Annotated in this window: 108 protein-coding genes and 5 pseudogenes (1 of these 113 only partly in view); 56 read left to right on the top strand and 57 right to left on the bottom strand. The window is 73.0% G+C overall.

The annotated features are described in order from the left end of the window. Positions 1 to 9: 9 nt before the first annotated feature. Entirely contained in the window at positions 10 to 1080 is a 1071-nt protein-coding gene (locus ICW24_RS09810) for a helix-turn-helix domain-containing protein (RefSeq protein ID WP_226345538.1), read from the bottom strand. Between the two features lie 193 nt (positions 1081 to 1273). Here ICW24_RS09810 and ICW24_RS09805 point away from each other — a divergent pair, with 193 nt between their 5' ends. The 4 genes from ICW24_RS09805 (at position 1274) to istB (ending at position 5600) form a co-directional block, all read left to right on the top strand. Then, entirely contained in the window at positions 1274 to 2257 is a 984-nt protein-coding gene (locus ICW24_RS09805) for an alpha/beta hydrolase (RefSeq protein WP_226345537.1), read from the top strand. A gap of 147 nt (positions 2258 to 2404) precedes the next feature. Beyond that, positions 2405 to 2887, top strand: a complete 483-nt coding sequence (locus tag ICW24_RS09800) for a hypothetical protein (protein ID WP_226345536.1) — start codon at positions 2405 to 2407, stop codon at positions 2885 to 2887. 62 nt (positions 2888 to 2949) lie between these two features. Continuing rightward, positions 2950 to 4737 carry an IS21 family transposase gene (gene istA, locus ICW24_RS09795; protein WP_226345535.1) on the top strand — a complete coding sequence of 596 codons (1788 nt, stop codon included), beginning with the start codon at positions 2950 to 2952 and terminating at the stop codon, positions 4735 to 4737. 38 nt (positions 4738 to 4775) lie between these two features. Further along, entirely contained in the window at positions 4776 to 5600 is an 825-nt protein-coding gene (gene istB / locus ICW24_RS09790) for an IS21-like element helper ATPase IstB (RefSeq protein WP_226345534.1), read from the top strand. Between the two features lie 238 nt (positions 5601 to 5838). On the opposite strand, the gene ICW24_RS09785 is transcribed toward istB, so the two are convergent. Next, on the bottom strand, positions 5839 to 6243 hold the full coding sequence (locus tag ICW24_RS09785; RefSeq protein ID WP_226345533.1) for a thioredoxin family protein: 405 nt from the start codon (positions 6241 to 6243) through the stop codon (positions 5839 to 5841). Positions 6244 to 6506: 263 nt separating this feature from the next. On the opposite strand from ICW24_RS09785, the gene ICW24_RS09780 reads away from it, so the two are divergent. Together ICW24_RS09780 and ICW24_RS09775 are read left to right on the top strand one after the other, a co-directional pair. After that, complete coding sequence (locus ICW24_RS09780; RefSeq protein ID WP_226345532.1) at positions 6507 to 7052, top strand: hypothetical protein; 546 nt, start codon at positions 6507 to 6509, stop codon at positions 7050 to 7052. An 80-nt stretch (positions 7053 to 7132) separates the two neighbouring features. Further along, on the top strand, positions 7133 to 7690 hold the full coding sequence (locus ICW24_RS09775; protein WP_226345531.1) for a DinB family protein: 558 nt from the start codon (positions 7133 to 7135) through the stop codon (positions 7688 to 7690). Here the strand turns inward: ICW24_RS09775 and ICW24_RS09770 are convergent. Beyond that, positions 7650 to 8120 (bottom strand): DUF1810 domain-containing protein, encoded by a 471-nt coding sequence (locus ICW24_RS09770; RefSeq protein WP_226345530.1) that lies wholly within the window; start codon positions 8118 to 8120, stop codon positions 7650 to 7652. The two genes, ICW24_RS09775 and ICW24_RS09770, sit on opposite strands and share 41 nt — an antisense overlap. A 147-nt stretch (positions 8121 to 8267) precedes the next feature. Here ICW24_RS09770 and ICW24_RS09765 point away from each other — a divergent pair, with 147 nt between their 5' ends. Then, positions 8268 to 9011 carry a type 1 glutamine amidotransferase domain-containing protein gene (locus ICW24_RS09765; RefSeq protein WP_226345529.1) on the top strand — a complete coding sequence of 248 codons (744 nt, stop codon included), beginning with the start codon at positions 8268 to 8270 and terminating at the stop codon, positions 9009 to 9011. 98 nt (positions 9012 to 9109) lie between these two features. Beyond that, entirely contained in the window at positions 9110 to 10615 is a 1506-nt protein-coding gene (locus tag ICW24_RS09760) for a Mur ligase family protein (protein ID WP_226345528.1), read from the top strand. 16 nt (positions 10616 to 10631) lie between these two features. Here ICW24_RS09760 and ICW24_RS09755 read toward each other — a convergent pair whose 3' ends face one another. Further along, positions 10632 to 11552 (bottom strand): patatin-like phospholipase family protein, encoded by a 921-nt coding sequence (locus ICW24_RS09755; protein ID WP_226345527.1) that lies wholly within the window; start codon positions 11550 to 11552, stop codon positions 10632 to 10634. 127 nt (positions 11553 to 11679) lie between these two features. Here ICW24_RS09755 and ICW24_RS09750 point away from each other — a divergent pair, with 127 nt between their 5' ends. Further along, positions 11680 to 12126 (top strand): hypothetical protein, encoded by a 447-nt coding sequence (locus tag ICW24_RS09750; RefSeq protein WP_226345526.1) that lies wholly within the window; start codon positions 11680 to 11682, stop codon positions 12124 to 12126. Positions 12127 to 12201: 75 nt separating this feature from the next. Here the strand turns inward: ICW24_RS09750 and ICW24_RS09745 are convergent, their stop codons facing one another. Genes ICW24_RS09745 through ICW24_RS09735 form a run of 3 tightly spaced genes read right to left on the bottom strand, consistent with a single transcriptional unit; the run spans position 12202 to position 14209 of the window. Then, complete coding sequence (locus ICW24_RS09745; RefSeq protein WP_226345525.1) at positions 12202 to 12936, bottom strand: DUF3618 domain-containing protein; 735 nt, start codon at positions 12934 to 12936, stop codon at positions 12202 to 12204. After that, positions 12933 to 13445 (bottom strand): phage holin family protein, encoded by a 513-nt coding sequence (locus tag ICW24_RS09740; RefSeq protein WP_264176426.1) that lies wholly within the window; start codon positions 13443 to 13445, stop codon positions 12933 to 12935. The genes ICW24_RS09745 and ICW24_RS09740 overlap by 4 nt, the downstream gene beginning before the upstream one ends. Then, a complete protein-coding gene (locus ICW24_RS09735; RefSeq protein ID WP_226345524.1) occupies positions 13442 to 14209 on the bottom strand; it encodes a F0F1 ATP synthase subunit B family protein in 768 nt (255 codons plus the stop codon). Before ICW24_RS09735 ends, ICW24_RS09740 begins: the two co-directional genes overlap by 4 nt. A gap of 329 nt (positions 14210 to 14538) precedes the next feature. On the opposite strand from ICW24_RS09735, the gene ICW24_RS09730 reads away from it, so the two are divergent. Both ICW24_RS09730 and ICW24_RS09725 read left to right on the top strand, forming a co-directional pair. Further along, a complete protein-coding gene (locus tag ICW24_RS09730) occupies positions 14539 to 14946 on the top strand; it encodes a YciI family protein (protein ID WP_226345523.1) in 408 nt (135 codons plus the stop codon). Positions 14947 to 14953: 7 nt separating this feature from the next. Next, a complete protein-coding gene (locus ICW24_RS09725) occupies positions 14954 to 16126 on the top strand; it encodes an RNA polymerase sigma factor (protein WP_226345522.1) in 1173 nt (390 codons plus the stop codon). Positions 16127 to 16143: 17 nt separating this feature from the next. Here ICW24_RS09725 and ICW24_RS09720 read toward each other — a convergent pair whose 3' ends face one another. From ICW24_RS09720 to ICW24_RS09710, 3 genes are all read right to left on the bottom strand, one after another. Further along, positions 16144 to 16434 (bottom strand): YrhK family protein, encoded by a 291-nt coding sequence (locus ICW24_RS09720; protein WP_226345521.1) that lies wholly within the window; start codon positions 16432 to 16434, stop codon positions 16144 to 16146. A 92-nt stretch (positions 16435 to 16526) separates the two neighbouring features. Then, positions 16527 to 17000 carry a hypothetical protein gene (locus ICW24_RS09715; protein WP_226345520.1) on the bottom strand — a complete coding sequence of 158 codons (474 nt, stop codon included), beginning with the start codon at positions 16998 to 17000 and terminating at the stop codon, positions 16527 to 16529. Between the two features lie 29 nt (positions 17001 to 17029). Further along, positions 17030 to 17566, bottom strand: a complete 537-nt coding sequence (locus tag ICW24_RS09710; protein WP_226345519.1) for an alpha/beta hydrolase — start codon at positions 17564 to 17566, stop codon at positions 17030 to 17032. A gap of 181 nt (positions 17567 to 17747) precedes the next feature. Here ICW24_RS09710 and ICW24_RS09705 point away from each other — a divergent pair, with 181 nt between their 5' ends. Beyond that, positions 17748 to 18311: a substrate-binding domain-containing protein gene (locus ICW24_RS09705; RefSeq protein WP_226345518.1), complete on the top strand. Its 564-nt coding sequence runs from the start codon at positions 17748 to 17750 to the stop codon at positions 18309 to 18311. Positions 18312 to 18340: 29 nt separating this feature from the next. Here the strand turns inward: ICW24_RS09705 and ICW24_RS09700 are convergent, their stop codons facing one another. Then, the gene (locus tag ICW24_RS09700; protein ID WP_226345517.1) at positions 18341 to 18934 is read right to left on the bottom strand and encodes a DUF2231 domain-containing protein; all 594 of its coding nucleotides are present in this window, start codon (positions 18932 to 18934) and stop codon (positions 18341 to 18343) included. Positions 18935 to 19237: 303 nt separating this feature from the next. Between ICW24_RS09700 and ICW24_RS09695 the strand changes: the two genes are divergently transcribed. From ICW24_RS09695 to ICW24_RS09665, 7 genes and pseudogenes are all read left to right on the top strand, one after another. Next, positions 19238 to 19762 carry a MarR family transcriptional regulator gene (locus tag ICW24_RS09695; protein ID WP_226345516.1) on the top strand — a complete coding sequence of 175 codons (525 nt, stop codon included), beginning with the start codon at positions 19238 to 19240 and terminating at the stop codon, positions 19760 to 19762. Positions 19763 to 19771: 9 nt separating this feature from the next. After that, entirely contained in the window at positions 19772 to 20740 is a 969-nt protein-coding gene (locus tag ICW24_RS09690; RefSeq protein WP_226345579.1) for an FAD-dependent oxidoreductase, read from the top strand. Then, positions 20697 to 20789: pseudogene (locus ICW24_RS19325) on the top strand (FAD-dependent monooxygenase); the annotation flags it as partial. The gene ICW24_RS09690 and the pseudogene ICW24_RS19325, both read left to right, overlap by 44 nt. A gap of 553 nt (positions 20790 to 21342) precedes the next feature. Beyond that, complete coding sequence (dnaK, locus tag ICW24_RS09680) at positions 21343 to 23259, top strand: molecular chaperone DnaK (RefSeq protein WP_226345515.1); 1917 nt, start codon at positions 21343 to 21345, stop codon at positions 23257 to 23259. Next, positions 23256 to 24245: a nucleotide exchange factor GrpE gene (gene grpE / locus ICW24_RS19705; RefSeq protein WP_307781324.1), complete on the top strand. Its 990-nt coding sequence runs from the start codon at positions 23256 to 23258 to the stop codon at positions 24243 to 24245. The genes dnaK and grpE overlap by 4 nt, the downstream gene beginning before the upstream one ends. Before the next feature lie 96 nt (positions 24246 to 24341). After that, positions 24342 to 25391, top strand: coding sequence for a DnaJ C-terminal domain-containing protein (locus tag ICW24_RS09670; protein ID WP_226345514.1), 1050 nt, complete (start codon positions 24342 to 24344; stop codon positions 25389 to 25391). A 94-nt stretch (positions 25392 to 25485) separates the two neighbouring features. Further along, positions 25486 to 25866, top strand: coding sequence for a heat shock protein transcriptional repressor HspR (locus ICW24_RS09665; RefSeq protein ID WP_372360568.1), 381 nt, complete (start codon positions 25486 to 25488; stop codon positions 25864 to 25866). 101 nt (positions 25867 to 25967) lie between these two features. Here the strand turns inward: ICW24_RS09665 and ICW24_RS09660 are convergent, their stop codons facing one another. Beyond that, positions 25968 to 27506 (bottom strand): AMP-binding protein, encoded by a 1539-nt coding sequence (locus tag ICW24_RS09660; RefSeq protein ID WP_226345512.1) that lies wholly within the window; start codon positions 27504 to 27506, stop codon positions 25968 to 25970. Positions 27507 to 27672: 166 nt separating this feature from the next. On the opposite strand from ICW24_RS09660, the gene ICW24_RS09655 reads away from it, so the two are divergent. Next, positions 27673 to 28686 carry a 3-hydroxyacyl-CoA dehydrogenase family protein gene (locus ICW24_RS09655; RefSeq protein WP_226345577.1) on the top strand — a complete coding sequence of 338 codons (1014 nt, stop codon included), beginning with the start codon at positions 27673 to 27675 and terminating at the stop codon, positions 28684 to 28686. Here ICW24_RS09655 and ICW24_RS09650 read toward each other — a convergent pair. After that, positions 28569 to 29084, bottom strand: a complete 516-nt coding sequence (locus ICW24_RS09650; RefSeq protein ID WP_226345511.1) for a hypothetical protein — start codon at positions 29082 to 29084, stop codon at positions 28569 to 28571. The two genes, ICW24_RS09655 and ICW24_RS09650, sit on opposite strands and share 118 nt — an antisense overlap. Before the next feature lie 51 nt (positions 29085 to 29135). Between ICW24_RS09650 and ICW24_RS09645 the strand changes: the two genes are divergently transcribed. Continuing rightward, entirely contained in the window at positions 29136 to 29351 is a 216-nt protein-coding gene (locus ICW24_RS09645) for a hypothetical protein (protein WP_226345510.1), read from the top strand. Between the two features lie 61 nt (positions 29352 to 29412). Here ICW24_RS09645 and ICW24_RS09640 read toward each other — a convergent pair whose 3' ends face one another. Further along, positions 29413 to 29916, bottom strand: coding sequence for a DUF6326 family protein (locus ICW24_RS09640; RefSeq protein ID WP_226345509.1), 504 nt, complete (start codon positions 29914 to 29916; stop codon positions 29413 to 29415). Positions 29917 to 30010: 94 nt separating this feature from the next. Then, positions 30011 to 30940, bottom strand: a complete 930-nt coding sequence (locus ICW24_RS09635; protein ID WP_226345508.1) for an NAD(P)-dependent alcohol dehydrogenase — start codon at positions 30938 to 30940, stop codon at positions 30011 to 30013. Positions 30941 to 31173: 233 nt separating this feature from the next. Here ICW24_RS09635 and ICW24_RS09630 point away from each other — a divergent pair, with 233 nt between their 5' ends. Beyond that, positions 31174 to 31848, top strand: a complete 675-nt coding sequence (locus tag ICW24_RS09630) for a TetR/AcrR family transcriptional regulator C-terminal domain-containing protein (RefSeq protein ID WP_226345507.1) — start codon at positions 31174 to 31176, stop codon at positions 31846 to 31848. A gap of 41 nt (positions 31849 to 31889) precedes the next feature. On the opposite strand, the gene ICW24_RS09625 is transcribed toward ICW24_RS09630, so the two are convergent. From ICW24_RS09625 to ICW24_RS09610, 4 genes are all read right to left on the bottom strand, one after another. Further along, complete coding sequence (locus tag ICW24_RS09625; protein ID WP_226345506.1) at positions 31890 to 33317, bottom strand: sugar porter family MFS transporter; 1428 nt, start codon at positions 33315 to 33317, stop codon at positions 31890 to 31892. Between the two features lie 134 nt (positions 33318 to 33451). Further along, positions 33452 to 34588 carry a serine hydrolase domain-containing protein gene (locus tag ICW24_RS09620; RefSeq protein ID WP_226345505.1) on the bottom strand — a complete coding sequence of 379 codons (1137 nt, stop codon included), beginning with the start codon at positions 34586 to 34588 and terminating at the stop codon, positions 33452 to 33454. Between the two features lie 69 nt (positions 34589 to 34657). After that, on the bottom strand, positions 34658 to 35329 hold the full coding sequence (locus ICW24_RS09615) for a DMT family transporter (RefSeq protein ID WP_226345504.1): 672 nt from the start codon (positions 35327 to 35329) through the stop codon (positions 34658 to 34660). Between the two features lie 323 nt (positions 35330 to 35652). Then, entirely contained in the window at positions 35653 to 35880 is a 228-nt protein-coding gene (locus ICW24_RS09610; RefSeq protein WP_226345503.1) for a hypothetical protein, read from the bottom strand. Between the two features lie 81 nt (positions 35881 to 35961). Between ICW24_RS09610 and ICW24_RS09605 the strand changes: the two genes are divergently transcribed. Next, on the top strand, positions 35962 to 36903 hold the full coding sequence (locus ICW24_RS09605) for a LysR family transcriptional regulator (protein WP_226345502.1): 942 nt from the start codon (positions 35962 to 35964) through the stop codon (positions 36901 to 36903). A 141-nt stretch (positions 36904 to 37044) separates the two neighbouring features. On the opposite strand, the gene hepT is transcribed toward ICW24_RS09605, so the two are convergent. Further along, complete coding sequence (gene hepT, locus ICW24_RS09600; RefSeq protein WP_226345501.1) at positions 37045 to 37482, bottom strand: type VII toxin-antitoxin system HepT family RNase toxin; 438 nt, start codon at positions 37480 to 37482, stop codon at positions 37045 to 37047. Next, a complete protein-coding gene (locus tag ICW24_RS09595; RefSeq protein ID WP_226345500.1) occupies positions 37479 to 37889 on the bottom strand; it encodes a nucleotidyltransferase domain-containing protein in 411 nt (136 codons plus the stop codon). Before ICW24_RS09595 ends, hepT begins: the two co-directional genes overlap by 4 nt. A 90-nt stretch (positions 37890 to 37979) precedes the next feature. On the opposite strand from ICW24_RS09595, the gene ICW24_RS09590 reads away from it, so the two are divergent. Both ICW24_RS09590 and ICW24_RS09585 read left to right on the top strand, forming a co-directional pair. After that, positions 37980 to 39527, top strand: coding sequence for an FGGY-family carbohydrate kinase (locus ICW24_RS09590; protein ID WP_226345499.1), 1548 nt, complete (start codon positions 37980 to 37982; stop codon positions 39525 to 39527). Positions 39528 to 39655: 128 nt separating this feature from the next. Continuing rightward, a complete protein-coding gene (locus tag ICW24_RS09585; RefSeq protein WP_226345498.1) occupies positions 39656 to 40486 on the top strand; it encodes a hypothetical protein in 831 nt (276 codons plus the stop codon). 138 nt (positions 40487 to 40624) lie between these two features. Here the strand turns inward: ICW24_RS09585 and ICW24_RS09580 are convergent, their stop codons facing one another. Next, complete coding sequence (locus ICW24_RS09580) at positions 40625 to 41593, bottom strand: response regulator transcription factor (RefSeq protein WP_226345497.1); 969 nt, start codon at positions 41591 to 41593, stop codon at positions 40625 to 40627. A 236-nt stretch (positions 41594 to 41829) separates the two neighbouring features. After that, positions 41830 to 42315 carry a hypothetical protein gene (locus ICW24_RS09575; RefSeq protein ID WP_226345496.1) on the bottom strand — a complete coding sequence of 162 codons (486 nt, stop codon included), beginning with the start codon at positions 42313 to 42315 and terminating at the stop codon, positions 41830 to 41832. A 171-nt stretch (positions 42316 to 42486) separates the two neighbouring features. On the opposite strand from ICW24_RS09575, the gene ICW24_RS09570 reads away from it, so the two are divergent. Then, on the top strand, positions 42487 to 42900 hold the full coding sequence (locus tag ICW24_RS09570) for an ArsR/SmtB family transcription factor (protein ID WP_372360567.1): 414 nt from the start codon (positions 42487 to 42489) through the stop codon (positions 42898 to 42900). Next, positions 42897 to 43817 carry a cation diffusion facilitator family transporter gene (locus ICW24_RS09565; protein ID WP_226345494.1) on the top strand — a complete coding sequence of 307 codons (921 nt, stop codon included), beginning with the start codon at positions 42897 to 42899 and terminating at the stop codon, positions 43815 to 43817. Before ICW24_RS09570 ends, ICW24_RS09565 begins: the two co-directional genes overlap by 4 nt. A gap of 153 nt (positions 43818 to 43970) precedes the next feature. Here ICW24_RS09565 and ICW24_RS09560 read toward each other — a convergent pair whose 3' ends face one another. The 3 genes from ICW24_RS09560 to ICW24_RS09550 all read right to left on the bottom strand — a co-directional run bounded on the left by ICW24_RS09560 (position 43971) and on the right by ICW24_RS09550 (position 46741). After that, complete coding sequence (locus ICW24_RS09560) at positions 43971 to 44171, bottom strand: Rdx family protein (protein ID WP_226345493.1); 201 nt, start codon at positions 44169 to 44171, stop codon at positions 43971 to 43973. 86 nt (positions 44172 to 44257) lie between these two features. Next, entirely contained in the window at positions 44258 to 45250 is a 993-nt protein-coding gene (locus tag ICW24_RS09555; protein ID WP_226345492.1) for an ABC transporter permease, read from the bottom strand. Positions 45251 to 45439: 189 nt separating this feature from the next. Continuing rightward, positions 45440 to 46741: an FAD-dependent oxidoreductase gene (locus ICW24_RS09550; protein ID WP_226345491.1), complete on the bottom strand. Its 1302-nt coding sequence runs from the start codon at positions 46739 to 46741 to the stop codon at positions 45440 to 45442. Positions 46742 to 46965: 224 nt separating this feature from the next. Here ICW24_RS09550 and ICW24_RS09545 point away from each other — a divergent pair, with 224 nt between their 5' ends. From ICW24_RS09545 to ICW24_RS09525, 5 genes and pseudogenes are all read left to right on the top strand, one after another. Beyond that, positions 46966 to 47610, top strand: coding sequence for a TetR/AcrR family transcriptional regulator (locus ICW24_RS09545; RefSeq protein ID WP_226345490.1), 645 nt, complete (start codon positions 46966 to 46968; stop codon positions 47608 to 47610). 215 nt (positions 47611 to 47825) lie between these two features. Further along, complete coding sequence (locus tag ICW24_RS09540) at positions 47826 to 49088, top strand: MFS transporter (RefSeq protein WP_226345489.1); 1263 nt, start codon at positions 47826 to 47828, stop codon at positions 49086 to 49088. A 156-nt stretch (positions 49089 to 49244) separates the two neighbouring features. After that, a pseudogene (locus ICW24_RS09535) lies at positions 49245 to 49775 on the top strand (glycoside hydrolase family 3 N-terminal domain-containing protein); the annotation flags it as partial. A gap of 106 nt (positions 49776 to 49881) precedes the next feature. Next, entirely contained in the window at positions 49882 to 51372 is a 1491-nt protein-coding gene (locus tag ICW24_RS09530; RefSeq protein WP_226345488.1) for a glycoside hydrolase family 3 C-terminal domain-containing protein, read from the top strand. A gap of 113 nt (positions 51373 to 51485) precedes the next feature. Further along, positions 51486 to 52187 carry a TetR/AcrR family transcriptional regulator gene (locus tag ICW24_RS09525; RefSeq protein WP_226345487.1) on the top strand — a complete coding sequence of 234 codons (702 nt, stop codon included), beginning with the start codon at positions 51486 to 51488 and terminating at the stop codon, positions 52185 to 52187. A 63-nt stretch (positions 52188 to 52250) separates the two neighbouring features. Here ICW24_RS09525 and ICW24_RS09520 read toward each other — a convergent pair whose 3' ends face one another. The 6 genes from ICW24_RS09520 to ICW24_RS09495 form a co-directional block, all read right to left on the bottom strand. After that, positions 52251 to 53282 (bottom strand): aldo/keto reductase, encoded by a 1032-nt coding sequence (locus tag ICW24_RS09520; RefSeq protein ID WP_226345486.1) that lies wholly within the window; start codon positions 53280 to 53282, stop codon positions 52251 to 52253. 79 nt (positions 53283 to 53361) lie between these two features. Continuing rightward, the gene (locus ICW24_RS09515) at positions 53362 to 54135 is read right to left on the bottom strand and encodes an SDR family NAD(P)-dependent oxidoreductase (protein ID WP_226345485.1); all 774 of its coding nucleotides are present in this window, start codon (positions 54133 to 54135) and stop codon (positions 53362 to 53364) included. Between the two features lie 36 nt (positions 54136 to 54171). Further along, the gene (locus ICW24_RS09510; RefSeq protein ID WP_226345484.1) at positions 54172 to 55038 is read right to left on the bottom strand and encodes an ABC transporter permease; all 867 of its coding nucleotides are present in this window, start codon (positions 55036 to 55038) and stop codon (positions 54172 to 54174) included. After that, positions 55035 to 57887: an alpha/beta fold hydrolase gene (locus ICW24_RS09505; protein ID WP_226345483.1), complete on the bottom strand. Its 2853-nt coding sequence runs from the start codon at positions 57885 to 57887 to the stop codon at positions 55035 to 55037. The genes ICW24_RS09510 and ICW24_RS09505 overlap by 4 nt, the downstream gene beginning before the upstream one ends. A gap of 91 nt (positions 57888 to 57978) precedes the next feature. After that, entirely contained in the window at positions 57979 to 59175 is a 1197-nt protein-coding gene (locus tag ICW24_RS09500; protein WP_226345482.1) for a multidrug effflux MFS transporter, read from the bottom strand. Between the two features lie 80 nt (positions 59176 to 59255). Next, a complete protein-coding gene (locus ICW24_RS09495; protein WP_226345481.1) occupies positions 59256 to 59441 on the bottom strand; it encodes a hypothetical protein in 186 nt (61 codons plus the stop codon). A gap of 57 nt (positions 59442 to 59498) precedes the next feature. On the opposite strand from ICW24_RS09495, the gene ICW24_RS09490 reads away from it, so the two are divergent. After that, complete coding sequence (locus ICW24_RS09490; RefSeq protein WP_226345480.1) at positions 59499 to 60647, top strand: YihY/virulence factor BrkB family protein; 1149 nt, start codon at positions 59499 to 59501, stop codon at positions 60645 to 60647. A gap of 219 nt (positions 60648 to 60866) precedes the next feature. Here the strand turns inward: ICW24_RS09490 and ICW24_RS09485 are convergent, their stop codons facing one another. The 4 genes and pseudogenes from ICW24_RS09485 to ICW24_RS09470 form a co-directional block, all read right to left on the bottom strand. Further along, the gene (locus ICW24_RS09485) at positions 60867 to 61436 is read right to left on the bottom strand and encodes a pyridoxine/pyridoxamine 5'-phosphate oxidase (RefSeq protein ID WP_226345479.1); all 570 of its coding nucleotides are present in this window, start codon (positions 61434 to 61436) and stop codon (positions 60867 to 60869) included. 32 nt (positions 61437 to 61468) lie between these two features. Next, positions 61469 to 62673: pseudogene (locus ICW24_RS09480) on the bottom strand (type II toxin-antitoxin system HipA family toxin). Then, positions 62670 to 62873 carry a type II toxin-antitoxin system Y4mF family antitoxin gene (locus ICW24_RS09475; protein ID WP_226345478.1) on the bottom strand — a complete coding sequence of 68 codons (204 nt, stop codon included), beginning with the start codon at positions 62871 to 62873 and terminating at the stop codon, positions 62670 to 62672. The pseudogene ICW24_RS09480 and the gene ICW24_RS09475 overlap by 4 nt, the downstream one beginning before the upstream one ends. Positions 62874 to 63080: 207 nt before the next feature. Next, entirely contained in the window at positions 63081 to 64073 is a 993-nt protein-coding gene (locus ICW24_RS09470; RefSeq protein WP_226345477.1) for a sugar-binding transcriptional regulator, read from the bottom strand. Between the two features lie 211 nt (positions 64074 to 64284). Here ICW24_RS09470 and ICW24_RS09465 point away from each other — a divergent pair, with 211 nt between their 5' ends. The 12 genes from ICW24_RS09465 to ICW24_RS09410 all read left to right on the top strand — a co-directional run bounded on the left by ICW24_RS09465 (position 64285) and on the right by ICW24_RS09410 (position 76790). After that, a complete protein-coding gene (locus ICW24_RS09465; protein ID WP_226345476.1) occupies positions 64285 to 65385 on the top strand; it encodes a zinc-binding dehydrogenase in 1101 nt (366 codons plus the stop codon). A gap of 16 nt (positions 65386 to 65401) precedes the next feature. Next, positions 65402 to 66811, top strand: coding sequence for an extracellular solute-binding protein (locus tag ICW24_RS09460; RefSeq protein WP_226345475.1), 1410 nt, complete (start codon positions 65402 to 65404; stop codon positions 66809 to 66811). Between the two features lie 43 nt (positions 66812 to 66854). After that, positions 66855 to 67826 carry a carbohydrate ABC transporter permease gene (locus ICW24_RS09455; protein WP_226345474.1) on the top strand — a complete coding sequence of 324 codons (972 nt, stop codon included), beginning with the start codon at positions 66855 to 66857 and terminating at the stop codon, positions 67824 to 67826. A gap of 4 nt (positions 67827 to 67830) precedes the next feature. Further along, positions 67831 to 68697, top strand: coding sequence for a carbohydrate ABC transporter permease (locus ICW24_RS09450; protein WP_226345473.1), 867 nt, complete (start codon positions 67831 to 67833; stop codon positions 68695 to 68697). Beyond that, positions 68697 to 69878, top strand: a complete 1182-nt coding sequence (locus ICW24_RS09445; protein ID WP_226345472.1) for an ABC transporter ATP-binding protein — start codon at positions 68697 to 68699, stop codon at positions 69876 to 69878. Before ICW24_RS09450 ends, ICW24_RS09445 begins: the two co-directional genes overlap by 1 nt. Then, complete coding sequence (locus ICW24_RS09440; protein WP_226345471.1) at positions 69875 to 71029, top strand: ABC transporter ATP-binding protein; 1155 nt, start codon at positions 69875 to 69877, stop codon at positions 71027 to 71029. Before ICW24_RS09445 ends, ICW24_RS09440 begins: the two co-directional genes overlap by 4 nt. A 72-nt stretch (positions 71030 to 71101) precedes the next feature. Continuing rightward, a complete protein-coding gene (locus ICW24_RS09435; protein WP_226345470.1) occupies positions 71102 to 72448 on the top strand; it encodes an RbtT/DalT/CsbX family MFS transporter in 1347 nt (448 codons plus the stop codon). A gap of 31 nt (positions 72449 to 72479) precedes the next feature. Then, positions 72480 to 73250, top strand: coding sequence for a GolD/DthD family dehydrogenase (locus tag ICW24_RS09430; protein WP_226345469.1), 771 nt, complete (start codon positions 72480 to 72482; stop codon positions 73248 to 73250). A gap of 52 nt (positions 73251 to 73302) precedes the next feature. After that, positions 73303 to 75027, top strand: coding sequence for a dihydroxyacetone kinase family protein (locus ICW24_RS09425; protein WP_226345468.1), 1725 nt, complete (start codon positions 73303 to 73305; stop codon positions 75025 to 75027). A 129-nt stretch (positions 75028 to 75156) separates the two neighbouring features. Beyond that, positions 75157 to 75615, top strand: a complete 459-nt coding sequence (locus ICW24_RS09420) for a ribose-5-phosphate isomerase (protein WP_226345467.1) — start codon at positions 75157 to 75159, stop codon at positions 75613 to 75615. 423 nt (positions 75616 to 76038) lie between these two features. Then, complete coding sequence (locus ICW24_RS09415; protein WP_226345466.1) at positions 76039 to 76317, top strand: hypothetical protein; 279 nt, start codon at positions 76039 to 76041, stop codon at positions 76315 to 76317. A gap of 32 nt (positions 76318 to 76349) precedes the next feature. Continuing rightward, the gene (locus tag ICW24_RS09410; RefSeq protein WP_226345465.1) at positions 76350 to 76790 is read left to right on the top strand and encodes a hypothetical protein; all 441 of its coding nucleotides are present in this window, start codon (positions 76350 to 76352) and stop codon (positions 76788 to 76790) included. A 140-nt stretch (positions 76791 to 76930) separates the two neighbouring features. Here the strand turns inward: ICW24_RS09410 and ICW24_RS09405 are convergent, their stop codons facing one another. Beyond that, the gene (locus tag ICW24_RS09405; RefSeq protein WP_226345464.1) at positions 76931 to 78526 is read right to left on the bottom strand and encodes an MFS transporter; all 1596 of its coding nucleotides are present in this window, start codon (positions 78524 to 78526) and stop codon (positions 76931 to 76933) included. 153 nt (positions 78527 to 78679) lie between these two features. Between ICW24_RS09405 and ICW24_RS19320 the strand changes: the two genes are divergently transcribed. Then, positions 78680 to 79219 (top strand): TetR/AcrR family transcriptional regulator, encoded by a 540-nt coding sequence (locus tag ICW24_RS19320; RefSeq protein WP_264176424.1) that lies wholly within the window; start codon positions 78680 to 78682, stop codon positions 79217 to 79219. A gap of 35 nt (positions 79220 to 79254) precedes the next feature. On the opposite strand, the gene ICW24_RS09390 is transcribed toward ICW24_RS19320, so the two are convergent. Further along, complete coding sequence (locus ICW24_RS09390) at positions 79255 to 80232, bottom strand: 2-hydroxyacid dehydrogenase (protein WP_226345463.1); 978 nt, start codon at positions 80230 to 80232, stop codon at positions 79255 to 79257. Beyond that, positions 80232 to 81431: a pyridoxal phosphate-dependent aminotransferase gene (locus tag ICW24_RS09385; protein WP_226345462.1), complete on the bottom strand. Its 1200-nt coding sequence runs from the start codon at positions 81429 to 81431 to the stop codon at positions 80232 to 80234. The genes ICW24_RS09390 and ICW24_RS09385 overlap by 1 nt, the downstream gene beginning before the upstream one ends. Positions 81432 to 81666: 235 nt before the next feature. On the opposite strand from ICW24_RS09385, the gene ICW24_RS09380 reads away from it, so the two are divergent. Next, positions 81667 to 82803, top strand: a complete 1137-nt coding sequence (locus tag ICW24_RS09380) for a glycerate kinase (RefSeq protein WP_226345461.1) — start codon at positions 81667 to 81669, stop codon at positions 82801 to 82803. A gap of 28 nt (positions 82804 to 82831) precedes the next feature. On the opposite strand, the gene ICW24_RS09375 is transcribed toward ICW24_RS09380, so the two are convergent. From ICW24_RS09375 to ICW24_RS09350, 6 genes and pseudogenes are all read right to left on the bottom strand, one after another. Further along, positions 82832 to 84457, bottom strand: a complete 1626-nt coding sequence (locus tag ICW24_RS09375; protein ID WP_226345460.1) for an ATP-binding protein — start codon at positions 84455 to 84457, stop codon at positions 82832 to 82834. A 106-nt stretch (positions 84458 to 84563) separates the two neighbouring features. Continuing rightward, positions 84564 to 85619: pseudogene (locus tag ICW24_RS09370) on the bottom strand (MFS transporter); the annotation flags it as partial. Between the two features lie 12 nt (positions 85620 to 85631). Then, on the bottom strand, positions 85632 to 85907 hold the full coding sequence (locus tag ICW24_RS09365; protein ID WP_226345458.1) for a hypothetical protein: 276 nt from the start codon (positions 85905 to 85907) through the stop codon (positions 85632 to 85634). A gap of 103 nt (positions 85908 to 86010) precedes the next feature. Further along, a complete protein-coding gene (locus tag ICW24_RS09360; protein WP_226345457.1) occupies positions 86011 to 86907 on the bottom strand; it encodes a sugar phosphate isomerase/epimerase family protein in 897 nt (298 codons plus the stop codon). An 88-nt stretch (positions 86908 to 86995) separates the two neighbouring features. Beyond that, positions 86996 to 87394 carry a pilus assembly protein CpaE gene (locus tag ICW24_RS09355; protein WP_226345456.1) on the bottom strand — a complete coding sequence of 133 codons (399 nt, stop codon included), beginning with the start codon at positions 87392 to 87394 and terminating at the stop codon, positions 86996 to 86998. Positions 87395 to 87555: 161 nt separating this feature from the next. Beyond that, on the bottom strand, positions 87556 to 88023 hold the full coding sequence (locus ICW24_RS09350; RefSeq protein ID WP_226345455.1) for an SRPBCC family protein: 468 nt from the start codon (positions 88021 to 88023) through the stop codon (positions 87556 to 87558). A 372-nt stretch (positions 88024 to 88395) separates the two neighbouring features. Between ICW24_RS09350 and ICW24_RS09345 the strand changes: the two genes are divergently transcribed. Then, on the top strand, positions 88396 to 90750 hold the full coding sequence (locus ICW24_RS09345; protein WP_226345454.1) for a S8 family serine peptidase: 2355 nt from the start codon (positions 88396 to 88398) through the stop codon (positions 90748 to 90750). 254 nt (positions 90751 to 91004) lie between these two features. Here the strand turns inward: ICW24_RS09345 and ICW24_RS09340 are convergent, their stop codons facing one another. From ICW24_RS09340 to ICW24_RS09330, 3 genes are all read right to left on the bottom strand, one after another. Further along, entirely contained in the window at positions 91005 to 91778 is a 774-nt protein-coding gene (locus ICW24_RS09340) for a nitrilase-related carbon-nitrogen hydrolase (RefSeq protein WP_226345453.1), read from the bottom strand. 240 nt (positions 91779 to 92018) lie between these two features. Continuing rightward, a complete protein-coding gene (locus ICW24_RS09335; protein WP_226345452.1) occupies positions 92019 to 93245 on the bottom strand; it encodes an MFS transporter in 1227 nt (408 codons plus the stop codon). Positions 93246 to 93412: 167 nt separating this feature from the next. Then, positions 93413 to 95614 carry an alpha-amylase family glycosyl hydrolase gene (locus tag ICW24_RS09330; RefSeq protein WP_226345451.1) on the bottom strand — a complete coding sequence of 734 codons (2202 nt, stop codon included), beginning with the start codon at positions 95612 to 95614 and terminating at the stop codon, positions 93413 to 93415. A 339-nt stretch (positions 95615 to 95953) separates the two neighbouring features. Between ICW24_RS09330 and larC the strand changes: the two genes are divergently transcribed. Next, a complete protein-coding gene (gene larC / locus ICW24_RS09325) occupies positions 95954 to 97414 on the top strand; it encodes a nickel pincer cofactor biosynthesis protein LarC (protein ID WP_226345450.1) in 1461 nt (486 codons plus the stop codon). Between the two features lie 60 nt (positions 97415 to 97474). Continuing rightward, the gene (locus tag ICW24_RS09320; protein WP_226345449.1) at positions 97475 to 98971 is read left to right on the top strand and encodes a short-chain fatty acid transporter; all 1497 of its coding nucleotides are present in this window, start codon (positions 97475 to 97477) and stop codon (positions 98969 to 98971) included. Positions 98972 to 98993: 22 nt separating this feature from the next. Here the strand turns inward: ICW24_RS09320 and ICW24_RS09315 are convergent, their stop codons facing one another. Continuing rightward, a complete protein-coding gene (locus ICW24_RS09315) occupies positions 98994 to 99626 on the bottom strand; it encodes a hypothetical protein (RefSeq protein ID WP_226345448.1) in 633 nt (210 codons plus the stop codon). Between the two features lie 324 nt (positions 99627 to 99950). Here ICW24_RS09315 and ICW24_RS09310 point away from each other — a divergent pair, with 324 nt between their 5' ends. From ICW24_RS09310 to ICW24_RS09300, 3 genes are all read left to right on the top strand, one after another. Continuing rightward, a complete protein-coding gene (locus tag ICW24_RS09310) occupies positions 99951 to 100259 on the top strand; it encodes a hypothetical protein (protein WP_226345447.1) in 309 nt (102 codons plus the stop codon). A gap of 170 nt (positions 100260 to 100429) precedes the next feature. Beyond that, complete coding sequence (yidC, locus tag ICW24_RS09305) at positions 100430 to 101281, top strand: membrane protein insertase YidC (RefSeq protein ID WP_226345446.1); 852 nt, start codon at positions 100430 to 100432, stop codon at positions 101279 to 101281. A gap of 176 nt (positions 101282 to 101457) precedes the next feature. Beyond that, positions 101458 to 101967 (top strand): DUF1648 domain-containing protein, encoded by a 510-nt coding sequence (locus ICW24_RS09300; protein WP_226345445.1) that lies wholly within the window; start codon positions 101458 to 101460, stop codon positions 101965 to 101967. A 43-nt stretch (positions 101968 to 102010) separates the two neighbouring features. Here the strand turns inward: ICW24_RS09300 and ICW24_RS09295 are convergent, their stop codons facing one another. Further along, complete coding sequence (locus tag ICW24_RS09295; RefSeq protein ID WP_226345444.1) at positions 102011 to 102568, bottom strand: TetR/AcrR family transcriptional regulator; 558 nt, start codon at positions 102566 to 102568, stop codon at positions 102011 to 102013. Positions 102569 to 102707: 139 nt separating this feature from the next. Between ICW24_RS09295 and ICW24_RS09290 the strand changes: the two genes are divergently transcribed. Next, positions 102708 to 103382, top strand: coding sequence for a hypothetical protein (locus tag ICW24_RS09290; RefSeq protein WP_226345443.1), 675 nt, complete (start codon positions 102708 to 102710; stop codon positions 103380 to 103382). Between the two features lie 32 nt (positions 103383 to 103414). Here ICW24_RS09290 and larB read toward each other — a convergent pair whose 3' ends face one another. The 7 genes and pseudogenes from larB to uidA form a co-directional block, all read right to left on the bottom strand. Beyond that, entirely contained in the window at positions 103415 to 104098 is a 684-nt protein-coding gene (larB, locus tag ICW24_RS09285; RefSeq protein ID WP_226345442.1) for a nickel pincer cofactor biosynthesis protein LarB, read from the bottom strand. Then, positions 104091 to 104945 (bottom strand): ATP-dependent sacrificial sulfur transferase LarE, encoded by an 855-nt coding sequence (larE, locus tag ICW24_RS09280; RefSeq protein ID WP_226345441.1) that lies wholly within the window; start codon positions 104943 to 104945, stop codon positions 104091 to 104093. The genes larB and larE overlap by 8 nt, the downstream gene beginning before the upstream one ends. Beyond that, positions 104912 to 106513, bottom strand: coding sequence for an NADP-dependent phosphogluconate dehydrogenase (gene gnd / locus ICW24_RS09275; protein ID WP_226345440.1), 1602 nt, complete (start codon positions 106511 to 106513; stop codon positions 104912 to 104914). Before gnd ends, larE begins: the two co-directional genes overlap by 34 nt. Before the next feature lie 4 nt (positions 106514 to 106517). Next, positions 106518 to 106955: a DUF4276 family protein gene (locus tag ICW24_RS09270; RefSeq protein WP_226345583.1), complete on the bottom strand. Its 438-nt coding sequence runs from the start codon at positions 106953 to 106955 to the stop codon at positions 106518 to 106520. Beyond that, positions 106952 to 107215 carry an ATP-binding protein gene (locus tag ICW24_RS09265; RefSeq protein WP_226345582.1) on the bottom strand — a complete coding sequence of 88 codons (264 nt, stop codon included), beginning with the start codon at positions 107213 to 107215 and terminating at the stop codon, positions 106952 to 106954. Before ICW24_RS09265 ends, ICW24_RS09270 begins: the two co-directional genes overlap by 4 nt. 707 nt (positions 107216 to 107922) lie before the next feature. Next, a pseudogene (locus tag ICW24_RS19915) lies at positions 107923 to 108129 on the bottom strand (AAA family ATPase); the annotation flags it as partial. A gap of 10 nt (positions 108130 to 108139) precedes the next feature. Further along, entirely contained in the window at positions 108140 to 109945 is a 1806-nt protein-coding gene (gene uidA / locus ICW24_RS09255) for a beta-glucuronidase (protein WP_226345439.1), read from the bottom strand. Between the two features lie 242 nt (positions 109946 to 110187). Here uidA and ICW24_RS09250 point away from each other — a divergent pair, with 242 nt between their 5' ends. Beyond that, entirely contained in the window at positions 110188 to 111714 is a 1527-nt protein-coding gene (locus ICW24_RS09250; RefSeq protein ID WP_226345438.1) for a glycoside-pentoside-hexuronide (GPH):cation symporter, read from the top strand. 109 nt (positions 111715 to 111823) lie between these two features. After that, positions 111824 to 111829, top strand: the 5' portion of a protein-coding gene (locus tag ICW24_RS09245; protein WP_226345437.1) for a LacI family DNA-binding transcriptional regulator. The gene runs 1020 nt beyond the window's last position; the window shows 6 of its 1026 coding nt (coding positions 1-6); it begins with the start codon at positions 111824 to 111826; its stop codon lies beyond the right edge, outside the window.

Genomic DNA, 111829 nt, shown 5'->3' with positions numbered 1-111829 from the left:
CTCGACCCGTCAGTCGCCCCCGCGTCCTGTGCCGTCATGGGGCCGTCCACTCTCGTGCAGCAGCCCGGAGACCCGCCACACGGCCCAGGCGGCTGCGGCCCGTTGCCGTCCCTCCGCCTCGGCCGGGGCGTAGCCGAGTGCGCCGGCGAGCCACTCGAGGCGGGCCTGCAGGGTCGAGTGGTGGACGTGCAGGCGCGCGGCGGCCCGGCGCAGGCTCGACTCGGTCGTGACTGCGCAGATCGTCGCGGGCACCCAGGGGCGGCGCGCCCGCAGGGCCTCGAGCTCGACGACCGCGGGCGCCGAGCGGGCGGCCTCGGGCGTGAGTGACTCGGCGATCGTCGACAGCGCGCCGAGGTCCTCGAAGGCCACGTGCGTCGGGGCGCCGAGCGTGGGATCGACCGAGAGCGCCAGGGCGCGGCGGGCGCGCGCCACCGCGCCGGGGACGTCGCCGTCGAGCACGGCGCTGCTGCCCAGGCGCGCCGTGCCCGGCGCGAGCGCCGCGGCGTCGACGGGTGCGCCCGTGGCGGCGAGCGCCACCCAGCCGCCGTCGAGCAGGCACCGCTGTCGGGCCCGGGGGACGACCGGTGCGGGCGTCGCCACGACCGTGAGCGGTCCGGTGAGCCCAAGGGCCCGCAGCGCCTCGGCGCGCTCGCGGTCGGTCACCTCGGATTCGCAGGCCAGTCGGGTCAGGTCCTCCGGCGAGGCGGGCATACCGGCGCGCGGCAGCTTGGTCCGGAGCGCCTGCGCGCAGCGCTCGACGATGAGCCGGTCCAGGGGGCCCGGCTCGCCGGCGCGCTCGATCCACACCGCGCTCGTCTGGGCGTGGTCGAGGCCGAGGCGAGGCCAGCGCGGATCGGGGGAGGGGGCGGGGTCGGACAGCGTGCGGCCGGTCGCGTCGACCCGCGTCGCCCGATCCCGGTCGTGCCAGCCGGCCACCGTTCCGGCCAGGGCCGCCGCCGCCCGGACCATCGCGGCGGTCGACGCGCCGTGCTCCACGAGCGCGTCGAAGTGGGAGATGACGCGCAGCGCGCTCGCGGCGTCGTCGTCGCTGACGGCCACCCTCACGATGAGGTCTCGCACGACCCACCTCCTCGGCGCGGCTTTCGCACCGCGCCTGTGCGTCATCGTAGGTCGGACCGCCAGATGGCGGGTGGGGCGCAGGAACGGCCGCCAGGCTGCGGCTGCCCGGCGCCGCCGAACCCGCCCAGACTCGTGACACGACCACGCCCGACCGCGGACGACCTGGTCATCGCAACGACGCGAGGAGCACGACATGTCCACCGACACCACCCCGGTCCCCCCGTTCGACCCCGAGCTCGCCCCCGCCCTCGGGCCGATCCGCGAGGTCATCCCCGCACTTAGTGCGGAGACGCTGCCGCAGATGCGCGCCCAGTCGTGGGACGACATGCCGGGGATGGAGCCCCTCGACATGACCGCGGGGGGCGCGGTGGAGGTCGAAGAGCTCACGGTGCCCGGCCTGCAGGGTGAACCGGACGTTACCCTTCTCGTGCTGCGCCCCAGGCGAGGTGAGGGCCCCTGGCCCTGCATCTACAACACTCACGGCGGCGGGATGGTCGTCGGCGACCGGACTGTAGAGGTCAAGACCTACCTGCCCTACGTAGCCGAGGGCCTCGCCGTCCTCGTCTCCGTCGAGTACCGCCTCGCGCCCGAGCACCCCGACCCGGCGCCCGTCGAGGATTGCTACGCCGGGCTCGTGTGGACCGCCGAGAATGCTGAGCGCCTGTCGATCGATCCCGATCGCCTCCTCATCGCCGGCATCAGCGCCGGAGGCGGGCTCGCCGCCGGCACGGCACTACTGGCCCGGGACCGGGGATTCCCCACCCGGACCCATCAGGTCCTGAGCTGTCCGATGCTCGACGACCGCTTCGAGACCCCGAGCAGCCGCATGCTCGATCGGCAGGGGACGTGGGACCGCAACGACAACATGTTCGGCTGGACGTCGCTGCTCGGTGAGCGTCGGGGCGGACCGGACGTCTCGATCTATGCGGCGCCGGCCCGGGCCACCGACCTCGCCGGCCTGCCGAAGACCTACATCGACACCGGCAACGCCGAGACGTTCCGCGACGAGGCGACCGACTACGCCCGAAAGCTGTCGCAGGCCGGCGTCAGCGTCGACTTCCACATGTGGGGCGGCGGCTTCCACGGCTTCGACGGCATGGTGCCGCACGCCGCGGTGTCGCAGGCGTCGCTCTGGGTGCGGGACAACTTCATCCGTCGGGCCCTGAGTGGCGGGTGAACAAACCACCTGGCTCAGGCGCCAGACCTTGTTCACCACCCACTCGGGTGGCCCGGTGACACGGCCAGAACGGTCGGTCGGGTGTCACCGTCGCTCGGACAGGAGTAACTCCGACTCCCCAGGAACGCGGCGGGAGAGGATGACCGCATGACCCCGACCGCCCCGGACACCCATCGGCCCGAGCTCGTCTGGCACTACACGGACGGGCCGGGGCTGTTGGCGATCCTGTCGGGGCACGTGCTGTGGGCGACCTCATCGGGCTTCCTCAACGACTCGGCCGAGGTGCGGATGGGGATGGAGCTGCTGGCGACGGAGGTCCGTGCGCGGGCGCGGGCCAAGGGCGGTCTGCTCGCGGAGCTGCTGGGGCGGCTCGACGAGGTCGACCCGCGGCGCCCCGAGACCCCGCCGTTCTTCATCCTCAGCGCGTCCGCTTCGCCGGACTCCCTCGCGATGTGGCGCACGTACGGGCGGGCCGTCGAGTCCTACGCGATCGGACTCGATCCCGCGGTCCCGCTCAGCGTCGTGGGCGAGCGCCCGGAGGCGCCTGACCGTGACAGGTTGGGCTGGCCCCGTGGTGACGGCCGGTGTTGGCCCCACCTGCGACTCGCCGGGGTGGTTGTGACGGTTTGATCTGGCCCCACTCCAGCGTGGTTCCCATCGGTTCGGATGCGAGCTCATGGGTGGAGGCCTGGATGGGATCACGGGTGGAGCTGTTCGCTGCTATTCGCCGGGACGAGCGGGTCGAGGGTCTCTCGATCCGTGAGCTCGCGAGGCGGCATGGGGTGCATCGGCGCACGGTCCGGGCCGCGTTGGCCTCGGCGCAGCCGCCACCGCGGAAGGTGACGGTGCGGGCGTGCCCGAAGCTGGGCCCGTACAAGGCCGCGATCGATGAGATGTTGACGGCGGACCTGTCGGCGCCGCGCAAGCAGCGGCACACTGCCCGCCGGGTCTACGCCCGCCTGCTCGAAGAGCACGACGCGGCCGGGTTGTCGTACTCGACCGTGCGGGACTGGGTCAGGGTTCGCCGAGCCCAGGTCGATCTGGAGGCCGGCCGTCGGGTGGAGGCGTTCGTGCAGCAGGAGCACACCCCGGGAGCAGAGGCCGAGGTCGACTTCGGTGAGGTGTGGGTGATCTTGGCGGGGGTGAAGACGAAGTGCCACATGTTCGTGTTCCGGATGTCGCACTCCGGCAAAGCGATCCACCGGATCTACCCGACTCAGGGGCAGGAGGCGTTCCTTGAGGGACACCTCGCCGCGTTCGAGGCGATCGGCGGGATCCCGACCGGGCACATCCGCTACGACAACCTGACCTCGGCGGTGTCCCAGGTCCTGCACCACGGGCAGGGAACTGTTGGGCACGGCAACGCCGGGGTGAGGGGCCGGAAGGAGAACGAGCGGTGGGTGTTGTTCCGGTCGCACTACGGCTTCGACGCGTTCTACTGCCAGCCCGGGATCGCCGGCGCGCACGAGAAGGACGGCGTCGAGGGCGAGGTCGGCCGGTTCCGCCGGAACCGGCTCACCCCAATGCCCGTCGTGGACTCGCTGGAGGAGCTGAACGCGCGGATCATCGGCTGGGAGGTCCAGGACGACGCCCGACGGATCACGGGTCGGCTGGCCACCATCGGTCAGGACTTCGCGGCTGAGCAGCCGTTGCTGGCTCCGCTCCCGGTGGAGCGGTTCGACCCCGGGCTGGTGCTGCATCCGCGGGTGGACCGGTCCGCGATGATCACCGTGCGGATGGCCCGGTACTCCGTTCCCGCGCACCTGATCGGGCGACGGGTCCGGGTCTCGTTGCGCGCCTCGGAGCTGCTCGTGTTCGACGGCCGTGTCCAGGTCGCCCGACATGAGCGGGTCACGGCCCGCGGCGGGGCCTCGGTCCAGCTGGACCACTACCTCGAGGTGTTCAGCACCAAGCCCGGGGCGCTGCCCGGCTCGACCGCTCTCGCGGCCGCACGCCGAGCCGGGACGTTCACCACGGCGCACGACGCGTTCTGGGCCGCTTCCCGCAGAGTCAACGGCGACACCCTCGGGACCCAGCAGCTCGTTGACGTGCTGCTGCTGCACCGCAGCATGAGCCCCGAGCACGTCACCGCCGGGATCGAGGCCGCCCTGAGGGTGGGCGCCGTCACCGCCGACGTTGTCGCGGTCGAAGCCCGCCGCCACGCGAGTGGGGACAGCGAGAGGGACAGGGATGAGGCGGTGGGTGGGGCCACCGCCGGCCGTCACGACACGGCTGATCGCCGTGCACAACCGCAACGCCTCGAGCACCACGATGTCCATCCGGACCGCTATGACCACTCGAGGGTGGTCAGCCTGACCCAGCGCCGGCTCACCGACCCGGCCGCGGTCATCGCCGGTCTTCCCCCGGACCTACGTCCGATCCCGTCCGTGACGGCGTACGACGAGCTGCTCCCACGTCGACGACCGCCTAGCTGTGCCGACACCGCTGCACCTGAGCCGGCCCCCGCCGCCGTCACCTGATCCACCCAGCCGCACCCACGCCTCGATTAGGAGATCCGATGAGTCCGACCAGCGCGACGAGTACGGCCACGATCGTGACCCCGACCCTGCGGCGCCGGCGCGGGCTGACTCCCGAAGCTGCATCGGCGGCGGTCGACCAGGCGTGTCGCCGGCTGCGGCTTCCGACGATCCGGGCCGTCCTGCAGGAGGCCCTGACGGTGGCGGGGAAGGAGCAGCTGACCTACGAAGGGTTCCTGGCCGAGCTGCTCCTGGCCGAGTGCGACGACCGGGACCGCCGCTCCTCGGTCCGACGGGTCAAAGCTGCCGGGTTCCCGCGGGACAAGTGGCTCGGGGACTTCGACTTCGAGGCCAACCCGAACATCAACCCGGCCACCATCAACACCCTTGCCACCGGTGACTGGATCCGCCGTGGGCACCCGCTGTGCCTGATCGGGGACTCTGGCACCGGTAAGTCCCACCTGCTCATCGGTCTCGGCACCGCCGCCGCCGAGGCCGGGTACCGGGTGAAGTACACCCTGGCCACCCGGTTGGTGAACGAGCTCGTCGAGGCCGCCGACGAACGAGTGCTGGCCAAGACCATCACCCGCTACGGGCGGGTCGACCTGCTGATGATCGACGAGCTCGGCTACATGGAGCTGGACCGGCGCGGCGCGGAGATGCTTTTCCAGGTGTTGACCGAACGCGAGGAGAAGAACAGCATCGCGATCGCCTCCAACGAGTCGTTCTCCGGGTGGACGAAGACCTTCACCGACCCGCGCCTGTGCGCCGCGATCGTGGACCGGCTCACCTTCAACGGCACGATCATCGAAACCGGCACCCACTCCTACCGCTTGGCCCACGCCCGTCACCACGCCGCCAGCTGACCCGACCAGCTGACCCGACCAGCTGACCCGACCAGCTGACCCGACCAGCTGACCTGGCCAGCCCAGGGTCCGTGAGGGGCGGTGCCGCGGCCTGGGTCTCACCCAGCTCCGAGGTCAGCTCTTCACGAGCAACGAGCTGCTAGGGCGTTGAGGGCATCGCTGACGACGGCTGAGTAGGCCCACTTGCCGCGCTGCTGACGGGTGACCAGCCGACCAGCCCGTGCAGGTGGCGGCTAGCTCAGCCAGTACAGGCGTGCCGCTCGAGCGCGAGTGTCAGAGTTTGGAGGTCCGGCGTGCCCGCACGTCCGGCTGCGGTCTGGTACACGCGGCAGGCGACAGCCGACGGCAGCCCGCCCGCGTCGACCACGTCGACACCGTTGATGCGTACGGTGGGTGACCCGACAAACTGGAGAGCGGCCGCCTCCTCCGCGCTGCGAACCACCGTGGTGTGAACTGGCGTCCCTCTCAAACCGACCGCGTTCAGAGCGCACCGCAGCAGCCTCGACGCGGCTTCCTCGTTAGGGCAGTCGTCGACCACCAACAACTGCACGTGCACTTGACTCACCGCGCCGGCCTCCAACCGCCGTCGGCATTTTCCAAGCTCGGTGCGGACGCGCAGCGATGCCCGTACGGAAACACCCACCGGAACAGGCTGATCCCCGGACGTCGGCACCAGCAATGATCGGGGCAATCGCACTGCACGGCGCCGATCCGCTCTACGAAGCGCCCGATTAGCGCAAACAAGAAGTAGATCCCGGCCAGCCGGGCGAGCAGACGACCCATGGGCCAAACCTACCCCTGCATACGATCGCCAGCCGCCCCAGCCAGCTCAAAGCTTGCCACAGAGGTGGAGCCAAATTCCGCCGTCCCGATGGGGCCAGTCCGCATTGACATACTCAGGCGCCGGTGGTCGTGCGCCGGCGGCGATGGGAGCCGGTCGCCTACGACCGGGGCGAGCAGGAGCGGCTCGTGCGGACCACCCTCGACGCCATCCCCGACCGCGTCGCCACGCTCCGCCGCGAGCACGGGGACCTCGGACGCGAGTCCGCCGCGGATCTCGAGGCGCTCGCCGCGTCCGGCCCGGTGACCGGCCTGCTCGACGACCTCGAACGCACCCTCCTGCTCATCAAGCACCACGGGTTCCGCGAGGAGCAGGAGGTGCGCTACGCCATGTCGCTCTACGCGGGCCGGGAGCACCGGCCTGCGGTCGCCGCCTCCGGCATCGTGCAGTACCGCACGTCGGGGTACGGCATCGCGCCCTACGTCCGGGTCACCGGACCGGACCCGGCCGGCGGCGTCGTGACCCCCGCGCCGGCGCCGCTGCCCATCCGGGCGGTGACGATCTCGCCGTCGCCCCACGGGGCGGCCGGGGTCGAGTCGGTGCAGGAGCTCGTGCGGGCCCACGGCTACGACGTGCCGGTGGGTAAGTCGCAGATCCCGTTCCGCGCCTGATCGTGCTCCTGCGGACAGGATCTGTCCGCATCCCCTCGTAGCGTCGTTCTCGACCGCACGACACGACCGGAGGAGACGTCATGAGCGAGCGCGACGACCTGATCCAGACCCTGGCCCGACACCGGGGGTTCCTGCTGCAGACCGCCGAGGGGCTGACGCAGGAGCAGGCCCGGACGGCGAGCACCGTCAGCGCCCTGACCGTCGCGAGCCTGCTCAAACACGTGGCCGACACCGAAGAGCAGTGGATGGCCTTCGCCGTGCACGGGGCGGAGGCGTTCGGCGACTCGACGGTCTACGACGCCGACGTGGACTGGTCGGCCGTGGACGCCGAGGCCGCCGGCAACGACGGGAACTGGTCCGACAGCGAGTGGGAGGACACCCGATTCGTCCTGTCTGACGAGGAGACCCTCGACGTGCTGCGCGGCCGCGTCGCCGAGGTCGCGGCGACGACCGAACGCATCCTGCGCGAGACCGACCTCGACCTCACCCACGCGCTGCCCGAGGCGCCGTGGTTCGAGGCCGGCGCGGCCTGGTCGGCCCGCCGCGTGGCCTTGCACGTGCTCGCCGAGATCAGCCAGCACGCCGGGCACGCCGACATCATTCGGGAGGCCATCGACGGTCAGCGCACGATGGGGTGAGGGGAGCCTCCCACAGTCGCTGCAGGGTCTCGGGGTCGCGCTCACCGCCGTAGAAGGTGTCGAGCACCTGCGCGTAGACCCCCTCGCCGCCGTCGGCGGCCGCCTCGAACAGGGTCATCGAGCTGCGCAGCTTCATCGCGTCGATGCCGCCGAGGAGCTGCGCGGCGTCGCTCTGCCCGGACTCGAGAACGGCCCGGCTCGCCTCGACGAGCCGAGGGCCGAGCACGTCGTGGGCCAGGTACGCGCGGGCCTCGTCGAGCCCGTCGATCGCGTAGCGCTGGGCCATCCCGCTGCGCCCGAGCCCGGCGATCTGCGGGAAGACGAACCACATCCAGTGGCTCGTCTTGCGGCCGCGGCGCAGCTCGGCCAGGGCGGTGTCGTAGGTGCCGTCGTCCTGCGCGGCGACGAAGCGGTCAAGGTCATGGCTCATGCCCCCATCGTGCCCGCCCCATCGCGCGGCGGCCCGTCGACGCCGGGCGCGCGCCCCCGGGGCGTCCGTGGCACGATCGCCGGGCGGACGGCCACTCGGGGGAGCCTGGCCGTCGCTCACGATCCCAGATCCAGGAGAGTACGAACCATGGCCAAGAAGTCCACGAAGCCCGCCCGCATCCTCGCCGTGGTGACGAGCGCGTCGTCGTACGAGAAGGTCGGATACCGCACCGGCCTGTGGCTCGGCGAGCTGACGCATTTCTACGACGTCGCCCTCGAGGCCGGCCACGAGGTCGTCATCGCGAGCATCGACGGTGGTCGGGTGCCGCTGGATCCGGAGAGCCTGGGCTCCCTGATCCTCAAACAGGGTGGCACCGACAAGCGGTACAAGGATCGCGCCTTCATGGACCTCCTGGAGAACACGCTGTCAGTCGCGTCCCTGGCGGGGGAGTCCTTCGACGCCGTCTACCTCACCGGCGGCCACGGGGTCATGTTCGACTTCCCGACGTCGACGGCGCTGGCCGAGCGGGTCGCCCGCACCGACGCCGAAGGCGGCATCGTCTCCGCCGTGTGCCACGGCCCGGCCGGCCTGCTGGGCGCGGTGCGCCCCGACGGGTCCCCGTTCGTCGCGGGCCGCACGGTCACCGGCTTCAGCTGGCCCGAAGAAAAGCTCGCGAGCCGCGCGAAGGCCGTGCCGTTCCGTCTCGACGAGCGGCTCGAGGAGCAGGGCGCGACGTACCGCAAGGCGCTGCGTCCGATGGCCTCTAAGGTCGTCGTCGACGGGCGCCTCGTCACGGGACAGAACCCGACCAGCGCCACCGACGTCGGCAAGGCCGTGGTCAAGCTCCTCTCCAAGCGCAAGAGCGCGCGCGCCGCCGCTGACGCCCGATGACGACCGTCCGGTTTGCGCCGCCGCCGGCTCCGGGTGATCCGGCGCCGCTCCGGCTGAGTGTCCTCGCCGACCTGTGCCGGGCTTCCCGGGTCGGTCCGGTGACCGATCCGGTGGTGGCCGGTGTCACCCACGACAGCCGCCGCGTCCGGCCCGGTGATCTGTTCGCCGCGCTGCCCGGGGCTCACCTGCACGGCGTCACCCGCGCCGCCGAGGCCGTGGCCGCCGGGGCCGTCGCCGTCCTCACCGACGTCGCCGGCGCGGGGCGGGATGCGGGTGCCCTCGGCGTCCCCGTCCTCGTCGTGCCGGATCCGCGCCGGGAGCTGGGCCCGGTCGCCGCGGCCGTGCACGGTCATCCCGGACGTGACCTGGTGCTGCTGGGGGTCACGGGCACGAACGGGAAGACGACGACGACCTACCTGATCGACGCGGCCCTGCGTCGGCTCGGACGCACCACCGGACTCGTCGGCACGGTCGTGACCCGCGTGGGGGATCGGTCGTGGCGCAGCGCCATGACGACGCCCGACGCCCCCGACCTGCAGGCCCTCCTCGCCACGATGCGGCGCGAGGCCGCGGAGGTCGTGACCATGGAATGCTCCAGCCACGCCCTGGGCCAGCACCGGCTCGGCGGTCTGCGCTTCGACGTCGTCGCCTTCACCAACCTCACCAGGGAGCATCTCGACCACCACGGCACGATGGAGGAGTACTTCGCGGCGAAGGCCCGGTTGTTCACCCCCGAGCTGGCCCGTGCGGGGATCGTCGTCGTCGACGATCCCTGGGGGCGGCGGCTCGCCGCGCAGGCACGCATCCCGATCGTCACGCTGGCCGGGGGAGCGACGGGGGCGGCGGAGGACGCGGACGCGGACTGGCGGGTGCTCGGTGAGCCGGGTGACGACGCGTTCGTCCTCAGCGGGCCCGCCGGTGACCTGCCGCTCCGGACCCCGCTGCCGGGGGAGCACAACCGCATCGACACCGCCGTCGCGGCGCTCGCGCTCCTCCGCCTCGGATTCCCTCCCCGCCGCGTCGTCGACGCTCTCGAGGGGCCCGTCGCCGTTCCCGGCCGCATGCAATCCCTCGATCTGGGCCCGGGGGCCCCGACCGCCGTCGTCGACTTCGCCCACACCCCCGACGCCGTCGCGGCCACGGCCGGTGCCCTGCGCCGCCGCACGACCGGGCGGCTCGTCGTCACCGTCAGCGCCGGCGGCGATCGCGACCGCGGCAAACGGGGGCCGATCGGTGAGGCGGCCGTCCGCAGCGGCGCGGAGGTCCTCGTCCTCACCGACGACCACCCGCGCACGGAGGACCCGGCCGCGATCCGGGCCGACGTCATGCGGGGCATCCGAGCGGCCTGCGCCGCCGTCCGCGCCGCGGGTGGCACGCCGCCCCTGGTCGTCGAGGTCGCGGAGGGGCGCCGGCGCGCCCTCGACGTCGCGCTCGCGGCCGCGGGCCCGACGGGAACGGTCGCGTTCCTCGGCCTCGGCCCCGATCGGCACCAGCACATCGGGCCCCGCGGCCACCTCGTGCCCTTCGTCGAGACCGACGAGATCCGCGCCGCTTGGGCCCGGATCTCGGCGGGCGCCGCCGAGGCCCCGGCGCAGGCGTCGTGACGGCACGACCCAGGGCTCAGGCGCCCCAGAACTCCCGCAACGACGGCGCCACGTCCCGGGCCTGGGCGAGGCCGGCGGCGTAGGCGGGTGCGCTCGTCGCCGGGTCGAGGACGTTGGCGCCGAACGCGGCCCGACTCGCCGCGTCCGCCTCGACGAGCAGGGCGGCGCCGCGTTCGCGGAGCGTGACGAGCGCCTCGTCGAGGACGGGCCCCAGCGGGCTCCTCGGCCCTTCGGGGGCGCACGCGATGACGAGCACCTTGTCGTGGCCCGCGGCCACGTCGGCGTTGGTGGCCGAGCGCATCCCGCCGTCCATGTAGGGGCGTCCGTCGATGGTGACGAGGGGGTACACGGTCGGCACCGTGCAACTGGCGGCGACCGCGCGGCGCAGCTCGACGCCGGCGGCCTCGTCGAAGACGTGGAACGACCCGTCGAGGGCATCGACGGCGGTGATGCCGAGCCGACCGGCCGGCCAGGCCGCGGGAAGACGGGCCCCGATCCGGTCGATCCACGCCTCCTGGGCCAGGGAGAGCTCGACGCCGCGGGCGTGCTCGCCGAGCCGGGCGCGGACGGCCTGGTGGTCGCCGCCGGCCCGGCCCACCCGCCCGATGAGTTCGACGAAGGCGGCACCGTCGAACGACTGCTGTTCGCGCGGCTGCGCCTCCTCACGCCGCCGGGCCACGCCGACCCCCTCAATGGTGCCGGCCTCGGCATCGGACCGCCGGGTCAGATGGCCGGCCCGCAACGAGACGGCGACGGCCGCCCCGGCGGAGGTGCCGACCACGAGGTCGGCCTCGTCGAGCGCGATCCCGGCCTCCAGCATGCCTGTCAGCAGCCCGCTCTCCCAGGCGATCCCGGCGATCCCGCCGCCGCCGAGCACGACGGCCCGGGTCTCGTGGTCCGTTGGGGTCGGGGGCGTCCCGGTCGTCTCGTCGGTCATGGCGTGACGGTAACCGACCGAGGCCCGGCTCTACCCCCGGGGGCGATGGGGCCGCGCTCAGAACGCGGCAGCGCATACGTCGGCGCTTCTCGGGCATGTCGGCGCCTCGAGCGAGGAGGATCACGGCATGAAGGACATCGCTGCCGTGATCATCCGGGTACTCGGTCTCGTCGCCGTGGCGTGGGTGGGCTTCTGGGCGGGCAACATCGGCTACGACGAGTCCGGGGGCGCGAACATCGGCGCCGGGCTGCTCGCCTTCCTCGTCGTGATGATCGCGACCCTCGTCTGGGCCGTCGTCGACGGGCGCCGGTCGAGGCGCATGGCGGGCGCGCTCGTGGCGCGCTGGGTCGTCGTCGCTGTCGTCCTCGGGGTCCTCTCGGCGTTCCAGGCCCAGGGCTTCGGGACCCGGTCGGGTCTCGACACCGCGGTCCTGCGATCGGACCTGACCTCGTTGGCGCCGTTCACGTTCGGCCTCGTCGCGGTACCGGCCGCGGTCGGCCTCGCGGTGGGGTTCGCTCTCGCCCGCCGGAAGCGGCGGGTGGGCGAGGACCCCCGGCCGGCCGGCGACCGGTAGGCCACGACGGAGCCCGGACACGACGGAGCCGCGGTCGGATCGACCGCGGCTCCGTCGTGCTGCTGAAGAAGCGCGTCAGTTCTGACGGTGCTCCTGGACGTTCTCCTTGGAGTCCTGCGCGCTGGCCTTGACGTCGGAGGCGACGTCCTGGCCCTCACCCTTGACCTTCTCGACGCTCTCCTGAGCGCTGGTCTTCAGGGACTCGGTGGCCTCCTGCACGGGCTCCTTGAGGTTGTCGGCGGCCTCCTGCGCCACGGACTTCGCACCCTCGACGAGGGGCTGCCCCTTCTCCTGAGCCGTCTCCTTGGCCTTGACCGCCAGCTCCCGCTCGCGCTCGGAGACGGGCAGGAGCGAACCGATGAGCCACCCGGCGCCGAGGGCGATGAGCCCGGCCGCGAGGGGGTTGCCCTGCGTCTGGCGGCGGGCCATGCCCGGGGCCTGCTCGACGCGGCTGCGGGCGGTGCCGGCGGCGTCGCGGACCCGGTCTCCGGCGTCGGAGGCGGCGTGGGACACGCGGTCCCCGGCGTGGCCGACGCGGTCGCCGACGGTGGGGCCGTCCGTCTCGTACGAGCCGTAGCCGTAACGCACGTCGTCGCGGTCGTCAGATCCCATGATGCGCTCCTTGAGGCCGCGCCCGGCGCCGACGACGCGGTCCTGGACCTTCTCCGCCTGGCGACGCGCGACGTTGCTCGGCTGGACGGCTTCGCCCAGGGCGTTGACGTTCTGGCTGAGGTTGCCGCGCGTGCGCTCGATCTCGCGGCGCAGGGCCTCGGGATCGTTGCTGTCGGCGGGGTTCGTGTAGTTGCTCATACCCGGTTCTCGTTTCCCTTGAGCGCATCGGGGACAGCCTTCGCGGTCTCCACGGTGCGCGTAACTCCATTGACGTTCTTGAGGTCCTTGCGGCCCATCGAGGCCAGGATGGCCGCGACGACGGCCCAGATCACCGCGACGATGATCGCCGAGATCGTGTGGTTGTCCATGAGATCCCCGAGGCCCCACCAGAGGGCGATCGAGAGGAACAGCAGCACGAAGTGGCCCGCGACCCCGGCCCCGGTGAGCAGGCCGACGCCCTTGCCCGCCTGCTTGGCGGACTGGGACACCTCCGCCTTGGCGAGGGCGGCCTCCTGACGGATCAGCGTCGAGAGGTCGTTGGCGATGTCACCGACGATGGCGCCGACCGCGGAGATCTCGCCCTTCTCGTAGGTGTCGTGGGCGCCGACGATGGGCTCGGCCGGTCGCACGTCGTGGTTGGTCCTCGGCTCACGCTCGGGACCGGGTGTGGCGGCCGTGGCGCCGCCGCTCTGGTCGTACGTGCTCATCGGGGGACGTCACCGTACCCGCGGCGGTCGTCTCCGAGGTCCTGAGCCGGGTAGTCCTGCGCGGGAGCGACCGGGCGGACCGCCGGGTCCTGGTAGCCGGGCTCGCGGTAGGCCGGGTCGGCCGGGTAGGTCTCCGTCGTGGTGTAGGCCGGGCCGCCGGCGACGTAGTTCTCCTCGACGTCCCCGGTGCGCGTGGGGACGGCGCGGCCGGTGCCGTAGCTGACCTGGTGGCTCTGGTACCCCTCGCGGCGCTGGGCCTCGCGCTGGGCGTCGGACTGTAGGCCGCGGGTGAGGCGTCCACCGACGAGACCGACGGTCGCCGCGATGGCGAGGAAGGTGCCGGGGTTGCGACGCGCGTACCGCTTGACGTCGTCAAGCAGGTCGGCGGGCTCGCGGTCGCCGAGCCAGCGCGCGACCTGGTCGACCTGGCCGGCGGCCTGCGAGACGAGGTTCGAGGCGAGGCCGGAGTCGGCGCCGGAGGCCATCTTGTCGAGCTCACCGGAGACCGTGCGCAGGCCCTCCGCGGCGCGCTGCTGCTGGGTGGAGGCCTGCGAGCCGGCCTCGGAGCGCACCTGGTGGAAGAGCTCCTGGGCGTGGCCCTTGGCCTCGCCGACCACCTGCTGGGCCTCGTTGCGGGCCGTCGCGGCGACGTGCTTACCGCCCTGCTGCGCGTCCTGGGCGACGCTCTTGGCCTCGCCGGCGGCGACGTCGCGGGTGGACGGGTCGCTGCCGCGGGTCGTGGGGTCGTAGTACGGGTCGGACATGAGAGTCCCTTTCGTCGATGGGGCTACGGCGGGACGCTCGTGCCTGGCACGGAGCGCATCCGAAGCCGCGCCCAGGCATCTGGGCGCGTACTGCTGACAGAGCGCTACCCCGTTGGGTACCGGACAAACCGAAAACGCCGCGAATGACTGGAACGACGGTTCGAGCACCTCAGCGCGGCGACGCGGGTCCGTGGCACACCCCGGCACGGGTATCGAACTCCAGCGGAATTCGCCCAGAATTCATCCCGGAGATGTCGAGAACGCAGGGACGGCCCCGTCCCCGCAGTGATCGCAGCCACCCGGGCCGCGACCGGACGAAGGAGAGAACCATGGCGAAGTACCTGCTCCTCAAGCATTATCGCGGCGCGCCCGCTGCCGTCAACGACGCCCCCATGGAGGAGTGGACTCCGGCAGAGATCGACGCGCACGTGCAGTACATGAACGACTTCGCCGCCCGTCTGGAACGGAGCGGGGAGTTCGTGGACGGTCAGGCGCTCGCCCCCGACGGGATGTGGGTGCGCTCCGACGGCGAAGGGCGCCCGCCGGTCACCGACGGGCCGTTCGCCGAGACGAAGGACCTCGTCGCGGGCTGGATGACCATCGACGTCGACTCGCGCGAGCGGGCGATCGAGCTGGCCGGAGAGCTGTCCGCCGCCCCCGGGCTGGGCGGGAAGCCGATCCACGAGTGGCTCGAGGTGCGCCCCTTCCTCACCGAGCCGCCGACGGTCACGGAGTGAGCGGATCGTGGACGGTCAGCGGCTGCGGGCGCTGACGCCCGCGGTGATCGGTGTCCTCGTCCGTCGCGGAGCAGATCCCGCGGCGGCCGAGGACGCCGTCGCGGAGGCAGTCCTTGCGGCCCTGCGGCGATGGCCGGCCGGCACGGGTCCCGACTCCGGCCCCGACGACCCGAAGGGGTGGCTCGTCACCGTCGCGTGGCGCCGGTTCCTCGACGCGCAGCGGTCGGACGTGGCCCGGCGCGAGCGGGAGCTACGCGTCGGTGCGGAGCCGCCGCCGGGGCCGGCGCAGGACCGGGACGACACCCTCCGGTTGTACTTCCTGTGCGCCCACCCCGACCTCACCCGCGCCTCCGCCGTGGCGCTCACCCTGCGCGCGGTCAGCGGATTGACCACCCGGCAGATCGCGGCCGCCTACCTCGTGCCCGAGGCGACGATGGCGCAGCGGATCAGCCGGGCCAAGCGCACGGTCGCCGGCGTGCGTCTCGACCGGCCCGGGTCGATCGACACCGTGCTGTCCGTGCTCTATCTCGTCTTCAACGAGGGGTACACGGGGGAGGTCGATCTCGCCGCCGAGGCCATCCGGCTGACCCGCGGTCTCGCGGCCGCCGCCGGCGATCCCGAGGTCGAGGGGTTGCTGGCGCTCATGCTGCTGCATCACGCCCGTCGGCCCGCGCGGATGCGCGGGGGCCGGCTCGTGCCGCTCGCCGAACAGGACCGGTCCCGGTGGGACACGTCGCTGATCGTGGAGGGGATCGCCCGGTTGCAGGCGGCGCTGGCGCAAGATCGGCTGGGGCCCTTCCAGGCCCAGGCCGCGATCGCGGCGCTGCACGCCGACGCCCGGTCGGCCGCGCAGACCGACTGGGTGCAGATCCTCGGCTGGTACGACGAGCTGCTGCGCCTGGCCGACACCCCGATCGTGCGGCTCAACCGGGCCGTGGCCGTCGGGGAGGCCGACGGAGCCCGCGCCGGACTGGTGGAACTCGAGGCGGTCGGCGCCGACGTGCCGCGCAGGGCGGCGGTCGAGGCCTACCTCCGCGAGAAAGGCGGCGACCTCGCGGCGGCAGCCCACCTCTACGCGGAGGCGGCCCGCGCCGCGCCCGACCTGCCCGAGCGCGAGCACCTCACGCGGCAGGCGGCCCGCCTCAACCAGGCGAACCGGCAGCGCCGAGACGGGAGGTGACGTCGGCGGCTCGGGCCTCAGAAGTCCATCGACGACTCGTGCGCCGGGGCGAGGTCGCCCCCGTGGCGCCGCCGGAGGTGGACGCGTCGGGTGAGGCGGATGACGGGGCGGAACAGCATGAGCAGCGAGCCGATGACGAACATCCACGTCGCGCCGTACATCGTCGCGGGGCTGAAGAACAGCACGCTCCCGACGAGGAACAGCAGGCCCGAGCAGATGTCGTTGACGATCGACAGGGTCTCGTAGCGCTGCCGGATCATGAGCTCGTCGCGGCCGATGCGGATGGTGAGGTCGGGGGCGGCGTTCATGGGGCTTCCTGGTGGAGGTTGCGGACGGGCGCCACCAGGGTAGGACCCCCAGCGAGAGGATGGATCTGGCGGACCTGCCCAGGGCGGGCCGCCTATCGCCGGCCGATGAACGCCACCACGTGGCCGAAGGCGGCGCGCGCAGCCCCGTTGTCCCGGTCGAGGGCGGACATATGCCCGTGCCGGGTCTTGCCGTACGTGGCTTCGTCGGTGTGGAAGTAGTACCCCTCCACGCCGTGCTGCTGCAGCTGCTGCGCGGCCAGACGCATATCTGCGGGGAAGCCGTCGTCGGTGCCGGCGGTGAGAATGGTGCGCGGATAGGCGGCCGTCATGAAGGGGATCTGGTTGTACTGCCGACTCAGCTTCTCATCGGGGAAGAGGACCGAGTCGTCGAGGTAGTTGGCCATGAGCAGCCGGATGCGCAGGCCGTCGAAGTTCTCGGGGACCAGCGGCGCGTCGTCCACCACCATGGCACGGACGGCCCGAAGCGGCAGGCGTGGTTCCTCGGTCAGGGGGTAGAGGCGGCGGTACTCGGGGTTGGACAGGATCGCGCCGTACTGGCTGACCATGACCGCTCCGGCCGAAGCCCCGAAGAGGATCACGTCGTCCTGTCGAGGTGGAGTTCCTCGGCGTGTGCGACGAGGTAGTTGACGGCCTCGTTCATCTGGAGGACCGGGTCCGGGAAGTGATGGTCCGGCACCAGGACGTAGTTGATGTTGACGAGGTTGTACCCCTCGAGGATCAACTCGTCGAACAGCTTGTTGCTGTCGTCGGAGGCGGCCATCGGGTCGCCCATGGCCTTGTCGCCGCCGAAGAAGCCGCCGCCGTGCCAATAAATGATCGTCGGGCGTGGGACGGTTTTATCCGCGGTCGCGTAGGAGATGTCGAGGAAGCTGTTGGGGAAGGTGTCGCCGAACCGGATGTCGTTGCGGTAGAGGATTCCGTTGTCCCGGACACGCTCCTGCGGAGGGTGCAGCGGGTGCTTCGGGTTGATCTCGGCCCCGTCCCGGTACAGGGCGGTCTGGAGTGCGCCGACTGCGACCTGGGGTTTGACGACGACGACACCGAGGCCGGTCGCGGTCAGCACGGCCAGCGACAGGCCGAGGATGAGGGCGATTTTGAGCGGCTTCCTCACGAGGTGCTCTTGGGGTCGGTCGTGGGGGCGGTAGGCGAAACGCCGTGCTGGGCGAACCACCTGGCGGTGGCCTGGCGGTAGATCGGAGCACCGGGGCCGAGGTCGAAAGCGTGCCCGGCGTACGGCACCTCGATGCGGCCGAGGTCAGCACCGGCGGCCCGCGCCTCGCGACGACCCCGAGGTGCCCTGCTTCGTCCCCGACGAGTTCGCCGCGGCCGCCGCCGCCGTGCGTCTGCTCATCGACCGCGGCCACCGACGCATCGCGCACGTCAGCGAACCGGCCGGGGACGGCGCCGCCAGGGCGCTACGGCTCGACGGGTACCGCAGCGCCCTGGCCGACGCCGGACTGGGTGACGGGCGGGTCGTCGTGCCCCGATGGAAGCCCCTCGGTTCCAGGGCGGCCGAACTCGCGGCGATGGACCTGCTCGGCGGGGACGACCGCCCCACCGCCGTCTTCGCCTTCAACGACATCGCAGCGATGGGCGACTACCACGCCGCCCGCCGCCTGGGGCTGTCCATCCCCGGCGATCTGTCCGTCGTCGGCTTCGACGACTACGAGAACGTCGCCGACGGCCTCTACCCGGCGCTGACGACGATGGCGCTCCCGCACCGGAGGATGGGTCGGCTGGCCGCGACGGCGCTCCTCGCGCGGTTGGGCATCGTCGACGAGCCGGTGCCGAGCGGGGTCACCCGGGTCGAGTGCCCGCCGGTGGTCCGCGACTCGGTCGGGCCCCCGCGGGGCTGATCCGCGGCGGGCCCCCTCGGCTGTCCGCCTCAGGTCACGTCGGGGTCGCCGGCGTAGGCCGCGTCGCGCGAGCCCACCTTGCGGGCGACGGACAGGTGACCGCCGAGGTAGCCGCCGGCGCCCGCGAGCGACACCCCGGCGAGATTGAGGGCCTGGCCGAGCCCGTGGCGTCCGGAGCGGCGGGCCAGCCAGGAGCCGACCTGCAGACCGGCGGCCACGCCGTTCGCGGCGGCGTGCACGACACCCACCCGCCGGTCGCGGGCCGGTGAGCCCGCGTACTCCGCCCAGCCCGTGAGGGCCGACGGGACGGCCGCGAGGACCCCCAGCCCGACGAGGCGGCGGGCGGCGTCGCGATCGCCCGACCCCCCGAGCACGTCGAGCAGGGTCGCGCTGATCCACGTACCCAGCGGCACCTGGACGAGGAGAGGGTGCACGGCGTGGCCCACCTGCCGGCCCTGCAGGAGGCCGCGCACCCTGGGGTCCGCCACGAGCGCACCGGAGAGTTCGTTGCCGACCGCGACCACCGGATCGAGGGCTGTCGCCTTCTCGAGCGCCAGGACGGCTGGGGTCAGCGGGCTCTCGGCTCGCGGGGATACGTGCGACGTGTGCTCGGAGACGTTCATCGTCGTCTTCTTCCTGTCCGCGGATGAACCTCCAGGCTGGCACTGCCGGGCCGTCACCGCAGCCGCACAGCCGTTCGATGCCGTCCGGGCGGCACCGGATCCGCGGTCAGCCCACCTCGTCGAGGCGGTGCTCGCGGCCCGTCGATCGTGAAACCCCGCCCGGACCCGATCGCTGGGCGAGGACGTCGAGCGCCTCGACGTCCTCGATCTCCCGCTGGGCGCGAGCGGCGGCGCGACGGGATTCGGGGCCCCCATTTGTCAATCTGATTTTAACATCAATCCAGTTTGAGTAGTCTGGAGCGGATGGAGAACGGACCGCGGACACCCCAGGACGAGACGCGGGCGGTCGCTTACGGCGTGCAGCGGATCCTCTTCCTCGCCAACGAGACGGAACGGGAGGTCGGGCGGCTGCTCGGTCTGCGCCCGACCGACTACCGGGCCTTGTCGACGATCATGCAGGCAGGGCCGATGACCGTGGGCGGGTTGGCGAGCGCCGTCGGCGCCACCTACGCGACGACGACGGCCCTGGCCACCCGGCTCGAGGCGGCGGGTCACCTCCGACGTGCGCGGGACGACGCGGATCGACGCAAGGTGCGGTTGCACGTGGAGCAGGCCACGGCCGCCCGGGTGCTCGACCTCATGCGCGGCCCGATGGAGGCCACGACCGCCTACGTCACCGATCTGACCGAGCCCGACCGTGCCGCCGTGGCCGCATTCACCACGGCCGTCGCCGGCGCCCTCGCCGATCACCTGCACACCCTCACCGACGCCGAGCGACCCGGGGCCCGCCCCCGTCGTACTCGCCCGACACGAAAGGACCGTTCGTAAAGATGCCGGATGACACGTCCCCGGCCCGACCCTCCCCCGCCGGTCCCACCGAGGTCATTCGTCGTGGGCGCCGGGCCGGTCGGTCTGGCCGCAGCACTGCTGCTGGCGCACCAGGGGCGGACCGTCACCGTCTACGAAGGCCGGGACGAGCTGCTCCTCACCGACGAGAACAGCTACCCGATCGGTGTCAACGTGCGCGGCCAGGAGGCGCTGCGCCGCATCGACCCCGCCCTGCTGGAGGCCTTGCGCGACACCGGCGAACTCGTCGAGGGGTTCGTCATCCGCAACGGCACCCGGACCGTCGCGAAGCTGCCCTCGGGCACGCTCACCGGGACGACGAGGGCCCGGCTCACCCGCATCCTCTTCGACGCCGCCCGTACGGAGTCGCGGATCCGGATCGTCACCGGCCACCGGCTCCGCACCCTGGACCGCGACGCCCGGCGCCTGGACTTCACGACGACCGCCGACGAGCCGGTCACCGTCGACGCGAGCCGCGCGATCGTGCTGGCTTGCGACGGGGTGTGGTCCCCGGCCCGCGGGTCCCTCGCCGAGGCCGTGCCCGGGTTCCACCCGGTCGTCGGGGACTGGGGCGTGCAGTTTCGCGTCCTGTTCCCAGGCCGGGGCGACCGCGCCCGGTCTGGACCCCGCGCAGCACCACATCTTCACGAGCAAGGGCATCTACACCGCCACCCTGGCGAACGGCGTCTGGTGCATCGCGGTCACGGCGATCACGGGCGACCCCGCCGAGGACCTCCCCCTCTCCACGGACGCCACGGACGCGAACGTCGCCGCACTGCGTGCCCACCTGGCCGAGCACGCCCCGCTCGTCCCGCCGCTGCTGCGCGAGGAGGACTACCGGGCCTACTTCTCCCGCAAGCCCTTCGGCGGCGCGGTCGTCCGGTGCCCACGCATCGCGTTCGACGAATGGCTCGTCCTGCTCGGCGACGCCGCGCACAGCGTCATCCCGCCGACCGGTGAGGGCGTCAACTCGGGCCTGGAGGACGCGTTCCTCCTCGCCGAGACCCTCGCAACCGACTCCGCGACACCCCTGGCCGACTACGAACGGGACCGCTTGCCCGACGTGGAGGCGCTCGGCGAATACGCGTGGCACCGCAAGGAGAACCTGCGCACCACCGACCCGGCGCAGACCGCGAGCAACGTCATCGTGCGGATCCTCCCACGATGAGCGAATGCCTCCACCGTCTCGTTGTCCCGACCTGATGGCGGCCCTGGCCGCGCTGGGCGGCATCGCCACGACCGCCGACCTCGTCGGGTGCGGGTCGGGGGGCGAGAGGGGCGCCCGACGACTGCCGGCCTCGGGGAATGTTTGCCCGGGACCATGAGTTGAGTCAGGTGTACGCAACTTTGCGGAGTCTCGGCTTGACACTCGAGAGCGGGCGACGCAGGGTTTAGTCGAGCATCATCAACTCCGGTCCGCCGACCGGGCGAGATGCCTCCTGATCGGGTCCACGGATCTCCACGCGACACGTCGTCGCAGGTGAGAGACCCGAACAGGCCCCGAACGGGTGGCGTTTCGCTCAACGGCGACCGACCGATCCAGACATGAAGGAGCACCACACATGGCTCGTGCAGTAGGCATCGACCTCGGCACCACCAACTCGGCCGTCTCTGTCCTCGAGGGCAACGAGCCGACGATCATCGCGAACGCCGAGGGTGGCCGCACCACGCCGTCCGTCGTCGCGTTCAGCAAGAACGGCGAGATCCTCGTCGGCGAGATCGCCAAGCGTCAGGCGGTCACCAACGTCGACCGCACCATCCGCTCCGTCAAGCGCCACATGGGCACCGACTGGACGCAGGAGATCGACGGCAAGAAGTACACGGCCCAGGAGATCTCGGCCCGCACGCTCATGAAGCTCAAGCGCGACGCCGAGGCGTACCTCGGTGAGGACGTGACGGACGCCGTCATCACCGTCCCGGCGTACTTCGACGACGCCGAGCGCCAGGCCACCAAGGAAGCCGGCGAGATCGCGGGTCTCAACGTCCTGCGCATCGTCAACGAGCCCACCGCCGCGGCCCTCGCGTACGGCCTCGACAAGGGCAAGGAGGACGAGCTCATCCTCGTCTTCGACCTCGGTGGTGGCACGTTCGACGTGTCCCTCCTCGAGGTGGGCAAGGACCCGGAGGACGGCTTCTCCACCATCCAGGTGCGCGCCACGCACGGTGATAACAAGCTCGGTGGTGACGACTGGGACGACCGCATCGTCAAGCACCTGCTCACCACGGTGAAGAACAACACGGGCGTCGACCTGGCGAACGACAAGATCGCCATGCAGCGTTTGCGCGACGCCGCCGAGCAGGCCAAGAAGGAACTGTCCACCGCCACGAGCACCAACGTGTCGCTGCAGTACCTGTCGATGAGCGAGAACGGCCCGATCCACCTGGACGAGACGATCTCCCGCACCCAGTTCGAGCAGATGACGTCCGACCTCCTCGAGCGCACCAAGGCGCCGTTCCACCAGGTCATCAAGGACGCCGGCATCTCCGTCGGCGACATCGACCACGTCGTCCTCGTCGGCGGCTCCACCCGTATGCCGGCCGTCTCCCAGGTCGTCAAGGAGCTCACCGGCAAGGACCCCAACAAGGGCGTCAACCCGGACGAGGTCGTGGCGGTCGGCGCCTCCCTGCAGGCCGGTGTCCTCAAGGGTGAGCGCAAGGACGTCCTCCTCATCGACGTCACCCCGCTCTCCCTCGGCATCGAGACCAAGGGCGGCCTGATGACCAAGCTCATCGAGCGCAACACGGCCATCCCGACCAAGCGCTCCGAGGTGTTCACCACCGCGGAGGACAACCAGCCGTCGGTGCTCATCCAGGTGTTCCAGGGTGAGCGTGAGCTCGCCAACGCGAACAAGCCGCTCGGCACGTTCGAGCTGACCGGTATCGCGCCCGCGCCCCGGGGCGTGCCGCAGGTCGAGGTCACCTTCGACATCGACGCCAACGGCATCGTGCACGTGTCCGCCAAGGACCGCGGCACCGGCAAGGAACAGTCGATGACGATCTCCGGTGGCTCCGCGCTGCCGAAGGACGAGATCGAGCGCATGGTCCGCGAGGCCGAACAGCACGCCGAGGAGGACAAGAAGCGGCGTGAGGAGGCCGAGGCCCGCAACACCGCGGAGCAGCTCGTCTACTCCACCGACAAGTTCCTCTCGGAGAACGGCGACAAGGTCCCCGAGGACACCAAGAAGCCCGTCACCGAGGCCCTCGACGACCTCAAGGCCGCGCTGGCCAAGACCGGTGACGACGCGGTGTCCGCCGACGAGCTGACCGCCAAGGTCAACACGCTCAACGAGGCGTCCCAGGCGATGGGGTCCGCGATGTACGCCCAGGCGCAGGCCGAGGGCGAGGGCGCGACCCCGGGCGCGGGCGGCGAGGACTTCGCCGGCACGTCCACCGGTGGCGCCGGGTCGACGGGCGGGGCGAGCGACGACGACGTCGTCGACGCCGAGGTCGTCGACGACGACACGCAGGACAAGAAGTGACCGACGCCGGACGTCGGGCGGGGTCGTCGGCTGCGGCCGGCGGCCCCGCCCCGGCGGACGGCGAGGGCTTCGTGTTCCGCGACAAGCGACGCATCGACCCGCAGACCGGACACGTCCGCGGCACAGCCGGCGCGGCCCAGGCCGCGCCGGTGCCGCACCGGGCGCCGGGGCAGAAGGAGGCGAACATGACCGACCAGAGCGGCCGCGAGGCCGACGACAGGCACGAGACCATGGCCGAGGGGGACGACTCCTTCGGCGGGGCCGTCGGCGACCAGCTCCCCGGCGACGACCGCTACCGCGGGCGCCACACGCGCCCCGGCGAGGGCGACGGGGTCGCCACCGAGGGCGGCGAGACGACCGTTCCCGGCGTCCCGGCCGGGTGGCCGACGCCCGAGGGCGACCTCCCGCCGGCGCGTCCGACGTCGCCGGCCGCGAGCGCGGCCTCCGAGGCCGCCGCCCGTGCGGCGTACGAGAACGCCCCGAAGGGGACCCAGCCGGGTGCCGGCGACGCCTCCGTGGACCCCGGCTCCCAGCAGGGCGGCGCCGAGGCCGACGCGAACGCGGTGCTCGCGGCCGAGCGTCTGGCCGACCTGCAGCGCCTGCAGGCCGAGTACGTCAACTACAAGCGTCGCGTCGACCGCGACCGCGAGATCGAGAAGTCGCGCACCGTCGGCTCGGTCATCGAGTCGCTGCTGCCGGTCCTCGACGAGATCCACCTCGCGCGCCAGCACGGGGAGCTCGAGTCGGGCCCGTTCGCGAAGATCGCGGCCAAGCTCGAGGGCGTGCTCGCCAAGCAGGGCGTCGAGCGGTACGGCGAGCCGGGCGAGACCTTCGACCCGACGGTCCACGAGGCGATCATGCACACGCAGGCCGAACTGGCCCCCGGCACGACGGACACCACCGTCGTCCAGGTCATGCAGCCCGGGTACCGGGTGGGTGGCCGGGTCGTGCGGGCCGCGCTCGTCGCCGTCGCCGACCCCCAGTAACGGCCCGATCCTCACGGCGCCCTGCCCTCGGCCGATGCCGTAGCGGGGCGCCGTGTCACACATTCAGCACATCCAGCGTTCAGCGAAGGAGGGACCATGGCCAGTCAGGACTGGTTCGAGAAGGACTTCTACGCCGTCCTCGGGGTGTCGGCCGACGCTGACGCCAAGGAGATCAAGAAGGCCTACCGCTCCCTGGCCCGCAAACACCACCCGGACTCCAAGCCGGGCGACGCGGCGGCCGAGCAGCGTTTCAAGGAGGTCGGGGAGGCGTACGCCGTCCTCTCCGACGCCGAGCAGCGGCGCCAGTATGACGCCATCCGCGCCATGCGCACGGGCGGACCCCGGTTCACCTCCGGTGGACGCGGCGGCGCCGGCGGGGCCGGGTTCGAGGACGTCTTCAGCAACCTCTTCGGTCAGGCGGGCTCGCAGGGCGACCCGCGCTACGCCCGGTCGGGTGGCTTCGGCGGGCCCGGCGGGGCCGACGGTCCCGACCTCGAGGACCTGCTGAGCATGTTCGGGCAGTCCGGCGGCTTCGGCGGTCAGGGCGGCCCCCAGGCGCGGGGCTACGACGCGCCCCGCCCCCCGCGCAAGGGCCGCGACCTGCACGCGACGGCGACGATGTCGTTCCGCCAGGCGGTCATGGGCGACACCGTCCGCGTCAACGGCGTCGGCGGCAAGCCGATCACCGCGCGTATCCCCGCGGGCGTCAAGGACGGGGCGACGATCCGGCTGCGCGGCAAGGGCGAGCCCTCGCCGAACGGCGGCTCGCCCGGCGACGTCCTCCTCAAGGTCGCGGTCACCCCGCATCCCGTGTTCACCCGCGACGGCGACAACCTCACGATCGAGGCCCCGGTGACCATCTCGGAGGCCGCCCTCGGCTCGACGATCTCGGTGCCGACCCTCGACGGCGGGACCGTCAAGCTGCGGCTGACCCCCGGCACGCCCTCGGGGCGGACGCTGCGGGTCAAGGGCCGCGGCGTCCAGCGCAAGGACGGCGCCGGTGACCTGCTCGTCAAGGTGTCGGTGGTCGTGCCGCAGAAGTTGAGCGACGAGGCCCGCCAGGCCGTCGAGGTGCTCCAGCGCCAGGACGCCGATGCCGGGTTCCACCCCCGCGCCGACCTCTTCGCGAAGGCGAAGGGCGACTGACGTGGTCGCCGCCCGTACCGGGGCGAGCACCGGGTTCACCCCCGACGACGACGCCCCCGTCTTCGTCATCTCGGTCGCGGCGCAGCTCGCGGGCATGCACGCCCAGACGCTGCGGCAGTACGACCGGCTCGGCATCGTCGTCCCGCGGCGCACGCGCGGCGGTGGCCGTCGGTACTCGGCGCGCGACGTCACCCGGCTGCGTGAGGTGCAACGCCTCTCGCAGGAGGAGGGCGTCAGCCTGGCCGGCATCAGCCGCATCCTCGACCTCGAGAACCAGGTCACGGCGTTGCAGTCGCGGGTCGCTGAGCTGAGCGACGAGCTCGCGCGCACCCAGGCCGCGCAGCGGGAGCGTCAGCGCGTGTTCGCCGCGGGGGCGGCCGGCGACGTCGTCGCCGTGCGTGCCGGGCAGCGCCCGGCCCGCGCCCCCGCCGCCTCGCGTGCCCTCGTCGTGTGGCGGCCCGGCACGCGCTCCTGACCGACCGGTCCGAGCGGTCCGCGCATCGAACGGCCGGCTCCCCACGCGGGGAGCCGGGCCGTTCGTCGTGTCGTCGGACCGAGGGACCGAGAGACCTCGAGTCAGTTCACCTGCCGCTCCCGGCCCTCCCAGTACGGGGCGCGCAGCTTGAACTTCTGCAGCTTGCCGGTCGCGGTGCGCGCGAGCTCGTCGCGGAACTCCACGGACGTCGGCGCCTTGTAGCCGGCGATCCGCTCCTTGCAGAAGGCGATGAGGTCGGCTTCGCTCAGCTCCGCGCCGGGGGAGCGGACCACGAGCGCCTTGATCGACTCGCCCCACTTGCCGTCGGGCACCCCGATGACGGCGACCTCGGAGACGGCGGGGTGGGAGAAGAGCACGTCCTCCACCTCGATCGACGACACGTTCTCGCCGCCCGTGATGATGACGTCCTTCTTGCGGTCGGCGATCGTCAGGTACCCGTCGTCGCCGATGTGGCCGCCGTCACCGGTGTGCATCCAGCCGTCGCCCTGCGTGCGCTCCGTTTCGTCGGGCAGCTCCCAGTAGCCGTCGCAGACGACGTTGCTGCGGGCGAGCACCTCCCCGTCGGGGGAGGTGCTCAGGGTGACCCCGATCGCGGGCGCACCCGCGCGCATGAGACGCGTCGCGCGCTCCTGGGCGTCGAGACCGTCCCACTCGGGGCGCGTCCGGTTGACGGTGAGCAGGGGCGAGGTCTCGGTCATGCCGTAGATCTGCATGAACTCCCAGCCCAGCTCGGTCTCCATCCGCGCGATCGTCTTCGAGGGCGGCGGCGCGCCCGCCATGACGACGCGGACCCGGCCGCGGCCGGGGGTGTCGCCGTGCTCGTCCTTCCACCGCGGCGCCGCGTCGAGCACGGCGTTGATGACGGCCGGGGCCGCGCACATGACGGTCACCCCGTGGTCGTGCACGCGCCGCAGGATCTCGGTGCCCTCCACCTTGCGCAGGACGACGTGCCGGGCGCCCATCCCCGTCATGACGTACGGCATGCCCCACCCGTTGCAGTGGAACATCGGCAGCGTGTGCAGGTAGACGTCGCGCTCGTCGACCGACAGGTGCAGGCCCATCGTCATCGCGTTGACCCACAGGTTGCGGTGGGTGAGCTGCACGCCCTTCGGGCGCGCGGTCGTCCCGCTCGTGTAGTTGATGGTGGCCGTGGCGTTCTCGTCCGGCTCCCAGGGGCGCGGCTCCACGCCCTCGAGGAAGAGGTCGTCGTCCTCGCCGAGGGTGAAGACGTGCTCGCACTCCACCCGGGCCAGGGCACCGCGCAGCTCCGGGTCGACGAACAGCACCCGCGCACCGGAGTGCTCGACGATGAACTGCACCTCGCCGACCGAGAGCCGAAAGTTGACGGGCACGAGGACCCGGCCCGACCCGCTCACGCCGAAGAAGGCGGTGAACAGCCGGGCGCTGTTGTGCGAGACCATCGCGACGCGCTCGCCCGGCTCGATCCCGAGGGCGTCGAGGCGCGCCGCTATCGCCCGGGCGAGCTGCGCGACCCGGCCGTACGTGAGCTCACCAAGGGAGGCCGCCGGCTGGTCGGGTTCGTCGATCACGCCGACGCGGTCGCGGTAGACGACCTCGGCGCGTTGCAGGAAGTCGGACACGGTGAACGGGACGAACATGCGGGCCTCCCGGCGACGTCGGCGAGCGGGGCCGCCGAGCCGCGGGGCGCCGACGGTCAACCCACCCTAGGGCGCCGACGGGCCCCTCGCCCGGCACTGCGCCGGCCGGTGTCGCGGCGGTAGCGTGTCAGCTCCCGTCCCCGCGCCTCCAGGAGGAAACGTGAGCATCGCGATCCGGACCGTCGCCGTCGTCGGCGCCGGCTACATGGGCGGCGGCATCGCCCAGTGCTTCGCCGACGCCGGCCTGCACGTGACCATCGCCGACGCGGACGCCGAGGCCACCCGCGCGAGCCACGAACGGCTGCTGCGCGAGGCCCGGGAGTTCGAGCGCCTCGACCTCGTGAACGCCGGGTACGCCGACCGCGTCGCCGCGAACCTCCACGTCGCCGACAGCATCGAGGAGGCCGTCGCCGACGTCGACATGATCGAGGAGGTCGTGCCCGAGAACCCCGAGATCAAGGCGTCCGTGCACGCCCGCATCGAGGCGGCCGCCCGCCCGGACGCCGTCTTCGGCTCGAACACCTCGACCATCCCGATCACCGACATGGCGGCGGGGCTGGCCCACCCGGAGCGCTTCCTCGGGGTGCACTTCTCCAACCCGGCGCCGTTCATCCCCGGGGTCGAGATCATCCTCCACCCGGGCACCGACGAGGCCGTGGCCCGCGCCGCCGAGGAGGCCGTCCGCGCGACCGGCAAGCTCACCGCCCGCCTCAAGGACAAGGCCGGCTTCGTCCTCAACCGCCTGCAGTTCACGCTGCTCAAGGAGGCGATGACGATCGTCGAGGAGGGCGTGGCGAGCGCCGACGACGTCGACACGATCGTGCGGACCACCTTCGGGTTCCGGCTGCCGTTCTTCGGCCCGTTCGTCATCGCCGACATGGCGGGCCTCGACACGTACCGCGGGGGATTCGCGACCCTGGAGAAGCACTACGGGGAGCGCCTGAGCTGCCTGGAGTCGCTGGCGGAGCTCGTGGACTCCGGGCACTACGGCGTCAAGTCGGGCGGCGGCTTCGTCGTGCCGGCCGAGGGCAACGAGGCGCTGGTGGAGTACCGCAACACGGCCTACGCCCGCCTGACCCGACTGCTGTCCGACCTCGGCCCCGCCCCGGTGGGCCGGTCGACGGGCGCCGCCGTGACGGAGGCCCCCGCCGAGGCCGACTCGGGGGAACGGCTCGGCTGAGCGCTCGAGGAGCGAGTCCGAGCGCGCATCAGCCGGACGCCGGTCGCCGACAACCACACGAGCCAGGCGGCGACGCCGGGCATCCCCACGAACAGGAGCGGCGAACCGTCCGCGATGGCGACGGCGGCTGCCCCGGCGGCGATCAGCAGGCCGCCGCCGACCAGGCCGAGCAGACGCTGCCACGGTGGCGTCAGCGCGCTCGCGCTCGCCGCCAGCGCAGCGCCGACGAAGGTGGTGCCGAGCGCCCGCAGCGTCAGCGCGAACGCTGCTGCGTGCAGCTGCCAGGTGAGCTCGAACGCCGGGGTCGGCTCGGTGAGCTCGGCGGCGGACAGCACGACTCCGATCCACAGAACGGCGTAGAGCGCGTAGACCGCCGAGAGAGCCGCGGCCGCGGCCACCGCGAGGCGTGAGGAGTCCGCGCCCGCACCCCCGCGACGCCCGACCAGCCCGTGGAGACCGGTGATGAACCCGAGCAGGAGCGGCAGGTTGAGGGCCTCCAGGCCGACCGCGATCGAGACCGCGACCCGGTGCTCCGCATGGAAGGCGAGGACCTCCTCGATCGGGTCCCCGAAGGCGGTGCTCCGGCCCAGATCACCACCGCGTTCTGGATCAGCAACGACGCTGCCAGCGTGATCGCCGTCCCGCCGACGATCCGTTCCCGGTGAGGGGTGAGCGGTGTTCTGGCGAGTGTGGCTGTCCCTCCGGTCGGGGACTGCCCTGGCGCTTTCATGTTCGCTGCTGGGCGCGCTCGGCCGCCCGGCTGGTCGGCATGGCCGGCATGGTCGCCGACGGTGCGGTGCGGGGCCAGGTCCACGCGGAGCGCAGGATGAACGCGAGCAGGAGCAGTTCCAGCGTGACGCCGACGACGTAGAAGTACATCCAGGACTTGCCCACCTGGCCCACCGCGTTGAAGGCCGCGAAGGGGACCTGGATCGAGGCCACGACGAGGTTCGTGATGCGGTTGGCCCGGGCGGGCAGCGCCATCGACAGCATGACCATGACGATGGGGATCGCCAGGAGGCTCAGCGCGGTGAGCGCCCAGGTCTGGGTGATGTCGAACTGCCAGACGACGCCGACGAGGATGTCACTGACGGTGCCGGGCTTGTAGAAGGCGAGGATGTCCACGTAGACGTACAGGAACAAGAAGCTGGTCCATGCGGCGGCGAGCTTGGCCTGCACGGGGATCGGCGGGTCGGCGAGCGGGTTCGGGGTGGTCGTTCGGGTGGTCATCGGTACGTCCTTCGACAGTGGCTGTCCCTCCGGTCGAGTGGCAGGAGGTCCGGGCGTGCCCTGGCACGGCTCGGGTCGTTCTTCGGTCCCGTCGTCAGAGGGTGACGACGACCTTCCCTCGGGTGTGGCCGGCCCCGACGTAGCGCAGGGCGTCGGCGGCTTCGTCGAGGGGGTAGGTGCGGTCGATGAGGGGCGTGACCTGCCCGGTCGCGATGAGGTCCGCCAGCGTGAGCAGGTCCTGGCGCTTCTCGACCGACACGAGGGGCTTCAGCCGCTGCCGCGTGAACCCCGACAGCACTCGGGCCGTGACGATCCGAGGGAGGGGGCCGAGCACGCGGCCACCGCGCCCGCTGTTGGGGATGAGGGTGCCGGTCGGCGCCAGCGCCCTGCGGATCGCCGCGAGGGGTTGGGCCTCCACGTTGTCGAGGACGACGTCGTAGCGCTGCCCGGTGCGGGCGACGTCGGTCTGCGTGTAGTCGACGACGTGGTCGGCACCGAGGGAGCGGACGAGGTCGACGTTGCGGGTGCTGCACACCGCCGTCACCTCGGCGCCGAACGCCGTGGCGATCTGGACGGCGAAGGACCCCACCCCGCCCGACGCGCCTGTGATCAACACACTCTGGCCCGGTCGGACGTCGGCGATGTCGCGCAGGGCCTGCAACGCCGTCAGGCCAGACGTGGGCACCGCGGCCGCCTCCACGACCGACAGGTCGGCCGGCACGGGCACGAGGTGGTCGGCCGGGACGCAGGCGTACTCCGCGAGCGTTCCGGTCGTGCTCCAACCGAACACCTCGTCACCGGGTCGGCACGCGGTGACATCCGTCCCGACCGCGGCCACCACGCCGGCGAGGTCCCGACCGGGGATGCCGTGGCGTGGCCGGCGGAGCCCGAAGACCAGGCGCAGCACGTACGGCTCACCGGTCAGGACGAAGTAGTCGCCGATGTGTACCGCGGCCGCGCCCACCCGGACGAGCGCATCCCGTCGACCCGGCTCCGGTATCCCGATCCGGGACGACTCAAGCACGGAAGGCGGGCCGTAGCGGTGCTGTACGGCGGCCCGCATCGTCGCCGGCCGGATGGGCCTCGCCCCCGGCACCGGACGTGCTCCGGGAATCGATCGCTGTTCGGCTTCCACGGGAAGCCTCCTCACGTCCTCGACGACTCGCTCGTTCGTACGGCGTACGAAACCGGTCGTACGCTGTACTATGGGCGTACGCCGTACGAATGTCAATCGTGTTCGAGCGGGAAAGGAGACCGGTGTCGGTGAGGAACCAACCCCAGGTCGCGTCGGACGCGGGTCTGAGCAAGCAGCGGGTGGTGGCCGAGGCGATCCGGCTCGCCGACCGTGAGGGGGTCGACGGGCTGAGCATGCGCCGGCTGGCCGGCGAGCTCGGCGCGGGGGCGATGTCGCTCTACCACTACGTGGCGAACAAGGACGAGCTGCTGGACGCCATGATCGACGTCGTGTTCGAGGAGATCGAGCTCCCGCCCGAGGACACCGACTGGCAGTCGGCGATGCGACAGCGGGCGGTCTCGGCGCGACAGGTTCTCGCGCGCCACCCCTGGGCGCTGGGCCTGATGGAGTCGCGGACATCGCCGGGGCCGGCCAACATCCGCCACCACGAAGCGGTCCTGGCGTGCCTGCGCAGGGCCGGCTTCCCGATCCTGATGGCGACGCACGCCTACTGGGTGCTCGACAGCTACGTCTACGGTTTCGCCCTGCAGGAGGCCGGGCTGCCGTTCGACACCGCCGAGGAACTCGCGGCCATGGCCGAGGATGTGTTCCTGCCCCAGCTTCCGCCCGAGGAGTTCCCCTACCTCAACGAATCCGCCGGGGCGCTCGTCGCCGCCGGTCAAGGCCCGCCGGAGGAGTTCATCTTCGGCCTCGACCTCGTCCTGGACGCCCTCGGGCGCCTCAGGCCCTCCGCGTAGCGACGGCCCTCCGCGTAGCGACGGCCCTCCGCGGCGCGAGGTCAGGAGCGCGGCAGGAACCGCTCCTCGCGGAGGCTGTCCTCGATCTCCTCGAGTGAGCGGCCCTTGGTCTCGGGGACGCGCCGATAGATGACGACCCACGCGACGAGGTTGAGGGCGGCGTAGACGAGCATCGCCCCGCCCGGGGTGAGGGCGTTGACGACGCTGAGCGCGGTCACGGTGATGAGCAGGTTCGAGCCCCACAGGGCCATGGCGTGCATGCTCGTCGCCGCCGACCGGATCTGCAGGGGGTAGAGCTCGGAGCCCATGAGCCAGCCGACGACCTGGATGCCGCCCGCTTGGAAGAACATGAACAGCAGGAGGAACGTCAGCGCCCACGGCAGGCTCGGGTGGTCGCCGCCGACGAACATGACGATGCCGAAGCCGGCGATGCACACGGCCGCCGGGGGCAGCGTCCACAGCATGAGGGAGCGGCGCCCGATCTTGTCGACGAAGAGCTTCCCGGCGGCCGTCATCGTGAGGTAGACGACGCCGACGGCCACGTTGACCCACAGCGAGACGTCGTCGGCGAACCCGGCCTGCCGCAGCAGCGTCGGCGTGTAGTAGATCATCATCTCCAGGCCCGTGATCTGCGTGAAGACCGCGACCATGACGCCGGCGAAGATGGCGGGCCGCAGCCACTTCTCGTGGAAGATCGCGTGCCACTCGCCCTCGTCGGCGGACTTCTCGACCTCGACCTGGTGGATCCGCTCGATGTCCTTCACCTCGTCCGCGGCGGCCTCGCGCGTGGGGCGCATCCGGTGGAGGACGTCGAGGGCCTCGTCGGAGCGGTCGCGGGCGACGAGCCAGCGGGGGCTCTCGGGCTGGGCGAGGATGCCGACGAGCAGGACGACCGCCGGGACCACGGCGCCGGCGATCTTCCACTCCCACGGCACGTCGTGGAAGGCGAGGTTGACGACCGCGGCCGTGAGGATCCCGACGCCGATGGCGACGTTGAAGAAGGTCACGTAGCTGCCGCGGCGTTCGTGCGGGGCGAGCTCGCCGATGTACGCGGGGATGGTCTGGGTGCATCCGCCGACGGCGAGGCCGAGGAAGAAGCGGCTGATCATCAGGCTGGTCGGGTTGGGGGAGACGGCGCACAGGAGCACCCCGACGGCGAAGATCGCCGCCACGATCACGATCGACTTCTTGCGCCCGATGCGGTGCGACAGGTGGCCCATGGCCAGCGCGCCGACGACTGCACCGGCGAGGATGAGCGCCGTGATGAGCTCGGCGAGCACCCCGTGGGAGTCGATGCCGTAGTCCTTGGTGATCTGCGGCAACGTGCCGGAGATGACGCCGGTGTCGTAGCCGTAGAGGAGGCCGCCGAGGGCGGCGACCAGGGCGACGCGCAGGATGTTGCCGCTCGCGGCGTCGCCGGTGTCGTCGTTCTCCGCGCCGCGGCCGCCGGTCATCGGGTTCGCGCTCAACTCGGATCCTCTCGGAGCATGCTGAGGCCGCCGTCGTCGTCCGCGACCGTGGGTGAAACCCGCTCAGGCTAGCGGTGGCCGCGGGCCCGAGGTCGGATCCGGCGGCGCCGTTCTCGGTGTCGGCCCGGCCGGCCCTACGCGGACTCCACCGCGCTCTGGAACTCCTCGAGCAGGGGCCACATCGTCTCGCCCAGCTCGACCTGGGTGAGCAGGATCGCGACGGTGCCGTCGCGGGGGTCGACGAAGAAGTCGGTGCCCTGCCCGCCCGACCAGCCGTAGCGGCCCGCGTGCGGGCCGGCGAGCTGGACGGCGCCGCCGAAGCCCCAGCCGGTGCCCTCCCAGAACCCGGGGACGAAGCTGTCGGGGGTCTTGGCGCGGTCGGGCACCTGGTCCCGCGTCATCGCCGCCACGAGGTCGGGGTCGAGGAACGGCCGCCTCTCGTGCCGCCCGCCGTCGACGAGCAGGCGAGCGAACCGGTGCAGGTCCGCAGCCGTCGAGACCAGCTCGCCGTGGGCGACGTCGAACGGCGGCGGCCCCGCGTAGAAGCCGCCCCCGGCCGGCTCGGTCTCGACGAGCCGCCCGCCCTCGTGGCGGTAGGCGGCGGGCAGTCGATCGGTCCGGTCGAGCGGCACCCAGAGGCCGGTGTCGACCATGCCGAGGGGAGCGAAGAGCGACTCGATGAGGTGATCCTGCAGGGAACGCCCCGAGAGCCGCGCGAGCAGCAGCCCGAGGATGGAGAACGAGTGGTGGTAGCGGAAGCCGTCGCCCGGCTGGTGGGCGAGCGGCAGCGCGGCGAGGCGGGTGAGCCACTCGCCGGCGTCGCGGGACGGCGGCTCGGGGCCGGCCTCGACCCCCGCCTCCCGCATCGCCGCGGCGAGGGGGACGTCGGCGAGGACCATGCCGTAGCCGGAGGCGTTGGTCAGCAGGTCGCGGACCGTGATCGGCCGGTGCGCGGGCACGGTGTCGTCGAGGTCGGCCCCGGGGGAGCGGACGACGCGGCGGTCGGCGAGCTCGGGCAGCCAGCGCTGGATCGGGTCGTCGAGGCCGAGCCGCCCGGCCTGCACGTGCCGCAGGGTCGCGACGGTGGTGACGGGCTTGGTCATCGACTGGATCCGCATGACGGCGTCCGCGCGCATGGCCGGCCCGCCGACCGCCATCGCCCCGACCGCGTCCACCTCGCACGCGTCCCCCCGACCGAGCAGCGTCACCCCTCCCGGAATCGTGCCCCGGTCGACGTGCCCCTCCAGTAGTTCGCGCAGCCTCGTGCTCACGGTGTCCTCCGTCGTCGTCCCGGTGGGTCGAGCTCACCCTGCCACCGACCGGTGACAAGGTCGACGGGATCAGCGCGCGGGCGGTCGGGGCGTGTGGTGGGGCGTCAGCATCCGTGTGATCGCGACGCCGAGGAGGCACAGCACCCCGCCGGCCAGCATGAGGGGCGTCGGCGTCTCGCCCAGCAGGAGCCACGACAGGACGATGGCGACCGCGGGAACGACGTACGTCGTCGCGGCCGTCCGGCCCGCTGAGCTGCGGACGGGGACGTAGGCCCAGGTCGTGAACGCGACCGCGGTCGGCAGCACGCCCATGTAGACGATGCTCATCGTCGCCCCGAGGGGCGCGGTGTCCAGGTCGTGCACCAGGCGGCCCGACCAGGGGAGTAGGGCGACGGCGCCGGCGGTCGCGCCGAGCCAGGTGAGGGTCGCGGGGTCGACGGTGCGCAGCAGGTGCTTCTGGGCCAGGGTGGCGCCGGCGTAGAGCACCGCCGCGGCGAGCGCCAGCAGCAGCCCGACGAACGCCAGGTCCCCGCGCGGGGACTGCATCCCGATCACCACGACGCCGGCGAAGGACACGCGCGCCCCGATGACCAGGCCCCGCGGGAAACCCTCCCCGAGGAACAGGCCCGCGAACACGACCACCATGAGCGGTGCGAGATTGACGATCATCGCGGCGGTTCCCGCGTCGACGGTCTGCTCGGCGACGTTGAGCGCGAGGAGGTACAGGCAGAACCAGCCCACCCCCCCGCGATGAGCAGGGGCACGGATCTCCTTGGGGCCACCGGATCCCGGAACGGGCCGCGATCAGTCCGAGCGCGACGCTGCCGACGAGCATGCGCAGCAGTGCCATCGCGCCCGGGTCGTAGTGCGGCCCGGCGTAGCGGATGACGATGAACGACGACGCCCACAGCACGGCGGTCGCGGCCGCCGCCAGCAGGACACACGGCTCGTCGGATCGCCGGCGGAGCGACTCGGTGGTGGGTGCGGCCATGGCGGGGTCCTCACGGTCGGGGTGGGCTCGGTCGCGTCGAGGGTGGGCGGCGGGGCGTGCGGTGCCCGCCGTGTCAGCAGCCGGCGGGCGGCACGAGTCCGCGGTGGGCGAGGGGCCGGTGGAAGCGACCCCCGCGCCGGGGGCCGAGGTGGGCCGCCCGCAGCAGGCGCGCCAGGCGCCCGGCCCGCTGTGTCGTGGCGCAGGCGGTCTGCGGCAGGTCCGTCGACCGCAGGATGTCGAGCTCCTGCCGGAGGCGGGCGAGGTCACGGTCGTCGGGGTAGCGGTTCGTCAGCGTGGTCATGTCTCCACGGTCCGCCGTCACACTGGTTAGCACAAGCGAATACATCTTCACGACCATGCAGTCGCACTGTACGATGGGAGCATGATCGACGTCCACCGGCTGAGGGTCTTCCGCGCCGTCGTCGCGAGCGGTTCCGTCAACGCCGCGGCCCAGCATCTCGGCTACACCCCGTCGGCGGTCAGTCAGCATCTCGCCGCCCTCCAGCGCGAGACCCGCCTGACGCTCGTCGAGAAGAGCGGCCGAGGGATCGCGCCGACCCCGGCCGGCCTCGAGCTCGCCGCCCGCAGCGACGATCTCATCGGGAGCCTGGCCCGCCTCGACGGTGTCGTCGACGACCTGCGCGAGGGTCGGACCGACACCCTGGCCGTCTCGTCGTTCGCGTCGGCGGCGGAGGAGTGGTTGCCGGGCGTCGCGGCGGCGGTGCTGGCCGAGTTCCCCGACGTGCAGTTCACCTTCCGGCTCAACGAGGTCGAGGTCAAGGAGGTCGTCAACGCGGACATCGACATCCGCAGCGAGGATCCCGACGGCCCGCCCACCTCGCTGCTCGGTTACGAGCGGCGGGTGCTCGCGGTGGAGCCGTACGTCGTGGTGGTGCCGGCCGGCCACGCGCTCGCGTCGCAGGAGGAGATCCGCTTCGGCGACCTCGCCGACGTGCCGTGGATCGACAACGATCCCGGCGACAGCACCTGCGGGAGGGTCGTCCGCACCGCGGCCAGCTCGTGCGGCGTCAGCCCGCGGTTCGTCGCCTACGCCGGGGACCACCACGGGGCCATCGCCTTCGTGAACGCCGGGATCGGGATCGCGGTCCTGACGCGGCTGGCCGCCAGGACGCTCCCCACCGGCGCCGTGGCCCGCCCCCTGGTCGCCCCCACCCCGCAGCGCCGCATCGTCGCGTTCGTGCACGGCGAGGCGATGCTCAAACCGGTCACCCGCCGCGTGGTCGAGCTCCTCGCGGCACGGGGCGAGCTCGATACGGGCGGCGCGGCGCTCGGCGAGCGCGACACCGGGGCCGCGGCGGGCTGAGGTCGCATCGCGGGCAACGACGGTGAAACGTCGCGGCAACCGCCCGTGAACACGCACGAACTTCACTGATTCCTGCGTCCCTCCCCGTGCCCGACCAGGCAGGCGATCTCCGCCGCCGTCGTTGCGCCGGAGCGCAACCCGTCACGCGCCGGGGTCCGTCAGCCAGTCCCGGACGCCTGCCACGTACCGGCCGTAGGCCGCCGCCGCGAGTGGCACGGCTGCGACGACCCGGGCGGCGTCGACGTCCACGTACTCGTGAACGAGGACGTTGCGCAGGCCGACGCTCGGCAGCAGGTCGGCCGCCAGCTCGTCGCTGATCACCCCGGCACGGGCGGCCAGTGTGAACGAGTCGCGGTACGACCCGGGCGAGGAGTGCAGGCGGGTGGCCGCGATGTGCCCGTTGATGTCACTGGCCAGCTCGACGAGCTGGGTGAGGACGCGCTCGATGCCGCGCCGCGCGAGCCGATCGTGGGTGAGACGGTCGGGGTCGTCGGCGACCCGACGCAGATCGTCGAGCAGTTCGTCGAGGAGCAACAGCCTGCGCACGACGATCTGGGTGTCGAGGTCGCGCGGTGTCATCGTCCGACCAGGGACAGCGCCAGGTCGCGGAACTTCTGGGTGTCGCGGTATTCGCCGAAGGCGCGGATTCGTCGCTCCGCGTGGATCCCGGGATGCGCCTCGAACAGGGCATCGCCCCGCCCGAGGGCGGCGTACGTCGCGACGGGGTCGGCCTGTCGGAGCGGCATGACGTCGAGGTGGTCGCCCGGCACGAGCGTTTCCAGGGTGTCGACGACGTCGAGGTGGTCGGGTTCGGCGTCCCGCTTCGGGAGGTAGGCGAGGTCGATGTCGTGGGCCGTGTCGGGGTGGTTCGGCGCGCTGCCGTGGATCACGAGCAGCTCGATGCCGAGCCGCCGGCAGGTCTCGGCGAGCCGGCCGGAGGCGCGGTGACGGTGCAGCTCGAGGAGGGCCTCGGAGACGGTCACCATTCCTCGAGCATACGGGCGGGGGTGCCCGGGCGGCCGGCATCGCTGGCAGGATGAGGCGGATTCGGGCGAGGCGACGTGACGGAGGCGCACATGACCGGCGAACTGCTCATCGGCATCGACATGGGAACGGGCAGCACGAAGGGCGTCGTCACGACGGCCGACGGCCGCATCGTCGCGACGGCCTCCCGGAAGCACGGCATGGAGTTGCCGCGGCCGGGCTGGGCGGAGGTCGACGCCGAGACGGTGTGGTGGGGCGATCTCGTCGAGGTCGCGCGGGAGCTCGCCGGGCAGATCGACGTCGCGGCGGTCACGGGCATGTGCGTCAGCGGCGTCGGACCGTGCCTGCTGCTCACCGACGACGACCTGAACCCGACCCGGAACGGCATCCTTTACGGCATCGACATGCGCGCGACGCAGCAGATCGAGGACCTGACCGAGCGGTTCGGGGCGGAGGCGATCGTCGAGCGCTGCGGCAAAGCGCTGAGCACCCAGGCCGTCGGCCCGAAGATCGCGTGGGTGCGGGAGAACGAGCCGGAGGTGTGGGAGCGATCCACGCGCTGGTTCAACTCCAACTCGTACGTCGTCGCGAAGCTCACCGGCGAGTACGTCATCGACCACCACACGGCGAGCCAGTCCGACCCGCTGTACGACGTGCACGCCCGCGACTGGGCGGACGACTGGGCCGCCGAGGTGGCCGACGGCCTGCAGATGCCCCGGCTCGCGTGGCCGCACGAGGTCGTCGGCGAGCTCACCGCCGCGGCGGCGGAGGAGTTGGGCCTGGCGGAGGGGATCCCCGTGTCGGCCGGCACCGTCGACGCCTGGGCCGAGGCGTTCTCCGCCGGCGTGCGTCGCCCCGGCGACCTCATGCTCATGTACGGGTCCACGATGTTCTTCGTCCAGGTCCTCGAGGGCTTCCACGCCCACCCCCTGCTGTGGACGACCAACGGCGTCGAGCGTGACCAGTACACGCTCGCCGCCGGGATGTCGACGTCGGGCTCGCTGACGACCTGGGTGCAGCAGCTCACCGGGGACGCCCCGTTCGAGGACCTCGTGGCGGAGGCGTCGGAGGTCGACCCGGGAGCCGACGGGCTCGTCGTCCTGCCGTACTTCGCCGGCGAGCGCACCCCGATCTTCGACGCCCGGGCCCGTGGCGTCGTGGCCGGGCTGTCGCTGCGCCATGGCCGGGCCCACCTCTTCCGCGCCGCCTACGAGGGCATCGCCTGCGGCATCCGCCAGATCGTCGAGTTCCTCGACTCCGAGCAGGACCCGATCAAGCGACTCGTCGCCGTCGGGGGCGGGACTCAGGGCGGGTTGTGGACCCAGATCGTCAGCGACGTCACCGGCCGCCCCCAGGACGTGCCCGAGCAGACGATCGGCGCGAGCTACGGCGATGCGCTCCTCGCCGCGATCGGCACCGGGCTCGTGCCGCCCGAGACCGACTGGGCGCGGGTCGGCTCGACGGTGGAGCCGCGCCCGCAGAATCGCGAGGTCTACGACAAGATCTACCGCGTCTACACCGAGCTGTACCCGGCGACGAAGGAGCAGGTGCACGCGCTGTCGCGGCTCCAGGAGGACGCGTTCGGCGAGGCGGGTCAGGGTGACGCCCCGGTGCCGGAGGTCGAGTCGGGCCGGCGCTGAGGTTGCGTTCGGCCGAGCTGCCTAGGCTCGGAGCTTCCGCCGACCACTCACACGGCGAAGGGAGCGCAGAGGTGCCGACCGGACGACCTCGACCCTCCCCTCCTCGTGCCCGGGGCGGGTCCGGGGCCGTGATCGGGCGGCGCGCGGTCCTCGCCGGCGCGGCCGTGGGCGGCGTCGCGGCCGCGCTCTGGGCGGCCCGAGAGCTCTCGGATCCCGTCGGAGAGTTCCTCGACGAATCGGGGGACGCGCCGGTCACGGCGCCCGACCCCACGGCGGTCGCGCCGACGACGCTGCCGATCCACCGCGAGCTGGCGGGGGCGACGCTTGTCTACGAGATCTCCGGCGACCCGACGCCGCTGCGCATCGAGGAGGTCTTCGCCCGGCGGCTCGAGGACAGCCTTCGCTCGCACTGGCAGGCGGCGGGGTGGGGCGCCCCGGCGACCCTCACCTCGTACGGCACCTGGATCGACACCGACGGGCCGGCCGACTCCTGGCACCACGCGGGCCGCGCGTTCGACGTCGGACGGGTGGTCTCGGCGTCCGGCGACGAGGTGGTGAGCTGCCGGTACGACCGCTGGGGTGACGCCCCGGCCGCGGCCCGCCGGGCGGAGGAATCCGCGTACTGGCGATTGGCGGCCACGTTGCACCGTGACTTCGAGTACGTGCTCACGTACCTGTACGACGAGGCTCACCACAACCACATCCACGTCGACGACGGCCGCTCCCGCGGAGAGCGCAGCGCGTTCCGCCGGGGCTCCCGCGTCCAGGTGCAGGCCGTCCAGGCGATGTGCCGGCACGTGTGGGGTCTGGACGTCGACGTCACCGATCGGTGGGACGACGCGACCCGCGCCGCGACCGAGGGAGTCCTGGACCGGCTCGGGGTGGGCGGCCGCCTCACGGGCGACGAGCAATGGCACGCCTTCCTCACCGCCACCGCGCGCGGTGGCCCGCCGGTCTAGCCGCTCCCACGTCGTGGACTATGCCGGTCCGGGTGGACTGTGCCGCCACGGCGGCATAGCTGGGTGCGACCGGCATAGTCCACGGGATGGACCGGCCGTGGCCGTGCCGCCGTGCCGACGGCCGATCGCGTGCGCCCGTCAGCTCTTGACGAGCTTGTAGCCGGCGCCGCGGACGGTGGCGATGTGCGCGGCGCCGATCTTGGCGCGCAACCGCTGCACGGTGACCTCGACGACGTGCGGGTCGCCCCAGTCGGGGTCGCCCCACACGAGGTCGAGGAGCTGGATGCGGGAGAGCACCCGGCCCGGGTGGTCGAGAAAGGCCTCCAGCAGCCGGAACTCCTTGCTCGACAACGAGATCCGCTCCTCGCCCCGGCTCACGACCATGCCCGGCCTGTCGATCCGCAGGTCGCCGAGCGCGATCTCCGAATCGGCGGACTGCGTGCGTCCGCGGCGCAGGACGGCGCGCAGCCGGGCCGCGAGCGCGTCGCCGTCGAACGGCTTCGTCACGTAGTCGTCGGCGCCCGCCTCGAACCCGGCGATCTGGTCGTAGGGCAGGTCGCGTGCCGTGAGGAGCACCGCGGGAGTGTCCACGCGCTCGCGCGCGCGCCGCACGAACGTCATCCCGTCCATGCGGGGCATCATCACGTCGACGAGCAGCACGTCGCGCGGGTTGATCCGCTGCGCCGCGTACATCGTCGTTCCGTCGTAGAACGTCGCGCGCTGCTCGGGAACGGCCCGCTCCGCCATCCCGGCCGGCAGCCCCGGATCGTCGAGGACGGCGCCGAACCGGGTCAGCCCTCGGGCGTCGTAGAAGATGACGGCCGACTCCAGGCGTTCGAGGGCCTGGGCCCGGAGCCGTTCGCGCCCGTCGACGGCGGCCGCGTTGTCGACGACGGCCCCCGCGACGCCCGACACCCCGATCGCGACCGCCGCCACGCCCGCCGCGATCCGCAGGCGGAGGGAGTGCCACAGCGGGACCGGGCGCGGCCGCGGGATGCCGGAGGAGGACGGGGACGTCGCCGACCCGCCGGCGCCGCCCCGCGGGGCATCCGGCGCAGGCGCGGCAGCCGCGCGTCGGCCGGGCCGCCTGCTGTCATCGCTGCGCATGCCCCTCCGCTCCCGATCCTCGAGTGCCCCCTCGTCGGACCCCGAGGCGCCTCGTGCACGGTCGAGTTCCGTCGTCCTCCGATCATCCCTCGTGCCCGCCGTGGCGGGCGTCAACGCGATGGCGCGTCCGGGCCGGCCCCTGTTCCGGGCCCGGCCGCGCCACCGGGTTCACGCCCCCACGGCCCTCGAGGCACCGCCCGTCCCCAGCGGGGCGGTGCCCCTCGAGCGCGGCGGGCTCAGACGCCTCCGGGGCGGGTCCCCGACACGGCGCATCCGTGCAGCTGTCGGTCGCCGAGCGTGAGGATCGCGACCTGGCCGGTGTCGCGATGCGCGGCGTCGACGCACCGGCCGCCCTTCACCACGAGCGAGACGGGCCGCCCGTGATCGCGCCCCGTGAACTCGACCCCCTCGGCCCAGGCGGACCGGGTCACGGTGACGCGGCGCTCCCCGACGACGGGGCCCGCGGTGCGCAGGACTCCGCCCGAGACGACCGCGCGCCACGGCGTCCGCCTGCCGGAGGCCGTGACGGCGTCGCCGGGTGCCGGAACCGGCGCGCCGGCCGTGTCGGCGGTGGGTCCGGGGGTGGTGCTCGTGGCCGTGCTCATGGCCGTACTCACCGACGCGGTCGTGGCGGTCCCGGGGGCCGACGGTCGGGCCGGCCCGCCGCACGCCCCCAGGGCCAGGGTCAGCGCCGCGGCGCCGAGTGCGAGGCGAGAGCGCATGTCCGGTCCTTTCCGAGGGATCCCGGCGCCCGTGGGCGGCTCGCCGGTGGACCTCACGTTAGGAAGGGCGTCTCTCGCGGCCCGCACGCCGACCTCACACCCGATGCACAGCCTGGGGCCGTGCGGCGGGCCGAGGTACAGGGGACGGTTCTGTCGTGACAACATCGTCATATGACGATGACAACGATGCCGGACGATGAGTCGGTCGTGACCGAGCGAGCGGCGCTCGAACCGGCGGCGAGCCTGTGCGCCGGCCTCGGCGACGCGTCCCGCCTGGCGATCGTGCAGCACCTCTCGCTCGGCGAGCACCGCGTCGTCGATCTCACCCACCACCTGGGTCTCGCGCAGTCGACGGTGAGCAGGCACCTCGCGTGCCTGCTCGACTGCGGCATCGTCACCGTCCGGGCGCAGGGTCGCGCCTCGCTCTACGCCCTCGCCCACCCGGAGGCGACGACAGCGTTCCTCGCCGCGGCCGAGGCGCTGCTCGACCTCACCGGCGACGCCGCAGTGCTCTATCGCGGACGGCGCCCGCAACGCGGCCGCGCCGCCCGCCGCCCCGGCCCCTCGGCGGAGGCCGGCCGATGAGTGCCGGCCACCAGCACGGCCACGCCCACGGCGCGCCGGCGGACCACCGGGGTCGTCTCGCCGTCGTTCTCGCGATCACGCTCGCGGTCCTCGTCGTCGAGGTCGTCGGCGCGGTCGTGTCGGGCAGCCTCGCGCTGCTTGCCGATGCGGGGCACATGCTCACCGACGTCGCCGGCCTGAGCATGGCCCTCGTCGCCGCCGCCCTCGCCCGGCGGCCCGCCACGACCGCCCGGACCTGGGGCTATCACCGGGCGGAGGTGCTCGCGGCCGCCGCGCAGGCCGCGCTCCTGCTCGCCGTCGGCGTGTTCATCCTCGTCGAGGGCGTCCAGCGGCTGTTCGAGCCGCCGGAGGTCGCCTCGGGGCTCATGGTCGTCTTCGGGGTCGTCGGCCTGGTCGGCAACGCGATCGGTCTCCTCGTCCTCGCGGGCGGGCGCGGCGCGAACCTCAACCTGCGCGCCGCGTTCCTCGAGGTCGCCAACGACGCCCTGGGGTCGGTGGCCGTCATCGTGGCGGCGGTGCTCGTCGCCACCCTCGGCTGGACCCGCGCGGACCCCGTCGCCTCGCTCGTCATCGGCGCCCTCATCGTGCCCCGGACTATCCGGTTGCTGCGCGACTCCGTCGACGTGCTCCTCGAGTCCACGCCCAAGGGGCTGGATCTGCATGGGGTGCGGGCCCACCTGCTCGCGCTGCCGCACGTGCACGACGTCCACGACCTGCACGCGAGCCAGGTCGCGACCGGCATCCCCGTGCTCACCGCCCACGTCGTCGTCGACGACTCGTGCTTCCACGACGGGCACCTCGGGTCGCTCCTCGACGCCGTGCAGCGCTGCATCGACGCCGACTTCGGCATCGCCCACTCGACGATCCAGTTCGAGTCCGCCGCGCACGCCGACCACGAACGCGCCGCGCACGTCTGACCGGCGCCGCGAGCCCCCGACCCGCGCCACGACGATCACCGCCCCGGCGCCCGGCCTGCGCCTGAAGTGCACCCGGTCAGGGCGCGTCGCCGGCGACCCGGTCGTGGTGACCGAGGTCGCGCTCGGGGCAGACGGCGTCGCGGACGCGCCGCTTCAGCTCGCGATCTCGGGGAACCCGCCGTCACGCTTGCGGTTCCAGATCGCCCGTCCTCCGGCGTCGATCCGGAACATCCCGCCGGTCGCCGGTCGCAGCGCGACCTCGTCGAGCTCGTCGGGGAACGTCGTCAACAGCTCCTGTGCCATCCACGACGCGCGCAGCAGCCACCGGCACTGGGTGCAGTAGGTGATAACCACCCGAGCGCGGTCGGGTGAGGGGCCTGGAGTGCGTCGGTCTCATCCACCTCGACCACGGTAGTCAGCGGGCGGGAGGCCCTGGCCCCTCAGCGACGCCCGGTGCGGCGCCCGGCGAGGGCCGCGAGCAGGAGGCCGCCGACGATCCAGCACGCGAGGACCATCCAGGCCCGGCCGGCGCCGGCGCCGTCGAAGTAGGCGGCCGAGCGCAGCGCGGTGCCGGCCGCCCCGAGCGGGAGGAACTGGCCGATCTGCCCCCACGGCTGCGGAAGCCACGCCGGCCCGGTCGCCAGGCCCGAGATCGGGTTGGCGACGAAGAGCATGAGCACCGCGCCCAGGCCGATGCCCGCGGTGCCGAGCAGCAGTCCGAGCCCCAGCACCGTCGCCGAGACGGCGGCGATGCCGGCGGCCACCGCGGCGGACGTGAGCAGGTAGTCGCCCTCGAGCACGCCGAATCCGAACTGCAGGATGGCGGTCGCGGCGAGTCCGCCCACGGCGGCCACGGCGAGCAGGGTGAGCAGGCGCGCTCCGACGGAGCCGCGGTAGGCGAGCACGAGAGCGGCGGCCGTGGCCATCCCGCCGAAGATGAGCGGGAGGCCGAGGGTGGTCAGTCCGGCGCCGGCCGGGTCCGAGGCGGGCAGTGGTGCGAGCTCGGTGTAGGTGACGGGTCGCCCGGTCGCCGAGAGCTGGGCGCCCATCCCCCTGAGCAGGGCCGCATAGGGCGCGCCCGCGCCGGCGGCAGTCTGGATCGTCAGGCCGGTCGGCCCCGCGGCGAGGCCGCCGACCGCCTCGCGGTCGCGGATCGCGGCGGCCGCCTCGTCCGCCGAGCCGTAGGTCGTCACGTCGAAGGTTCCCGGCGCGTTCTTCTCGAGCGTCCCCGTGAGCTGGGCGACGACGGGCGCGGGACCGCTCACGGCGAGCGGCAGGTCCGTCGCGCCGGAGTGGATCGCAGGGGCGGCGAACGCGAGAAGCATGAGCGCGATGACGGTGGGGATGCCGAGGACGAGACCCACGAGCAGGCGAGGGTTCGCGCGCCGGTCGGGGGTCGCGGTCGAGCCCGCAGGGGTGGCGGTGGTGGTCACGGGAATCTGCTTTCGATCAGGAACGGGTGAGGCGTGAGGTGGCCGGCGGCCAGCGGCGGTCAGGGGGGCGAAGGCGGGTGCGCTGCGCATCGCGGTGTGACGGATGCGCGTCGCTGAGCTGGTGGGGTGGGATCGATGCGCCCGACGGGTTCTCGGGGACCGCGAGGGTGGATCGGTCACGCGCCGAGATCACGCACGTGGGGACTCGGCGGCCCTCGCAGGCGTGGGCTCGCGGCGCGCCCAGGCCGGGGCGCGCTCGGGGCGGGGACCGACCCCGACGAGCAGCGCGGGCACGACACTCAGGGCCGGGAGCCGCCGCATCACCTCGGCCGCCCTCGAGGGGAACTCGGTGAGCCGGCCGTCGAGGACGCGGTCGATGAGCCCAGCGTGCATGGCCCGCTGCATGCCCTGGGTGACGACCGTCGGGACGATCCGGCGGCGCCGCAGCCGGGCCAGCGCGGCGTCGGCGACGAGGCCGCCGGCGTCCTGCGCCCGCCGCAACGGCCCGGCCAACAGGCGGGCGGCGCCGACGGCGTCCTGCACGGCGAGGTTGATGCCCACGCCGCCGACGGGCGACATCGCGTGGGCGGCGTCGCCGATGCACAGTACTCCGGCGGCGTGCCAGCGGCGCAGTCGGTCGACGCGAACGTCGAGGTGCTTGACGTCGTCCATAGAGGCGATGCCTCCGACGCCCTCGGCCAGCTCCGGTGCCACGGCGGCGATCTCGGCGCGGAACGCCTCGATGCCGCGGGCGCGCAGCTGCGCGTCGGTGCCCTTGCGGCCGAGGTAGGCGACCTGCGTGTACCCCCCACGGGGGATGGCGATGACGACCCGGCCGGTGCCGATCCGGGGCAGCAGCGACTCGCGCCGGTCGCGCCGGGTCGGGACCCGGAACCACCACACGTCGAAGCCGACGTGAAGGTCCTTGCTCGGCAGCCCGAGCTGCCGGCGGACGACGGACCACCGCCCGTCGCAGGCGACGACAAGGTCGGCCTCGAGCCGCCCCGGCCCGTCCGGCGACGCGTAGTCGACCCCGACGATGCGCTCGCCGTCCCGGACGACCCCGGTCACCTCGTGGCGCATCCGCAGATCGAAGGTCGGCTCCTCCCGGCCGGCGTCGGCGAGGAGGTCGAGGAGATCCCACTGCGGGACCATCGCGATGTACGGGTGGCGCACCGGGAGCCGGCCGAGGTCGACGAGGGTGACCATCGTGCCGTCGCCCGCGTCGACCTGCGCACGGCGGATCCTGCTGTGCGGCAGCGCGTCGAACCGCTCGAAGAGCCCGAGGTCGTCGAGGAGCCCGAGCGTGCTCGGGTGCACCGTGTCGCCGCGGAAGTCGCGCAGGAAGTCGGCGTGCTTCTCGAGCACGGTGACCCGCACGCCGGCCCGGGCCAGCAGCAGCCCGAGGACCATCCCGGCGGGGCCACCTCCGACGACGACGCAGGTCGTGCGGTCTCTCGGGGTGGGCGGATCGACCTGCTGAGTCGTCATGGCTGCCTCATCTCGGATCGGCGAACTCTAATATCCACAAATGTAGAACTCTACGTTTGTGGAAGTCAAGGCAGGTGTGGGGATGGGTGTCGGCGCCTGGGCCTGGCACGTCTCCCCGCTCGCCATCCGCTACCTGTGGTGCTCGGAACTCACCGTCCGCGGAAGTCCACGTCTGAGGGGTTTAGCCTGGGTGGGCCGGTGCGCGCCGGGTGAGGAGGAACCACATGACGACGTCGGAGGGCGGCCGGACGGGCCGGCGACCGGGGCCCGGCACGAGCCGGGACGCGATCCTCGCCGCGGCCCGGGACCAGTTCACGCAGCACGGGTTCAAGGGGGCGACGCTGCGGGCCATCGCCGGCCGCGCCGGGGTCGACCCGGGCCTGATCCGCCACTTCTTCGGCGACAAGGAGGGGCTGTTCACCGCGTCGATGGAGATGCCCCCCGAGGCGCCCGCCGCGGTGCTCGGCGTCTTCGCCGAGCCCGTGGACGAGTGGGGCGAACGGCTGACCCGCGCGTACCTCTCGCTGTGGGAGGACCCCGACACCGCCGGGCCCCTGCGCGCGACCGTCGTGTCGGCCTTCGCGAACGACCAGGCCCTCGACCGGCTGCGCCTCTTCATCGTCAGCACCGTCCTCGAGCAGGCCAGGCCCCACCTGCCCGCCGACGAGCCGGACCTGCGGCTGGCCACCGCCATGACCCACATCATCGGGATCGCCCTCGGTCGGTACCTGCTCAAGGCGCCCCCGCTGGTGGCCGCCGACCTCGACGTCCTCGTCGCCCTCGTCGGGCCGACCGTGCAGCGCTACCTCACCGGCCCCCTGCCGGGCGGGGCCGCTGAGGACCCAGACGGCGATAACGATTGTAAATAGCAAGGTCTACCTATTGCGGAGCGGTGGCGCCCTCCGCTTCGATCTGGTCAGGCGTCCGGCTGTGGGCGCCGCACTCGCGTGGCGGGTGTGAGCGGCGACGGGGCCGGCGGCAGCGCAATTTCCTCGTCGACACGACCAGGAGGTTGACCCATGCGAGACGAGCACGTCCCGCTCTCCCACGAGTTGGGGCAGTCGCAGATCAGTCCGGCTCCACGATGTCCCAGCCACGCGAGCACCACTGGTTCCGGGAGCCCACCGAGCCGGTCGGTCCGAAGTTCGTCACCGGGCTGTTCATCGCCCAGGCCATCTTCTTCGTCGCCCTCCTGGGGCCGGCGGTCGTCGGCGTCGGCGTCAAGGTCAACTCGATCGTGCCGCCGTCCGAGCGCACGGGCGCTCTCGCCCTCGTCGCCGGCCTCGGCGCGGCCGCCGCCTTCGTGGGCAACGTCGTCTTCGGGCGCCTCTCCGACTACACGACCTCGAGGTTCGGCCGCCGCCCGTGGATCGTGGCGGGCACGGTCCTCATGACGATCGCCTTCCTCATCATGGCGCTCGCTCCGAACGTGCCGATGCTCACGATCGGGTGGTTCCTCGCCCAGCTCGGTGCCAACGCGGCGCTCGCGCCGTTCATCGCGACGATCGCCGACCAGGTGCCGGAGTTCCAGCGCGGCAAGGTGGCCGGCCTTGTCGGGATGGCCCAGAACGTCGGCATCCTCGGCGGCACGATCGTCGCCGAGCGTTTCGCGAACAACATGCTGCTCATGTTCGTCGGCCCGGCGGTCTTCGCCATCATCGCGATGGGGGCCTACGCGTTCATCCTCGACGACCAGGTCCTGCCGCAGAAGCCGCCGCGCATGAATCTCATGCAGTGGATCACGACCTTCTGGGTGTCGCCGCGCTGGTACCCCGATTTCGCGCTCGCCTGGTGGTCGCGCTTCCTCATCACGCTCGCGACGTTCATGTTCACGACGTTCCGCCTCTTCTACATGATGGATCGCATCGGCCTGGAGGAAGGGGCCGCGCTTCGGGCCATCACCATCGGCGTCGCGATCTACACCGTGGTCCTCGTCGTCGCCGCCTACGCCGCGGGTTGGCTGTCCGACAAGCTGCACCGCCGCAAGGCCTTCGTCGCCGGCTCGACGCTGCTGTTCGCCGCCGGCATCTTCGGCCTCGTGCACGCCTCGACCGTGACGCACTTCTACCTCATCGAGGCCGTCCTCGGCATCGCCTACGGCATCTACGTCGGGGTCGACCTCGCGCTCGTCGTCGACGTGCTGCCCAACCCCGACGACGCCGGTAAGGACCTCGGCGTGTTCAACATGGCCAACGCGATGCCCCAGACGTTCGCGCCGGTGATCGCCGGCTTCCTGCTCGCGGTGAACAGCCCGACCAACCAGAACTACACGCTCATGCTCACGGCGGCGGCTGTCTTCGGGGTCATCGGGGCCCTCGTCGTCCTGCCCATCAAGCAAGTCCGCTGACCCCCCACCGATCCGGCTCTCGCACGAAAGGTTCGACATGACATTCGACGTCAACGACGTCCTGGGCAAGCTCACCCTGCAGGAGAAGGCTCAGCTCACGGCGGTTCCGGCTTCTGGTGGACCGTGCCGGTGGAGCGCCTCGGCGTCCCGCGGATCATGGTCTCCGACGGCCCGCACGGGCTGCGGGCCCAGCCCGACCGCGGCGACCACCTCGGCCTCGGCGGCTCGCTGCCCGCGACGTGTTTCCCGACCGCCTCCGCGGTGGCCTCCTCGTGGAACCCGACGCTGCTGCGCGAGATCGGGGAGGCCCTCGGCCAGGAGGCCCGCGCCTGCAACCTGTCGGTCATCCTCGGCCCGGACGTCAACATGAAGCGGTCCCCGCTGTGCGGACGCAACTTCGAGTACTTCTCCGAGGACCCCTTCCTCGCCGGGGAGCTCGGCGTCGGCATCGTCGACGGCATCCAGAGCCAGGGCGTCGGCACGTCGCTCAACCACTACGCCGCCAACAACCAGGAGGACGACCGACTGCGCGTCAACGCCGTCGTCGACGAGCGCACCCTGCGCGATATCTACTTCCCGGCGTTCGAGCGCATCGTCACCGGCTCCCAGCCGTGGACGGTCATGTGCTCCTACAACAAGGTCAACGGGCTGTCGGCGTCGGAGAACCCGTGGCTGCTGACCACCGTCCTGCGCGAGGAGTGGGGCTTCGAGGGCCTCGTCGTCTCCGACTGGGGCGCGGTCTACCACCGGGTCCCGGCCGTCAAGGCCGGCCTCGACCTCGAGAATGCCGCCGGTGGCCGAGAGCCCCGCCGAGGTCGTCGCGGCCGTGGAGGCCGGCGAGCTGGACGAGTCGGTCCTCGACGACCGGGTCCGCGCGGTCCTCGAGCTTGTCGCCCGCGGCATGCACGTCCTCGAGCTGGACGAGTCCTACGACGAGGCCGCCCACCACGCGCTGGCCCGACGGGCCGCCGGGGAGTCGGCCGTGCTGCTGAAGAACGACGGCGGCCTGCTGCCGCTGTCGCGCGACGCGAAGATCGGGGTCGTCGGCGAGTTCGCCCGGACCCCCCGCTTCCAGGGCGCGGGCTCCTCGCAGGTCAACCCCACGAAGGTCGAGGTCGCGCTCGACGAGATCCGCGCCGTGTTCGGTGACGTCCCCTTCGCCGCCGGCTACGGCATCGACAGCGACGACGGCGACGACGCCCTGCGCGAGGAGGCCGTCCGGTTGGCGGGCGAGGTGGACACCGTCGTCATGCTGCTCGGGCTCCCCGGCAAGGACGAGTCCGAGGGCTTCGACCGCACGCACCTGGAGCTGCCCGCCGGGCAGATCGCGGCCCTGCAGGCGGTCGCGGCGGCCAACCCGAACGTCGTCGTCGTGCTCGTCAACGGCTCGACGGTGCGGCTCGGCGACGTCACCCCGCACGCCGCGGCCCTGCTCGAGGCGTGGCTCGGCGGTCAGGCCGCCGGCGGAGCGATCGCCGACGTGCTCGCGGGGGTCGTCAACCCCTCGGGCCGTCTCGCCGAGACGATGCCGGTGCGCGTGCAGGACAACTCCTCGTACCTCAACTTCCCCGGCGACTCCCAGCAGGTCGTCTACGGGGAGGGGCTCTACATCGGGTACCGCGGCTACGACAAGGGCGACCTCGACGTCGCCTTCCCCTTCGGGTTCGGGCTGTCCTACACGACGTTCGAGACCGGAGACCTGGCCGTCGACGTGACCGGTGAGGCCGAGCAGGGCACGCTGCGGGCCCAGGTGTCGGTGACGGTGACCAACACCGGCGACGTGGCCGGCGCCGAGGTCGTGCAGGTCTACGTCCGCGACGTCGAGAGCAGCGCGCACCGTCCGGTGCGCGAGCTCAAGGGCTTCGCCAAGGTGACCCTGGAGCCGGGGGAGTCGCAGCGGGTGAGCATCGACCTCGACCAGCGCGCGTTCTCGTTCTGGTCCGTGCTGCTGGACCGCTGGGTCGTCGAGGCCGGCGCGTTCGACATCGAGGTCGGCCGCCACTCGCGCGACCTGCTGCTGTCGCAGCGCGTCGAGGTGTCGGCCCCGCCGGTGGCGGCGCCGCTCACCGAGCTCTCGACCCTGCACGAATGGATGGCCGACGAGAAGGGGCGGGCCCTCATCGCGAAGGCCGTCGCGGAGGGCGCGAACGACCCGACGCGCGATCCCGAGATGGTCGCCGTCATCGGCACGATGCCGATGAAGACGCTCGCCTCCTTCTCCGGCTTCTCCCTGGACCGGGCGGCGCTGGCGAAGGCGGTCGCCGAACGCACCGCCGCGGGCTGAGCCGCGGGGGAGCGGGGCGTGCCACCGGGAGCGATCCCGGTGGCACACCCTTTCCCCGGGCCGCGCGTCGGGCGCGGGCCCGACCCCATCGGAACACGAGCAGAAGGACGCGTATGGCCAGGACGGCTCGACCCCAGGAGCGCCGGACGTCGACCGGACCGGTCGCAGGTCGCCGGCGTGGCGTCGGCCGGCCCAAGGGGGGCGGCGGCGAGCAGGCGCGGACGGCGCTCGTCGACGCCGCCGTCGATCTCTTCGCGCAGTACGGCTACCGCGGGACGTCGATGGCGGCCATCGCGGCCGCCGCCGGCCTGAGCAACACCGGTGCGGCGCACCACTTCCCCGACAAGGGCGCGCTGCTCGCCGAGGTGCTCCGCCGCCGCGACGCCGAGGACACGGCCGCGCTCGGGGGGACCTGGACGGGGTGGGCGATCTTCGACTTCTGGATCCGCCTCCTCGCCCACAACCAGACCCGGCCCGGCTTCGTGCGCCTCTTCACGACCGTCGCGGGCGAGGCGGCCGACCACACCGAGCACCCGGGGCACGCCTGGCTCGTGGAGCACCACGCCGAGAGCGTCCGCCTGCTCGTCGAGTGCCTGCGCGCCGGTGTGGCCGAGGGGACCGTCGACCCCCAGATGCCGGTGGAGGGGGTGGCCCGCCTGACGGTGGCCATCTCCGACGGCCTCCAGATCCAGTGGCTCGACAAGCCCGACGAGATCGACATGGCGCACGACTTCGCCGTGTTCGTCGAGGGCCTCAAGGCGCGGTGGAGCCTCCTGCCCGCGGACCGAGGGACGCCGGCGCCCGACGGCGAGTGACGCGGGCGGCCGTCTCACCGACGGGGACCTCGGGCCGTCGTCGCGCCGGCGCGGGGCCGGCGGTCAGCCCTGGGGGCCGAGCGTGCGGGAGCGCTGGTCCACGCCGAGGGGACCGTAGGGGTAGTCGGAGGCGCCCAGGTCGGAGGCGGCGTCGAGAGCGGACGTCTGCTCGGGCGTGAGGTCGACGTCGGCGGCGGCGAGGTTGGCCTCGAGCTGTTCGACGGTCCGGGCCCCGAGGATGGTCGAGGTCACGGCCGGGCGACCGGTCACCCAGGCGAGCGCGACGACCGACATGGACTCGCCGCGCTCGTCGGCCACCTGCTGCAGGGCGTCGACGATGCGCCACGTGCGTTCGGTCCCGCGGCGGTCCCACGCCTCCATGCCGCGGTTCGCGTCCTCGCCGAGGCGGGTCGCGCCGGTGGGGCGCTGGTCGCGGGTGTACTTGCCCGTCAGCCAACCGCCGCCGAGGGGGCTCCAGGGCAGCAGTCCGATGCCGGTGTCGAGCGCGGCGGGCACGATCTCCCACTCGATCTCGCGGACGATGAGGCTGTACTGCGGCTGGAGGGTGACGGGCTCCGCCACCCCGAGGGCGCGCGCCCGGTGGACCGCCGTGGCGAGCTGCCACCCGGTGAAGTTGGAGAAGCCGTAGTAGCCGATCTTGCCGCTGCGCACGAATCCGTCGAGGGTGCGCAGGGTCTCGTCGATCGGGGTGAGCGGGTCCCACGCGTGGCACTGGTAGAGGTCGACGTGATCACGACCGAGCCGGCGCAGGGAGTCGTCGAGGGACCGGGTGAGGTGACGCGACGACAACCCGGCGGCGTTGGGTTCGGTGCCGAGGGGGAACCGTCCCTTCGTCGCGAGTACGACCGGATCGGTGACGTCGGCGGGCCGGGCCGCGAACCAGCGCCCGACGATCTCCTCCGTGACCCCGCCGGCGTACACGTCGGCCGTGTCGACCAGGGTGCCGCCGGCCTCGACGAACCGGTCGAGCTGGGCGAACGCGACGTCTTCGTCGCTCTCGGCGCCGAAGGTCATCGTGCCGAGGCACAGGTTCGAGACGAGGCAACCACTGTGTCCGAGGGGGCGGTATCGCATGTCGCCACCCTAGGAGCGGCGCCTCTCCGGTGCCCGTCGGCCCGCCCCGTGCCGCGTCCGCCGCGGGCCGGCCCCGCCGCTAGTTCGCGCTGAACCCGCCGTCGATGACGAGCTCGGTCCCGTTGAGCATCTCCGCGGCGTCGGAGGCGAGGTAGACGACCGCGTCGGCGACGTCCTGCGGCTGCGCGAAGTGGCCGGCACTGATGCGCGCGAGCATGGGGCCCGACTTCACGGGGTCGCCCCAGACGCGGGTCCCCATCTCGGTGAGCACGACCGTCGGGCACACCGTGTTGACCCGCACCCCGGCGGCGCCGAGCTCGAGCGCGAGCACCTTGCCGGCCATGATGAGGGCCGCCTTGCTCATCGAGTACACGTAGTGCTCGGTCAGCGCGCGCAGGCCGGCGACGGAGGCGACGTTGACGATCCGGCCCCCGCCCGCGGCCGCCATCCGCCCGCCCAGGTCGGCCGCGAGCAGGGCCGGCGTGCGGACGTTGACGGCCATGACCGTGTCGTAGTCGGCCGGCGTGACGTCGACGGCGAGGGCCGGGATCGACAGGCCCGCGTTGTTGACGAGGACGTCGACCCGACCGGCGGCGTCCCAGGCCGCGGCCCCGAGCTCGGCGCCCGCGGTGGGGGATCCGAGGTCGGCGGCCAGGGTCGACACCGTGCACCCGTGTTCCTGCCGCAGGCGCGCCGCCACGGGCGCGAGGTCGGCCTCGTCCCGCGAGGTGAGCACGAGGTCGGCGCCAGCCGCGGCGAGGCCCTCGGCGATGGCGACCCCCAGCCCGCGGGAGGCGCCGGTGACGAGGGCGGTGCGGCCGTCGAGGCGGAATCGGGAGGCGTGATCGCTCATGTCACGGGAGGCTAGCGCGCACCGACCGCCGGCGGATCAGCTGAGGACGTCCTTGCGCCGGAACCACCAGTACGCGCCCGCCACGCTCGCGACGAAGTAGACGAGCGACCACAGGGCACCGCGCTGCAGGTCGGTCCACGCGATGTCGGGCGAGAACGCGGCCAGCCAACTGCGGGAGTAGTGCATGGGCAGGGCGTGGCGCAGGTCGCCCAGCTCGGGGATCGCGTCGAGGATCGAGGCGAGGATCGTCACGAGCACGGCGCCGCCGACGGCTCCGAGCGGGGCGTCGCCGAGGGTGCCCAGGAGCAGCGCGATCCCCGCGACCTGCAGGAGCGTCACGCAGATCGCCGCCACGGCCAGCCCCAGCCGCGGCAGGAACGCCGCCCAGTCCAGGCCGGTGCCGCCCGGGCTCGTGTACGGCTCCCACCCGTACGCGACGCCGCCCACGAGCAGCGACCAGGCGGCGAGCAGCGTCGTCGCCGCGACGACCCCGGCGAGCGCGACGACGAGCTTGCTCGTCAGGAGGCGGGCGCGGCCGACCGGCGCGACGAGCAGGTACCGCAGTGACGACCACGACGCCTCGGCCGGTACGGCGTCCCCCGCGAAGAGCGCGGCGAGGATGACGAGGAGGAAGTCGCTCGAGATGAGCAGCGTGAAGACGGTGAGGTTCGCGGCGCCGTGCCGGGCGAGGTCGCTGAAGCCGGTGCCCGACCCGTCGTCGTCGCCGAGGGCGAAGGCGCCGACGAGGATGAGGGGGAGGGCGACGACGATGCCGAACGCCCACAGCGTGCGCCGCCGCCGCACCTGGCGGCCGAGCTCGGCGCGCCAGGACAGGGGCCGCCGCCGTCGGCGGCCCGTCGAGGCCGACGTCGAGGTCGACGTGGCCGTCGCGTCGCCGCTCATCGGGTCCGCACCTTCCGCAGCCGCTCCATGCGCTCCTCCTCCGACTCCTGCGACGCGTCCGTCCCGCCCGTCGACCCCGCCGACCCGGCCGCGCCGTCGTCGCCCGCGCCGATGACCCCGAGGAAGACCTCCTCGAGGCGGCGCCGCCCCGACACGCCGACCACGTCGCCCCCGGCCGCGACGACCGCCGCGACGACCCGCCCGCGGGAGGCGCCCCCGGTGCACGTCAACGTGCCGGCCACCGGGTCGACCCGCACCTGCTCGGCGGCGTCGCGCAGGTCGGCCCGCACGGCGTCCGCGATCCGGGCCGGGTCGGAGCCGGGCGCGAGGGCGACGACGCTCGCCTCGTCACCCGCCAGAAGGTCGGCGACCGACCCGGCGGCGACGACCCGACCCCGGTTCATGACGACGACGTGCGTGCACGTCTGCTCGACCTCGGAGAGCAGGTGGCTCGACACGACGACGGTGCGCCCGCCCGCCGCGTAGTCGCGCAGGATCGGGCGCATGGCGGCGATCTGGGGCGGGTCGAGGCCGTTCGTCGGCTCGTCGAGCAGCAGCACCTCGGGCCGGCCGAGCATGGCCTGCGCGATGCCGAGCCGCTGGCGCATGCCCTGGCTGTACGTGCGGACGGGCCGGTCGACGGCGTCGCCGAGCGCGGCGACCTCGAGGGCCGCCTCGAGATCGGCCTCGCCCGGGTCGCGGCCCGTGGCGGCCCAGTAGGCCTGCAGGTTCGCCCGGCCGGTGAGGTGGGGCAGGAAGCCGGGCCCCTCGATGAGGGCGCCGACCCGGTCCAGGACCGGGGCCCCGGCGTGGACGGGATCGCCGAGCACGTGGACCTGCCCCGACTCGGGGCGGATGAGGCCCACGAGCATCCGCATCGTCGTCGTCTTGCCGGCGCCGTTGGGGCCGAGCAGCCCGACGACCTGCCCGGCCTCCGCGCGCCAGCTCACGCCGTCGACGGCGCGGTGACCGTCCCGGTAGGTCTTGACGAGGTCGTCGACGACGAGGGGGACCGCGGCCAGGTCGGCCCGGGTGTCGGCGCGGTCGGTGCGGCGGCGTCGCCACGCCGCGGCGCCGAAGCCCGCGGCCACGAGGGCGAGCAGGGCGGCCAGCCCGATCCCGACGGCCGCGACCTCGGGGTCGAGGCCGGGCACGTCGACGCGGCCGTCGGTGGCCGCCGCCGCCGGCGCCGTGGGCAGCCGCAGAGTCGGGTCGGCGAGCTCGATCCGGTAGCTGCGCGCGTCGGTGGGCACGGCGAACCCGGCGTCGGTGGCCGACACGAGCACCCGCCACCGGCTGCCGGCCGACGGGGCGTACGTGCCGCTCGGCAGGGGCACCGTGACGTCGACCGGCCGCCCCGGGGTCGTCGCCACGCGGACCGGGCTGACCTGCGCCCGCGGGGAGCTCGGCCCGGCGTTGCCCATCCGCCACCACGACACGAAGAGCGTCGCGTCGCGGGCCGTCGAGGTGACCCGCAGCCGCACGGTGGGGGTGCCGACGACCTGCTGCGGGTCGGCCAGCGGCTGGGTGTCGAACGCCACGCTCTGGCCCGGCAGGGCCGCGAGCGGGTAGCCGACGAGACCACCGCCCTCGCCCCCCGAGCCCGAGCCGGAGCCCGAACCGGACTCCGCCGCGTCGCCGATCGCGCCGAACGCCGCCCCGATGCCGGAGATCGCGGCCGGATCGCCGCCCGGCGGGGAGAGGATCGTGGCCCCCGCCCCGGCCGCGAGCGGCACCTGGGCCGAGGACCCGTCCAGCCCGCCCAGGCCCTGATAGGTGGAGCTCGTCACGCTGCGGTCGGCGGCGCCGGCGGGCACGGGCGCGCGAAAGGCCGGCACCGGCAGTCCCGTCCGGCCGCGCCCGTCGTCGGTGAGGTAGCGATCGAACCAGGTGCGCAGGTCCGCGCCCTCGCGCTCGTCGGCGCCGCCGTCGTGACCGCCCTCGAACCAGCGCACCGCGACGGGCACGCCCCGGCCCTGGAGGGTGCGGGCCGTGGCGTCGGCCTGGCCGAGGTCGAAGAGGGAATCGCGCATGCCCTGCACGAGCAGGCTCGGGGCCTGCACCGCCGGCAGGGTCGGCGCCGGGCTGTGCCGGCTCAGCAGGCGGGTCATGGGCGCGGAGGGGGTGCCGGTGCGGGCCGCGTCGAGGAAGATGCGGCACACGCCGGGGTCGAAGCGCCCGCAGACGGGGTCCGCGTCGGCCCGGCCGCGGGAGGCCTCGACGGCGCGTGAGAAGAAGACCGACGTCCAGCGCCGCTTGAAGACCCCCGCCTGCCCGCCGGATCCTCCCGGCACGAACGCGGCGGAGAGGTCGTTCCACGTGATCGAGGCCGCGGTGGCGTCGACGCGGCGGTCCGCGCCCGCGAGCATGAGCGACGTGGCCCCGCCGTAGGAGCCGCCGGCCGCGCCCACGCGGGGGTCGCCGGCGCCGTCGAGCTGCACGTCGGGGCGCCCGGCGAGCGTGTCGAGCAGCGCGGTGCCGTCGGCGATCTCGAAGTCGGGGTCGGCCAGGTGGATCCGGCCCCCGGACGCGCCGAACCCGCGGGAGGTGTACGCCAGGGCGACGTAGCCCGCGTCGGCGAGCTCACGGGCCCGTTCGAGCAGGTCGTCCTTGCTGCCGCCGAAGCCGTGCGTGAGCAGCACGGCGGGGTGGCGGGCGCCGCCGCCGGGGGAGACGACCGTCGCGTCGAGGGCCACCGCCGAACCGTCGGGCTCGGGCCCCACCGGAACGCTGATCGTCTCCTCGGTTCGTGCCGAGGCGGCGGCCGCAGGGGCAGCGGCGGACAGGCCGAGGGGGGCGAGAAGGGCTGCGGCCAGGGCGAGGACACCCGCGGTGCGTCCACCTCGCACGATCCCCACCCCCTCACGGCCCCGACCTGCTCCAGGGTAGGAGCCGCGCCCGGCCCGCCCGGCGCCGACCCCCGGCGCGGGGACGCCGGTGTCAGACGCGCTTGGCGCGGGGGATCGCCAGCAGCGGGCCGATGCACAACAGCGAGGCGATCGCCATCGACACCCCCATGAGCGCGGGCGTGACGCCGAGCAGCGACACGAGCGGGGGGATGAAGGCGCCGAAGATCGTCTGCACCAGCCCCATGCACGCGGACGCCGCCCCGATGGCCTCGCCCTGGCTCTCGAGGGCGAGGGTGGTGGCGTTCGGCAGCAGGGGACCCGCGATGGAGATCGCGAAGAACAGCGGCACGAGCACCCACCACAGCGAGGCGCCGAGCACGGTCGCGGCGCCGACCGCGAGGCACGCGACGACGTTGAGGCCGATGGTCCAGCACAGGACGCGGAACGGGCCGAGGGCGTCGACGACCCGCAGGTTGAGTCGACCGAGCAGCAGGATGCCGACCGAGTTGGCGGCGAAGACGTAGCCGAAGTGCTGCGCGGTCAGGCCGTATCCCTGCTGCAACGCGAAGCTGCTCATGGCCAGGTAGAGGCTCAGGGGCTGGAAGCCGATGGCGAGCACGAGGGTGGGGGCGAGGAACGACCGGTCGCGCAGCACGCGGGGGAACTCGCTGAACAGCGACGTCACCCCGCCCGAGTGGCGCTGCTCGGGCGGCAGGGTCTCGGGCAGCCGCACCGCGGCCACGAACAGGGCGGCGCCGCACAGCGCGATGGTGACGAAGATGCCGCGCCAGCCGGTGACGGCCATGAGCAGGGCGCCGAGCAGGGGTGCGACGACGGGGGCGACCCCGAAGATGAGGGCGGTGATGCCGAAGGCGCGGGCCGCGTCGCGCCCGCTGTACAAGTCGCGCACCATGGAGCGCGCGAGCACGGCCCCCGCGCCGCCGCCGACGCCGCCGAGGAAGCGGGCGACGAGCAGGAACCACAGGTTGGGGGTGAGCGCGCACGCCACCGCCGCCACGGTGAACAGCGCGACCCCGATGAGGAGGGGACGCCGGCGCCCGAGCTGGTCGCTGAGGGGCCCGATGACGACCTGGCCGACCCCGAGGCCGACCATCGACACCGACAGGGAGAGCTGCCCGCCGGTCTCACTCGCCCCCAGGTCGTTCGTGAGCTGCGGCAGGCCGGGCAGGTACATGTCGAACGACAGCGGCCCGAACGCCGACAGCGCCCCGAGCATGATGAGCAGGCGGCGGCGCGAGGGGAGCGGGCGGGCGCACAGCGCGGACAACGGACTCCTGAGGACGACGTCGGGGCCCGCTGCGTCGGGCCGCCCGCTGGGTGGACCGGGCCACGATGCCCGATCGGACGCTACCAAACGTCCCTCGCGGCATCGCCGCCGCACGGGAGTGGCGCAGGTCGCCCGGCTGGGGGGATGGCGTCGAGGATCGTCACGAGGACGCCGCCGCGGACCGCGCCGAGCGGGGCGTCACCGCACGTCCCGATGAGCAGGGCGATGCCGATGACCTGCGGGAGGGTCACGGCGATGATCGCCACCGCGAGCGATCATCACCTGGCTGCGCGCACACGGGAGACGCGGCCTAGGTTGTCGCCATGGCCTCCCACGCGGTTCCGCCGCCCCGGTCGCCGAGGGGCCTGCGCTCGGCGCTCGGGTCGGCGCTGAAGCGGGTCCTCGACGCGCGCATCGTGCGGGCGGGGATGCGGTACCACTTCGGGCGGGGTGCCCTGCTCGCCGGCGGCGTGACGTGGTCGGCCCTGCTGTCGGTGTCCGCGGTGCTGACGATCCTCGTGAACGCCGGCCGGACCTTCTTCGGCCAGAACCCCGAGACGCTCGACGCCGCCCGCACCGCGATCAACCAGGTCGTCCCGGGTCTCATCGACGACGGTTCGGGCAGCGGAGTGATCGACCCCGCGGGGCTCGTCGTCGACTCGTACTGGAACCCGGTGACCCTCGTCTCCACGGTGGTGGTCGTGTGGACGGCTCTCAGCGTCATGACGGGTCTCCGGCGGTCGATCCGCGCCATGTTCGGACTCGGCGGGGCCCCGCTACCGATCCACATCGGCAAGCTGCGGGACCTGCTCGGCTTCCTCGGTCTCGTCCTCGGCGTGCTCACGTCGTTCGCGCTCACGACCGCGGTCGGCCCGCTCGGGCGTCCACTCCTGACGTGGCTGGGGATCGAGGACGGCGTCACCGCCGGGATCCTCTCGCTGGCCGGGGTGCTGGTGGCGGGAGCCGTCGACGCCCTCGTCTTCGCCATGCTCTTCCGGGTCACCGCGGGCGTGCGGGTCGTGCGACGGGATCTCGTCCTCGGTTCGATCCTCGGCGCGGGCGGCAGCGGTCTGCTGCGATTGGCCGGCACCTCACTGGTCGGCGCCGTCCAGGACCCGGTGCTCGCCTCGTTCGCCGCCGTCGCCACGCTGGCGCTGCTGGTGAACTTCGGGGTGCGTCTGGCGCTGCTCGTCGCGGCGTGGACCGCCAACCCGCCCGCGGTGCCGTTCCTGCTGCCGCCCGAGACGATCCGGCTGTCCGAGAGCCCCAACTACGTGACGCGCTCGGCCCCACACACCCTCGCGTGGCCATACCACGCGGTGACCGGTTCGCTCCTGCCGAGCAAGCCCGAAACGGGTGAGGTCATGGACGTGGACACCGCCGCGGACGGCGGGAGCGACGACCCCGGCCCGTCCGCGACGCCGGCTCGCCCGGGCCGACGTCGCAGGTCGTCGGCGACACGTCGCGCGTGACGCCACGGTCGCGGCCACGGACGGTGTCCTCGGAGGGTGGCGGGAGGGCGGTCACGTCGCCGTCGTTCGCCGGCCTGACGCCTGGCCGGCGACTCAGGCGGCGGCCTGGCCGCGAGCGGCGTCGTCGATCTCCTCGAACCTCGGCGAGGCCGGGAGGGGCCATCGGAGGCGAGGCGATGGCCGCTCCACCCCGCCGTCAGGGTCGGAACAGGGCCTGGTTCAGCTCCCGTCGGCGCGGCCGATGTCGTGGCGCCAACCGGCGTCGTCGGGCGTGTAGACGATCCGGAGGTGCTTGCGGTCGGGGGAGCCCTGCCAGAACTCGATGCGCTCGGGCCGGACCCACCACAGGCGCCAGTCGCCCTCGGCCACGAGCGACTGTGCTTCCGGGCTGCGGGCGGCCAGGTCGGCGGCGCTCTCGGCCGCATCCGCCTCGACCACCGGTCCCTGTACGCGCACGGCGCGTGCCTGGGGCTGCCACCAGAAGTTCAAGGCCGCGGCCGGGTTCTCGCTCACTTGTGCGCCCTTGCGGCTGGAGGCGGTGCTCGCGAAGGCGAAGCCGCGCTCGCCGGCGTCCTTGAGGATGAGCATCCGCGCGTCGGGGAGCCCGTCCGCGCCGGCCGTGGCGAGCGTCATCGTGCGCGGCTCGGCGACCTCCGCGTCGACGGCTTGGTCGAGCCACGTCAGGAAGAGCGCCATGGGGTCGTCGGGCAGACCGTCGAGGTCGAGGGACGGGGCGGTCCCGGTCAGGGCCGGGATCTGCGCCAGATGGCGCCGGACGTCGTCGGTCATGCACCGATCCTGTCACCCACCCGCAACGCGGTTCAGCCGATCAGACCCTGGCGCCGTCGGCGGAGGACTCGCCAAACGTCACGGAGGACGTGCGGCGCCATGGGGAACGCACCGTCGAGGTGTTCGTCGAGGTCGGTCGTCGCCGCGAGAACCTCGTCGAGGGCGCGCTCGGCCGCGCGGTGTGCCAGACCGACCTGGTCGGCCAGCTCGAGCCAGCGCTTGCGGGAGAGCGAGTCGTCGCGACCGGCGACCGTGAGGGCGAGGCGGTGGTCGCCGTAGGGCAGGGTCGAGGGGATGTCGTAGACGGGGGACACCCGCCACTCGGTGTCGCGCATGAGCGACACGTTCTTCGCGTGCAGGTCGCCGTTGCCCGTCAGCCACGCGAGCGCGATCTGCTGGAGCACGGCGCGCATGGCCGGCGCGCGCGCCGGGGTCACCTGGCCGATCCGGGTGAGGAGGTGCTCCGTCGTCACCGCGTACTTGTCCGCCGGGTATCGGCCGAGCAGCTGCGCGCGTCCTCGACGGACAAGCGCCGGATCCGGTCGCCGTCGGCGACCCGGTCGAACCTGGTGACCAGCAGACCCGGGCGCCCCTCGCGGTCGTGGACGACCTCCGCTTCGACCACCCGCTGCCGCAGGCGCCGGGCGACGCGCAGGAAGAACGCCTCGTTGTCGACGACGTGCGGATACTCCGGCGGATCGAGCTTGAGCAGGTGGAACCGTCCGCCGTGCACGAGCGGCAGCGTGAGCATGCGCCCCGAGACCTTGTCCTGCACACCGGCGAGGGCGCTCGGATCGACCCCCGCGGAGCCGGCGAGCTCGACGAAGTCCAGGTCGGACCAGTCTGCGTTCGCGGCGAGCGACGACGTCGACGCGTCCGGCCCCGTGGGGTCCGCGCCGGCGGGCCGGACACGGACATCACCGACGGGGTCGTCCCCGACGGCGAGGAGCAGCGACAACTCGTCGTCCGCGGAGGTCTTCACGGCCGCGCGCAAGGCCGAGAGTCGCCTGCCCTCGGGCAGCAACCCGGAGAAGAACGGTGGCAGGGCGCCCCCGATCGTCACGACCGGCTCGTCGGTCAGCGGCAGCGTGGTCGCCACCGGTCGGCCCCCGGAATCGAGGTAGTCGGGGTGGTACCGGAACTCGACGGCCCCGTCGCGCCGGCGCAGCGTGGCGGCCACCCGCCCGTGCGCGTGCACCTCGGCCAGATCGACGCGCCGCGGATCGGTGCGGGTCATCCGCCGGCCCCACGCACCTGCGACCGGAGTTCGAGACCGAGCACATCGAGGACCGCGCTCACCTTGTCGAGCCGGAGCGTGGGCTTGTCGTGCTCCAGCTCGCGCACGAAGCGCTCGGAGACGACGGCCATGTCGGCCACGTCGACCTGGAGAAGGCCGAGTTCACGGCGCCTCGCGCGGACGTCCGCCCCGAGTGTCATCGGCCCTCCGCCCTATCGGCAAGATCATGCCAGTATGCCAGTCTGCCCACGTGCGAGGCGCATCACAACCCCGGATCGGCACGATGGTGCCGGTATGCCCCGGCGTGGTGATCGGTCGTCCTCCTCCCGTTACGGCGCGGACGCCGGGCTGCGAGATGTTCAGCGGCACGATCGCGCCGGTCGTCGTCGGACCGGCGACGGGCCGGCTCAGTCCAGCGCCGATCTCTGGGCGGTGTCATCGCGGCTCAGGAGCGCGATCGCCGTCTCGAGGTCGGTGACGAGGCGGTTGACGTACCCCGCCGTGGCGGCCGCGCGGATGGCGGGCACCTTCTCCGTCCCGGCGGCCATGGCGATCGAGAAGTCGACGCGCCGGAGTTGCTCGAGCCGCATGGCGACCAGCCGATCGCTTCCCTCGAACTCGATGGGCGTGCCGTCGCGGTCGAACGGCCGGGCGCAGATGTCCCCGACCGCGGCGCGCAGGAACTCCTCGTCGCGGGGCATGACGGACGGCAGTGACGTCCGTGAGGCCGGAGGGGCGCCGATCCCGAGCAGGGCGCAGCGGGCCCGGCCCCACAGCTGCACGACGGAGGAGACGGAGGGGTCGGCCATGAGGCTCGCGTACAGGCCCGCCCCGGGCAGGGCCGGCGCGTAGAGGAACACGGGCTGCGCGCGGCACGTGACGGCGAGCTGCCGGGTGATCTCGTTCGTCTGGTAGTAGGCCTCCGGCTCGTCCCGGCCGCCCACGGTCGGCGCCATGACCACCCCCGGGAGCTCGGCGGCGATCTCGTGGGCGACGGCGTGCACCGTGGCCCCGGACGACACGAGCAGCGCGTCCCCGGGGCGCAGGTCGGCGGCGGCGATCGCCTCGGCGACCGCCGGGGCGAGGCCGGCTCCCAGCGAGGCCGCGGACGTCGTGGGGACCACCCAGGCGCGGTCGAGTCCGAGGGCCTCCTCGAGTTCGCGGGCCAGCGAGGCGGCGTCGCCCTGCGCGGGATGGCGGACCTCGATGTGGACGATGCCGCGGGCCCGGGCCTGCGCGAGCAGCCGGCTCACCGTGGGACGGCTCGTGCCCAGGGTGGCGGCGACCTGCGCCTGCGTCGCGTCCTGCAGGTAGTAGAGCCGGGCCGCCTCGTAGAGGAGGTCGACGGGGGACGTCGGGCCGCGGCCCGCGTCGGGGCCCGGCGGGTGCGGCTCGGTCACGGATCCCCCTCACGGCGACGGCGTGGTCGGCGGCGCCGTCGACCCGTACCGGCCAGTATGCGCACGCCGGAGGCTGAACAGAAGTGCTGAACAAAGGTGCTGGACATCTGTGCACGACCTCCCCTAGGGTCGTGCCGTCGCAACCACGGTGGTCGCGCCCTCCCCTGGGGTCGAGCCGCGTGGTCGTCCTCGAACCCTTGCAGGAGTAGCAATGACGCAGTCCGGCCCCACCCTCCCCGAGACCATGCAGGCCGTCGTCGTGCACGGCCCGAAGGACTACCGCCTCGAGACCCTGCCCGTGCCGACGCGCGGCCCGGGCGAGCTGATGCTGCGCGTGGAGGCCGTCGGCATCTGCGCCAGCGACCTCAAGTGCTGGCACGGCGCCGCGAAGTTCTGGGGCGACGACAGCCGCCCGGCCTGGACCGAGACCGACGTCGTGCCCGGCCACGAGATCACCGGCCGCGTCATCGACCTCGACGACGAGGCCCGCGAGCACTGGGGCGTCGAGCTCGACGACCGGGTCGTCCTCGAGCAGATCGTCCCGTGCTGGGACTGCAAGTACTGCAACGAGGGCAACTACCACATGTGCGCCCCGCACGACATGTACGGCTTCAAGCGCGCCAACCCCGGCGGCATGGAGGAGTACATGGTCGTGTCGACGAACTCCCTCGTCCACAAGATCAGCAAGGACATCCCCCCGGCCCACGCCGCGTTCGCCGAGCCGCTCTCGTGCGCGCTGCACGCCATCGAGCGCGCGAACCTGCAGTTCAAGGACGTCGTCGTCATCGCCGGCGCCGGTCCGATCGGCCTGAGCATGATCGCGGGGGCCGCGGCCAAGTCGCCGGCGCAGATCATCGCCCTCGACATGGACGAGCGGAAGCTCGAGATCGCGAAGAAGACGGGCGCGACGCGCACCATCAACATCGCGAAGGAGGACGCGCTCGCCATCGTCCGCGAGATGACCGACGGCTACGGCTGCGACGTCTACATCGAGGGCACCGGCCACCCGAGCGCCGTCATCCAGGGCCTCAACATGCTCCGCAAGCTCGGCACCTTCGTCGAGTACTCGGTCTTCAAGGAGGACGTCGCCGTCGACTGGTCGATCATCAGCGACGACAAGGAACTCAACGTCCTCGGGGCGCACCTCGGCCAGAACACGTGGCCCCGCGCGATCCGGCTCATCGAGGAGGGTCGTCTCCCGCTGGAGGAGATCTGCACCCACCAGCTCCCGCTCTCGGAGTTCCAGAAGGGCCTCGACATGGTCGCCTCCGGCAAGGAGTCGATCAAGGTCAGCCTCATCCCCGGCCAGTGACAGGTTCACCACTTCCATGACCTCCCCCTCCCGCGGCTTCTCCCGCCGCGACATGCTCAAGGCCGCCGGCCTCGTCGGGCTGGGATCGACGGTGCTCCCGTCGCTCTCGGCCTGCGGGGTCGGTGGCGGGGAGCGCCACCCCAACGGCGCCTCCGAGATCACCGGCTCCTTCGACTGGAAGAAGCTGTCCGGGCAGACGGTGCGCATCCTGCAGACACCGCACCCGTACCAGCAGAGTTTCCAGCCCCTGCTCAAGGAGTTCACCGAGCTCACCGGCATCCAGGTCGTCGCCGACCTCGTGCCCGAGGGTTCCTACTTCACCAAGCTCAACACCGAGCTCGCCGGCGGGTCCGGTTCCCACGACGTCTTCATGGTGGGCGCCTACTTCATCTGGCAGTACGGGCCGCCCGGCTGGATGGAGGACCTCAAGCCCTGGATCGCCAATTCGGCGGCCACGAGCGACGAGTACGACTTCGAGGACATCTACGAAGGCCTGCGCACGTCCACGAGCTGGGACTTCACGCCCGGCAGCCCTCTCGGCACAGGTGGTCAATGGGCCATTCCGTGGGGTTTCGAGAACAACGTCGTCGCCTACAACAAGGCGTACTTCGACGCCAAGGGCATCAAGCCCGCCGAGGACTGGGGCAACTTCCAGCAGCTCGCCCGCGACCTCACCGACCGCAACGAGGGCCGTTACGGGGTCGCGTTCCGCGGGAGCAAGTCGTGGGCGACGATCCACCCCGGGTTCATCACGCAGTACTCCCGCATGGGGTGCAAGGACTACGAGGTCAAGGACGGGCGCCTCGTCGCGGGCATGGCGAGCGAGCAGGCGATCGAGTTCCAGAAGGCGTGGGTCGACCTCGCCCGCGAGGCGGGGCCGGCGTCGTGGACGACGTATGAATACCCCGACTGCACCCGTGACCTGGGCAACGGCAACGCGATGATGTGCTACGACGCCGACTCCGCGACGTACCCGAAGAACAAGCCGGGCGCCAGCAAGGAGGCGGGCAACCTCGCCTGGTACGCCGGCCCGGCGGGCCCCGACGGCAGCTACGCCACGAATCTGTGGACGTGGTCGCTCGCGATGAACGCCGCGAGCAAGAACAAGCTCGCGGCCTGGCTGTTCATCCAGTGGGCCACGGGCAAGGAGGCGATGAGCAAGGCCGTCGGGACGGCGTTCGCCGACCCGACGCGCAAGTCGGTCTTCGACAGCACGTTCAAGCAGACGCTCGGCGCCTTCCCCGGATATCTCGACGCCTTCGAGAAGGTCGTCGGCTCCAGCAAGATCCAGTTCACCCCGCAGACGCAGTTCTTCCAGACCACCCAGGACTGGTCGGTCGCGTTGCAGGACATCTACGGAGGCGACGACGCGGCCTCCCGCCTGCGCGACTACGCGGCCTCGGCCGAGGCCAAGGTGAACGTCTGATGCGGCGACCGTTCGTGCACCCCCAGACCGAAAGGAGGGCGTCGTGAGCACCGCGACCGCCCAGAGCTCGCCCGGTGGGCCGGGCCCGGCGGGCCCCGACGGCCCGGACGGCTCCCGCCGCCGCGGCGCCCCGCCGAAGGTGTCGGACCGGGCCCGCAAGCTGCGGCCCTACCTGCTCTCGGTGCCGGCCCTCGTGGTCGTCATCGGCATCCTCTACCCGTTCGTCCTCGGGGCCTACTACTCGATCCTCAACTACACGGCGAGCAACCCCGAGCCGCACGTCGTCTGGTTCGCGAACTTCGCCAGCGTGCTCAAGGACCCGCAGTTCTGGGCCTCGGTCCGCGTCACGGCGATCTTCGCCGTCGCCGCCACCGTCATCGAGACGGTCCTCGGCGTCGTCATCGCGCTGCTGCTCAACCGCAGCAGCTTCGTCGGCAAGATCTTCGAGCGGGTCCTCATCCTGCCGCTCATGATCGCGCCGGTCATCGCGGCGACGATCTGGAAGCTCATGTTCAACCCGCAGTTCGGGGTGCTCAACCACGTCTTCGGCCTCGGCACGTTCGACTGGCTGAGCAAGGACACGGCCCTCGCGAGCTCGATCCTCGTCGACGTCTGGATCTACACGCCGTTCGTCGCGATCCTCGTGCTCGCCGGTATCCGATCGCTGCCCCGGGAGCCGTTCGAGGCCTCCGACGTCGACGGCGCCGGATGGTGGTACATGTTCCGCCGCCTCATGTTGCCGATGATGTGGCCCTACATCCTCGTCGCGGTCATCTTCCGCTTCATGGACTGCCTCAAGGCCTTCGACCACATCTTCGTGCTCACCGCCGGCGGCCCCGGCCTCGCGACCCGCACGCTCCAGATCGGCGCCTACGAGGACTCGATCATCTTCCAGAACTTCTCCCGCGGCAGCACGTACATGTTCCTGCTGTGGATCCTCGTCTTCATCACGGCCAAGTACCTGGTGGGCGTCCTGGGCAAGGCCCAGCGGCGCGCCGCCGGAGCGGAGGAGTAGACCGATGGCCACCGAACTCAAGCCCGGGCAGAAGCGACTCACGCCCGGCGCCATCTTCGCCGACATCGCCATCGTCGCCTGGTTCGTCTTCGCGCTGTTCCCCATCCTGTGGATGCTGCTGCTCGCGTTGAAGAACGACGCCCAGCAGACGAGCACCTACTTCGCGTTCAGCCCCACGCTCGAGAACTTCGGCACCGTGCTCAGCCAGCGGGGGACCGATCTCACGAGCGTCGACTTCAAGTCCGCGATCCTCATGAGCATCCTCAACTGCGGCGGCGCCGTGCTCGTCTCGCTGCTCATCGGCATCCCCGCCGCCTACGCGGCCGGCCGCTACCGGTTCAAGGGCAGCGAAGACCTCATGTTCAACATGCTGAGCTTCCGTTTCGCCCCCGAGCTCATGGTCATCGTGCCGCTGTTCGTCATCTACACGCAGATCGGGCTCTTCGACACCGTGTTCGGCATGATCTGGGTCCTGCAGCTCGTCACCATGCCGCTCATCGTGTGGATCCTGCGGTCCTACTTCGAGGACATGCCGGAAGACCTCGAACAGGCGGCCCTGCTCGACGGCTACACGCGCCGGAAGGCGTTCACGATGGTCGCGTTGCCGCTCGTGCGGCCCGGCATCGCCGCCGCGGCGCTGCTGTCGTTCATCTTCGCGTGGAACAACTACGTCTTCCCGCTCATCCTGTCCGACACCGCGGCCTCGACGGTCACGGTCGCCATCACGAAGTTCCTCGGCGGCGGCGGCCAGGCGTACTACAACCTCACGGCGGCCGCGGCGCTCATCGGCGCCCTCCCGCCGCTCGTCCTCGCCCTGACGATCCAGCGTTACCTCGTCCAGGGCCTGAGCTTCGGGGCGGTGAAGGGCTGATGGGCACCCTCTCCCTGCGCGGAGTGCGCAAGACCTACGGCTCGACCGTCGCGGTCGACGACATGACGATCGACGTCGGTGACGGAGAGTTCTTCGTCATCCTCGGCCCCTCGGGTGCCGGTAAGACGACGACGCTCAAGTCGATCGCGGGGCTCGTCGACATCGACGGCGGCCAGGTGAGCATCAACGGCGTCGACATGACCGGCGTCGAGCCCTACCACCGCAACGTCGCCATGGCGTTCGAGAGCTACGCGCTGTACCCGCAGAAGACGGTCGCGCAGAACCTCGCGTCGCCGCTGCGCTCGGGCCGGTCCGGGTCGTTCTCCCAGGACGAGCAGCAGAAACGCATCGACGCCGTGACGTCGACGCTCGGCATCCACCACCTGCAGCAGCGTCTGCCCCGGGAGCTGAGCAACGGTCAGCGTCAGCGGACGGCGCTCGGCCGGGTGCTCGTCCGGCCGGCCGACATCTATCTGCTCGACGAGCCGCTGAGTCACCTCGACGCCAAGCTGCGCGCCCAGATGCGGGCCGAGCTCAAGCAGATCGCCCAGAGCTCGAGCACGACGACGATCTACGTCACGCACGACTACCAGGAGGCGCTGGCCCTCGGGGACCGCATCGCGATCCTGCGGGAGGGGCGCTTCGTCCAGATCGGCACGCCCGAGGAGGTGTGGCGCACGCCCGTCGACACGTTCGTGGCGACGAGCCTCGGCCAACCGGAGATGAACCTCCTGCCGGGTGCCGTCCGCGGCGGCCGGATCGAGTTCCTCGGCGGGGCCGGATCCTTCCCGGCGCCGGCGGATCTCGGCCTGCGCGACGGGCAGACCGTGCAGCTCGGCATCCGCCCGAGCGAGCTCGAGATCGACCGCGGGCACCGGCCCGGCGGCGACCGGTGGTTGCGGCTGCCCGGCCGGGTCCTCCTCGCCGAGCGCCTCGGGCGCCAGGTCGAGCTCGACGTCCACGTGGGCGACGGGCAGCTCATCGTCGTCGAGGACTCCGACCACGCCGCGCCCGAGGGCTCGGAGGTCACCGTCCAGATCGACCTCGCCGACGTCCACGTCTTCGACGGTGCGTCGACCGCCGCGGACGACGGCGAGGCGCGCGTCCACCGGGCGGCGCCCCGCCTGGGGTCCGCGCTCGGACGACACTCCGCCCCCATGCCCGAGGAGGCCCACCAGTGAGCACCGCAGCGACGATCCCCGCCGGCGCGGGCGGCCACGCCACCCCGCGGCGCGGTGCCGGCCGCACCGAACCGCAGGCGTTGACCATCCGCAACGTGCGGAAGGTCTACGCGTCCCGCGGCCGCGAGACGTTCGAGGCCGTCAAGGGCATGGACATGAACATCCGCCCCGGCGAGCTCATCTCCCTGCTCGGCCCGTCGGGCTGCGGGAAGACGACGACGCTGCGGATGATCGCCGGCCTCGAGACCATCACCTCCGGCGACATCCTCATCGGCGACCGGCGGATCAACGACCTGCCGCCGGGCAAGCGCAACGTGGGCGTCGGCTTCGAGAGCTACGCGCTCTACCCGCCGCTGAACGTGCGCGAGAACCTCGCGTACGGGCTCAAGGCCCGCAAGGTCGCGGGCGCCGAGGCGCAGGTCGACGACCTCGCCCGCCGGCTTGAGATGACCGAGCTGCTCGACCTGCGTCCGGCGAGCCTGAGCTCCGGGCAGAAGCAGCGGGTCGCGCTCGCCCGCGCCCTCATCCGTCAGCCCCCGGTGCTCCTGCTCGACGAGCCCCTCGGCCACCTCGACGCGTCCGCGCGGCAGCGGGTGCGCCGCGAGCTCAAGCTGCTCCAGCGCGAGTTCGGCTACACGACGATCGTCGTCACGCACGACCAGCTCGAGGCGCTGTCGCTCTCGGACCGGATCGCGGTGATGAACGGCGGCATCATCCAGCAGTTCGGCACCCCGGACGAGCTGTTCGACGACCCGGCCAACCAGTTCGTGGCCGACTTCGTCGGCGAGCCCGGGATCAACCTGTTCCCCGGCGTCGTGCGCCGCGACGGCGGGCGGGTGACCGTGCGGGTCGGCGACGACACGCTCGTGCCCGCGGCGTCGACGCCGGCCGACGGCAGGAAGGTCGTCGTCGGCATGCGGCCGCCCGACTGCGTCACCGGCGTGGAGCGTGGCCTGCGCGGCGAGGTCGCCGTGTTCGAGGACCTCCTCGAGTACGGCCTCGCGACCGTCGTCGTCCCCGGCGTGGACGAGCGGCTCGTCGTGCAGACGCCGTCCGGCCAGGCCTGGAGCGGTGGCGACGCCCTCACCTTCACCGCACCCCCGGAGAGGGTCTACCTCTTCGACGCCGAGACGGGAGACCGCCTGCGCTGAGAGCCCCGCACGGGGGTGCGGGTCCCGACCGGACCCGCACCCCATCTCGCGACGACAAGGAACCACCTCCACATGAGCGACTCGCACCTCACCACGACCCACCACATCGGCGACTCCGGTCCCGAGACCTTCCTCGACCGCATCGGCATCCCCCACGTCCTGAGGTGGGGCTTCCTCGGCGTCCTCGTCTTCATGACGGGCAACGGCGTGGAGTCGAACTTCGTCACGCCCCACCTCGTGGCCGTCCTGGGGTCGACGGAGGCGACGGTCGCCGTCATCATCGGCTGCTACAGCTTCGCCGTGCTCGTCGCGAGCTACCTCTCGGGCGCGTTGTCGGACCTGTTCGGCCCGAAGCGGGTCATGCTCCTTGGGTTCGTCATCTGGGTCGTCTTCGAGGTGGGCTTCCTCCTCGCGATCCAGACGGGGAACCTGTGGTTCACCGGCGCGATGTACTTCCTGCGGGGCTTCGGCTTCCCGCTCTTCGCGTTCGCGTTCCTCGTCTGGGTCAACATCACGACCCCCGTCGAGCGCAACGGCACCGCTGTCGGCTGGTTCTACGTCATGTTCACCGGCGGGCTTCCGACGCTGGGTTCGCTCTTCGCCATCGGCGCGATCCCGGCGTTCGGCGGCGGCACGACCGGCGAGACCGGGGCGATGTGGGCGTCGATCGCGCTCGTCGTCGCGGGCTTCCTCATCGCGTGGTTCGGCGTGCGCGCCGACAACGGCAACCGCCGCATCGCACCCGAGGGCGAGAGCGCCGGTGAGGTGCTCAGCGCCGGGCTGCGACTGACGATCCGCGACCGCAAGATCCTGCAGGGCTTCCTCGTCCGCCTCATCAACACGGCGCCCGAGTTCGGGATGTTCATCATCCTGCCCGCCGTCATCGCCGACGACCTCGGTTGGGGCCAGGCGCGGTGGCTGACGATGACCGTCTGCGTCTACGCGGGCAACATCCTGTTCAACGCGATGTTCGGCGCGATCGGCGACCGGTTCGGCTGGCGGCAGACGGTGCGCTGGTGCGGCGTCTTCGGTTCCGCGATCGGGCTGCTGCTCTGGTGGTACGTCCCGCACCTGGTGCCGGCCGGCTCGACCTGGGGCTTCGTCGTCTCGGTGCTGGCCGGGATGGTCTTCGGCATCCTGCTCGCCGGGTTCGTGCCGATGGGCGCGATCATGCCCGCGCTCCACCCCGAGCACAAGGGCGCCGCGATGGCCATGTACACGACCGCGGCCGGCGGGGCGTACTTCCTCGGCGCCGGGGTCGTCGCGATCGTGCTCAACGTGTGCGGCCTCTTCGGGCTCACCGGGTTCGCCGCCAACAGCGCCGTCGTGTGGACGTTCGTCGCCCTCTACGCGTGCGCGTTCGTCATGGTCGACCACCTGCGCGTCCCCGAGGACGAGCCGGGTGCCCGCAAGCACTGACCCCGCCTCGAGCGGACCGGAAGGAGTGGCCATGCCCACCACCGCAGACGTCTCCGACCTCTCGGTCGATCTCACCGGCCGCGTCGTCGCCGTCACCGGCGCGGCGTCCGGGATCGGCGACGCCGTCGCCCGCTACGTCCACGCCCAGGGCGCCACCGTCGTCGCGCTCGACGTGCAGACGGAGGCGTGCGAGGCGCTCGTCGCCGACCTCGGGTCCCGCGCGCACGCCGTGCGGTGCGACGTCACCGACCGGGGCTCGGTCGCGGCGGCCGCGCAGGCCGCCGACGCGGCGACCGGCGGGGTCGACGTCCTCGTCAACTGCGCCGGGGTCGTGCGACTGGCCCCGGCGGAGGATCTCGATCCGAGCGACTGGCAGCTCACCCTGGACGTCAACCTGACCGGCACGTTCACCGCCTGCCAGGAGTTCGGGCGGGGCATGCTCGAGCGCGGCGGCGGCCGCATCGTCAACCTCGCCTCGCAGGCCGCGACCGTCGCCCTGCCCGACCACCTCGCCTACTGCGCCTCGAAGTTCGGGGTGCTCGGCCTGACCAAGGTGCTCGCCTCCGAGTGGGGGCCGCGCGGGATTACGGTCAACTCGCTGTCCCCGACCGTCGTGCTCACGCCGCTGGGGCGGGCCGCCTGGGACAACGAGAAGGGCGAGGCCCTCAAGGCGCAGATCCCGGTGGAGCGCTTCGCCGAGCCGGAGGAGATCGCCGCCGCGGCGGCCTTCCTCGCCTCGCGCGCCGCCGGGATGATCAACGGCGCCGACCTGCTCGTCGACGGCGGATACACCATCCGCTGACCCCTCGCACCACCCTGATGACCAGCCGACCCCTCGACGACGAAGGACCGACATGACGCACCTGTACGACGACCCGACCACCTTCATGGAGGACGCCCTCGCCGGGTTCCTCGACCTCTACCCGCAGTACGTCACGGGCGTGCCCGGCGGTGTCGTCCGCGCCCAGGAGCCCAGCGAGGGCAAGGTCGCCGTCGTCGTCGGCGGCGGTTCGGGCCACTACCCGGCGTTCTGCGGCGTCGTCGGCCCCGGCTTCGCCGACGGCGCGGTCGTCGGCAACATCTTCACGTCGCCCTCGACGCTCGACGCGTACCACGTGGGCAAGGCGGCGGCGAGCGGCGGCGGCGGGCTGCTGTTCAGCACGGGCAACTACGCCGGCGACGTCATGAACTTCGACCTCGCGAAGGAGCGCCTCGAGGCCGAGGGCATCCCCACGCGCAACGTCTACGTCACCGACGACGTCGCCAGCGCCCCGGTGGAGGACGCCCACAAGCGGCGCGGCATCGCCGGCGACTTCGTCGTTTTCAAGGTCGCCGGCGCGGCCGCCGACGACGGGTGCGACCTCGACGAGGTCGAGCGCCTGGCGCGCAAGGCGAACGACCGCACTCGGACGATGGGCGTCGGCCTCGACGGCTGCACGATGCCGGGCGAGGACGACAAGCTCTTCCACGTGCCCGCGGGCAAGATGGGCGTCGGCCTCGGCATCCACGGCGAGCCCGGCATCGCGGAGGAGGACCTGCCCCGCGCCTCCGAGCTGGCCGAACTCCTCGTCGACCGGGTCCTCGCGGAGGAGCCGGAGGGCTCGACCAAGCGGGTCGGGGCGATCCTCAACGGGCTTGGCGCGACGAAGTACGAGGAGCTGTTCGTCGTCTGGACGACGGTCGCCAGGCTGCTGCGCGAGCGCGGCTTCACGATCGTCGAGCCCGAGTGTGGCGAGCTCGTGACGAGCCTCGACATGGCCGGCATCTCGCTCACGCTCGTCTTCCTCGACGACGAGCTCGAGGGGTACTGGACGGCTCCCGCCGACACCCCCGCCTACCGCAAGGGCAGCGTCGCCGGCGCGAAGCAGTCCGGGCCGCGCCGGGCCGAGCTCACCGAGGACGACCTCAAGGCCGAGGTGTCCCCGGGCTCGGAGGCGTCGAAGGCCGCGGCGGCGCAGGTCGTCACCGCCCTGGAGGCGATGGAAAAGGCGATCGCCGACGCCGAGTCCGACCTCGCGAAGATGGACTCGGTCGCCGGCGACGGCGACCACGGCCGCGGCATGGTCAAGGGCGTGACGAACGCGCTCGCCGCCGCGAAGGACGCCGCGCAGGAGGGGGCCGGCGTCGCCGGGCTGCTCGGCGCGGCGGGCGACGCGTGGGCGGGCAAGGCCGGCGGCACCTCCGGCGTGCTGTGGGGCGCGGCCCTGCGGTCCGGCGGGGAGTCGATCGGCGACGTGACCGGCGAGGTGACGCCCGAGATGGTGGCCGCCGCGGTCCGCGCCGCCGCCGACCGCATGAGCAGCCTCGGCAAGGCCGAGCCCGGCGACAAGACGATGCTCGACGCCCTCCTGCCGTTCGTCGACACGTTGGAGTCGGAGGTGAGCGGCGGCACGTCGTTGGCCGACGCGTGGGGCAAGGCCGCCCAGGTGGCCGTCACGAAGGCGCAGGAGACCGCCGATCTCACGCCCAAGGTGGGCCGGGCGCGCCCGCTGGCCGAGCGCAGCGTCGGCACCCCCGACCCGGGGGCCACGTCGCTCGCGATGTGCGCCCGCGTCGTCGGCGAGGCCCTGGGCGGCTGATCGCCGGGCGCCCTCCCCGCCGCGTCCGCGACCGGGCGCGAGCGGGACAATGGCATCGAGCGCGCGCCGCCGCCGGCGACGCGCCACGGCCCCCACGACATGACACGACACGAACGAAGGAGAACGGACATGGCCCGCACCTGGAAGGTCGTCGTCGGCTGCGACGACGCCGGCTACGACTACAAGGAGCGCATCAAGGCCGACCTCGAGGCCGACGACCGCGTGAGCGAGGTGTTCGACGTAGGCGTCGACGCCGACGGGCACACCGCGTACCCGCACATCGCCGTCGACGCCGCGAAGATGGTCGCCGACGGGAAGGCCGACCGCGCGATCCTCATCTGCGGCACCGGCCTCGGCGTCGCCATCAGCGCGAACAAGGTCAAGGGCATCCGCGCGGTGACCGCGCACGACAGCTTCTCCGTCGAGCGCTCGGTCCTGTCCAACGACTGCCAGGTCCTGTGCATGGGCCAGCGCGTCGTCGGCATCGAGCTCGCCCGCCGGCTCGCGAAGGAGTGGCTCGGCTACGAGTTCGACACGTCTTCGGCGTCGGCCGAGAAGGTCGCGGCGATCGACTCCTACGACTGCTGAGTCGACGGGCCGCGCTCCTCGCCAAGGTCGCTGCGGTGACACCAAGAACCATTCTGGCCGGGTCGACGAGTGAGGGTCGAGCCCAGAAACCCGCTGACCAGCGCGTCCTTGCCTGTGGCGCTCGTCGTGCGGTGGTCGACCCGGCCGATATGGTTCTTGCGGCGCCGGGCCCCTTCGTGGCGAGCGGCGGTCAGCGCGACGGAGGGCTCGCAAGCGGCCGACGGACGCGGCGGTGCGCCCCGCGGCTGGGGTGGCGGACGACGCGAACCCCCACGTGGGTGCGGCCGTTCAAGACGCGTTCTGGGCGAGCGTCCGCACAGCACAAGTGAATCCGGAGGCCACTCCGGCCTTGGGTTGTGCGGTGTGTGGTCGATGTGGTACTCGATCCGACCTCATCGCCGCCGCACCGAAAGCAGGACTCCCATGACCGACATGCTCGACCTCGCGCTGGCCGGGGCGGCGGGGGCCGTCGACGCGAACGTGCGGCCGTGGCTCATCGGCGCTGCCCACCTGCGCGGCGTCCCGCCGGAGCAGGAGGGGTTCGGTCCCGAGCGCATCCGCTCCGTGCTCCACGCCGCGACGACGACCGTCCAGTTCCCCAGCGGTGCCGTCGGATTCCTCCCCGCCGGCTACGACATGCGCACAGAGGACCAGTACGAGCTGATCACCCTGGGCAGCGACACCGCCCCCACCTGGAGCTGACGATCGGCCTCGGGATCGCCGGCGTCGTCGCGGTGGGGTTCACCCGCAGCGACGTCTTCGACGACGGCGTCGCCCGGCCGGGCGGGGTGCTGCTCACCGACGCCGAAGCGCTCGTCGCCGACGCCTACGTCCTCGCGCTCGCCTCCGCCCTCGAGCTCGGCTACTTCGGCCCGATCGACGTCGTCTTCGAGGTGGCCCACGAGCGCCCCGGCGTCCCGCTCACGTACTACACCCTCGACGACGAGACGGGCGACCTCCTGCAGGTGACGAACACCCGGACGACGCCCGGGCCCCTTTACGGGCACACCGAGTTCACCCGTGACACGAACCCCCAGGACGTACACCGCGCCATCCACGCGATGGCGTCGGAGCTCGTCGGTCGCTTCGGCCTGGCCACCCAGCTCGTGGACCTGCTACCGCCAGACGCGCCCGACTACGAGGGTGACCCCCTCGACATGATCCGCCACACCTGACGCTTTGCGCCTCACACCACGTGGCTGAGCCACTGCTGGGTGGCGGACGAGCCCGAGGCGCTGTCCGGGTCGTCCGCGGTGGTGATGACGTCGTCGCGCGCGCGGGAACTGGCGCTCATCGGCAAGGACGGTCGCCCGGCTCAGGTGCCGCTGATCCCGCGCCCCTCCGCCCGGTGCAGGAGCACCGCGACGACGATCGCGGTGAGGCCGGTGACCGTCGCGGCGACCCCGGAGGTGAGCTCCACCCCGCTCATGAACGCCCCGCGGGCCGCGCCCAGCAGCGCCTCCGACGTGGCCGGCGGCAGGGTCGGCGCGGCGGCGGCGGCGCCCGCGAGGGTCTCGCGGGCCTGGTCGGCGGCGGCGCCCGTCACGCCGGCGGGCAGCTCGAGCGCGCCCCGGTACGTCGCGGCGAGCGTGCTGCCGAGGATCGCGACGCCGAGGGCGGATCCGAGCTCGTACGCCGTCTCCGAGATGCCCGAGGCGGCGCCCGCCCGCTCGGCGGGCACGCTCGCGAGGATCGCGTCGTTCGTCAGCGTCTCGGCCAGCCCCACCCCGGCTCCGACGAGCACGAACACGAACACGATGACGAGCGCGGGCGTGCTCGTGTGCAGGGTGGCGGCGAGGGCGTACCCGCCGGTGGACACGGCGATCCCGGCCGGGACGAGCACCCGCAGCGGCCACGCCCGCGCCAGACGCACGGCGAGCAGCCCCGCGACGATCGAGGCGAGGGCGCCCGGCAGCAGGTGCGTCCCGGCGTGCATGGGGTCCAGACCCAGGACGAGTTGCAGATACTGCGACAGGTAGAACACGAGGCCCGCGAAGGCGAAGATCGAGAAGAAGTTGCCGACGATCGACGCGGTGAACACGGGGTGCGTGAACAGGCGCACGTCGAGCAGCGGCTCGGCGAGAGCGAGCTGGCGCCGCGCGAAGGCGACACCGACGACCACGCCTAGCGCGAGCATGCCGAACGCGAGCGCCGACGGGCCGTGCAGGGCGAACTCCTTGATCCCGAAGACGAACGGGACCATCGCGAGCAGCGACATGACCACGCCCGGGACGTCGATCCGGCCCCCGCCGCGCCGGCGGGACTCGGGCAGGAGGAAGGGCCCGGCCACGAGCAGTACCGCGATGAGCGGCAGCGTGAAGAGGAAGATCGAACCCCACGCGTAGTGGTCGAGGAGCCATCCGCCGACGATCGGGCCGATGGCCGAGCCGCCCGCGAAGCCCGATCCCCAGATCGCGATGGCGAGACGCCGTTGGCCCGCGTCGTGGAAGAGGTTGCGCAGGAGCGACAGGGTCGAGGGCATGAGCGTCGCCCCGAACACGCCCCGCAGGGCGCGCGCGGCGATGAGGTGCTCGGCGCTCGGCGCGAACGCGGCGTACAGCCCCACGACGCCGAACCCGGCGGCCCCGACGAGCAGGAGCAGCCGGCGCCCGAGACGGTCCCCGAGCAGGCCCATCGTCACGAGGAGGCTCGCGAGGCACAGCGGGTAAACGTCGATGATCCACAGCAGCTGCGTCGACGTCGGCTCGAGCGACGCCGACAGCTGCGGGATCGCGAACGAGAGCACCGTGTTGTCGAGCGTGATGACGAGCACCGGGAGCATGAGGACGACGAGCGCCGTCCACTCGCGGATCCCGGCCCGGGGGCCCGGCGTGCGGGGGGTGGTGGTGCGGGTCGGACGCGGAGCGTCCGGTCGCCCGCTGCTGCGGTGGATCGAGAGGTCGGTGGTCATCGGTCTCGCCTCCTTCGGCGTCTCGGGGCTGCGGACGGCCGATCAACCGTCCAGACGGTACAGTAGCAACGCGAAAGGGGCTGTCGCCCTTCCCATGTGCGCAACCCGGCCCGCGCACCGGGCGCGAGCACGCCCGTGTGGCAAGGTCGAGGGATGAGCCAGACCCGCGAGCGGATCCTCGACGCGCTCCAGGCGCAGGTGGCGCAGGCCGGTCCGGCCGGCGCCACCCTCGACGCCGTCGCGGCGCGCGCGGGCGTGAGCAAGGGCGGGCTGCTCTACCACTTCGGGACGAAGGAGGCCCTGTTCGCGGGCCTTCTCGAACGGCTGCGCGCGCACGCGGCGGCCGACATCGCCGGGTGGGAGAGCGGCGGCGACGACCTCGTGAGCGGGTACCTGCGCAGCTCCTCCGACGCCGGCGGCGACTACACCGCGGCCCTGCTCACGGCCCTGCGGCTCGTGGGCACGCCCGGCGTCGACGTCGAGGGGGCGGTCGTCGACTCCTTCGGCCTGTGGTCCGACGCCCTCGCGCGTCACCTCGACGACCCCGTGCTCGCCCGGCTCGTCACCCTCGTGGGCGACGGCCTCTACCTGCACGCGCTGGTCGGCGCCGCCCCCGACGACCTCGACCACGCGGTGGTCGACGGCCTGGCCGGACGCGCCCGCGCGGCCGCACCGGCCCCCGAGTCCGACTGACGGGAGCCGACGGGCCCGGGCCGGGGCGCCGCAGGTCAGTCCCGGGTCACCGGGTTCTCGGGCGCCCGCCCGGCGAGCACCGCGAGCGCGTTCTGCGCGGCGAGCACCGACATGGCGGTCCGGGTCTCGACCGTGGCCGAGCCGAGGTGGGGCAGGAGCACGACGTCCTCGCGGTCGAGCAGTCCCGGGTGGATCGTCGGTTCCTCCTCGAAGACGTCGAGCCCCGCGCCCGCGATGGTGCCCGCCTCGAGCGCGGCGACGAGCGCGGCCTCGTCGACGACCGGCCCGCGGGCACTGTTGACGAGGTAGGCGGTCGGCTTCATCTTCGCGAGGGCGGCGGCGTCCACGAGGTGATGGGTCGCGTCGGGTCCGTGCAGGACCAGCGGGCAGTGCAGCGAGACGACGTCGGCGGTCGCCAGCAGCTCGTCGAAGCACACCCGTCGGGCGCCGAGCTCCGTCTCGGCCGCCGGCTCCATCGGGCTGCGCCCGGAGTAGACGACGTCCATCCCGAAGGCCCGCGCCCGGCGGGCCGTGGCGATGCCGATCGCACCCGGCCCGACGATCCCGATCGTCTTGCCCTGCAGGCCGGTCCCGAGCATGAACTCCATGCCCCACGCCCACGGCCGCCCCGAGCGGACCAGCCGCTCGGCCTCGCCGAACCGGCGGGTGACCATGAGGACGAGCCCGAAGGCGGTGTCGGCGGTCGTGTCGGTGAGCACGCCCGGCGTGTTCGTGGCGACGATCCCGCGGCGCTCGCACGCCTCGACGTCGACGTTGTTGTAGCCGACCGCGACGTTGGCGACGACCTTGAGCTGCGGTCCGGCCGCGGCGAGGAACGCGTCGTCGACGGTGTCGGTGAGCAGCGTGAGGATCGCGTCCGCGCCCTCGATCCGCTGCAGGGCGGTGGCACGGTCCATGGGCTCGTCCCCGTCCCACGTCCACACGTCGTGCTCGGTCCGCAGCAGGTCGACGGCCTCCGTCGGGATGCGGTTGGTGACGACGACCCTGGCCATCAGGCGCTCTCCTCGATCCATGCCTTGAGAAGCCCGAGCCCCTCGGTGATGTCGGCCTCCGGGAGGCCGGAGTACGCGAAGCGCACGTACGCGCGATCCTCGCCCGGCTGCGGGCGGCCGAAGTGGTTGCGGGTGCAGAACGAGACGCCGGTGGCGTGCAGGGCGGCGGTCGCGAACGCGTCGACGTCGGTGAAGCCGCGCCGACCCATGGCGTCGGTGACGTCGGGGAACAGGTAGAACGTCGACTCCGGCTTCGCGAGCTGGACGCCGTCGATGGTGGAGATGACGTCGAACGCGGCGTCCCGGCGCCCGCGCAGGACCTGCAGGATCGCGGCGACCTCGCTCTGGTCGCACCGCAGGCCGGCCGCGCCGGCGTACTGGACGAAGTGCGTGGTGCACGACTCGTTGTTCGTGTTCATCGTCGCCATGACGGCGGCGATCTCGGGCGGGGCGATCGCGGCGCCCAGCCGCCACCCGGTCATCGCGAACTTCTTGCTGAACGTGTAGAGGATGACCGTGCGCTCCGCCATCCCCGGCAGCGACGCGATGCTCGTGCTCTGCCCCGAGTACCGCATCTCGAAGTACGCCTCGTCGGAGAGGACCCACAGGTCGTGCTCGATCGCGAGCCGGGCGACGGCCTCGCGCTCGGCGTCGGTCGACTCCGCCGAGATGGGGTTCTGCAGGTCGTTGTAGATGATCGCCTTCGTCCGCGGCCCGATCATCGCCCTCACGTGGTCGAGGTCGATGACGAACCCCGCCTCGGTGGGCACGTAGCCGTAGGCCTTCCCGACGCCGCCGAGGTACTCGATCTGCGACTCGTAGATGGGGAAGCCGGGGTTGGGATAGAGGACCTCGTCGCCCTCGTTCATCACGGCCTGGAGGAACTTCGTGATGACCGGCTTGCCGCCGGGCTGGACCACGACGTTCTCGGGCGTGTACGCCGTGCCCCGGCGGGCGTTGGTGTCGTCGGCGAGCGCCTCCCGCAGCGGGAGGACCCCCGCGCCGGGGCAGTACCCCGTCTTGCCGTCGGCGATCGCCTGCGTCGCGGCCTCCACGACCGTCGACGGCGTGGGCAGGTCGATGTCACCGAGGTGGAAGGGATAGATCCGGTGGCCCTTCGCCCCCCATTGCGCGGCGGCGAGGGAGACGGCGAACGCCGTCTCCGTGCCCAGTCGGTCGAGGCGGTGCGCGAGCGCCATGCGGGGGACTCCTTCGTCTGGTGGCCCCCGGACGTGCGGGGCACGGACCAGGCTAGAGCCCTGGCCGGCCGCGCGGGCACGATTGCACAGGTCGGACGCGACGGGGTCCGGGCGGGGCCGCGTTCGCAGCCCGCCTCCCGGCCGGCGTCTCCTAGGCTGCTCACGTGCTCCGCCACGTGTCCTGTCACGGGGTTCTCCCGGGGCCGCCGCCCGGCACACCGACGAAGGAGCCGACATGGAACCGCAGGCACAGCGCGTGATCGTCGCGTGCGACAAGTTCAAGGGTTCGCTGACGGCGACCCAGGTCCTCGACCTCATCGCCGACGGGCTGCGCGACACGATTCCCGCCCTCGACGTCGACACCCTCGTCGTGGCCGACGGCGGCGACGGCACGCTCGACGCGGCGGTCACGGCCGGGTTCGCGCGCGTGCCGGTCACCGCCGCGGGGCCGCTCGGCGAGCCCGTCGAGACCGCGTACGCGGTCCGCGGGGACCGGGTCATCGTCGAGATGGCCGACGCCTGCGGCCTCGTCCGCCTCGGCGACGCCGGGCTCGCGCCGATGGACGCGACGAGCCGCGGGCTGGGCGACGTGCTCGTCGCCGCCCTCGACGCCGGCCTGCGGGACATCGTCGTCGGGATCGGCGGCAGCGCCTCCACCGACGGCGGCGCCGGGATGCTGGCGGCCCTCGGGGCGCGCCTGCTCGACGCGGCGGGCGACGACCTGCCTCCGGGCGGCGCCGCGCTCGCCCGACTCGACCGGGTCGACCTCACGGGACTGCACCCGGGCCTGGCGGAGGCGACGATGACCCTCGCCGGCGACGTCGACAACCCCCTGCTCGGCGAGCGCGGGTGCGTGGCGATCTTCGCGCCCCAGAAGGGGGCCGACGCCGCGCAGCGCGCCGAGCTCGAGATCGCGCTGACCCGCTACGCGCGGCTGGTCACCGAGGCGACCGGCCGCGACGACACGGAGCGACCGGGCGCCGGCGCCGCGGGCGGCGTGGGGTACGCGTGCCTCGCCGTGCTCGGCGCGACGATGCGGCCCGGCATCGACCTCCTCCTCGACCTCGTGGGTTTCGACGCGCTCGTCGCGGGAGCCGACCTCGTCGTCACGGGCGAGGGGTCGCTCGACGAGCAGACCCTGCTGGGCAAGACCCCGGCCGGGGTGGCGAAGGCGTCGGCCCGCGCGGGCGTGCCCGTCGTGGCCGTGTGCGGCCGGTCGCTGCTGTCGCCCGCCGACGTCGCGGCCTCGGGGATCGAGGCCGTCCACGCGCTCACCGACCTCGAGCCCGACCCGGCCGTGTGCATGCGCGACGCCGCGCCCCTCCTGCGTCGCCTCGCCGCCGACGTCGCGCGGGAGCACCTGCGCGCCTGACGCGGGCGGCCGGCGACCCGGTGCCGCGTCAGGCGTCCCACCCGTCCTGCACGGGCACACCCCACGGCGGGTCCGCGTCGTCCGGGCGCGTCCGGCCCTCCTCGGACCCGAGCATGACCCGCGTCATCCGGTTGCGGCTCGACAGGAGGTCGTCGACGGACGCCCGCAGGTCGTCGGCCGTGACGACGATGCCCCCTGCCGGGTCGGCACCGTGGTCGCCGCCGGCGCCCGCTGCGCGCTCGGCGGCGTAGAGCGCGGCGCGGCGCAGGAGCTCCTTGAGGAACGACGCGGTCACGCCCTCCGCCCGCTGCAACGCCTCCTCGATGTCGGACTCCGCCGCCTCGATGCGCAGCCGCCCGCGGTAGAGGTCGAAGAGGCGGCGCCGCGCGGACAGGTCCGGCAGCTCCAGCTCGATGGCCTGGTCGATGCGCCCGGGGCGGGCCGCGAGCGCCGGCTCGAGCAGGTCGGCACGGTTCGTCGTGAGGACGAACGCGACGTCGGAGTCGCCCGAGAGGCCGTCCATCTCGTTGAGGAGCTGGAAGAGGAGCGGGTGCTGCCCGGGGTGCATGCCGCGGTCCTCGGCGATGAGGTCGACGTCCTCGACGACGACGACCGACGGCTGCAGCGAGCGGGCCACGGAGCACGCGAGGCCGATCGCCTCGAGCGCCTCCCCGCTGATCATGACGACGGTCGTGTCGGGCAGGCGGCTCGTGAGGTAGCGGATCGTGTGCGTCTTGCCGACGCCGGGCGGGCCGTAGAGCAGCAGGCCGCGCTTGAGGTGCTGCCCGGCGGCGAGGAGGGCGGCGCGGTGCCGGGCGACCCCGACGACCTGGCGTTCGATGCCGGCGAGCAGCTCGTCGTCGAGGACGAGGTCGTCGCGGGTCAGGGCCGGGCGCGGGTGGAAGGTGAGGGCGCTGTCGCCGAAGGCGAACATGTTCTGCGCGAACGAGAGCACGTGCCCGCGGTAGACGTTGAGCTCGTCGGCGAGCCGCCGCAGCTGCGCCGTGACGCGCACCGGCGCGTCGGGATCGGTCGAGACCACCTCGACGACCGTCTTGTCGAGCCCGCGCTGCGGCGACGCCTGGCGCACCGCGATCGCGGTGCGCACCTCGCCCTCCTCGACGAGGTAGAGGCCGGCGCGCACGCACGGCAGCGACTCCCCGTCGGGGCCGCTCGTCAGGTTGACCCGGGCGACGTTCGTCGGCGTCGGCGTCGGCATCCCGTACGGGTTCGACTCGGTCATGAACTCCGCCAGGCCCATCTCCGGCATCCCCGTGGGGAGGCCGATGAGCTCGTGGCGGCGCTGCGGCGACGCGGCGAGCCAGGCGTCGACGGCCCGCTGCACGTTGACGCCCTCGTACGGCGCCCACCGCTCGTCGGCGATCTCGGCGGCCGTGGCGTCGCCGCCGAGGTGGTCGCGCACGAAGCGCGCGACGCTCGGCTGTTCGTTCGCGCGCGCCGCCTTGACCGCGACGTCGAGGCCGCGCCGCGCGAGGCGCCCGACGTCGGCGAGCTCCGGGCGGCGTCCCGGGTCGGGACGCCCCGACGGCCCGGGCCGCCCTGACGGCACTGAGGGCCCTGACGGCCCGGCACCCCCGGCGAACGTCTCCTCCGAGCCCGGCGCGTAGGCGAACCAGCCGTATCCCTGCGACATGCGCGACCCCCTCCGTCCGCCGGGGCGCCCGCCGCCCCGCGCTGGTCCGGTCAGCCTGGCCCGCCGTCGACCTGCCCGGCAACCGTCTTTCGTCGCAGGTCGCGTGTCAGGCCGCGACCGGCTCGTCCTCCAGGGACCGGTCGACGGTCTCGGGGGCGGCGAGGGTGCACAGCAGCGAGATCACGGCGACGGCCGCGACGTACACGCCGACGCTGCCCGAGCCCCACCGCGCCTGCAACCACGTGGCGACGATGGGCGGCAGGGACCCGCCGAGGATCCCGCCGAGGCTGTAGGCGAGGCCCGCTCCCGAGTAGCGGTAGCGGGTCGGGAACAGCTCGGGCAGGTAGGCGGCCATCGGCCCGAACGTCAGGCCCATGACGAGCAGGGCACCCGCGAGGGCGAGCCAGATGAGGGCGTAGTGGCCCGTGTCGATCAGGGGGAACATGACGAGCCCCCAGACGACCCCGAGGGCGGCCGAGACGGCCAGGACCCGGCGGCGGCCCACCCGGTCCGACAGCGGGGAACTGACGAGCGTCCCCGCCGCGAGCGCGAGGACGGCGAGCATGGTGATCGTCAGCATCGTCACCTGCTCGATCTTCAGCGTCTTCGTGCCGTACGACAGGCAGTACGTCGTCGCCGTGTAGAAGAGCGTGTACTGCATCATCATGATCCCGGCGCCGAGGAGCAGGTGCTTCCACTCGTGGCGGACGAGGTCGAGGACGGGGATCCGCGACAGCGACTCGCGGCGGGCGGCCTCCGCGAAGACGGAGGTCTCGGCGATCTGGACCCGGACCCAGAGGCCGACGAGGACGAGCACGATGCTCGCGATGAACGGCACCCGCCACCCCCACGAGCGGAAGGCCTCGGCGTCCATGTTGAGGCGCGCGACGAGGAAGACACCGTTGGCGAGGATGAACCCGATCGACGGGCCGAGCTGCGGGAAGAGCCCGTAGAAGCCGCGCTTGCCGGGCGGGGCGTGCTCGACGGCGATGAGGGCCGCGCCGCCCCACTCGCCGCCGAGGCCCACGCCCTGGATGAACCGGAGCACGACGAGGATCGCGGCGGCCGCGACCCCGAGCGTCGAGTACTCGGGCAGCAGGCCGATGAGCACGGTCGACAGGCCCATCATGAGCAGCGACACGATGAGCACGGACTTCCGGCCGACCCGGTCGCCTCAGTGCCCGAGGACGATCGAGCCGACGGGACGCGCGACGAAGGCGACGGCGTACGTCGAGAACGCGGCGAGGGTGCCGGCCGTCTCGTCGAGGGTCGGGAAGAACGCGGCGTTGAGGACGAGGGCCGCCGCGATGCCGTAGGCGTAGAAGTCGTAGAACTCGATCGTCGTGCCGATGAGGCTCGCCACGGCGATGCGCCCCATCGAGTGCGGCGGTGTCGACGGGGCGTCGTCGCGCCCGGCGGGCGTCGGCGCGGGGGAGGGGGCGGTGCTCACGGGTGGTCCCTTCGGGTCGGAGAGGACCACATGGTGACACGCGCGTCTCACATCGGGGACGGCTCGTGGGGCGGCGCGCCGATGGTGCCGACTCCCTGTGCCCTCAGTGCATCTCGAGCGTCTCGTTCGAGCGCAGGGCGCCGCGGATGTAGGCGTTGGCGTGGGCGGCGAGGTCGTCGCCGTCCTTCCAGAGGTTGCGCCAGATGGCGAGGGAGGTGGACAGGACGTCGTCGACGACCGCGGTCGAGAACGACTCGAACGTGATCGGCCCGTCGTAGCCCACGTGGTGCAGCGCGCGGAAGAAGGAGTCGAAGTCGACGGTCCCCGTCCCGAGGTACCCGCGGTGGCTCTCGCCGATGTGGACGTAGCCCAGCCGGCCCGCCTGCGCGGCCGCGAGGACCGGCAGGAACATGTCCGACTCCTCAATGTTCATGTGGTAGGTGTCGAGGTGGGCCTTGAGGGCGTCCTCGCCGATCTCGTCGAGGAACGCGAGCGCCCCCGTCGCCGTGTTGAACATGTTGCTCTCGTACCGGTTGACGATCTCGAGCGAGACGGTGATGCCGAGCTCGGTCGCGCGGCGGCCGATGCGGGCGAGCACCTCCTGGCTCGCGGCGCGTCCGGCGTCGGTCGCCGGGGCCGGGTACTTCTTGAGCATCCCGTAGAGCACGCCGCACACGTGCCGGGACTCCAGGTCGCTCATCACCTCGAGGACGCGCTGGAGGACCTTCTCGCCGCGCTGCACCTGCTCCGGGTCGCCGGTGCTGATGTCGGCGCCCTCGGGCAGCCCGAGGGAGGCCGTGACCTGCACGTCGTGGGCGGCGAGGGCCCGCTTGGCGGCCGCGACGTCGAACCCGAACGGGTCGAGCAGCGGGATCTCGAGGAGGTCGAAACCGGCCTTCTCGGTGCGCGCCACCGCCTCCGCGATGCCCTGTTCGTCGACGTTGCCGCTGAACACGAGCCCGTGGCAGCCGATGGGGGAGGTGGTCGTCGTCTCGCTCATTGCCATGTCCTTCGTCTCGGTCGAGGGGTTCCCCACCACCTAAGCAGCTCCCGCCGGCAAGAGCGGGCGAGCGCCTCGACCTCCCTCGTCAGGCGCGGAGCACCGCGAGCAGGGCCCGGGCGTAGGCGGTCTCGACGTCCGCGTCGCCCTCGCGCTGCTCCGAGGCGCCCACGCGCACGAGCACCTCGTATCCGTCCGCCCCGCGGTCGAGGCGCACGAACGCGTCGCCGAGGGCGTCGCGCAGCTGATCCTCCCGCGGCAGCCAGACGACCTGGTCGAGCTCCACGGAGTCGAGCGCCCACTCCGTCGTCCCGTTGAAGCCCACGACGGGCCCGTCGACGAACTGGTGCAGGTCGGCGACCATGTCGGCGAGGTGGAAGACGTCGCTGGTGAGGTCGGGGGCGTCGATGACGAACCGGTCCCCGGCCGACGGCACCCACGCCATCCCCGCGGCGGACAGGTCCCGGGCGAGTTCGAGCGGCAGCATCCGCCCATCCTCGCGCACGACCCTCGGTCGACGGTGGCGGACGCCCCTCCCGGGGCGGGTGCGGGGCGGCGCCGGCCCGGTTCGATCCCGGGCGCAACGGCCGGCGCCCGGCGGCCACGGGTGTCCTCCGCGGGCCGCCGGGCGCCGTCGAGCGCGAGCGGTCAGCTCGGGGTGACCGCCGCGGCGAGGTTGCCGAGGGAGGTCTCGAGCGCCTCCTCGGAGACGAGCGGGAAGCTCACCTTCTTGAGCAGCGCCTTGTCCGTCACCTTCGACCAGTCGTAGGTGAGGGTGACGCGCGTGTCGCCGGCGTCGAGGGGCTCGAGCTCCCACAGCCATTCCCAGCCCTTGGGCTCGGTGCCGGCGGGGGCGGTCTGCCAGGCGAGGAGCTTGTTCTCGACGTACCCGGTCACGTGGTTGTCGGTCTGGTAGTCGCCACCCATGTGCTCGCCGTTCATGTTCATCGTGAACGTCTGGCCGTTGGCGGTGATGCGGTCGGTCTTGCTGTCGGAGACGACGTAGCCGGACCCGTCGATCTCGGCGTGCCGCTGCGGGTTGGTGAGGACGTCGAACAGGTCCTTGGCGGACGCGTCGACGGTACGGGTCACGGTGATCTTGTTCTCCTGGGTCATGTCTCCACCCTGCCGTCCGCCTGGTCCGGGTGCCACCCCGGGGGGCCGGGCCTCGTTGCCCGTCACCGCTTCCCGGGCGGAGCGATTCCGAGAACCGGCGGGCAGAGCGTCGGGCGGGCCGGCCGACGAGCCGGGGGGGTTCGCGGGGCGGGAGTGGCGGCCGGGGGCGGGGCCGGAGGGTGCGTGGGGAAGCCGATCTCACGACGCGGGGGAGGGCGTCGGGCCCCGGCCGCCTCGCGACCTGGTCGCGACCGGCTGTGAGCGCGAGGGGAACCCGAAGTGCTGTCGGACACCCGCTCAGGACGTCCCCCGGCGTGACCGATGAGGGTCCGGACCGAACGGATGCGGACACGAGGGGCGAGGGATCAGGCCATGCGCGCACGGGAGACCGATCTGGACGACGGCGGTCGCCGGCGGCGCGGCGCCGGGCGGCGCGGGACGACGCGGATGTCGGTCGCTCTGGCCGTGGCCGCGATCGTCGGGGCCGGCGCGGTGCCCGCGGCGTCGTCGACGCCGCTGAACTCGGAGCCCGGGGCGGCGTCCTCGACGCCGACGGCGAACTTTGCCGCGCCGACCGCGACCTCCGCGCCGGCCGGCGGCCCCGCCACGACCGTCGGGGAGGGCGCGCAGGTACCGGAGCCGACCGGGGACGTCATCGTCCGCTTCGCGCCGGGCAGCGCCGCCGCCGTCTCGTCGGCGGCGCAGGACCGGGCGCTCGACGCGGCCGGGGCGGCCGCGGACACCGGCGACCTCGCCGTCGAGCGCCGCCTCGGGTCGGGCGCCACCCTCGTCGACGGCGCCGACCCGGCGGACGCCGCGGCCGTGGCCGCGGTGCTGGCCGCGCGCCCCGACGTCGTCTTCGCCGAGCCCGACGTCGTCATCCGCCCCCTGGCGCTGCCGAGCGCGGCCGCGGCCGCGACGCAGTGGGACCTCGGCCCTACCGGGGCGAACGCGGAGACCGCCTGGTCGACCACGCGCGGCGCCGGCGCGACCGTCGCCGTCATCGACTCCGGACTCGTGCCCCACCCCGAGTTCGCGGGCCGCGTCGTCGCCGGCTACGACTTCATCAGCGACTCCGGTCGGGCCCGCGACGGCGGTGGCCGCGACGCGGACGCCACGGACCAGGGCGACTGGCAGGCCGCCGGACAGTGCGACGGCGACCCTGACGCGGCGGACAGCGTCTGGCACGGCACGCACGTGGCCGGCACGGTGGCCGCCGCGGCGGACGGGGCCGGCACCACCGGCGTCGCCCCGCTCGTGCGCGTGCAGCCGGTGCGCGTCACCGGGGCCTGCGGCGGCGCCCTGTCCGACGTCCTCGACGCGATGATGTGGGCCTCGGGCGGCGCCGTGAGCGGCGTGCCCGCCAACGCGACGCCGGCGACCGTGCTCAACGTCTCCCTCGGCGCGGCCGGCAGGTGCACGACGGCGCTGCAGACCGTCGTCGACCAGGTGCGCGCCCGCGGCGCCGCGATCGTCGCGGCGGCCGGCAACTCCGCGGGCGACGCCAACCTCTCCAGCCCCGGCAACTGCGTCGGCGTCATCGACGTCGCCGCCACGTCGAGCACCGGCGCGCCCACGGGGTACACGAACCGCGGTTCCGTCGTCGACGTCTCGGCTCCCGGTGGCGCCGGCGGCGGCGACTACATCGCGTCCACGATCGACAAGGGCACCCAGGGGCCGATCGGAGCCGCCTACGGCGGCATGGTGGGCACGTCGATGGCCGCGCCGCACGTCAGCGGCGTCATCGCCCTCCTGCACGCGGTTCGCCCCGGCCTGAGCCCGGCGGAGTCCGAGCGGATCGTCGTCGAGACGGCCCGCCCGTTCACGACCTCGTGCTGGGGCTGCGGGTCCGGCATCGTCGACGCCGCGCGCGCCGTCGCCCGCCTCGCGGCGCCCACCTCGGCCCCGGCCCCCGTCGCGGCTCCGGCCCCCGTGGCCGCGCCCGCCCCCGCGCCGTCGCCGACCACGTCGACGCCGGCCCCCACGCCCGTCGTGACGCCCACACCGGTCGTGACGCCCACGCCCGTCCTGACGCCCGCACCGGTCGTGACACCCACGCCTACCCCGACCGCAACCGCCCCGGCGCCCGTGCGTCAGGCCCCGCGGTCGACGCTCCTCGCGCCCCGGGTCCCGTCGGCCCCCGCGATCCGCGTCGCGTGGAGCGCGCCCGGGCCGGGCCCGCTCGTCTACGAGGTGCAGCTGCGGGCCGTCGCGCGCGCCGCGTCCGGCGCGCGATCGGTGGGCCCGTGGCGCACCGCCGCGCGCACGACGCGGACCACGCTCGACCTCCCCGGCCGCCGTGGCGCCGTCGTCGACGTGCGCGTCCGCGCGGTCGCGGGCACCACGCCGGGCGGGTGGTCGGCGCCGACGACCCAGGCCGTCCCGGCCGACGTCACCCGGCTGTCCGGCCGCCGCACCGGCACCTGGACGCCGTCCGCGTCGCGCGCCGCCGTCGGGGGCACTCTTCTCACCGGCCGGCGCGGGTCGACGATCACCCTCGGCGCGCGGACCAGCCTCGTGGGGCTCGTCGTCGCGCGGAACCGCGCCGGCGGACGGGCGGACGTGTACGTGGACGGTCGCCGCGTCGCGGCGCTGTCGACGGCGTCGGCCACGGCGTCGGTCGCGACCACGGCCGCGGTGCTCCCGCTGCGCTACGGCGCCCACACGGTCAAGGTCGTCGTCCGCTCGGGCACCGTCGCCCTCGACGGGATCGCCTTCGGCCGCTGATCCCCGACACCCGCCCGGCCACCCGCCCGGTCGGCGGGGCCACCTGCGGCACCGCCGGGGCGATCGTGGTGGGCGGTGCCCGTGACCTTCGAACCATTCCGGCCGGGTCGGCGGGGGTCGCCGACGGGTGTCGATCGGAATGGTGCTGTGGCGCAGGGAATCTCAGATCGGGGCGCGGCTGCCGCCGGCGTCGACCCGGCCCGAATGGTTGTTCACTCCGGGAGCCCGGCGGGCGCCGACCGGGTCGCGGTCGGTCAGAGGATGGGAACGGTGGCGCGGGTCGACTCGACGAGGGACAGGTCGACGTCGGCGACGAGCACCTCGGGAGACGGGCCGAGCTGGGCCCGGACGTGGCCGGTCGGGTCGACGAGCGCGCTCCGGCCGACGCCGAGGGCGAGCTTGCCCTTCGGCGGGGTCCACGCCTGGTCGACGCCGAGGAGCCACGCCTGCGCGTCCATCGCCCGGGCGCGCAGGAGGACGTCCCACTGCTCGGCCTTGCCGGGGCCCTCGCCCCACGAGGCCGGCAGGATGACGAGCTGCGCCCCCGCCCGACCGAGGGCGGTGAACTGGTCGGCGAACCGCACGTCGTAGCAGGTGGCGACCCCGACGGGCACGCCGTCGACGGGAACGGTGACGAGCTGCGTCCCCGGGGCGACGAGCTTGGACTCCCCGCCGCCGAACGCGTCGTACATGTGGATCTTGCGGTAGCTCGCCTCGACCCCGCGCCCGGTGAGCAGCAGCGTGTTGTGGACGCGGCCGTCGTCGGCGGGCTCGAAGACACCGACGACCACGGTGATGTCGTGGGTGTCGGCCAGCTCGCGGATCCCGGTCGCGAACCGTCCGTCGAGGGGTTCGGCGACGGCGCGCAGGTCGGCCTCGAAGGTCGCCATCGTCGCCTCCGGCAGCACGGCGATGCGGGCCCCGGCCTCGGCGGCGCGCGCCACGGCCTCCCCGGCGAGGCGCAGGTTCGTGTCGGGGTCGGGGGTCGAGGTGATCTGGCACCCCGCCACGCGGACGACGTCGTGCATCGCGATCCTCCCTGCTCGGTGCGGCTCCGACCTCCAGCCTGGCACGCCCCACGCCGTGGCGGCACCCGGGTCGGTGGCGGCGCCCCGCCCGGGCAGGGGTGCGTGGCGGGGTCGGTGGTGCGGTGGGTGTCCCGGGGCGGGCGGTGATGCGTGGCGCGGTGGAGCGGTCGGCCGGGGTGGTTCGCGTGTGGCCGATGCGTGGCGGCGTCGGCCGGTGGGTCCGGCGGGGCCGGCCGGCGGTCAGCGGGTCGGCTCGGGCAGGCGCGGGATCCGGCGCAGCACCAGGGACAGCGCGAGGCTCACCGCGACGAGCCCGGCGGCCAGCGCGACGACGCCCGGCCAGCGCGCGGCCGTCCACGCCTGCCCCGCGAGGCTCCCGAACAGCGACGACCCGAGGTAGTAGCAGAACAGGTAGAGGGAGCTGGCCTGCCCGGTCGCTCCGACGCCGATGCTCGCGCGCGTCGCGACCCACCCGCTCGCGACGCCGTGGGCCGCGAAGAACCCCAGCGTCATGACGGCCACCCCGGCGACGACGAGCCACAGCGGCGTGGCGAGCGTGACCAGCAGCCCGGCGAGCATGACGAGCACCGCGACGGGCTCCACGGCCCGGTGCCCCCATCGCCCGGCGGCGCGTCCGGCGCGCGCGGACCCGACCGAGCCGAGCGCGTACGTGAGGAAGACGAGGCCCGCGACCCCGACCGACAACCCGTACGGCGGCGCCTCGAGCCGGAACGCGAGCGCGTTGAACACCCCGACGAAGGCGCCCATCGACGTGAACGCGATGCCGAACAGCGCGAGCATCGCCGGGTCGCCCGCGAGCCCGCGCGTCGAGCCCCACAGGTGACGCAGGCTCGCCGGCGCGGGCCTGAACCGGCGCGAGCGGGGGAGGAGGGCGAACACCCCGACCGCGCAGGCGAGCCCGACGCCCCCGATGCCGACGAGGGCGGCCCGCCACCCGAACAGATCGGCGAGGAATCCCGTGATGAGGCGGCCCGACATCCCGCCCAACGCGGTGCCGGAGATGTAGAGCCCGGCGGCCCGGGCGGAGTCGGCCCGGTGCACCTCGTCGGCGACGTACGCCATCGCCACCGCCGGCAGCCCCGCCAGGGTGACGCCCTGGACCGCGCGCAGCGCGAGCAGCACGGGCCAGGAGTCGACGAGGCCGCACGCCACCGCGACGACGGCGGAGGAGAACAGCGACGCGAACATCAACGGCGTCCGGCCCACGACCTCGCTCGCCGGGCCGGCGACGAGCAGCGACAGGCCCAGGCCGACCGTGGCGAACGACACCGTCCACGCGCTCTGCGCCGCGCTCACCCCGTAGTAGGAGGCGAGGGTCGGCAGGATCGGCTGGGTGCTGTAGAGCAGCGCGAACGTCGCGAGGCCCGCGAGGAACAGCGCCACGGTGATGCGGCGGTAAGCGGGGGATCCGAGGCGGTGGCCCCCGGGGGCGGATGCGTCGCTCATGGTGCCCTCAGTCTTCCACCGCGCTCACCCGTCGACCCGCGCCTCGACCCCCCGTGACCGGCCGTCGACCCATGCCCGGCCGTCGACCCTCGTCCGGCCGTCGACCCTCGTCCGGCCGTCGACCAGGCCCGCCGACCCCGCCGCTCACCGGCGGCGGGGTCCGGCCCTCACGGGGCGGTGGCGGTCGTGCTCGCGCCCCTCACGCGCCCGGCCTCGTCCTTGACGACGACGCGGTACTCCAGCCGGGTGCCGGTGCGCCAGCGGGCGGTGTCGGCGAACACGCGGTAGGGCGCGTTGTCGTCGGTGCCGAGCGTGCTCCAGCGGGTCGTGCCCGCCGGCCGGGCGAGGAACGTCGCCTGGACGACGCGGTTCGCGGGCACGTTCGCCGTGATGCGGGTCCGGCCGTCCGCGGTGCGCGGGAAGGCGCGCTGCAGGGTCACCCGCGGCGCCGCCCGGTGGGCGTCCACGGCGCGGTCGGCCCGGTAGACGACGGTCGACAGCGGCGGCACGGTCACGGTGAGGCGGCCGGCGCGGTCGGACACCCGCGCGCGGCGGGTGCCGTGCAGCGGCGCGAAGCGGGCGCGGCTCGTGGACGTGGCGAACGTGGCCGTCCGGGCGCGGGTCGAGTTGTTCGCGGCGACGACGTACTCGCGGTGGGCCCGGGCGTCGACGCGGCTCACGGCGAACACCCCCGCGGACGCGGCGGCGTACCGCGGCAGTTGCGCGCCGTCGGCGAGCGCCGGGTGCGCGGCCCGCAGCCGCGACAGCCCTGCGATCTGCCGGTACAGGGGCGAGCGGGCGTCGAACCGGTCGCGCGCCCCGGCACGCCCGATAAGATTCGTCTGGTTCGCGTACAGCGGCGTCTTCGTCGCGAACATGTCCTGGCGGGCGTCCTGGTCCCCGGCGCCGCCGATGAAGCCCTGTTCGTCGCCGTAATACGTGATCGGCTGGCCGCGGGTGAGGAACATGAGCTCGTTCGCCAACCGCACCCGCGGGTAGAGCGTGCGCGTGGCGACGCCGTCCTTGGTCAGGAGCATGGGCAGGCGGCCCATGTCGTGATTGCCCGTAAAGGTCGGCAGTGAATAGGCGTTGGAGTCGGCGTCGGTGTAGAGGTCGTCGTTCACGTAGAACCGCGCGAGGTCGGCCGCGGGCTTGCCCGCGACGAAGTTCTGCGCTGCCTTCTGGAACCCGAAGTCGAGCGTGGCCGGCAGCTTTCCCTTCGTCGGGTACTCGCTCATGATCACCGGGTCGTCGGAGGCCACCTCTCCGAACATGAAGAAGTCGCCCCGCCCGACGGCGGCCGCGTGCTGCATCATGCGCGGCGCGAACGCCTGCCAGAACTCCATGTTCACGTGCTTGGTCGTGTCGATGCGGAAGCCGTCGATGCCGAGGTCGATCCACGCCGCGTAGATGTCGCCCATGCCGCGCACGACCTCGGGGCGCTCGGTGAAGAGGTCGTCGAGGCCGAAGAAGTCGCCGTAGAGGGAGTTCTCGCCCTCGAAGGTCGTGTCGCCCCGGTTGTGGTACATCGTCGGGTCGTTGAGCCAGGAAGGAACCTTCACGCTCGCGTCGCCCGGGGAGGCGAACGTCGGCGTGTAGGGGAAGGAGACCTTCGGGTCGAGCCGCGGGAAGCTGCTCCGGCCCGCGTGGTCGCGGTCGTCGAAGACCTTCCCCGACGCGTCCTTGTACGGGTACGTCTTCTTGTCCCGGTAGGTGTACGTCTTCTCGGCGTAGCCGATGACGTCGGCGGTGTGGTTGGTGATGATGTCGAAGTAGACCTTCATCCCCTTCGCGTGCGCGGCGGCGATGAGGGACTTCATCTCCTCGTTGGTGCCGAAGTGCGGGTCGATGCGTGTGAAATCGGTGACCCAGTACCCGTGATATCCCGCGCTCTGCGTTCCGGGCCCGCCCTGCACGGGGCGGTTCTTGAAGGACGGCGTCAGCCAGATCGCCGTCGTGCCCATCCCTTTGATGTAGTCGAGCTTGCCCGTCAGTCCGGCGAGGTCGCCGCCGTGGAAGAAGCCCTTGTGGGTCGGCGCGAAGCCGGTGCGCAGCGGCCCTCCGGTCAGGCCGCCCCGGTCGTTGGCGGTCGAGCCGTTCGCGAACCGGTCGGCCATGACGAAGTAGAAGCGCTCGCGCGTCGGGCCCGGGCGCACCGAGTCGCGGGCGAGGGCCCGGTCCGACGGGCCGGGCGCCGCCGGTGTGGCCGGACCGGACGCAGGAGTCGCGGCCGGCCTGGCGGCCGTGGTCGGGGAGGAGTCGGCGGACGTGGGGGCGGCCGCCGCGGAGGCGGGCACGAGCGTCGAGCAGGCGAGGCCGGTGCCGACGGCGGCCGCCGCCAGCCGGATCGCGGGGGAGGGGCGGGTCACGACGAGCTCCTTTGCGCAGGTGACGATGCCGCTCAACCTAGCCCCGGCTCACCGCCTGCGCAGGGTGGACGGGCGAACCCGTCGGCGCGGCAACGGGATCCGGGGGCGATCGGTGGGAGTGATCCGGTGCGGGCGGATGGGCGGGCGACGGAGTCCGTCGCCGCGACGTCAGCGGTCCCCGCGTCGGTGCGGCGGGCCGGGGGCGACGACGTGGTCGTGCGCCGGCCGGGGTCGGAGAAGTCGTCGCCTGCAGGGTGCCGGGGCGAGCGCGGCCGAGGGCGGCCGTGTGCGCCGCCGTGCGGCGCGGCCCGGCGAGGTGCGGGCGATACCGTCGGGCCCATGCGTTCCGATCGGTCCGGCCACCTGCCCACCGGCCGCGCCGCCTGGGTCGACGCCGGGGTGGGCGTGGCCGGCGACATGCTGCTGGCCGCCCTGCTCGACGCGGGCGCCGACCTTGAGGTCGTGCGGCGCGACGTCGAGGCGGTACTACCCGACACCGTGCGCCTGGCCCGGCGGTCGGTGGTGCGCGGCTCCATGCGCGCCACCGCGGTCGACGTGCACCTCGTCGCCGCCGACCAACCCCACCGCGCCTGGGCGCAGATCCGCGGCCTCCTCGAGCGGGCGGAGCTGCCCGCCCGCGTCCGCCGACGCGCGCTGCTCGCCTTCGGGGCGCTCGCGGCGGCGGAGGCCCGCGTCCACGGGGTCGACGTCGACGAGGTCCACTTCCACGAGGTCGGCTCGTGGGACTCGATCGCGGACGTCGTCGGCGTGTGCGCCGCCCTCGAGGACCTCGGCGTCGAGGAGCTGACGACCTCCGAGATCGCCCTCGGCGACGGGGTCGTCCGCGCCGCCCACGGCCGCATGTCGGTGCCCGTGCCCGCGGTGCTCGAGCTCCTCGCCGCGGCGGGGGTGCCGGCCGCCGGCGCCCCGAGGGCGGCGGGTGATCCACTTGCCGGCCGGCTCGGCGAGCTCGCCACCCCCACCGGCGTCGCGCTCCTCGTCGCCCTGGCCGCGTGGGCGGGCCCGCGCGCCCTGCCCTCGGGGGCGGTGCGGGCGGTGGGTGTCGGCGCCGGCACCCGCGACGACCTGCCCTGGCCGAACGTCGTGCGGGTCGTGGTGTCCGACCCGGCCGAGCCGGCGGACCAGGCCCACGCGGCGGACCGGGCCGGCCCGGCGGACCGGGCCGAGTCGATGCACCGGGCCGAGCCGACGCCGCCGGCGGAGCAGCAGGGCCAGGTCCCGGAGCGTCTCCTGCGCCTCGAGGCGAACGTGGACGACCTCGACCCGCGGGCGTGGCCGAGCGTCCTCGCAGGCCTGCTCGACGCCGGCGCCCTCGACGCGTGGCTCACCCCCATCCTCATGAAGAAGGGCCGCCCCGCCCACCTCGTCGCCGCGCTCGTCCGCCCCGAGCACGAGTCGGCGGTGCGCGAGCACCTGTTCCGGGCGACGAGCACCTTCGGGGTCCGCAGCGCCGTGCACCACCGCGTCGGGCTCGAGCGCGGCTGGGTCACCCTCGACGTGACCTGCGGGGACACCACCGGTCCCGTGCGCGTCAAGGTCGGCCACCGCAGCGGTGAGGTCGTCCGCGCCACCCCCGAGTACGAGGACGCCCTCGCCCTGGCCGCCGAGGCCGGGCGCCCCGTCGCCGACGCGCTCGCCGCCGCGGCGGCCGCCGGGGCCGCCGCCGGACTCGTGCCCGGCGGGGCGTGGCCGGACCGTTCCCCGCACGCGGACCGCCGCCCGACGACCGGAGGGGAGCACGCACCCGCCCGCGTTGACCCGGGGGGCGGCGGCTCCTAGGTTGCGGGGGCATCCGGCGCGCACTCGGCGCGGCCGGGCCGAGCAGGAGGTCACCCCGACATGAGTGGAGCCGCCGCGGCGTCCCGCCCCACCGACGGCGAACCCGGCCGGTCGGGGCCGGCCGGCGAACACGGTGCGCACGACGAGCGCGGCCTCGCCCGCGTCGCGCAGAGCCTGGCCCGCTGGACCGAGAAGTGGTTCCCGGACGCGTACATCTTCGCGCTCGTCGGCGTCGTCGTGTGCGCGGTCGCGGCGCTGCTCAACGGCGCGTGGCCGGGGGCGATCGTCGGCTCCTTCGGCGACGGCTTCTGGGACCTCACCGCGTTCACCCTGCAGATGGCGATGGTCGTGCTCACCGGGTACGTCGTCGCGACGAGCCCGCCCGTGGCCCGCCTCATCGACCGGCTCGCGCTCGTGCCCGGCACCGGCCGCAGCGCGATCGCCTTCGTCGCCGCGCTGTCGATGGCGGTGTCGATGCTCAACTGGGGGTTGTCGCTCATCTTCGGCGGCCTCCTCGCTCGCGCGATCGCGCGCCGCACCGACCTCCGCGTCGACTACCGCGCCCTCGGCGCCGCCGCGTTCCTCGGTCTCGGCGCCATCTGGGCGCTCGGCCTGAGCTCGTCGGCCGCGCAGCTCCAGGCGACGCCCAAGTCGATCCCGCCCGCGTTGCTGCAGATCACCGGCGTCCTCGACTTCGGCAAGACGATCTTCACGTGGCAGTCGCTGCTCACCGCGCTCATCCTCGGTGTGCTGTCCGTCGTCATCGCGTGGGCGTCGGCGCCGAAGGCAGGCGCGACCCGCACGGCGCAGGACATGGACGTCGACCTCGTCGACGAGCCCGACGAGGTCACCCCGCCGAGCCGACCCGGCGAGTGGCTCGAGCACCAGGTGTGGCTGCCGGCGATCATGGGTGTGCTCACCCTCGGCTGGATCGTGCTCCAGTTCGTCACGAAGCCGTGGTTGAGCGTCATGAGCAGCCTCAACGGCTACCTCTTCGTCTTCCTCATGCTCGGCCTCGTCCTGCACGGCACGCCCGCGCGGTTCCTGCGGGCGGTGAGCCGGGCGGTGCCCGCGACGGCCGGCATCCTCGTGCAGTTCCCCCTCTACGCCGCGATGGCCGCGCTGTTGACGAAGGCCCAGGGGCGGGACGGGGCGACCGTCTCGCACCTGCTCGCCGAGCTCTTCACGAGCCTCGGTGGCGGCGGGGCGTTCGCGGTCGTCATCGCGATCTACACGGCGATCCTCGGCCTGGCCGTCCCCTCCGGCGGCGGGAAGTGGCTCGTCGAGGCGCCCTACGTCATGCAGGCGGCGACCGACGTGGGCATGAACCTCGGCTGGACGGTGCAGATCTACAACATCGCCGAGGCGCTGCCGAACCTCGTCAACCCGTTCTTCATGCTGCCGCTGCTCGCCGTGCTCAAGCTGCGGGCGCGCGACATCGTCGGGTTCACGTTCCTGCAGTTCATGATCCACCTGCCGGTGGTGCTGCTCCTCGTGTGGTTGCTCGGGACGACGTTCGAGTACGTCCCGCCGGTCATGCCCGCGCCGGCGCCCTGAGGTCCGGCCCGGGCCGTCGCGCTCAGGCCCGGGCGCCCTGGGCCACCGGGGGCGGGCACACGGGCAGGCCGAGGGCGCCCGCGACCGCGTCGACGTCCTCACGGGTCAGCCCGGCGTCGAGCAGGGGGCGCAGGACGCGGTGGCGCGGTGCCGCGGCGAGCCGGGCCGGCTCGGGCGCGTCGGGCCGGAGCAGGCACGGGTGGGCGAGGGTGTCGACGCCGAGTTCGCCGAGGTCGGCGCCGTGCCACGGCCCGTGCTCCCGGCGGTCCACGCGGCCGCGGTGGCCCGCGCGGGGCGCCCGATCCGCGGGGTCGAGGGCCAGGCCGGTCCGGTGGGAGAGGTCGGCGAGGCGGACGAGCTCGACGCCGGCGGCCTGGGCGAGGGCCCAGGCGTCGTCGACGTCGGCGTCGGCGCCTGCGGCGACCGGGTGCAGCACGGCGACGACCTGGTGGGCCCCGAAGGCCCTCGCCGCGGCCGCCGCGAGCACGGTGAAGGCGGTGTCGTGGCGGTAGGCGATCGCGAGGCGACGGCTGCCGATCAGCCCGCACTGGATGCGGCCGACCAGACCCGCGGCCTCGGGATCGACCCCGGCCCAGACCCGCCCGGCGTCGCCGGCACGGACACGGTTGTCGACGACCGTCGGGGGGAATCGCATGCCCCTCAGTGTCACCCGAGGCGCTCGATTCGGACAGACCCCGCGCGGGCGCGTCGCCGCCGACACGCCGCGAGGCGCCCCGGATGGATGCAACACGCGTGAACGCCGCGCGCTTGCGGGTGGTGGGAGGACCGACGGAAGGCCGGGGCGCGACCGATCCGGCCCGCGTGTGCCGCGGCGGGCGGCGAGCCGGGAACCATCGCGGGATCCGAGTCGTCGCATACGTGACGGGGCCGTCGACCCCGTTCGCGCCGCCCCGAACCGTGGCCCCCGTGAGAGTGTGTGAGGGCCGCGGATGCGGAGGCACCGACCGAGGAGGACGAGATGAGCCGCGACCGTCGTACGCCGACGCTCACCCTGCCCGCCGCCGTGCTGCTCCTCCTGCCGGCCCTCGCGATCGCCGTGCCCGTGCTGTCGGGCGACACCGCGGGCGCGATGGCGCTCGTCGTGCCCCTGCTCGCCGCCGGCCTGTCGGCCGCGGCGCTCGCGTTCGCCCTGGTCACGTTCCTACGGCCGCGGCAGGACCCGGCCCCCGTGCGGGTCCGCGCGCAGCGGCGCAACACCCCCTCCCCGTCCCGCGTGGAGTTCCGCGGGCGCCCGGAGCGGCCCCGTGCCCCCGGGTGCGGGCTCTGACGAGCCCGCCCTCGATCGCTCCCTGACCCCCGGCCCGCTCGGGCCGCGGGTGCTCGTGCGCTCCGGCGTGGGCTCGAGACGAATCCCCCCTACCGTCGCGGCCCGTCCGCGCCCCGTAGCCCCCGCCGAGGTGGCCGGGCGCGGTGCCGCTCGTTCGTCCGGAGTCCCTCGTGTCCCTGTCTGCCGCCCCGTTCACCCCGTTCACGGCCGTGCTCGCGCCCTTCGAGTCCGCCGTCTCGTCCGTCCTCGCCGCCGCCCACACGGCCCTCACCTCGCTCGGCCTCGCGCCCGGCTCGGGCCTCGCGTGGGTCGCGGCCGTCGTCGTCCTCGTCGCCGTCGTCCGGGCGGTGACCCTCCCGCTCGTCGTCCACCAGATCCGGTCCGGTCGGGCCCTGGCCCGCGCCCGACCCCACCTGTCCGCCCTGGCGCAGCGGTACCGCGGCCGCACCGACGTCGACTCGATGCGCGCCTACCGGGCGGAGATGCTCGCCGTCCGCCGCGAGCACGGCGCCGGCGGCCTCGGGTGCCTGCCGCTGCTGCTCCAGATCCCGGTGATGTTCGCCCTCTACCGCGTCCTGCTCGCCGTGTCGCACCACGAGAGCGTCGGCGCGATGACACCCGATCTGGTCCGCCTGGCCGACGCGGCCCGGCTCGGGGGAGTCTCGTTGGGCGACACCGTGACCGCGGCCCTCGCGGGTGGCCGCCCGGGCACGCTGGCGGCCATGGCGGCGCTCGTCGTCGCCGCGGCCGCCCTCACCTACGTCACGCAGCGGTTCTTCGTCCTGCCCGGCCTGAACCTCGCGGACGCTCCCGAGAGCATGGCCGCAGTGCAGCGGATGCTCCCGGCGGTCTCGGCGCTCGGCATCGTCGTCGGGGCCGGCGCGGTGCCCGCCGGCATCCTCGTCTACTGGGTCGCGACGAACGCGTGGAGCCTGGCGCAGCAGGCCGGGATCAACCGGTGGGCGCCCACCCCCGGCTCGCCGGCGGAGGCGGTCCGGGCCCGGCGGCTCGGGACGGCCTGAGGCGGTCCGTCGTCCGCGGACCGTCGACGGCAGACCTGTGCTCGGTGCCGCGCTCGGACCCCCGCTCGCCCACAAGGGTGCGGAACCGGGCCGTCGATCGACGCCGGGTGAGCCGACGGATCGTTCCGCCGTCTCCTAGCCTGGTCTAAGGATGCCGAGCGGGGAGGAGGTGGAGGGTGCGCAGGTGGGTCGTCGCGCTGTACGCGCTGGTCGTCGTGGCCTACGTCGGGGTCGCGCTCTGGTCGCTCGGGCAGCTCCCCGAGCAGGTCGTCTCGCACTTCGACGCGGCCGGCGCCGGCGACGGGTCGACGTCCCGGGGGGTCTACGTGGCGACGACCCTCGCCGTCGGCGCGCTGATCCTGCTCGGGCTGCCGGCGCTGGGGTGGGTGTGCACGGCCGGGTCGGGGACGTTCGTCAACGTCCCGCACAAGGACTACTGGCTCGCCCCGCAGCGGCGCGCCGCGTTCCGGCGGCGCTTCCTCGACGACATGCTCCTGTTCGCCGCAATGACCGGCGCGTTCCTCACCGTCATGGAGGTGGCGATGGTCGCGGCCAACCGGCGGACCCCGCCGGCGATGGGGGCGGAGTCGTGGATCGCGCTCGGCGCGTTCCTCGTGATCACGGCCCTGTGGTGCGTCGACCTCACGATCCGCCGGTACGCGCCGCCGCCGGATCGGTCGACCTGAGGGGCGGCGATCCCGATGTCCGGCAGCTCGTCGGCGCGGCCGATCACCCCGAGGACGTGGCTGGGGTGCGGGCGAGCAGCGCCGCCCAGGCGTCGTCGTCGTCGACGAGGCCGACGGCGACGAGCCCCAGCGCGGTGGCCACCTCGAGACGGAGGCGGGCGGCGGTTGTCGCGTCCACCTCCGTGGCGACGTCGGCATCCGCTCCGGCCTCCCGACGGGCCGCCTCCGCGTGCGCGTCGACGAGCGCCGCCAGCAGCGCCACCTGGGCCTGCTTCTCCACGCCTGAGATCGCCGGTGGCGTGCCGAGCAGTAGGTCCCAGAGGCCGTGTTCGTCCCGAGCGAAGTGCCGCAAAGACGTGAGCAGGGCTGACGGCGAGGAGCGATCCAGCGCGGCGAGCAACTCACTCCCTCCGGCCTCGTAGATCGCAGTGACGAGGGCCGAGCGGGCGCCGAACTTCGTGTAGACGCACATCGTCGAGCGGCCGGACACCTTGGCCAGGGTGCGCACCGTGAGATCACCGACACCCTCGCGGCGGACGTGACCGAGCCCGCCCTCGATGAGCTGCTCCCGGATCGTCGGCGCTGCGACATCACTCGTCATCCCGGCCACCTGCCCTCCGCCTGCGTCAGTTCCTCTTCGCTCAGCCTATCGACGCCCCCGCAACCTCTTGCGCGGCCGCATCGCGCCATGGTCAACTCATAACGTCGGTTATACCAAACGTTATCTCTTGAAGGCCAGCATGTTCACCGCACCCTCGACCCACGTGTCGCCGCCACCTCGCGTCGTCCCCTCGACACCCGCCGTTCCTCCCGCGCTCATCACCCTGGCCCGCTTGTCGGGGCTCGCCGCGGCGGCGGTGCTCGTCGTCAACACCGTCAAGCGCGCGGGAATCCTGCCGCTCGTGCCCGCCACCCAGCTCGTCGCCCCGTTGGCGGAAGTCCTCGCCCTGCTCTTCGTCACCGGTCTCTTCCTGCGGGCCGGCCATCGGTCCGGGGGCTGGGGCGTGGCCGCGTACGCCGCGAACGTCACCGCCCTGGGACTCCTCGTGGGCGTCGAGTTCGTCATCAACCTCGTCTTCGGGGGGCGCACCGTGGCCGAGATCGGAGTGCTGCGGTCGGGGTCTCTCGGGATCGCGCTCATCGCCACCTCTGTCGTCTTCCTCGTCGCGACGATCGCCTTCGCGGCGACCATGGCCGCCGAACGGTCCGTGCCGCGTTGGTCGCTCGTCGCGTACGCGGTCGGCGGAGCACTCGTCGCCTCGCGGGCGTTCGTTCCCGAGTGGGCCCTGCAGGTCGGCCTGCTCGTGCTCGCGAGCGGCATCGTCGGCCCCTCGGTCTGGCTCCTGCGCGCCGGCCGGTCCCGAGCCCTGACGACGCGATTCGTGCCGACGGGCGCGCCGACCGGGGCCGCCTGATCGACCTCACCGGCGAGGGCAGGGCGACCGGCTCAGGGCGCGGCGATCTGCGCCGCGAGGTGCCCGCCGCCGTATCCGTTGTCGATGTTGACGACGCCGACGCCGGGGGCGCACGCGTTGAGCATCGTCAGGAGGGGAGCGAGACCGGCGAACGCGGCGCCGTACCCGACCGACGTCGGCACCGCGACGACCGGCGCCGAGACGAGTCCGGCGACGACGCCCGGCAGCGCGCCGTCCATGCCCGCGACGACGACGATCGCCCGCGCGCGTCGCAGCTCCGCGACGCGGTCGAGGATGCGGGACAGGCCCGCGACCCCGACGTCGGCGACGAGCTCGGCCCGCCGCCCGAGGTAGCGCACGGTGTGGAACGCCTCGCGCGCGACCGGCAGGTCGGAGGTGCCGGCGCACGCGACGACGACGAGCCCGCCCGTCGGCTCCGGGGGCTGCGGCGGCCAGGCGAGCAGGCGCGCGGCGGGGTCCTCGAAGACGCCCGGCAGGGCGGCCCGCACGGCTCGCGCGTGCTCCGGGTCGGCGCGGGTGAACAGCGTGGCTCCCGGGGCGTCGCGCACGGCCCCGGCGATGGCCCCCACCTGCTCCGGCGTCTTGCCCGCGCAGTAGACGGCCTCGGCGTAGCCGCGCCGGTCGTACCGGTCGACGTCGAGCTCGAACTCGGGCGGCATCCCGGGCGACGGGTCGCCGGGAGCCGCCTCACCCATGCGTCACGTCGACGAGGGGGAGGGTGAAGGCGCCGGACTGGATGCCGGCGAGATCGAGCGCGACGAACCGGAACCCGGCCGCGCGCACGCCGGCGACGAGCCGCGCCGCGACGTCCGGCTCGGCGGCGCGGGCGAGCTCGGCGGCCGGCAGCTCGAGGCGGGCGACGTCGCCGTGGTGGCGGACCCGCCCGTCGGTGAACCCGCACGCCCGCAGCACGCCCTCGGCCGCCTCGACCTGGGCGAGCTTGGCCGGCGTCACCGGCTCGCCGTGCGGGATCCGGGAGGCGAGGCACGGCGCCGCGGGCTTGTCGGCGACGCCCAACCCCAGCTCGCGGGCGAGCGCCCGCACGTCGACCTTGCTCAGGCCGGCGTCGGCGAGGGGGCGCAGCACGCGGTGGTCGGTCGCGGCCTGGGCCCCCGGCCGATCGGGCCGGAGCGCGTCGTCGGCGTTCTCGCCGTAGGCCACGGCGTCGAGCCGGTGGGTGGCCACGACCTCGCGGGAGATGACGGTGAACAGCTCGTCCTTGCAGTGGAAGCAGCGGTCGGGGCCGTTCGCGACGTAGGCGGGGTTGTCGCCCTCGTGCGTGCTCACCTCGACGACCGTCGCCCCGAGGTCGGCGGCGACCTCGTGGGCGGCGGCCCGTTCGTGCGCCGGCAGGCTCGGCGAGACCCCGAGCAGCGCGACGACCCGGTCGGCCCCGAGCGTGCGGACGGCGACGGCGAGCAGCGTGGCCGAGTCGACGCCGCCGGAGTAGGCGACGCCGAGCCGGCCCGCGCCGCGCAGGTGGGCGGCGACCCGGTCCAGGAGGGCGCTCAGACCGACACCTCCGACCGGTCGCCCGACCACAGCGTGTGGAACGAGCCGTCGGCGTCGACGCGGCGGTAGGTGTGCGCGCCGAAGTAGTCGCGCAACCCCTGGGTGAGCGCCGCGTTGACGCGCGGCGCGCGGATCGCGTCGTAGTAGGCCAGGGCCCCCGAGAAACCGGGGATCGGGACGCCGGCCGTGACGGCCTGCGCGACGACCCGGCGCCACGCGTCCTGGCTGTCGGCCAGCTCGGCCTTGACGCTCGGGGCCTCGAGCAGCGTCGTCAGGTCGTTCGCGGCGTACTCGCCGCGGATCCGTTCGAGGAGCTTGGCCCGGATGATGCAGCCGTCGCGCCAGATCTTCGCGACCTGCGCGATGTCGATGTCCCAGCCGTACTCCTGCGCCGCGGAGCGGATGAGGTCGAGCCCCTGGGCGTAGGCGACGACCTTGCTGCTCCACAGGGCCCGCCGGATGTCGTCGACGAGTTGGTCGCGTCCGTCGCCGAGGTCGGGCAGCGAGCGGTCCGGCCCCGACAGCGCGCCCTGGGCGGCCGTGCGCAGTTGCGCGTCGGAGGACGCGGCGCGCGCGAACACGGCCTCGCCGATCGCGTTGACGCTCACCCCGAGCGACAGGGCGCTCTGCACGGTCCACGTACCGGTGCCCTTCATGCCGGCGGCGTCGACGATGACGTCGACGAGCGGCTCGCCCGTCCTCGCGTCCCGCTGCCGCAGCACCTGCGCGGTGATCTCGATGAGGTAGGAGTCGAGGTCGCCGGTGTTCCACGTCTCGAAGACGTCGGCCATCTCGTCGGTGCTCAGACCGGCGGCCTTGAGCAGCTCGTACGCCTCGCCGATGAACTGCATGTCGGCGTACTCGATGCCGTTGTGCACCATCTTGACGAAGTGCCCGGCGCCGTCGGTGCCGATGTAGGCGCAGCACGGCTCGTCGCCGACGTGCGCCGAGATGTCCTCGAGGATCGGGCCGAGCGCCTCGTACGACTCCGTCGAGCCGCCCGGCATGATCGACGGCCCCTCGAGCGCGCCGACCTCGCCGCCGGAGATGCCGGCCCCGACGAAGTGCAGGCCGTGCTCGCGCAGCTCCCGCTCCCGGCGGCGCGTGTCCTCGTAGAAGGCGTTGCCGCCGTCGACGACGATGTCGCCCTCCTGCAGGAGGGGGACGAGGGCCTCGATCGTCGCGTCGGTGCCCTTGCCGGCCTGGACCATGATGATGATCCGGCGCGGCCGCTCGAGGGAGGCGACGAAGTCCTCGAGGTTCTCGGCGGGCACGAAGCTGCCCTCGCCGCCGTGGTCGGCGACGACCTTCTCGGTGCGCGCGTGCGTCCGGTTGAACAGGGCCACGCGGTAGCCGTGGCGGGCGATGTTGCGCGCGAGGCTGCTGCCCATGACGGCCATGCCGACGACGCCGACCTGGGCGAGCTCGCCGCTCTCGCCCGCGTCGGTGCCGGTGTCGCCCTCCCGGGCGGGGGAGGCCCGGTGGTCGGCGCCGGTCTCGGTCGCGGCGGCCTTCTCCTGGTCGCTCTGGCTCTCGGGCGCCGCCTGCGGTTCCTCCGCCGCGGGCGCGTCGCCGGTGCCGGGTTCGTCGGTGCTCATGGGGTCACGGCCTTTCGTCGGTGGGCAGGGCTTGCAGGGCGGTGTGGAGACGATCGCAGAATCGTCGGAACGAGCGGGAGCGGGAGCGGGCCGCCTCCAGATCCATCACGGCGCTGAACGCGGGTTGATGGATGGTCTCCGTGTACGACTCGGTCATGACCTGCTCGAGCTGCTTCTTGGCGTTCCGCGGCGACTCGGCGTCCTCGGCGTCGTCCGCGTCGCACAGCACGACGACGATGCCGCCGGCCCCGGCGCGCTGCCGCTGCAGACGATGCGCCTTGGCGACGGCCCCGGTGACGAACTCGGTTCGCCTGATCCGATGGGGCTTCGAGACGTCGGGGTAGTGACCCAGCTCGGCTGCGAGCCGCCGCAACAGCACCGGCAGGCCGGCGACCTCGCCGTAGCCCTCGACGATCGACGTGATGCGCACCGGTGCGCTCATGCGAACAGGTCCGTCTGGATCGGCTGGGCCCGGTCGGGGACGAGCTGGTCGGCACGCAGGAGCTCGCCCGCCGTGTACAGCTCGCTCCGCGTGACGTCCTGACCGGCAGGGTCGAGGCGGGCCACGGTCGTCGTGCCACCGTCCGCGCGCACCGCGAGCAGCTCGTCGGGGTCGACGAGCGAGTCGAGCAGGTCCGGGCTGTGGCTCGTGGCGAGGACCTGCCGCGTTTCGCTCGCATCGCGAAGCGCGTCCAGGAGCACGCCCGCGGCCGCCGGGCGGCCTCGGGCTCCTCGACAGCGACGGGGCTCGGATGGCGGTCTCCGGCGGCGAAGAGGGCGACGAGGACGCCGAGCGCGCGCAGGGTGCCGTCGCTCATGGACGACGCCTGGAAGGTCCACGGGCTCGGCGCACCCGCCACCTGCTGACGGAACTCCAGGGTCTCCCAGGCCCCCATCGAGCGCCGCTCGACGGATTCGACCCCCGGCACGATCTGGCGCAGGTACTCCTCGACGCGGGCCTTGCGGGCGGGGTCGGTGCGGCGCAGGGTCTCCAGGACGCTGGCGATGTTCGACCCGTCCCGGTTCAGGAGATCGCCGGGGTCGGGCTTCTGCGGGTGGCGCATCACGTCAGGGTTGACGTTGTAGACGTTGCACCCGGCGAGCCCGTCGAACACCTGCCGGAACTCCGGCAGGCCGGAAAGAGCGACGAGGAACAATCGGTCGTCGGTGGCGCGGGGCAGGACGTCGAGGGTCGACCGGACGACCTCGCCGTCGCGCACCTCGACCACGACCGGCTCACTGCCGACGTCCGTCGTCTCGACGCGACAGCTCTCGTGGGTCACCCGGTAGTCGCCGCCCTGCACCGCGCCGATCTGGAAGGCGTACGTGGCGGCGAGATCGGCGGTGCCCACCTCGAAGCGGAGGCCGAAGTGGGTCGGAGGCCCCGTGGAGCGACGCCGGACCTCTTTCACGCCTCCCCGGTCCCGCAGGGCGTTGTCGAGGTTCTCGTCGAGCGCCTGCGACACGAACCGCAGGCTGTCGACGACGTTCGACTTCCCGGACCCGTTGGGACCGACGAGCACGGTGAAGGGACCCAGGCGCACGTCGCACGACTCGATGCTGCGGTAGTGCCGGAGCTGCAGACGGCGCACGTTGAAGCTCGAGGTGTCCGACATGCTCGAAACCCTACTGGTCGCGCCCCGCAGTCCAGCGGTGCCGGAGCAGGTGGGCGACGGCCTTGGGCTCGCGGTCGCGGGTGAACGCGCCCTTCTTGTTGCCGCCGACCCGCATGATCCCCGACGTCGTCGCGAAGTCGGCGAAGTTCCACATCTGCTCCCCGACGATCGCGTCGATGTCGTCGAAGACCCGGTGGTGCATGTCGAGCAGCTCGGTCTGGTACTCCTCGCTCCACGGCCGCGCGGGCAGTTGGTGCAGGCCGGGGTAGGTGTCGGCGCCGTACTCGGTCATGAGCACGGGCTTGCCGTCGCCGGCCCACAGCCCGAGCTCCTCACGCATCGCGCGCTCGGCGCCGGCGAGGTCGCCGGTGTGGACGTACCAGCCGTAGTAGCGGTTGAGCATGACGAGGTCGGCGAACTGGGTGACCCGGCACTGCCCGTGCGGCGCGAGCATGACGTTGACGAAGCCGACCGGGCGGGTGGGGTCCGCCTCGCGGGCGACGTCGAAGAGGGGCCGGAAGTAGTCCTCGGCGCCCTGGGTCTCGCTCTCGGGCTCGTTGGCGATCGACCAGATGACGACGCTCGGGTGGTTCTTGTCGCGGGCGACGAGGTCGCGGATGACCTGCGCGTGCACCTCGCGGGTCTCGTCGCCGATCGTCTCGGGGGAGAAGGTGGTGTACCCCTGCCCGCCGAAGATCCCGCCGCCGAGGCCCATGTTGAGCCCGACGGCCGGGGTCTCGTCGATGACGAGGACGCCGGCCGCGTCGGCGTGGTCGAGGACGTCCTCGCTGTACGGGTAGTGGGAGGTGCGGAAGCTGTTCGCGCCGATCCACCGGAGCAGCTCGAAGTCGCGGATCATCAGCGCCGGGTCGTGCTTCTTGCCGACCGTGACGTGGTCCTCGTGCATGCCGAAGCCCGTGAGGTGCACCGGCTCCCCGTTGAGCAGCAGCCGCGTGCCGTCGACCTCGAACGTCCGCACGCCGACCTTGAGGTGCGAGCTGTCGAGCAGGTCGCCCCCCTCGCCGAGCAGGCGCACCTCGAGGTCGTAGAGGTATCCGTCCCCGATGCCCCACGGGTGCACGTCCGGCACCTCGAGCCGGGTCGGGCCGGCCGTCACGGGTGCGGTCGCCATCGCCGTCGTGCGGCCCGCGGGGTCGCGCAGGACGAGCTCGACGTCGCCGCCGTCGCCGGTGGTCGCGACCGTGACGTCGACCGTCCCGGTGGTGCGCGCGTCGTCGGCGAACCCGGTGACGACCGTGACGTCGTCGACGCGGTCGGCGGGGACCGCGGACAGCCAGACGCTCCGGTGCAGGCCGGCGTAGTTGAAGAAGTCGTGCCAGTAGAGCTGCGTGCGGCCGGCAGGGGTGTCCTCGATGACGCCCGGCGGGATGGAGCGGAACGACAGGGTGTTGTTCACGCAGACGGTGAGCCGGAACTCGCTCCCGGCGGTCACGTGGTCGGTGACGTCGGCCTCGAAGGGCAGGTAGCCGCCCTCGTGCGAGACGACCTCGACGTCGTCGACCCACACCGTCGCCCGATGCGTCGCCGACTCGAGGTGGACGAGGATCCGCTCACCGGCCCAGCCGCGCGGGACGCGGACGGTGCGCTGGTACCAGATGTCGCCGAAGAACTCGCGCGTCTTCGAGTCCGTGACGAGGTCGTTGAAGCTCGCGGGCACGGCCATCGGGCGCGCGTCGTCGAGCGGGGCGGCGAACCAGCGCTCGTCGCGCCCGACGGCGCCGGTGTCGAGGCGGAAGTCCCACACTCCGTCGAGGTTCTTGCGTTCACGGGTGGCGCTGTCCTGGGGGCGGAGCATGGCGGGTCCTCTCGACGTCGAGCGACGGTGGCGGTTGCGGCGGGCGATGGTGCGTCGGGCGCCACTCTCGTCTCCGCGCGCCCGCCCTGCCCAGGGGTTGCCGCGGGTTGCCAGGGCGGGGCCGCGAGCGCGTCGGGTCCGGACCCGCCCCGGCAACTCCTGGCAACACGTGGTCGCCTCAGGTGCCCGCGACCTTGACTGGCCCGCAAGGCAACGATGCCCCTGTCGTGAGGACGGTCCCCATGAGTACTGATGCCGTAACGCCACGTGACGACCACGGTGCGCTCAAGAAGATGACCCCGAAGACGCTCTTCAGCTACATGCTGGGCGACTTCGGGTGCAACCTGGCGTTCAACCTGACCGTCACCTGGCTGCTCTTCTACTACACCGACGTGGCGGGGCTCGGCGCTGCTGCCATCGGCACGATGTTCTTCGTCGTGCGCCTCTGGGACGCGTTCGCCGATCTCATCGCGGGGCGCATCGTCGACCGGACGATGACCCGGTGGGGCAAGTTCCGCCCCTTCATCCTCTTCTGCGCCGTCCCCCTGATGTTCCTGTCGTTCCTCACGTTCTACGTGCCGGACGGGCTGAAGGAACAGGCGTGGAACGGCAACCAGGGACCGGCCCTGCTGTACGCCTACCTCACGTACGCGCTGCTCGGGTTCTTCTACTCGATGGTCAACATCCCCTACGGCTCGCTCGCGTCGGCGATGACGCAGTCCGTCAAGGAGCGCGGGAAGCTCGTCGCCTGGCGCCTGTGGGGCGGCGCCGCCGCCGGGGTGTTCCTCACGGCCGTCATCGCGCCGCGCATCGCGGCGATCCAGAACCAGATCAAGTCGGTCGCCGGACCGGCCAAGGCGGGGGACGCCGCGGCGCAGGCGCAGCTCGCGCAGCTCCAGGCCGACATGCAGGGCGTCTTCACCCAGATCACCCTGTGGTTCGTGCTGCTCGGCAGCCTGTGCTTCCTCATGGTCTTCCTCAACTGCAAGGAGGCCGTCGTCCGCACCGAGGCGCGGGTGACGCTGCGGGAGACCTTCGGCGCCCTCAAGGCGAACCGGCCCCTCCAGATCCTCTGCCTGGCGAGCCTTTTCTACCTCACCGGCGTCTACGCCGTGGGCCCCATCTCCGCCTACTACGCGCGGTACTTCCTCGGCGACACCTCCTACGCGACGTGGATCGTCCTCGTGAACTCCGGTGTGCAGCTCGCGGTCACCCCGTTCCTGCCCTGGTTCATCGAAAGGTTCGGCAAGAAGAACCTGTTCCAGTACTGCGGCGTGTTCACCGTCGTCGGCGGGGTCGCGCTCTTCTTGACCCCCGTCGGCGCGATCTTCCTGGCGCTCCTCTTCCTCGCGATCAAGGGCGTGGGCGCCGGCATCATCAACGTCGCCATGTTCGGTCTCGAGGCCGACACGGTCGAGTACGGCGAGTGGAAGAACGGGCACCGCACCGAGGGTGCGACGTACGCGCTCTACTCCTTCACCCGCAAGCTCACGCAGAGCCTGGGCGGCCTCATCGGCGGGTGGATGCTCTACATCGCCGGATACGTCGCCGGCGCCCCCGAGCAGCCCGAGTCGGCGATGCTCGCCATCAAGGGCACGATCGGCCTCATCCCCGCCATCGTCGCGGTCATCGCGATGCTCGTCTTCTGGAAGTACCCCCTGACCGACGACGTGTTCCGCCGCATCCGCAACGAGACGGAGACGCGCAAGGCGCAGACCGGGCACCTCATCGGCGGTGACGGGAAGATCGTCGACGCGCCGCAGGTCTGAGCGCAGCCGGCACGATCCGACCCGGCCGGGCCCTCCCCTGGAGGCGCCCGGCCGGGTCGCCGGCGTTCCGGCCCGGGCGCGGGGGCGGGGCGGCCCTATAGTCGCCACCATGCCT

Source organism: Agilicoccus flavus (assembly GCF_014857905.1).
GTDB classification, from domain to species: domain Bacteria; phylum Actinomycetota; class Actinomycetes; order Actinomycetales; family Dermatophilaceae; genus Agilicoccus; species Agilicoccus flavus.
Note: the sequence above shows the minus strand (reverse complement) of the source record. Positions and strands in the feature narration are given on the sequence as shown.

Coding starts and splice junctions, on each gene's coding strand:
- ICW24_RS09805 (WP_226345537.1), top strand. CDS start 1,274: ATGTCCACCGACACCACCCCGGTCCCCCCGTTCGACCCCGAGCTCGCC.
- ICW24_RS09800 (WP_226345536.1), top strand. CDS start 2,405: ATGACCCCGACCGCCCCGGACACCCATCGGCCCGAGCTCGTCTGGCAC.
- istA (WP_226345535.1), top strand. CDS start 2,950: ATGGGATCACGGGTGGAGCTGTTCGCTGCTATTCGCCGGGACGAGCGG.
- istB (WP_226345534.1), top strand. CDS start 4,776: ATGAGTCCGACCAGCGCGACGAGTACGGCCACGATCGTGACCCCGACC.
- ICW24_RS09775 (WP_226345531.1), top strand. CDS start 7,133: ATGAGCGAGCGCGACGACCTGATCCAGACCCTGGCCCGACACCGGGGG.
- ICW24_RS09770 (WP_226345530.1), bottom strand. CDS start 8,120: ATGAGCCATGACCTTGACCGCTTCGTCGCCGCGCAGGACGACGGCACC.
- ICW24_RS09765 (WP_226345529.1), top strand. CDS start 8,268: ATGGCCAAGAAGTCCACGAAGCCCGCCCGCATCCTCGCCGTGGTGACG.
- ICW24_RS09755 (WP_226345527.1), bottom strand. CDS start 11,552: ATGACCGACGAGACGACCGGGACGCCCCCGACCCCAACGGACCACGAG.
- ICW24_RS09750 (WP_226345526.1), top strand. CDS start 11,680: ATGAAGGACATCGCTGCCGTGATCATCCGGGTACTCGGTCTCGTCGCC.
- ICW24_RS09745 (WP_226345525.1), bottom strand. CDS start 12,936: ATGAGCAACTACACGAACCCCGCCGACAGCAACGATCCCGAGGCCCTG.
- ICW24_RS09740 (WP_264176426.1), bottom strand. CDS start 13,445: ATGAGCACGTACGACCAGAGCGGCGGCGCCACGGCCGCCACACCCGGT.
- ICW24_RS09735 (WP_226345524.1), bottom strand. CDS start 14,209: ATGTCCGACCCGTACTACGACCCCACGACCCGCGGCAGCGACCCGTCC.
- ICW24_RS09730 (WP_226345523.1), top strand. CDS start 14,539: ATGGCGAAGTACCTGCTCCTCAAGCATTATCGCGGCGCGCCCGCTGCC.
- ICW24_RS09720 (WP_226345521.1), bottom strand. CDS start 16,434: ATGAACGCCGCCCCCGACCTCACCATCCGCATCGGCCGCGACGAGCTC.
- ICW24_RS09715 (WP_226345520.1), bottom strand. CDS start 17,000: ATGGTCAGCCAGTACGGCGCGATCCTGTCCAACCCCGAGTACCGCCGC.
- ICW24_RS09700 (WP_226345517.1), bottom strand. CDS start 18,934: ATGAACGTCTCCGAGCACACGTCGCACGTATCCCCGCGAGCCGAGAGC.
- ICW24_RS09695 (WP_226345516.1), top strand. CDS start 19,238: ATGGAGAACGGACCGCGGACACCCCAGGACGAGACGCGGGCGGTCGCT.
- ICW24_RS09690 (WP_226345579.1), top strand. CDS start 19,772: ATGACACGTCCCCGGCCCGACCCTCCCCCGCCGGTCCCACCGAGGTCA.
- dnaK (WP_226345515.1), top strand. CDS start 21,343: ATGGCTCGTGCAGTAGGCATCGACCTCGGCACCACCAACTCGGCCGTC.
- ICW24_RS09670 (WP_226345514.1), top strand. CDS start 24,342: ATGGCCAGTCAGGACTGGTTCGAGAAGGACTTCTACGCCGTCCTCGGG.
- ICW24_RS09665 (WP_372360568.1), top strand. CDS start 25,486: ATGCACGCCCAGACGCTGCGGCAGTACGACCGGCTCGGCATCGTCGTC.
- ICW24_RS09660 (WP_226345512.1), bottom strand. CDS start 27,506: ATGTTCGTCCCGTTCACCGTGTCCGACTTCCTGCAACGCGCCGAGGTC.
- ICW24_RS09640 (WP_226345509.1), bottom strand. CDS start 29,916: ATGACCACCCGAACGACCACCCCGAACCCGCTCGCCGACCCGCCGATC.
- ICW24_RS09610 (WP_226345503.1), bottom strand. CDS start 35,880: ATGACCACGCTGACGAACCGCTACCCCGACGACCGTGACCTCGCCCGC.
- ICW24_RS09605 (WP_226345502.1), top strand. CDS start 35,962: ATGATCGACGTCCACCGGCTGAGGGTCTTCCGCGCCGTCGTCGCGAGC.
- hepT (WP_226345501.1), bottom strand. CDS start 37,482: ATGACACCGCGCGACCTCGACACCCAGATCGTCGTGCGCAGGCTGTTG.
- ICW24_RS09595 (WP_226345500.1), bottom strand. CDS start 37,889: ATGGTGACCGTCTCCGAGGCCCTCCTCGAGCTGCACCGTCACCGCGCC.
- ICW24_RS09590 (WP_226345499.1), top strand. CDS start 37,980: ATGACCGGCGAACTGCTCATCGGCATCGACATGGGAACGGGCAGCACG.
- ICW24_RS09580 (WP_226345497.1), bottom strand. CDS start 41,593: ATGCGCAGCGATGACAGCAGGCGGCCCGGCCGACGCGCGGCTGCCGCG.
- ICW24_RS09575 (WP_226345496.1), bottom strand. CDS start 42,315: ATGCGCTCTCGCCTCGCACTCGGCGCCGCGGCGCTGACCCTGGCCCTG.
- ICW24_RS09570 (WP_372360567.1), top strand. CDS start 42,487: ATGACGATGACAACGATGCCGGACGATGAGTCGGTCGTGACCGAGCGA.
- ICW24_RS09565 (WP_226345494.1), top strand. CDS start 42,897: ATGAGTGCCGGCCACCAGCACGGCCACGCCCACGGCGCGCCGGCGGAC.
- ICW24_RS09550 (WP_226345491.1), bottom strand. CDS start 46,741: ATGACGACTCAGCAGGTCGATCCGCCCACCCCGAGAGACCGCACGACC.
- ICW24_RS09545 (WP_226345490.1), top strand. CDS start 46,966: ATGACGACGTCGGAGGGCGGCCGGACGGGCCGGCGACCGGGGCCCGGC.
- ICW24_RS09540 (WP_226345489.1), top strand. CDS start 47,826: ATGTCCCAGCCACGCGAGCACCACTGGTTCCGGGAGCCCACCGAGCCG.
- ICW24_RS09525 (WP_226345487.1), top strand. CDS start 51,486: ATGGCCAGGACGGCTCGACCCCAGGAGCGCCGGACGTCGACCGGACCG.
- ICW24_RS09520 (WP_226345486.1), bottom strand. CDS start 53,282: ATGCGATACCGCCCCCTCGGACACAGTGGTTGCCTCGTCTCGAACCTG.
- ICW24_RS09515 (WP_226345485.1), bottom strand. CDS start 54,135: ATGAGCGATCACGCCTCCCGATTCCGCCTCGACGGCCGCACCGCCCTC.
- ICW24_RS09510 (WP_226345484.1), bottom strand. CDS start 55,038: ATGAGCGGCGACGCGACGGCCACGTCGACCTCGACGTCGGCCTCGACG.
- ICW24_RS09490 (WP_226345480.1), top strand. CDS start 59,499: ATGGCCTCCCACGCGGTTCCGCCGCCCCGGTCGCCGAGGGGCCTGCGC.
- ICW24_RS09485 (WP_226345479.1), bottom strand. CDS start 61,436: ATGACCGACGACGTCCGGCGCCATCTGGCGCAGATCCCGGCCCTGACC.
- ICW24_RS09475 (WP_226345478.1), bottom strand. CDS start 62,873: ATGACACTCGGGGCGGACGTCCGCGCGAGGCGCCGTGAACTCGGCCTT.
- ICW24_RS09465 (WP_226345476.1), top strand. CDS start 64,285: ATGACGCAGTCCGGCCCCACCCTCCCCGAGACCATGCAGGCCGTCGTC.
- ICW24_RS09460 (WP_226345475.1), top strand. CDS start 65,402: ATGACCTCCCCCTCCCGCGGCTTCTCCCGCCGCGACATGCTCAAGGCC.
- ICW24_RS09450 (WP_226345473.1), top strand. CDS start 67,831: ATGGCCACCGAACTCAAGCCCGGGCAGAAGCGACTCACGCCCGGCGCC.
- ICW24_RS09445 (WP_226345472.1), top strand. CDS start 68,697: ATGGGCACCCTCTCCCTGCGCGGAGTGCGCAAGACCTACGGCTCGACC.
- ICW24_RS09435 (WP_226345470.1), top strand. CDS start 71,102: ATGAGCGACTCGCACCTCACCACGACCCACCACATCGGCGACTCCGGT.
- ICW24_RS09430 (WP_226345469.1), top strand. CDS start 72,480: ATGCCCACCACCGCAGACGTCTCCGACCTCTCGGTCGATCTCACCGGC.
- ICW24_RS09425 (WP_226345468.1), top strand. CDS start 73,303: ATGACGCACCTGTACGACGACCCGACCACCTTCATGGAGGACGCCCTC.
- ICW24_RS09420 (WP_226345467.1), top strand. CDS start 75,157: ATGGCCCGCACCTGGAAGGTCGTCGTCGGCTGCGACGACGCCGGCTAC.
- ICW24_RS09415 (WP_226345466.1), top strand. CDS start 76,039: ATGACCGACATGCTCGACCTCGCGCTGGCCGGGGCGGCGGGGGCCGTC.
- ICW24_RS09405 (WP_226345464.1), bottom strand. CDS start 78,526: ATGACCACCGACCTCTCGATCCACCGCAGCAGCGGGCGACCGGACGCT.
- ICW24_RS19320 (WP_264176424.1), top strand. CDS start 78,680: ATGAGCCAGACCCGCGAGCGGATCCTCGACGCGCTCCAGGCGCAGGTG.
- ICW24_RS09390 (WP_226345463.1), bottom strand. CDS start 80,232: ATGGCCAGGGTCGTCGTCACCAACCGCATCCCGACGGAGGCCGTCGAC.
- ICW24_RS09385 (WP_226345462.1), bottom strand. CDS start 81,431: ATGGCGCTCGCGCACCGCCTCGACCGACTGGGCACGGAGACGGCGTTC.
- ICW24_RS09380 (WP_226345461.1), top strand. CDS start 81,667: ATGGAACCGCAGGCACAGCGCGTGATCGTCGCGTGCGACAAGTTCAAG.
- ICW24_RS09375 (WP_226345460.1), bottom strand. CDS start 84,457: ATGTCGCAGGGATACGGCTGGTTCGCCTACGCGCCGGGCTCGGAGGAG.
- ICW24_RS09360 (WP_226345457.1), bottom strand. CDS start 86,907: ATGAGCGAGACGACGACCACCTCCCCCATCGGCTGCCACGGGCTCGTG.
- ICW24_RS09355 (WP_226345456.1), bottom strand. CDS start 87,394: ATGCTGCCGCTCGAACTCGCCCGGGACCTGTCCGCCGCGGGGATGGCG.
- ICW24_RS09350 (WP_226345455.1), bottom strand. CDS start 88,023: ATGACCCAGGAGAACAAGATCACCGTGACCCGTACCGTCGACGCGTCC.
- ICW24_RS09345 (WP_226345454.1), top strand. CDS start 88,396: ATGCGCGCACGGGAGACCGATCTGGACGACGGCGGTCGCCGGCGGCGC.
- ICW24_RS09340 (WP_226345453.1), bottom strand. CDS start 91,778: ATGCACGACGTCGTCCGCGTGGCGGGGTGCCAGATCACCTCGACCCCC.
- ICW24_RS09335 (WP_226345452.1), bottom strand. CDS start 93,245: ATGAGCGACGCATCCGCCCCCGGGGGCCACCGCCTCGGATCCCCCGCT.
- larC (WP_226345450.1), top strand. CDS start 95,954: ATGCGTTCCGATCGGTCCGGCCACCTGCCCACCGGCCGCGCCGCCTGG.
- ICW24_RS09320 (WP_226345449.1), top strand. CDS start 97,475: ATGAGTGGAGCCGCCGCGGCGTCCCGCCCCACCGACGGCGAACCCGGC.
- ICW24_RS09315 (WP_226345448.1), bottom strand. CDS start 99,626: ATGCGATTCCCCCCGACGGTCGTCGACAACCGTGTCCGTGCCGGCGAC.
- ICW24_RS09310 (WP_226345447.1), top strand. CDS start 99,951: ATGAGCCGCGACCGTCGTACGCCGACGCTCACCCTGCCCGCCGCCGTG.
- ICW24_RS09295 (WP_226345444.1), bottom strand. CDS start 102,568: ATGACGAGTGATGTCGCAGCGCCGACGATCCGGGAGCAGCTCATCGAG.
- ICW24_RS09290 (WP_226345443.1), top strand. CDS start 102,708: ATGTTCACCGCACCCTCGACCCACGTGTCGCCGCCACCTCGCGTCGTC.
- larB (WP_226345442.1), bottom strand. CDS start 104,098: ATGGGTGAGGCGGCTCCCGGCGACCCGTCGCCCGGGATGCCGCCCGAG.
- gnd (WP_226345440.1), bottom strand. CDS start 106,513: ATGAGCACCGACGAACCCGGCACCGGCGACGCGCCCGCGGCGGAGGAA.
- ICW24_RS09270 (WP_226345583.1), bottom strand. CDS start 106,955: ATGAGCGCACCGGTGCGCATCACGTCGATCGTCGAGGGCTACGGCGAG.
- uidA (WP_226345439.1), bottom strand. CDS start 109,945: ATGCTCCGCCCCCAGGACAGCGCCACCCGTGAACGCAAGAACCTCGAC.
- ICW24_RS09250 (WP_226345438.1), top strand. CDS start 110,188: ATGAGTACTGATGCCGTAACGCCACGTGACGACCACGGTGCGCTCAAG.